This is a genomic window from Dyella agri (assembly GCF_044904705.1).
GTDB lineage: Bacteria > Pseudomonadota > Gammaproteobacteria > Xanthomonadales > Rhodanobacteraceae > Rhodanobacter_A > Rhodanobacter_A agri.
The window spans coordinates 113445-224403 of record NZ_JADIKL010000006.1; the positions used below are offsets into that span (position 1 = coordinate 113445).

A 110959-nucleotide genomic window follows, 5' to 3' on the forward strand; every position below is an offset into this window, starting at 1 on the left:
TGGTTCCGCCTGTACAAGCACGCGCTGCCGCCGCCGTGGCTGGTTGGCACCACCGCGGTGGCGGCCTGAGGAGACGGAGTGGCTTGTGCGCTCGTCCATGAGCGCTGTTTCGATCAAGTCCCTGCTTTGGGAACGCAGTCCGATTCTGCGGGTTCAACCGCGGCCATTCATGGCCGCACTTTCAAGTAGAGCTCACGCCATGACTAAGAAACCCCTCCTCGATCGCGTCGTGATGGCCTATCGACCGTTGTATCTGCAAGGCCTGTTGCTGGACGGCCAGTACCGCCTGCCGCAGTCGGCCAGGCGGAAGGATGCCCAGGGACGTCCCATGCACCGCCGCCGCTTTAGCTTGGTGGCATTGCTCGGCTTGCATCATTTCGTACCCACCATCCGGAGCCGGAAATGAAGAAGACCTATCACGGCAGCTGCCATTGCGGCGCAGTGCGCTATGAAGCCGACCTCGACCTCGCCGCCGGCACCACCAGCCGCTGCAACTGCTCGATCTGCGCCAAGACGCGGTCGTGGGGCATCACCATCAAGCCGCAGGACTTCCGCCTGCTTGCCAGCGAGGACGCCCTGTCCGACTACCAGTTCGGCACGCTGAGTGCGCACCACCTGTTTTGCCGCCACTGTGGCGTGCGGTCGTTCGGCCGCGGCTACGTGGAGCAGATCGGCGGCGACTACGTGTCGGTCAACCTTGCCTGCCTCGACGACATCGCGCCGCAGGAGCTGATCGACGCACCGCTGCGCTGGTGCGACGGCCGCGCCAACAACTGGATGAACCCGCCCGCCGAGACCCGGCACCTCTGAACCTGCCCGAGGACACGATGGCCATGATGATCCGACCCCGCGTCAGCTTCTTCCATGCCACGCCGTCGCGTTCGCTCGGCACGCTGGCCCTGCTCGAAGAACTGGGCGCCGACTACGAACTGCATCTGCTCGATCTCGCGGCCGGTACGCAGCGCCAGCCCGCGTACCTGGCGATCAACCCGATGGGCAAGGTACCGGCGATCCTGCACCAGGGTGCGCTGGTGGCTGAGCAACCGGCGGTGTTCATCTACCTGGCCGACCTCTATTCCGAGGCGGGACTGGCGCCTGCCGTGGACGATCCGCTGCGCGGGCCGTACCTGCGCTGGCTGGTGTTCTACGGCTCCTGTTTCGAACCGGCGCTGCTGGATCGCTCGATGCAGCGCGAACCGGCACCGGCGGCCCGCTCGCCCTACGGCAGCTGGGACGATGTGCTCAATGCGCTTACCGCCCAGCTCGCGCACGGACCGTGGCTGCTGGATGAGCGTTTCACTGCTGCCGACGTGCTGTGGGGCATCGCGCTGGATTGGACAGTGAAGTTCGGCATGGTGCCGGAGACGCCGGCCATCCGCGCCTACATCGACCGGGTGACCGTGCGCCCGGCCATCCGCCGCGCGGTGGAAAAAGACGCCGCGCTGCGGGCGGCGAAGCAGGGCTGAGCCGATGGATGGCGCGCGCACGCGGACTGCCGGGATGGACGTCCATGACTTGCGTCGCAGGCATTGCGACGCGGTTCGCGGCATCATGTGCAGATGCGTCGCGCCGATCGCCTGTTCCTCATCATCCACGCCTTGCGCGGACGGCGCACCGCGCTGCCCGCGCGCAACCTCGCCGAAACGCTGGGCGTATCGTTGCGCACCGTCTACCGCGACGTGGCCGACCTGCAGCTCTCCGGCGTACCGATCGAGGGCGAAGCGGGCGTGGGCTACGTACTGCGCAAGGGCGCGGACATTCCACCGCTGATGTTTACCGCCGACGAGCTCGAGTCGCTGGTGGTGGGCACGCGCTTCGTGCGTGCGTTCGCGGGCGAGAAGCTGGCCACCGGCGCACAGGCGGCGCTGTTGAAGATCGAGGCGGTGTTGCCGCCCGAGCTGCGCGAACGCGCCGCACGTACGCGCATCTACGCGCCGATGTGGCGCGACGAGCGAACCATTGAATTCGCCGCCCGCATCGACCGCTTGCACGGAGCGATCAGCGGCAACCGCGTGTTGCGGCTGGATTACCGCGACGAGGCGGGGCGCGCCAGCGCGCGCGACGTCGAACCGCTGTGCCTGGCGTTCTGGGGGGGCAAGTGGACGCTGGGCGCGTGGTGCCGGCTGCGCGAGGGATTCCGCAATTTCCGCCCAGACCGCATCGACACCCTGGACGAGACCGGCGAGGTGTTCGCCACCGTCGCCGGCCGCGACCTGGACGCCTACCTGCAGGCGGTGCGCGGCGACTACGGCGGAATGGCATAACCGCCGCCGCGCAGTTCCGCTACCCTGCGCTGACCGTGGTCAGCACAGGAGTCGCGTCATGTCCTCTGGTGTACGTCATCCCCTGCTATCGGTTTCTCCGGCAAAGCTGCGCCCCACTCAGATGACCGTGGGCCGGGCCGAGGTGGTGGACAAGCGCGCCGAGTGGGAAAAGCTCGGCAAGAAAAAGCGCAAGGAGCTGCTGGCCGAGCACTGGTTCCCCGGCGTGCTGGGCCCGCAGAACCAGATCTTCATCGTCGACCACCATCACCTCGGGCTGGCTCTGCTCGAAGAGAAGGTCAAACAGGTCCCGGTGATGATCCAGCGCGATTTCTCCTGGCTGGAGCCAGCGGTGTTCTGGCGCACGATGGAGTTCAACCGCTGGGCGCATCCCTACGACGCGCGCGGCGAACGACAGGCCTATGAGGCGATACCTGCCGGCCTCGGCGCGCTGACGGACGACCCTTACCGCACGCTGGCGGCGCGCGTGCGCATGGCCGGCGGCTATTCCAAGGACGCCACGCCGTATGCGGAATTCCTGTGGGCCGACTACTACCGGCACCACCTGAAGCTGAAGGGTGGCCGCGTTACCGCCAAGCAACTGCAGCAGGCCCTGCTGTTGGCGCATTCGCACGATACGGCCTACCTGCCGGGCTGGAGTGGAGCCATCCAGTGAGCGCCGACCCCGCCGCTGCGTCGGCGCGAATGGCCGACGTACTGGCTGGCCTGGCGATCGCCGGCCTGCTGGTACCCGAGGCGGTGGCGTATTCGGGCATCGCCGGGCTGCCGCCGCAGGCCGGCGTGATCGCGCTGTTCGTGGGGCTGGTCTGCTACGGCCTGCTGGGCCGCAGCCGCTACGCGATCGTCTCCGCGACTTCGTCGTCGGCCGCGGTGCTGGCGGCCGGCACGCTGGCGCTGGCCGGCAACGACGCGGCCGCACGGGTAGCGATCGCGGCCACGCTGGTGCTGCTCGGCGGCGGTTGCTTCCTGATTGCCGGTTTCGCCCGCCTCGGCGGGCTGTCGCATCTGATCGCGCGGCCGGTGTTGCGCGGCTACACCTTCGGGCTGGCGATCGTGATCGCGCTGAAACAGCTGCCGCACCTCGGCGGCTGGGCCGAGCTGCACGGCGATTTCGTGCCCTTGCTGGTGGTGGACCTGCTGCGCGGCAGCGGCCAGCTGCAGCCGGTCACGCTCGCCACCGGCGTGCTCGCCTTGCTGCTGCTGTTCGCCTGCGAGCGCGTGCGCCGCCTGCCCGGCAGCCTGCTGGTGATCGCGCTGGGCGTGCTCGCCTCCGGCTGGCTGGCGCGGCACGGCGTGCCGTTGACCGGCGCCATCGACCTGCACCCGGACTGGGCGATGCCAAGCTGGCCGACACAGGAGCAATGGCTGCCCAGCGTGGAACTGGGCGCCGCCTTGCTGCTCATCTTGTACGCGGAGTCGTACAGCTCGATCCGCGGCTTTGCCCTGAAGCATGGCGACCCCGTGCAGCCGAACCGCGACCTGCTGGTGCTGGGTCTGGCGAACGTGTTGTGCGGCCTGCTGCACGGCATGCCGGTTGGCGCCGGCTACTCCGGCACGTCGGCCAACGAGGCCGCGGGCGCCCGCTCGCGCCTGGCCGGTCTGGTCGCCGGTGCCAGCGTGTTGTTGATGGTCGCGTTGCTGCTGCGTTGGATCGAGCGCATTCCGCTGGCGGTGCTGGCGGCGATCGTGATCCACGCGGTGAGCAAGTCGTGGCGGCTGTCGGTGTTCCGCCCCTATCTGCAATGGAAGCGCGACCGCCTGCTGGCGTTGGCCTCGGTGCTGGCCGTGCTGTCGCTGGGCATCCTCGACGGCCTGCTGGTGGCGATCGCGTTCAGCCTGATCCTGCTGTTGCGCCAGCTCGCCACCCCGCGCCTGGGAGTGCTCGGCCGGTTTGGCGACAGCCACGACTACGTGGACATCGCGCAGCACCCGGACGCCGTGCAACTGCCCGGCCTGCTTATCCTGCGGCCGGAGGAGCCGCTGTTTTTCGCCAATGCCGAATCGATGCTGGCGCTGGCGCGGCAGCAGGTGGAGCAGCGTGCGGGCCTGAAGCAGGTGATCCTGAGCCTGGAGGAGTCGCCCGATCTGGACAGCACCGCACTGGAGGCGCTGGCCGATTTCGCCGATTGGTTGCAGGCGCGCGGCATCGGCTTGCGCGTGGCGCGCCTGAAGGACGACACGCGCGCGTTGCTGCTGCGCGCGGCGCTGCCCCAACTTCCGCCACAGGCATTGAACAGCTGGAGCGTGGAAGATGCCGTGTCGGCGCCCGCCGCGGCGTCATCATCCACCGGGAGTCGCACGCAGTGAAAACCGCTACATGCATCGGCTGCATGGCCTTGATCTTTGCCCTGGCCGTGCCGGCATGGGCGCAGCAGAACGCCGATGCGCGCTTCCAGAAAATCTACCAGCAGGAATGGGCCTGGCGCACCGGCCAGGCCGGCATCAGCGTCTCGGGCGAGTCGCAGCCGAACAACGGCCGCCTCGACGACGTGGACGCTGCCAGCCAGCAGCAGCGCCTGGACTACTGGCGCAAGGTAATGCAGCAGCTCGACACGGTCGACGTGCAGCAGCTGTCGTCCGAGAACCGGGTGAACTACGCGGTGTACCGCGAGCAGATCCGCAACTTCATCGCCGGACAAGAGTTCAAGCAGTGGCAGATGCCGTTCAACAGCGACTCGGCATTCTGGAGCGATCTCGACCTGGGCGGTGAGCGGCTGCGCAGCGTGGACGACTACCGCAACTACCTCGATCGCCTCGGCCAGATCCCGCATTACTTCGAGCAGCAGATCGACAATATGCGGATGGGCCTGGATCGCGGTTTCAGCGTGCCGCGTGCAGTGCTCAAGGGCCGCGACCAGTCGATCGCCGCCGTCGCGAATCTGCAGGACCCCACCGCCAGCAGCTTCTACGCGCCGTTCAAGCAGATACCCGCCACGATCCCCGCGGATCAGGCGCAGGCGCTGCGCGGCGAGGCAGTGCAGCGCATCCGCGACCAGGTGATTCCCGCCTACGCGACGCTGCTGAAATTCTTCGACGACGCATACGTGCCGCAGGCGCGCACCACCCTCGCCGCCGAGGCGCTGCCCGACGGCAAGGCTTACTACCGCCAGCAGATCCGCGAATACACCACGCTGGATCTCTCGCCCGATCAGATCCACCAGATCGGCCTGCAGCAGGTGGCGAAGATCCACGCCGAGATGCTCGACGTGATGAAGCAGACCGGGTTCACGGGCAGCTTCGCCGACTTCCTGCATTTCCTGCGTACCGACCCGCAGTTCTACGCAACCACGCCGCAGGAGCTGCTGGACAAGACCGCGTGGGTCGCGAAGGAAGTGGACGGCAAGATGTCGAAGTTCTTCGGCCATCTGCCGCGCGAGCGCTTCACCATCGTGCCGGTGTCGCCCGACATCGCGCCGTACTACACCTCCGGTCGCGGCGGCGCGGGCGAATACCTGGTCAACACCTACGACCTGAAGTCGCGCGGGCTGTACAACATGCCGGCGCTGACCCTGCACGAAAGCTACCCCGGCCACTCCTTGCAGCTGGAACTGGCCGGGGAGGACCACAGCCAGCCGGCGTTCCGCCGCAACGGCTACATCTCCGCATACGGCGAAGGCTGGGGCCTGTACTCCGAATACCTCGGCAACGAGATGGGCATCTACCAGACGCCCTACCAACAGTTCGGCTACCTCACCTACCAGATGTGGCGGGCCTGCCGCCTCGTGGTCGATACCGGCATCCATCATCTCGGCTGGACGCGCCAGCAGGCGATCGACTACCTGACCGGGAACACGGCGCTGAGTCCGCTGGAGATCGCCAACGAGGTGGATCGCTACATCAGCTGGCCCGGCCAGGCCGACAGCTACGAGCTGGGCTACCTGAAGATCCTCGAACTGCGCGCGAAGGCGGAGAAGGCGCTAGGCGAGAAATTCGACATCCGCGCCTTCCACGATACGGTGCTCTCCACCGGCTCGGTACCGCTGCCGGTGCTGGAGGCGCGTATCGACAAGTTCATCAAGGATGGCGGTCCAGAGCCGGATTACGGTTGCGATTGCGCGAAGGGTAAGGCCAGGACGGACGCGCCCTGAAGCGCGGCGCGGCGGCATTGGACTTGGCTTCATTCGGGAAGTAAAATCTGTGCATGCTTTACATGGAGAGTTGCGCCATGAATGCACATACGGGTCGTATCGCTGAAGCCGCGTCGCACTCCCCCGCAGCCGCCGGGGCGTTGGCGGCGCCTGCCTTGCGCAGCTTCTTCCGTCTTGCCGAGCACTGGGATCTGCGCGTCGCCGAGCAGCGCAAGCTGCTCGGCGATCCGCCCGAATCGACTTTCTACAAGTGGAAGCGCGAGCTGGACGGCAGTCTGGGCCGCGACACGATGGAACGCATCAGCTACCTGCTCGGCATCTGGAAGGATCTGCAGATCCTGTTCCCCGATCCCGCGCGGGCGGACGCCTGGTTGCGCAAGCCGAACGCGGCGCCGCTGTTCGGCGGGCATTCGGCGCTGGAACGTATGCTGTCGGGCAACGTGGCCGATCTGTTCGTGGTGCGCCAGTACCTGGACGCGCAGCGCGGTTGAGGCCGCGTCGTGGCGCCGGTCGCGCCCCGCGAGATCGCCGCTCGCCATGCTTGTCCTCCCGGCCAACAGGAACGGCGCTTCCCACCGACGCGCCATGGATACCCGCGATGCCCGCCGATCTCCCACCCGTCCGTCGCATCCGCTGGAGCCATGCTTATCGCATCGTGCCCAGTCGCTTTCCGCCAGTAGGCGTGTACGACCGCATTGCCGATCCGGCGGATCTTGACGCTGTGTTCGCGATCGAGGCGCTGACCAACCCGCGGCTGCGCGAGGAAGCCGGCGCGCTGAGGCTGGTGCCGAAGGAGCATCGCATCAGCGGCCCGGGCAGCACGCCGGTGATGGCGGCCTTCACCCACCTGAATCCGGAGGGCAGCCGCTTTTCCGATGGCACGTGGGGTGTGTTCTATGCCGCGCATTCGGTGGCCACCGCGGTGGAGGAGACCGTGTACCACCGCCAGCGTTTCCTGGCCGCCACCGCCGAAGCGGCTTGCGACATCCAGATGCGCTGCTACCGCACACGCATCGACAGCAAGCTGCACGACATCCGCGGTGGCTGGACAGCCGAGCACGATGCGGACGTCTATACCGCAGGCGTGAAACTGGCGCGGGTGCTGCGCGAAGCCGGTTCCAACGGCATCGTCTACGACAGCGTGCGCCACCCCGGCGGCGAATGCGTGGCCGCGTTCCAGCCTGACGTGGTTGCGCCGTGCGTGCAGGCGCAGCACCTGGTCTACCGCTGGGACGGCACGCGCATCGCGCAGGTGTTCGAGGTGAGCGAACTGCCGCGGGCGCCGGCCGGGAAGTAAGAATCCGTTCGAAGACCCCACTGCCGTCAGGCGGCTGGCGCGTGGAGCATTGCGTCAATCGGGAAGCGTGGCGGCTGGATCAGTCCGCCTGTTCGCCTTGCCGGTATTGCTCGTCGCTGACTTTCTCCAGCCAGTCGACCGCTTTGCCGTCGAGTGCTTCCTGGATCGCGATATGAGTCATTGCGGTGCCGGGCGCGGCGCCATGCCAGTGCTTTTCGCCGGGCGGGCAGCGCACCACGTCGCCGGGCCGGATCCTGCGCACCGGGCCGCCCCAGCTCTGCACATAGCCGCAGCCGGCAGTGACGATCAGCACCTGGCCCAGCGGATGCGTATGCCAGGCCGAGCGCGCGCCCGGCTCGAAGCTGACGCTGGCGCCGCTGCAGCACGAAGGCTCGACCGCGGCGAACAGCGGGTCGATGCGCACCCTGCCGGTGAACCAGTCGGCCGGTCCCTGGATGGAGGCCTGCGTGCTGTTCGGTTTGAGTTCCATGGTCAGACTCCTGCCTCGGCGAACACACGCCGCGCGATCGCCAGCGCCGAGCTGGCGGTGGGCCAACCCGAGTAGAAGGCAAGGTGGGTGATCAGTTCGACCAGCGCGTCGCGGCTGACACCATGGTCGAGCGCCTTCCGCAGGTGAAACGGCAACTCATTGCCGCGATAGAGCGCGACCAGGCTGGCGACCGTAACCAGGCTGCGCTCGCGCGGCGTGAGTCCGGGACGCTGCCAGACGTCGTCGAACAATACCTGGTCGGTGTAGGCGGCAAGCGCCGGCGCGACGTCGCCGAACGCCTGGCGGGCGGTGGTGGACTCAGCGGGCATGGGGCACTCCGGGAAAGGTCGTGGGTACGACCGGCAATCTAGTGCCCCTCCGGCGCCACGATAAGCTGGTAGATTGCGCATGCGCCCATGAATGAAATTCATGTATGCCACGCAGCAAGCTCAACGACCTGCTCGCCTTCCTCGCCGTGGCGCGCGAGCGCAACTTCACCCGGGCGGCGGCAAAGCTCGGTGTTTCGCAGTCGGCGCTGAGCCACGCCGTGCGCGGCCTGGAGGCGCGGCTGGGCCTGCGACTGCTCAACCGCACCACGCGCAGCGTCGCACCCACGGCGGCGGGCGAACGCCTGCTGGATACGGTCGGCCAGCGCTTCGACGAGATCGAAGCGGAACTCGCGGCATTGACCGCGCTGCGCGACAAGCCGGCGGGCAGCCTGCGCATCACCACCGGCCAGCATGCGCTCGATGCGATCCTGTGGCCCCGGCTTGCCCCGTTGCTGCGGCAGTATCCGGACATCCACGTCGAGTTCGACATCAGCCAGCACCTGAAGGACATCGTGGCCGAGCGCTTCGATGCCGGCGTGCGCATGGGCGAGCAGGTGGAGAAGGACATGGTCGCGGTGCGGATCGGGCCGATGCTGCGCATGGCTGCTGTTGCTGCTCCGGTCTACTTTGCGCGGCATCCGGTGCCGGCGAAGCCGCAGGAGTTGACCGCACATCGCTGCATCAATCTGCGCCTGGCTACCTACGGCGGTCTGTACGCGTGGGAATTCGCGCGGCGCGGCCGCGAGTTGCGCGTGCGGGTGGACGGCCAGCTGGTGTTCAACACGCCGGCGCAAATGCTCGTCGCCGCGCTCGATGGCTTCGGCATCGCCTACCTGCCGGAGGACATGGTGCTGCCGCAGGTAGCCAAGGGGCGGCTGGTCCGCGTGCTGGAAGACTGGTGCCCACCGTTCCCCGGCTATCACCTCTATTACCCCAGCCGCCGGCAGCCTTCGCCCGCCTTCGCGCTGGTGGTGGATGCGCTGCGCTACCGCGGTTGAGCTTGTACGGGCACCGGCACGCGCGGGCAGGGCTGGCAAGGTCTGCCGAGCGGGCAGCAACCAGCCGGACGCCGTGTCGCTGCGCGTCAGCCGATGCGCAACACGCCACGTGCCAATGCGTCCTGCGCATTGCGCTCGCCGAGGGCCCAGGCATCGAGCACGGTAGCGCGTGCGGTGCAGTCGAGCATGCCGACAGGGATACGTGTGCTCGGTTGCCAGTAGCAGCGCTGGTTGGCGCGGAACAGCGTGGGCAGCTTCGGATAATGGCGGGTCAGCAGCACGAGGGTGCGGGACCGTTGGTCCGCGTCCTGGGCGGGCAGCGGCACGCTGTCGGTATAACCGCCATCGAAGGCGTATCGGCCATCGACGCGGCGAGCGGGGATGAACGGCAGTGCGGCGCCCGCCGCGGCGAGCAGCGCGCGTGCCTCGTCGAGGCTGCCGCAGTCGTGCAGGTTGCGAAACTCCTGCCGCAAGCCGAGTCGCCGCGGCAGCCGCGGGTGCAGCGGGCCATGCAGGAATTTGTCCGCCAGATACGCCATCGTGGCGACGCCGATAGAGCCGCGCAGGCCCAGCCAGCGTGCGGGCCGGGTAACCGCCACCTGCAAGCGGTGCGACGACTGCCGCAGCGACTGGAAATGGTCGGCATCGACGAAGCTGGCCAGCCACGCCGGGTAGATGTGACGATGCGCAAAGTGCAAGCGTCCACGCAGCAGGCCGCGCCACTCGAACATGCGGGTGCGGTCGGCATACAGGCGCTGACAGGCCGTGAGCGCAACGTGCGGCCCGGCGGTGAGGAACGCCGCGGCCACGGCCGCGCCGGCACTGGTGCCCACCAGCTCCGTGGGTAACCGCCAGTGTCGTGCGAGCAGGTGCGAGATGGCGCCGGCCTGCCACCAGCAGCGATTGCCGCCGCCAGCGAAGATCAAGGTGTCTATGCCGGCAAGATCGAGGCTGGCGAGCGATTCCACGAGCATGGCTTCCCTGCATGGATGGCGGACAAGCCTCACGCATGGTGACGGCGCCGATCCAATGCAAGGCCGCGATGCGAAAAGGCCGGCGCATGGCCGGCCCTGGTTCGCACGTGGCGGGGAGGCTCAGGTATCCGCGCCGGTGGCGAACCCTTCCCGCGTACCGCGATTGAATACGCGATCGTCGTCCAGCACATCGGCCGCCGCATGTGCGGGCTCCGTCTTGAGCTTCGCGTAGATCGGCGTGAAGTCGGGGTGGGTGGCCTCGAACAGCTGCTCGAAGCTGTCGATCACGAAGTAGGTCTGCTGGTAGGTATCGATGCGGTAGCGCGTGCTCATCACGCGTTCCAGGCCGAAGCCGATGCGGTTCGGCGCGGGCGAGTCCAGGCAGTAGATCGACTCGCCCTTGGAGCTGACGATGCCGGCGCCGTAGATGCGCATGCCTTCGCCGGTGTTGATCAGGCCGAACTCCACCGTGTACCAGTACAGGCGGGTGAGATTCATCAGTGCCTCGGGACCGATCGCGAAGGCCTTCATGCCGCCGCGGCCGTAGGCCTGCATGTAGTCGGCGAACACTGGGTTGAGCAGCAGCGGCACGTGGCCGAACAAGTCGTGGAACAGGTCCGGCTCGCTGAGGTAGTCGAGCTGGTCGGGCTTGCGGATCCACCAGCTCACCGGGAAGCGGCGGTTGGCGAGATGGTCGAAGAACACCTCGTCCGGCAACAGGCCTTCCACCGCCACCAGCTCCCAGCCGGTGGCCTCGGCCAGCACCTTGTTGAGTTCGGAAAACTTCGGGATGCCGCCGTCGCCGAGGCCGAAGCGTTCCACGCCGGCGAGAAACTCCTGGCAGGCGCGGCCGGGCAGCAGTTCGCGCTGGCGCTTGTACAAGGTGTCCCACACCTCATGGTCGGTGCGGGTGTAGCTGTCCCACGGCTGCTCGACCACGCCGGTCGCATAGACCGGGATATAGCCGCGGTCGGTCTGGTGGTGTTCGACCTTGCGGGGCGTGTTGTGATCCATGGCGGACTCCGGGGTGGACTGGATTCCGGCGCATACCGGAATGACCAACCAGAGGATACGGCGAACGCGCCGCACGAAGCTTGCAAAATTGCGCATACAAGGCGTTACAGTGCAATATCCTTGCGTCAATGAATGATTGAAACGGAGTATCGTGCATGAACGCGCTGGATCGCACCGACCTGCGCCTGCTCTCCGTGTTGCAGACGGAGGGGCGCATCACCAATGCCGAGCTGGCCGAGCGGGTGAATCTGTCGCCCTCGGCCTGTCTGCGCCGGCTGCAGCGGCTGGAAGCGGACCAGGTGATCACCGGCTACGCCGCCCAGGTCGACCCGCAGGCGGTGGGCCTGGGCTTGCAGGCGTTTGTGCGCGTGCAGCTGGTAAAGCACGAGGCGGAGGTGATCGAGCGTTTCGTCGAACGCGTCAACGGCTGGGACGAAGTGGTGGCCTGCCACGCGCTCACCGGCGACATGGACTACCTGTTGCATATCTACGTGGCCGACCTCGCGGATTTCTCGCGTTTCCTGCTCGACCACCTGCTCAATGCCGCCGGCGTGGCCGACGTCAATTCCAGCTTCGTGCTGCGCACGGTGAAGCGCTCGCCCTCGCTGCCGCTGCCGCGCGCGGAAAATCCCCCGCCGCCGCACAACCTGGCCGGCAACAGACGCTAGACTAACGGGCTGATGGATACCGCCACCGCCTCCCTGCCGACCCGCGACCACCTGCGCCCGCTGCGCTACCTCTGGCGCGTGCCGCTGCTGCTGGTGCATGCGGTGCTGGCGATCATGCTGGCCGCGTTCGTGATGAGCTGGAACCGCAATCGCGTGATGCAGAACGGCCGCGAACCGTTCCCGCACAAGCTGGTCCGCTGGTGGTCGACCATGCTGATGCGCATCTTCGGCCTGCGGGCGGTGCGCGTGGGCGAGCCGCTGGCAGACCCGGTGCTGTTTGTCGCGAACCACACCTCGTGGATCGACATCGAGTTGCTGCACAGCCAGCGTGCGGCCTGCTTCGTGGCCAAGGCGGAGATCGCGAACTGGCCGCTGGTGGGTTGGCTGGCGGCCAGCGGCGGCACCATTTTCCACCGCCGCGGCAGCAACCACTCGCTGGCGGCGGTGATGCAGGTGATGGTCGAGCGCCTGCGTGCCGGCCGTTCGGTGGCGGTGTTTCCCGAGGGCGGCACCGGCCACGACGGTGTGCTTAAGGTGTTCCACGCACGCATCTTCCAGGCCGCATTGGACGCCGATGTGGTGGTGCAGCCGGTGGCACTGCGCTTCACCCGCAACGGCAGGCGGGTGATCGACGCCGGTTTCCGCGAGCGCGAGAACTTCCTGCAGAACTTCCTGCGCCTGCTCGGCGGTCCGCCGATGGATGCGGAGGTGCATTTCCTGCAGCCGGTGCCGGCCAGCCCGGATGCCCGCCGCCGGATGGCGGAGCTGTCGCGCGAACGCATTGCCGCGGCGCTGGAAGACCGCGAAGCATGAGCCTGCCGTGCGGAAAGGATTTCCGTCCGCCCTGGCCACTCACCAGCGGGCACATCCAGACCATGCTCTCGTCCAGCGGCGTGCGCCGCCTGCTGCTGCCGCGCGCCGCGCGCGCGGTGCAGGAAGGCGCCGAGCAGGTGATGGTGGACGGCGGCGGCGGCGTGCGCCTCACCGGTGCGTTCACCGCGCAGAAACTGCGGCCACAGCCGCGCGGCCTCGCCGTGCTGTTCCACGGCTGGGAGGGCAGCGTCGACTCCACCTATGTGCTGCAGACCGGTAGCCGCCTGCTCGCCGACGGCTGGGACATCTTCCGCCTCAACTTCCGCGACCACGGCGACAGCCACGACTTGAACGAAGCGCTGTTCCATTCCTGCCGGCTCGACGAGGTGGTACATGCGCTGGGCGAGATCGCCATGCGCTGGCCGGCGCGGCCGCTGGCGCTGGCCGGCTTCTCGCTGGGCGGCAACTTCGCGCTGCGCGCTGCGCTGCATACCTCGCGCGTGGGCATTCCGCTCAGCTATGCGCTGGCGGTATGTCCGATCATCGATCCCACCGAGGGCTTGTTCTCGCTGGAGGAATCGGCGCCCTGGTTCTACCAGGCCTACTTCATGCACAAGTGGCGGCATTCGCTGCTGGCCAAGCAGAAGGCGTTTCCGCAGCATCGCTACTTCGAGATGTCCGAACTGAAGCAGGACCTGCGCGGCCTCACCGAATCGCTGGTGCGCCGGCATACCGACTTCAACTCGCTGCAGCAGTACCTGGATGGCTATTCGGTGGCCGGCGATGCGCTGCTGGCCATGCAGATCCCCGCCACCATCCTCACCGCGCGCGACGATCCGGTGATCCCGGTGGGCGCGTTCGAGCAGCTGCAGCTGCCGCCGAACGTGGAGCTGGACATCGCCGACTTCGGCGGCCACTGCGGCTTCATCCGCGGCCGTGACATGACCAGTTTCACCGACGACTACATCGCAGCGCGTTTCAACGCGCTGGCCTGAGGGCCGCATGGCTGTCGGTTCGCAGCCGACAAGGGTATGACTTTCCGCATGGCATGACTTCCACCACGGGGCGGCCCGCGACCGGCGGCCTAGAGTGCGGCGACATCCGCCCACCGGGCCCTATCGAGCGACAGGCAATGAACCGTGTTGATCGCAGGTGCAGTCTTTCCATAGCGCTGATGTCGGCCATGCTGGCGATGGCCGGCAGCGCGGCAGCGCATGCATCCGCTGTGACCGGCGCGGATGGCACCCGCGAAGGCATCAAGGGCCATCCCGGCTGCGCGCAGCTCGACGCGCGCGGCTGCCTCGACCTCGCGTTGGCCGCGATGGGCGGGCGCGACAAACTCGCCGGCATCCACAGCGAGCAACTCGATGTAATCGGACATACCGCGCTGGTCGAGCAGTCGTACCGGCAGGCGCCGTTCATTACCAGCTATGCACGCGACCAGCTGACCGTGGATTTCGACCAGGCCCGCCTGCTCGACAGCAATCATGGCGTGTGGCCCGAAGCCGATCCGCACCAGGCCGAAAGCGATGTGGCGCTGATCGTCACCGGCCAGGGCGGCGTGTATCGCAGCAAGGGCGGCGATTCGCCGTGCTCGCTGGCTGACCTGGAAGGGGCTCGGGATACGCTGGCGCTGGGACCGGAGCGGCTGTTGCTCACCGCATCGGCGGCGCCCGACCTGCACTACGCTGACAGCGAATGGCTGCGCTCCACCCCGCACAGCGTGCTGGAATTCGACTGGCACGGGCAGCCGGTGCGCGTGCTGTTGAATGGTTTCAATCACCTGCCTGACGCGTTCGAGCGCACGGCCTCGTTCCAGGACTTCTGGTTCGCCTGGGGCGACGTCGCCCAGCGCGTGTACTACGACAACTGGAAGTTGCTGGGTGGTGTGCTGTTGCCGACCAACCGCATCGAGCAGCGCAACGGCGTGCTGTGGCAGTCCACGCAGATCCTCGACGCCCGCTTCAACGCGACGCTGGACGAAAAGACATTCGCGGTGGACGCGGCGGCGGCGGCGAAGAGCAAGCTGTCCAAGGGCTGGAATCGCGAATTCAGCGACCAGCACCGGGTCGAGCTGGCGCCGGGCATCGAACTCTACCGCGGCGCCTGGAACGCCACCTTGATCCGGCAGGACGATGGCGTGCTGGCGCTGGAGGCGCCGATTTCGCCGCATTACGTCGCCGGCGTGCTGGCCAAGGCGCACAGCGCGTTCCCGGGGCTGCCGGTGAAAGCAGTGCTGTCCAGCTCCGACTCGTGGCCGCACGTCGCCGGGGTGCGCGAAGCCGTGGCCGAAGGCTTGCCGGTGTACGTCCTCGATCTGAACCAGCCGCTGCTGGCGCGGGTGGCGGCCGCACCGCACCGCCTGCAGCCGGACCCGCTGCAGGCGGCGCCCAAGGCCCCGCAATGGCGCGTGGTTTCGGGCAAGCAGGTCATCGGCAGCGGCGCGAACCAGGCAGTGATCTACCCGCTGCGTGGCGCCTCCACCGAGCGGCAATACATGGTGTATTTCCCGCAACACAAGTTGCTGTACGCCAGCGACACGCTGGCCCTGAATCCCGACCACACGCTGTACGACCCCGAGCTGATGCACGAAGTGGTGCAGGCGGTGGCGCGCGAACACCTGCAGGTGGACACGGTCTATGCGATGCACGAAGGGCCGACGCCGTGGTCCCAAGTAGTCCACATGGTCGATGCGGCAAGCCGGTGACGGTGCCGGCCGAAGCATGAGCGGGCATACGGCATGCCAGGGACGGGAGTAGGATCGGCGCTTCCCCATCGATGGTGAAGCGCCCATGCGTATCTGGCTGCTGTCCTTGTCCGCATTGCTGTTGCTGTTCGCCGCGCCCGCTTTCGGCGAAGTCCATCTCGATCGCCTGGTGTTGCCGAAAGGCTTCCACATCGCGGTGTATTCCGACCAGGTGCAGAACGCCCGCGAGATCGCATTGGGCGCGAAAGGCACAGTGTTCGTGGGCTCGATGGACGCGGGCAAGGTCTACGCGCTCACCGACACGCAGCATGACGGCCACGCCGACAAGGTACGCGTGCTCGCCAGCGGGCTGGAAATGCCGGTGGGCGTGGCGTTCCACCACGGCGACCTCTATATCTCGGCGGTAAGCCGCATCTACGTGCTGCGCGACATCGAAAACCACCTCGACGATCCGCCCAAGCTGGAACTCGTCACCGACAAGCTCCCCAGCGAGACGCACCACGGCTGGCGTTTCATCGCGTTCGGCCCGGACGGCAAACTCTACGTGCCGATCGGCGCGCCCTGCAACGTCTGCGACAAGGGCGAGGCCTACGCCAAGATCACCCGCATGAACGCTGACGGCAGCGGCGCGCAGGATGTGGCCTACGGCATCCGCAACACCGTGGGTTTTGACTGGCGCTCAGGCTCGCACCAGTTGTGGTTCACCGACAACGGCCGCGACATGATGGGCGACGACATCCCCAGCGACGAACTGAACCGGCTCAGCCATGTCGGCGAACACTTCGGTTTCCCGTACTGCCATGAGGGCGACGTGCTCGATCCCGATTTCGGCAAGGGCCACAGCTGCAAGGACTACACACCACCGGTGCTGAAGCTGGGTGCGCACGTGGCTTCGCTGGGCATGCGCTTCTACGGGGGCAGCCTGTTCCCCGCCGGCTACAAGGGCGCGATCCTGGTGGCCGAGCACGGTTCGTGGAACCGCTCGAAGAAATCCGGCTACCGCGTGATGACCGTGCGCCTGAATGGCGACAAGGTGGCCAGCTACCAGCCGCTGATCACCGGCTTCGAAGAAAACGAGCAGGCATGGGGTCGTCCGGTCGACGTGCAACCGCTGCCGGACGGCAGCGTGCTGGTGAGCGACGATCTGGCGGGTGCGGTGTACCGGGTGACGTATAAACCGTAAGAGCCGCATGCCTTGCACGAACGCCCGGCGGCATCGCCCTGCGTCCGCGACCAGCAAACCGACAAGCAGACGGAAACCATCATGCAACTCCGCAGCGACAACTTCGCCAACGGCCAGCCCATCCCCGCCGCCAACGCCTTCGGCAAACCCGGCGCGCCGGTGGCGCTGTCCGACAACCGCAGTCCGCACCTGGCATGGAAGGACGCACCGGAAGGCACGCGCTCCTTCGTGCTCACCTGCATCGACAGCGACGTACCCAGCCGCGGCGACGACGTGAACAAGGAAGGCCGCACGGTTCCCGCCGACCTGCCGCGCGTGGAATTCGTGCACTGGCTGATGGCCAACATCCCCGAGGAGTGCGGCGAGCTGTCCGAAGGCGCTTGCTGCGACGGCATCACGCCGCGCGGCAAGCGCGATCCGCTGGGCCCACCGGGCAGCGTGCAAGGCGTGAACGACTACACCGGCTGGTTCGCGGGCGACGCCGAGATGGGTGGCGATTATCTTGGCTACGACGGCCCCTGTCCGCCGTGGAACGACTGCATCGTCCACCACTACCACTTCCGCATCCATGCACTGGACGTGGCAGCGTTGGAACTGTCGCGCGGCTTCACGCTGGCCGAATTGCGCGACGCCATGCATGGTCACGTGTTGGGCGAAGCGCAGCTGGTGGGCGCTTACGCCATCCGTCCCGCATCGGCGATGTGACGGCGGTTGTGCAGGCGACGTGCACGCACGCCCCTTCACGCGCAGATGGCAGCCATTGTGGGTGAATGACGGCACGTGGCTGTGCGAGCCGCGGTCGGCAATCGTTCAAGAGGGCAAGGCCATGCTTCACTACGCACTGGTATTTCTGATCGTCGCCATCATCGCCGCGGTGCTCGGCTTCGGCGGCATCGCGGGCACGGCGGCCGGGATCGCGAAGATCCTGTTCATCGTGTTCCTGATCCTGGCGATCATCTCTTTCTTGCGCCGCGCAAAATGAATCGTGGCGCGGCGCCCGGCGAACCGGCATCCTTCAGCGTGAGTTCCGTGGAGACAGCATGAACAAGCAGGCAGCAACGACCGAAAACGGCACATCCAGCCGCATCGACGAAGGCGCCGAGCGCGTCAAGCAGGCCACCTCCCACGCGGTCGCTAGCACCAAGGAGGCGGTCGAACGCGCCGCCGACCACGTGGAGGAAAGCCTGCACCGTGCGACCGACAAGGTCGCCGCCGGCGCCAACCGCGCCAACGAGAAGCTTTCCGACGCCAGCGAACGTGGCCGCGCCGCCTACGACGCCACCATGGATCGCGCCGACGAGTGGCTGGAACAGGTACGCGATTACGTGCGTGAGAAGCCGGTGCAGTCGGTGGCGATCGCGTTGGGTGCGGGCTGGCTGCTCGCTCGCCTGCTCAAGCGCTGATTCCGCATGCAAGAAGACTCGGGGCGCGGGCAAACGCGCGCGACGGCGCCGGAAACCCCGGCGCCGTCCTCGTCTCTGCTGCAGGAACTGGGCCGGTTGGCCAGCGCGGTGCGGCGGCTGTTCGGCGCGCAGCTGCATCTGCTGGCCGCCGAGCTGGGGTTGGCGCGCAGCGCGGTGTCGTGGCTGCTGCTCGCCGCGTTGGCTGCCACCGTGGCTGGCGTAGCGCTGGGCCTGACCCTGCTCGGCCTGGTCGGTGTGCTGCTGGCCACCTGGTTGCACTCGTGGATCTGGGCATTGCTGCTGCTGGCGCTGCTGCAAGCTTTGTTGCTTGCGGGCGCGATCCTGCTGTTCCGTCGCTGCATGCACTGGATGAGCCTGCCCGCCACGCGTCACGAGTGGAGTGCGATGATGCGCGACACGCTGCACCACGCCGAACGCGAGGCCGGCAGCGGGACCCGTGGGGAGGGCGAGCCATGAACAGGCTCTTGAAGCAACTCGGCAAGGTGCGTGCGGCGCAGGCGCAGGTGGCCGCGCATCGCGCGGAACTGGCTGTGCCGGCGGCGGCCCTGCTGGCGCGCGGGCAGCGCCACCCGCTCATCGCGCTGGGTGCGGCGGGCGGTGCAGGTTTCGTGCTCGGCAGTCTCGACGTGCATCCCTTGCGGGTGCCGGGGGTGGGGCCGCTGTTGCGTGGCGGCCTCGCCGAGGCGGTGACGCAAGGCGTGCGCCTGATCGTCGAACTGGGTGCCGGTGCCGTCGACGATACGGCGGACGACACGCCCGCATGAACGAGCCGCTGACGCCGCCTGGCGCCGGCGAAACGGCTGGCGCCGTGCCGCCTGCCGGGCCGGTGCGCGCCATGCCCTCGCCGCGCGGTCGCTTCGCACGGCGCAGCGCACGCGGCATGCGTCGCCACCTGCGCGGCATCCGCGTGCTGCTCAATGCACTGCTGATACTCGCGCTGCTATACACGGTGACGTTGTGCAAGGCGCTGCTGATTCCGCTGGTGCTCGCGGCCTTCATCGGCCTGGCGCTGAACCCGGTCGTCGCCGGCGCCGCCCGCTGGGGCGTGCCACGCTGGCTGGGCGCCAGCGTGCTGATGCTGGCGTTGATCGGCGGCATCGGCACCGGCATCGGCCTGCTCACGCCACCGGCGCTGGACTGGATCCACGAAGCGCCGGCCACGATCCGCCGCTTCGTACCCAAGCTCGAGCACATCACCCAGCCGCTGGAAGCGGCCAACCGCGCCACGCAGACCCTGGTCAACGGCCATCCGGTGCACGCGCGACCGCAGCCGGCCGACGTGGCGGTCAGCGCGTGGGACGTAGTGTCGACGGCGCCGAAGGTGCTGGCGGCGATCCTCACCGTGGTGTTGCTGGTGTTCTTCTTCCTCGTTTACGGCGACTTGCTGCTGCGCCGGCTGGTGGAGATCGGGCCGGATTTCCGCTACAAGCGCCAGGCGGTGTCGGTGGTGCGCGGCATCCAGCACGAGGTGTCGCGCTACATCCTCACCACCTTGCTGATCAATTTCGCACTGGGTGCGCTCACCGCGGGCATCCTGTGGCAGCTGCGCATGCCCGATCCGCTGTTGTGGGGCGCGGTGGCGATGTTCGCCAACTTCATTCCCTACGTGGGTGCGATCTTCACCACCAGCGTGCTGCTGCTGGTGGGCCTGGCGCATTTCGACGACATCGGCCACGCGCTGCTGCCTGCAGTGTGCTTCGCCGGGCTCACCGTGTTCGAGGGCAACCTGGTGACGCCGCTGATCCTGGGCCGGCGCATGCGACTCAGCCCCATCGCCATCCTGATCTGGCTGCTGGTATGGGGCTGGCTGTGGGGCATCCCCGGCGCCTTGCTCGCAGTGCCGATGCTCACCAGCGTCAAGCTGATCGCCGAACACGTGCGCGGCTGGGCGTGGTTCGCGCACATGGTGCAGCGCTAGCGCCGCATCACATCGAGGCGGCAGCCGCGCCCGCGGCGTGCTGCCGCAGCCACGGCGCCAGGTCGAGGCGCCAGATGCCGGATTGCCCGGTGAAGTAGACGCTGTGGCCGTCGGAGGCGATGTGGGAGCCCCATGGTCCGTCCTTGTTCACCGTATCGCCGAGGTCGATCGGCTTGCCCCAGTGGTCGCCTTCGCGGAAAGCGATGCACAGCCGGCCCAGGCCGCCCTTGGTCTTGCCGTAGTCGAACACGATGAAGGACTGGTCCGGCGCCACCGCGGGATCGTGGGTGGAAACGGCCGGGTCGCCAAGCCCTGCGCGCACGGGCGGCAGGTAACGGCCGTCGCGCCAGGGCGCGCGCCAGGTGTGCATGACCTTCGCCTGGCGGTCCCAGCGGATGAAATACAGGCTGCCATCGGCGGCGATGCTGGCGAAGTCGATGAACACGTCGTTGTTGACGACGGGGCTCAGCCACACGGGCTTGCCCCAGCCGCTGCCTTGGCGGTCCACCCGCCAGATGTTGGAGCCCGGGCCGCTACCGCCGACGAAGTAGTCCTGTACCAGCGGCTTGCTGCCCGGTGCTGTCGGGCGATCCGAATCGAACAGCAGGTAGCTGCCGTCGGGCGCCATCACCGGGTCCTGGTCGAATCCGTGCCCGGAGAAACTCGCGACCTCGGGCTGCGACCAGCGGCCGCCGATCTTGTGCGAGACCATGATGGTCTTGCGCGTGCCCTCGCTGCGGTCGAAGAAGACGGTGGTGCCGTCGGGCGTGAAGGCCAGCGTGTCGTCGCTGTCGGCGTGGATGATGCCGTCCAGCGTGACCGCCTGCGGCGTAGCGGTTGCCGTGTCGGTGGCGTGCGCCGTGCCGATCGCGAGCAGCAGGCCGGCACTGAACAGGCAGCGGGGCAAGATTGTCTGCATCATGGTGTGGCCTCCATCGGCATCGCGTTGAGCAGGATGTACTGGCGCTCGGTGGCCTCGATGCGGCCAAGCTGGGCGGACGTAAGGATCACGGGCCGCGTACTGACCAGCTCGTCGCTGAGCACGATGCCGTCGCGGAAGGTGGTGTAGCCATGCCAATGCGCGCGGCCCGGTTGTCGCGTCACTTCGTACGGGTGGCCGTCGCGGGTCAGCGTGAGCTGCGGCTTCTCGTCGAGCCAGGCGCCATCGCCGCTGCCCTCGCGTTCCAGCGTCACGGTGTGGCTGGCGGCGTCGAGTGCCACCACGGTCACCGTCTGCCGGCCGGCCGGGCCGAGTTCCCACGGCGCGGCGATGTCCACCGTCCAGTGCTGGCCGAGTTTGAGCGCGGCCGGTGGCGTGCCCCACAGCCGCGGGTTGTAGGCGAGTCCGCTGGCGTCGGTGTTGGGCGCGCACTTGCCGTCGTAGCAGTTGGTGGCGCCGGCGTCGGGCAACGCCACCAGGCCGCTGCCCGCGGGCCGGCCGTCGTAGCGGTAGTCGATGCGCAGCTGCGGCTGGGCGGGCCCGGCGTCGGTCACGCGATAAATCGCGGTGCCGCTGACCCGACGCACCGCTTCATCGAAACCGGGCGCCCGGACGGCGATGGTGCGCGAGAACACGTTGCCCAGACCGACGCCGACGCGGTAGGCGGGCGTCAGTGCAGGCGCGGCCGTGGGAGGAGGGTTGGCCGCGGCGGGTAGCGCCAGTACGACTAGCAGGAGCGACAGCATGCGATAGGTGGACACGGTGCCTCCGCGCGGGTCAGTGGTCGATGCCGTGCGCGCGCAGCACGTCGGCAATGTCGAAACGCCACAGGTTGCGCGAACCGTTCAGCGGTTGCTGCAGGCGCTGCTGCAAGGTGGCGGCGGTGTCGTGCGGCTTGGGGAATGCCATTTCGTCGCGGCGGTTGCTGGAGACGTACAGCTCGCCAAAGCGAGGCCCCAGCGAGGGCGCGTTCTCCAGTGCCGTGCTGTTGATCTCGCCCGGCAGGTGCAGCGGCTTGCCCCAGCTGCCGTCCGGCTGGCGGAACGCGATGTAGAGGTCGGCGCTGCCCAGCGAATCCCCCTCGTTGCCGGCGTAGATCAGGAAGCGCTGCTGCGGATCGATCGCCGGGTCCATGCGATTGCGCGCGACATCGCCGAGATCCACGCGCTGCGGCGCCGCGTAGCCTTGCGCGCCGTGGCGCGCCACGTAGATCTGGTAGGCGGCACCCGAGTCCGGACGGTGCGCGGAGAAGTAGATGTCGCCGTTGGCTGCCACCGACGGGTTGTAGATCATCGCGCCGTCGTTGAGCGCACCGTCCACGCGCATCGGCGCGCCCCAGAGGCCGCCGGGCTGGCGTTGCACGTACCAGAGATTGGTACCCGCGAAATGTTGGCCGTCCATGTTCACCGTTACCGGCGCGCCGCCCGGCTGCAGGGGGCGGTTGGAGACGAAGTACAGCCGCTGGCCGTCCGCCGTCAGCGTGGGTTCGGAGTCGTGCCACTGTCCGGAGAACGAGGCCACCTGCGGCGCGCCCCAGTGCCCGTTCTCGCGATGCGAGACGAGGATGGTGTCGTCGCGCTCGGCGAAATCGGAGCGCATGAAGTACAGCGTATCGCCGTCCGGTGTCAGCGCGGCGGAGGTTTCCTGCAGGCCGGTGGAGATGACGCCGGGACCGACCAGCTCGCCGTGGCCCTGCGCCAATGCGGCGAACGGCAGGACAAGCGCCGTCGCGATAACACCGGCGAGGATGAGGTGACGTGGGGACATGGATGCTCCTGATGGGGGTACGAGGCTGGCGGCCGGGTCACGCGGCGTGATGCGCCGCCAGCCAGGGTTCCAGCGACAGGCGCCAGATGTGGTTGCTGCCGTTGTCCCACGCGCGCATGCGCGCCAGGTCGGCACGTGCCTGCGCCGGCGAACGCGGGTAATGGACGGGCAGGGTGAGATTGCTGGTGAAGTACAAGCTGCGGCCGTCCGGGCCCAGATGCGAGCCCCACGGCTGGTAGCGGTCCACCGCGTCGCCGAGATCGACCGGCGCGCTCCAGCCATTGCCCTCGCGGAAGGCGATGTACAGATGATCGGGCCGATCCTTGCCGGCGTAATTGGCGTCGAAGACCAGGAAGGACTGGTCAGGCGCGATGGCGGGGTCTTGTTCCTGCGCCGCCGGGTCGCCTAGTGCGAGCGGTTGCGGCGGCTGGTAGCTGCCGTCGCGCCACGCGCTGCGATAGAGATGGAAACGATGCGTGGCTTCGTCCATCTGCTGGTAATACACATCGCCATTCGCGGCCACGCTGGGGGCATAGATCTGCGCTGCGCTGTTCACCGCATCGGGCAAACGCACCGGCACGCCCCAGCCCTTGCCGCGATGATCGACCCGCCACAGGTGGCCGCCATGCAGCGGGGCGCCGCCGGCCGTGTCGGGACGGTTGGAGGTGAACACCAGGTAGGAGCCGTCCGGCGCCATGGCCGGATCGTGGTCCAGCCACTGCCCGGAGAACGACGCGATCTGCGGTGCGGACCAGCCGTCGCCGCTGCGGTGCGATTCCATGATGAAGCCGCTCGCGCCTGCCTGCTGGTCGAAGTACACGGTGGCGCCGTCGGGCGCGAAGGTGAGGCAGTCCACGCCCGCCGGGCCGGAGATCGTGCCGGGCGCGAAGATCTCCGCTGGCAGTTGCGGCGAAGTCGCAGCCGCGGCGCGCAGGCCGGCAACGCAGGAGCTGCTCAGCAGCAGGCCGCCGGCAAGCAGCGCAAACAGGCGACGGACCATGCGGTTTCCTCGGCAGGATGACGGTGCCGTGGAGTCTCCGTTGCCGCCGTGGCACGCCGCCGCCGCTTCGTGACGAGCGGAAACACGCCGTGACCAGCGGTCGTCCGCGCGTGGCGAGCGGTCAGGGCAGTCCCAGCACCGCGCGTGCGCCGGCGCGGAAGCGCCGGCTGAGATCGAGCCGGGTGCCGTCGCGCAGCACGATCTCGGCATTGCCGTTGAACAGCGGATGCACCTCGCGGATGCGTTCCACATTGACGATCACGCCGCGGTGGATGCGCAGGAAGCGCGCCGGATCGAGCGCGTCCAGCAGGTGGCTCAGCGTCTCGCGATGCAGGTAGCGGGCGCCGTCGGCATGGATCTGCACGTAGTTGCCGTCGGCGCGGATCCAGTCGATGGCAGTCACGGCGATCACGCGGATATGTTCGCCCACGCGCACGCTGATGCGTTGCAAGTGGTTGGCGTGCGCCGGCGCGGCGGCAGGCATCTGCAGGCCCTGCCAGTGCCGGCGCACGCGTTCCAGCGCCTGGTCGAAGCGCGCCTGGTCGATAGGCTTCAGCACGTAGTCCAGTGCGCCGGCGTCGAACGCGCGCAGCGCGTGCTGGCTGTAGGCGGTGGTGAACACCACCATCGGCAGCGCCTGCGGCCGGAGCTGGTGCAGCAGCTTGAAGCCGTCCATGCCCGGCATGCGGATGTCGAGGAACAACAGGTCCGGCGCCAACGCCTGGATCGCTTGCAGTGCTTCGGCGGCGTTGCCGCACTCGCCGATGATCGCCACGTCGGCATGTGCGGCCAGCGCCTGGCGCAGCGCGAGGCGTGCCAGCACCTCGTCGTCCACCAGCAGCGCGCGGATGCCCGCGGCACTCATGCGGCAAGCTCGCGGAACGGCAGGCGCAGTTCCACCCGCGTGCCGCCGCCGTCGCGGCTCTGCAGCTCCAGTCGTGCGTCGCTGCCGAACAGCATCGCCAGCCGCGCGCGGGTGTTGGTCAGGCCGATGCCCTCGTTGGCGCCGTCGGCCGGCAGGCCCAGGCCGTCGTCGTCCACGCGCAGGTACAGCTCGTCGCCGTCGCGCCGGCCGACTACTTGCAGGCTGCCGGGCTCGGCCTTGGCCAGCAGGCCGTGGCGCAGCGCGTTCTCTACCAGCGGCTGCAGGATCAGGTTGGGCACCGCGGCCCGCAGCGCGTCGTCGTCCACGTCCAGCTGCGTGCTGAGCCGGTCCTGGAAACGTACCTGCTGGATGTCGAGGTAGCAGCGCAGGAACTCCAGCTCGCGCGCCAGCGGTACCTGCGGCGCATGGCGCTCCTCCAGCGTGAGGCGCAGGAAGTCGCTGAGCCGCGCGATCATCAACCGTGCCTGCAGCGGGTCGGCCAGCGCCAGCGCGGAGATCGCATTGAGCGTGTTGAACAGGAAGTGCGGCTGCAGCTGCATGCGCAAAGCCTGCAGCTGCGCCTGTGCCAGCTGCGATTCCAGCAGGGCGCTGCGCAGCTGTTCGTCGCGCAGCCGGCGACGCGACTCCATGCCGCGCAGCACCACCAGTACGATCCAATAGGTGAGTATCGCCAGGTGGTAGCTGTAGGCGAACTCCATGTGCACGTACTGGCCCAGCGTGTGCACTTCCGGCATGCGTCCGGGGCCACACAGGTACCAGAACGCCACCAGGTGGGCCATCATCTGCGCCAGCGCCACGGTCAGCGAAGCCGGCACGTGCACGGCGAAGAAGCGCCGCCAGCCATGCCCCGCGCTTTGCCGGCCCAGCCAGCCTACCAACGGCACCAGCGCCATCCACAGCCAGAAGTTGCCGAGGTTCCAGGCCAGGTTGCGCAGCCAGCCCGGCGGATAGCCTTCGCTGATCGAGGCGAGTCCGCCGCTTAGCGCGTAGGACAACGCCAGAAACGTCCAGAAGCCGAAGATCAGCCCCCAGGTCTTCAGTCGTTGCGCTGCGCTGCGGTCGAACACGGGATCCTCACTGACGTACCACGCGATGGCGGGCCAGTGTGCGCGGCGGCGGCCGCTCGCGAAAGTGCCTGAAGACATTGCCGATACCTGGCCTAGGATTGCGACACCCGCGCATCGCGCGTGCACGACTGCGCGTCGCCCAGCTGCCACGCGCCGCTGCGATTCCGGTAGGTGTAGGTCACCCGGTAGGCGTCGTCGCCCTGTCGCTGGAACGCGAAACGGTCGAGATAGCCGCTGGTCGCGGTGTTCTCCAGCGTCAGCGTGTCGCCCACCCAGCCGGGCGCGGTGTAGTGCCGTTCGCCGCCGAAGTTGTCGAACACCGTCGCGGTGAAATGCTTCGCGGCCTTGTCGTAGCCCCACCAGGAGTCCGCGAGGTAGCGGTTCGGCGGATCGTCCGCATGTTGCATGCGCAGCCATTGGCCGCCGAGTTCGATGGTGAATGTCTCGCCCGAGCGGATGGGCTTGCCGTTGGCGAACTGGCCTTCGCAGCGCCAGTGCCCGACGAACCAGGCCAGCGGCGCGAGTCCGTCCGTGACCTGGGCGTGCGTGGTCCCGGTCCGCGCCGGCGTGGCCGTGGCGAGCAACAACAGGCTGGTGGCCGCGATCATGCGCACGGCGAATGGTTTGCGGCGCATGCAAGGCAGTCGGTGCATAAAGGTTCTCCGGAGAGCGAGCGAGGCATGGCGGCGGCGCGCGTCAAGGCTTTACCGCCACGTGTCGCACCAACCTGCGAACGAGCGGCAGACTGTGGATGCGGTTGTCCGGCCCAGTGAAATACAGCGTGTGCAGATCAGGGTCGAGGCGTGCTTCTATGCCGGCGGAATCGAGCGGTACCGGCGTGCTCCAGCCATCAGCAGCGGCGAACGTCACAAACAGGTTGCTGCTGCCCGGTGGTGTTGGTGCGCGGTTCGAACTGAACACGAGGAAGGACTGGTCGGGCACCACCGCCGGGTCGTAGTCGGCGGTCACGCCGTCGCTAAACGACAGCGGTTGCGGTGGCTGGAATCGGCCGTCGCTGCAATGGCTGACGTATAGCCGCGTGTGATGGGTCAGCGGGTCGGGATGGGTGAAGTAGACGCTGCCGTCGGCCGCCACCGCGGGCGAATACGTGGCCGTGCTCACGTTGACGAGGTCGGGCAGTCGCGTCGGTGCGTCCCATGCGCCGTCCTTGAAATCCACGCGCCACAGGTTGCCGCCGCGGCCGGGGCGTGACTTTCCGCCCCAGTAGCCGTCCAGCGGCTTGCCGCCGGGCACGGTGGGTCGGTTCGAGATGAAGATCAGGTACGAGCCATCGGGCGCCATCGTCGGCTCGAAATCCATCCACGCGCCCGAAAACGGCGCAGGCTCCGCAGCTGACCAGGCGCCGTCACGCCAACGGGCGACATAAAGACGCCTCGCCGCTCCGCTGCCGCGCGCGAACACGACCGTGTGCCGGTCGGGGGTGAACGCGGGGTCCGCATCGCCCTCGGCTGACCATGGCACGACTGCGGCGGCGGATGCACCGTTTGGCGAGCCCGTGGTCGCATGGGCAGGCGAGGCGGAAGTGGTCGCGCACAGGGCGAGCGCGAGGAGCAAGGGCAGCACCAAGTTTGCAGATGTCATGCCTGGTTTCCACCGGTGGAGTGATGCACCGCGCGGCAAACCGCCGAGCGCTGCGTGGGAGGTACCAACGCTCAGGGGTTGATGCGCCGGTTCGCGTCCAGCCACGGTGCCAGCGACACCTGCCAGATATGGTCGTGGCCGTTGTTCCACGCCGCACTCGCTTGCGTGCCGGCGGCGGCGCGGTCGCTGTAGAAGTACAGCGTGTGGTGGTCCGGGCCGAGCTGGGCGCCCATGCTTTCCTTGCCGCCGTTGACCGCGTCGCCGAGGTCCTGTGGCGCGCTCCAGCTGTCCGCTGTGCGGAACGCGATGGCAAGGCGATACGGCTGTTGCGCGGCGTGCTTGATGCTGACCACGATGAACGAGCCATCCGGTGCAATGGCGGGATCGCGGATCGTGGCGTCTGCATCGCCCAGCGCCACCACGCGAGGCGTCGCGTAGCGGCCGTCGCGATACGGGGAGTGCAGCAGCGCGAAGTCGCCGCGTGGCCCGGCGCAACCGATGAAGTAGAGGCTGCCGTCGGCGGCGATGCTCGGGGAGGCGATCAGCGAACAGCGGTTGACGACGTCGGGCAGGCGCACCGGCGCGCCCCAGTGGTCGCCGCGCCAGTCCACCCGCCACAGGTTCATGCCTTGCCCGACATGGCGCTTTCCGGCATGTATCGCGTCGAGTGGCGGGCCGCCCGGCGTGGCCGGGCGGTTGGAGGCGAACAGCAGGAATGAACCGTCCGGCGCCATCGCCGGGTCGAGGTCATGCCAGTGTCCGGAGAACGGCGCCACCGTCGGCGGTGACCAGCGGCCGTCGCGGCGATGCGATTCCATCAGCGTCGAGCCGTCATCGGTGCCGCGCATAAAATAGACCGTGGAACCGTCAGGTGTGAACGCGGCCGCGCCATCGTCGGCGCCAGCGGGGACGGTGTCCGGGGCGAAGACCGTGGGCGGGGCCGCAACCGGCACGTGACCGGACAAGGCCGCGACGGGTGCAAAACTCATCCATGCCGCGAACGCGGTCGACAAGCGCATGGCCATCCCTCCTCATCGGTGGTGCGCCCGCGCGTGGACGCATCTGCCGACGCAAGCTGGCGCAGGCGTCGACGGCTGTCGCGCGAGGCGTGATAGCCGGGGCGTTCGCCGTGACCAGCGGCATGCGCAGCCGGACGGGAGGTCGCCACTCGCCGCCGGCATGCCCGCGGCGACCGTTCATCACCGACATGCCATCGCTCGCCCCGGAACCGAGGCGTGCGGCGCAGGCGCCGCGCAGGCTGTTCCCGCGGCACTATCGCCGCCTCAACGGGACGACAACATGCCTTACCTTACTTACCGCCATGTCCGCACCAGCCTTGCGTGCGTCGGCTTGTGGCTAGCCGTCGGCGTGATCGGCACGCCCGCCATGGCCGCGCCGCAGGACGGCACCTCCGCCATGGACGAAACCGCGCACACCGCCGCTGCGGTGAAGGCCGTCGACCAGCACTGGCTGGAGGCCGAGGAGAGCGGCGATGCCGCCTGGTTGGACGGCATGCTGCTGCCGGGCTATCGCTCGGTGGGTGTGGCCGGCACGTTCGCGACCAAGGCCGCCATCGTGGCGCATGCTGCGAAGAACCGCGGCGCGGACAAGATGAAGCAGGAAGTGGCCGCATGGCAGGCGGCGCATCCGGTGGAACAGCAGGTGACGCTGCAGGGTGACACCGCGATCCTCAGCTTCGTCAGCAGCGCACCCGCGACGAAGGGCAAACTGTATTCCTCGGATGTGTTCGTCTACGTCGACGGCCGCTGGCACGCGCTGTATTCGGCGCATACCGAACTCGGCAAGTAGGCGCCTACGCCTCGGCCACGCGCACCACCAGCTTGCCCGTATTGCGGCCTTCGAGCAGGCCGATGAAGGCGGTGGGCGCGTGATCGAGGCCGTCCACTACGTCCTCACGGGCCTGTACCCGGCCAGTTGCGATCCATTCGCCCATCTCGCGGCGGAAGTCGGCGAAGCGTGTGGCGTAATGGTCGAGGATCACGAAGCCTTGCATGCGGATGCGCTTCTGCAGCACGGTGGAGAGCAGCGCGGGGCGATGGTCGGGGCCGGCCGGTAGCGCGTGGTCGTTGTAGTGCGCGATCACGCCGCACACCGGCACCCGCGCATGGTTGTTGAGCAGAGGCAGCACGGCATCCAGCACCTCGCCGCCGACACTCTCGAAATACACGTCGATGCCGTCCGGGCAGGCGGCGGCGAGGCGCTCGGCCAGCTGCGGCGCGTGGCGATCGAGGCAGGCGTCGTAGCCGAGCTCCTCCACCGCGAGGCGGCACTTCTCTGCGCCACCGGCGATGCCGACCACGCGCGCGCCTTTCAGTTTCGCAAGCTGGCCCACCACCGCGCCCACGGCGCCGGTGGCGGCGCCCACCACCACGGTCTCGCCCGGTTGCGGCTGGCCGATGTCGAGCAGGCCGACGTAGGCGGTGAACGCGGGCATGCCTAGCGCGCCCAGCGCCAGCGAAGGCCGCGGCATGTCGCCGAGCGGCGTGAGCCCGCTGCCGTCGGACAGCGCATAGTCCTGCCAGCCCGCATTGCCCAGCACCAGGTCGCCGGCGCGGAAGTCAGGATGGCGGGAGGCGACCACGCGGTTCACCGTGCCACCCACCATCGGCGCACCCACAGCCACGGCGGGTGCGTAGCTGGCGCCCTCGGCATTCATGAGATTTCGCATGTAGGGATCGAGCGAGAGGTAGAGCGTGCGCAGCAACAGCTGGCCTTCCTGCGGCTCGGGTACGGGCGACTCGTCGAGGCGGAAGTCCTGCGGCACGGGCAGGCCGTGCGGGCGGGTAGCGAGCAGGATGCGGCGATTGATGCGGTCGGCGTGCGGCATGGCATCGGTTCCTTCGGAATAGGGGGAGTGGCGCTTCACCAGGCGATGCGTTGGCCGTCGCGCAGCAGCGCGCCATTGACGCCCGGTTCGGGCAGGCAGGCGGCCGCCACGATGCCGGCGGCGCCGCGTTCCACCGGACCGCCGCCGGGGCCGCCCATGCCGGTGGCGACCCAACCGGGGCAGACTGCGTTGACCAGGATGCCGCTGCCGGCCAGCTCGGCGGCGAGCGCGCGGGTATAAGCGTTGAGCGCGGTCTTGGAGACGCGATAGGCCGGGTAGCCGATGCAATCGGGTGGCATGTTGGCCGCACAGCCGCTGGTGACGTTGACGATGCGGCCGTAACGGTGCCGGCGCATCAGTGGCAGCAGCGCGTTGCACAGCTGCCAGGCACCGAGCAGGTTGGTTTCCAGCGCCGCGCGAACGCTGTCGGCTGCTGCAGTCTCGGCACGTGCCTCGCGGTCGGCGTGGCCGCCCGCGTTGTTCACCAGCACGTCGAGGCGGCCATGCTCGCGTTCGATCCAGGTGGCGAGTGCGGCGATCTGCTGCGGGTCGGTAACGTCGAGCGGCACCGCGACCGCGTCGCCGTCGATCTGCTTCGCTGCCTGCCTGCCCTTGGCGAGATCGCGGGCGCCCAGCAGCACGCTGTAGCCGCGTGCGGCGAGCTGGCGCGCCACCTCGAAGCCGAGCCCGCGGTTCGCACCGGTGACCAGGGCCACGCGATGCGCCACGGGTGCCGTCGGTGGCGCCGACCGCTTGCGCGCCGTGCTCATGGCACGGCGGCCACCGGGCTGGCGACCGGCGCGCAGCGCACGTCGTCGCCGCAGGCTTGCCAGCCGCCGCCGAGCGCCTTGTACAGCGCCACCGCACGGGTATCGATTGCGGCCTGCGCCTGGGCCAGCGCGTCGTCCGCGGCGAGCTGCACGCGTTCGGCGTCGAGCAGTTCCAGATAGCCGGTAGCGCCTTGTTCGTAGCGCACCTTGGCCAGCTCGGCGGCACGGCGGCTCTGCTGCGCCTGGGCGATCAGCTTCTCGACGCGGTCGTGCTGCAGGTTGTAGCCGACCACGGCGTTGTCGACGTCCTCGATCGCTTCCAGCACGGTGCGTTGGTAGTTCGCCTGCGCCGCGTCGGTGCGCGCCTCGGCGGCGTGCAGGTTGGCGCGTACGCGCTGCACGTTGAGGCCGTTCCAGGTGATGCTCGGGGTGATCGACCAGGCACGGGTGGACGGACTGCCGAAGTCGTTGCTGCGCCCAGCGAGGAAGCCGAGGAAACCGCCCAGCGAGAGGTGCGGGAAGAAGTCCGCCTTGGCTACGCCGATACGCGCGTTGGCGGCGGCGTACTCGCGTTCGGCGACGCGCACGTCGGGGCGGCGTGCCAGCACGTCGCCGGCGGCGCCGATCGGCAGTACCGCGTCGATCGGCTTGAACGTCTGCGGCGACACATCGATGTCCAGCGCGCCGGGCTGTTCGCCCAGCAGTACGGCGAGGCGGTACGCGTCGGCGTGCGCCTGCATGTCGAGCAGGGGCAGTTGCGCCTCTACCGCACTGAGCTGCGCCTCGGCGCTGGCCACATCCTGGTCCGAGGCGGTGCCCACTTCGGCGCGGGCGCGGATCAGCTTCAGCGTGTCCTGCTGATTGGCGATGTCATGGCGGGAGATGTCCTGCCGCTGCTGGGTGCCGCGCAGATCGAAGTAGTTGCGCGCCACCTCGGCGAACAGGCTCACCTGCGCGTCCTGCAATGCAGCTTCGCTGGCGCCGAGGTCGGCGCGCGCGGCCTCCACCGAACGGCGCACGCCGCCGAATACGTCGATCTCCCAGCTGGCGTCGAAGCCCGCCTGGTAGGCGGTCACTGTGCTGCGCTGGTCGCTGACGCCGGGCGTCTGCTCGCGGCTGCGGGTGTACGAGGCGCCGGCCTGGAGGTCGGGCAGGTATTGCGACTTCGCGCCGCCGAGCAGGGCGCGCGATTCGGCGAGACGCGCCACCGCGATGCGCAGGTCGAGGTTGTTCGCCGCCGCGCGCCGGATCAGCGCGTCCAAGGTGGGATCACCGAATTGCTTCCACCACTCGGCCTGGAACTGCGCGGCGTTTTCGCGCGCCGCGTCCAGTCCCTGCAGTTGCGGCGTCGGCGCGGCCGGCTTGTGATAGTTCGGTCCCACGCTGACGCAACCGGCCAGCGCGAGTGCAGCGAACAGTGCGGTACTACGGAACAGGTGCTTCATCTCAATGGCCCTCCAGCGTCGGCAGTGCGCTCGCCGGCGCGTGCTTGCGCGCCTCGCGGCGCTCCACCATGGCGCGAATCACGACATAGAAAAGCGGGGTGTAGATCAGCCCGAACAAGGTCACGCCGAGCATGCCGGAGAACACCGCCACGCCCATCGCATGGCGCATTTCCGCGCCGGCGCCGTGCGAGGTCACCAGCGGCACCACGCCCATGATGAAAGCGATCGAAGTCATCAGGATCGGGCGCAACCGCAGCCGCGCTGCCTCCAGCACCGCCTCATGGCGGCTCATGCCTTCGAGCTGGCGTTCGCGGGCGAACTCCACGATCAGGATCGCGTTCTTGCAGGCCAGGCCCACCAGCACGATCAAGCCGATCTGGGTGAAGATGTTGTTGTCGCCGCCCGACAGCCACACACCGGCAATCGCGGACAGCAGCACCATCGGCACGATCAGGATGACCGCCAGCGGCAGCGACCAGCTCTCGTACAGCGAGGACAGCACCAGGAATACCAGCAGCACGCACAGCGGGAACACCAGAATCGCGGTGTTGCCGGCAAGGATCTGCTGGTAGGTCAGCTCGGTCCATTCGAAGCTCATGCCGTTGGGCAGATGCCCGGCAGCCAGCTTCTCGATCGCCGCCTGGGCCTGACCCGAGCTGTAGCCCGGCGCCGGGCCGCCGTTGATCTCGGCGGTGGGGTAGCCGTTGTAGTGCTGCACGCGGTCCGGGCCGGCACCGTGCGTCACGCTGACGAAGGAGCCCAGCGGCACCATCGCGCCGTTCGCGTTGCGCGTCTTCAGCTGGCTGATGTCCTCCAGGTCGTGGCGGAACGACGGCTCGGCAGACAGGTTCACCTGGTAGGTGCGGCCGAAGCGGTTGAAGTCGTTGACGTAGAGCGAGCCGAGGTAGGCCTGCATGGTCTGGTAGACGTCGCCGAGGTTCACGCCTTCGGCCTTGGCCTTCTCGCGATCCACGTCCACGTCCACCTGCGGCACGTTCACCTGGAAGCTGGAGAACAGTCCGGCCAGTGCGGGATCCTTGCGGCTCGCCGCGATCAGGTTCTGGGTCTGCTTGTACAACTCGTCGTAACCGAGCTGGCCGCGATCCTCGATCTGCATGCGGAAGCCGCCGATGTTGCCCAGGCCCATCACCGGCGGTGGCGGAAACACCGCGATGTAGGCGTCCTGGATCGCCGCGAACTTCGCGCTCAGCGCACCGGTGATCGCGCCGGCGGACAGGTCTGCGCCGCGCCGCTCGTCGAACGGTTTCAGAGTGACGAACACGATGCCGGCGTTGGTGCTGTTGGTGAAACCGTTGATCGACAGGCCGGGGAAGGCCACCGCACTTTGCACGCCGGGCTGCTTAAGCGCGATCGCGCCCATGCGCTTGATGACGTCTTCGGTGCGATCCAGCGAGGCGGCGTCGGGCAGCTGGGCGAAGGCCACCAGGTATTGCTTGTCCTGGCCCGGCACGAAGCCGGTAGGCACGTGCGTGAAACCGAACGCGGTGAGTGCGATCAGTCCCGCGTACAGCACCAGCGCAGCCGCGCCCTTGCCCTGCAGCTTGCGCGTGCCTTCAACGTAGCGCTCCGCGCCGCGTTGGAACAGTCGGTTGAACGGGCGGAACAGCCAGCCAAACAGCCCATCGATGGCACGGGTGAGGCGATCCTTTGGCGCCCCATGCGGCAGCAGCAGGATCGCCGCCAGCGCAGGACTGAGGGACAGCGAGTTGAACGCCGAGATCACCGTGGAGATCGCGATGGTCAGCGCGAACTGGCGGTAGAACTCGCCGGTAAGGCCGCTGATGAAGGCGGTGGGGATGAACACCGCGCACAGCACCAGGGCGGTGGCGACGATCGGCCCGGTGACCTCGCGCATCGCCTTGCGCGTGGCTTCCTTGGGCGTCTGGCCCAGCTCGATGTGCCGCTCCACGTTCTCCACCACCACGATGGCGTCGTCTACCACGATGCCGATCGCCAGCACCATGCCGAACAGCGACAGCGCATTGAGCGAGAAGCCGACCAGGTACATCACCGCGAAGGTGCCGATCAGCGACACCGGCACCGCGATCAGCGGGATCACCGACGCGCGCCAGGTCTGCAGGAACAGGATCACCACCAGCACCACCAGCAGGATCGCTTCCAGCAAGGTGTGCGCCACCGCCTCGATCGAGCCGCGCACGAACACGGTGGGGTCGTAGACGATGTGGTATTCGACGCCCTGCGGGAACTCCTTGTTCAGCTGCGCCATGGTGGCGCGCACCTCGTTGGAGATATCGATCGCGTTCGAGCCGGGCCGCGCGAAGATGCCCATGGCGACCGCAGGCTGGTTGTTCAGCAGGCTGCGCAGCGCGTACTGGTCCGAGCCCAGCTCCACCCGTGCCACGTCGCTCAGGTGCACCACGGCGCCATCGGTATCGGTGCGCAGCACGATGTTGCGGAAATCGTCCACCGTGCTGAGCCGGCCCTGGGTGTTGATGTTGAGCTGGAAGTCGGCGTTGCCGCGCACCGGTGGCGCGTTCAGCGCACCGGCCGCCACCTGCACGTTCTGCTCGCGGATCGCGTTCGCCACGTCACCGGTGGTGAGGCCGCGCTGGGCCAGCTTGTCCGGGTTGAGCCACACGCGCATCGAGTACTCGCCCGCGCCGAATACATTCACGGCGCCCACGCCGTTCAGGCGACCCAGCACGTCCTTCACGTGCAGCCGTGCGTAGTTCGACAGGTACAGCATGTCGTAGCGCTGGTCGGGCGAGGTGAGGTGCACCACCATGGTGAGATCAGGGGTGCTCTTCTGCGTGGTCACACCCAGCCGCTGCACTTCCTCGGGCAGTCGCGGCAACGCCTGCGCTACGCGGTTCTGCACCTCTTCCTGGGCGGTGTTCAGGTTGGTGCCCAGCGCGAAGGTCACGGTGAGCGTCATCACGCCGTCGCTGGTGGCCTGCGAGGAGGTGTAGAGCATGCCTTCCACGCCGTTGATCTGGGTTTCCAGCGGCGTGGCGACGGTCTCGGCGATCACCTTGGGATTGGCGCCGGGATAGTTGGCCTTCACCACCACGGTGGGCGGCGCGACTTCGGGGTATTCGCTGATCGGCAGCTGGAACACCGCGATGCTGCCGGTGATCACGAACAGCAGCGACAGCACGGCGGCCATGATCGGCCGGTCGACGAAAAACTGGGCAATGTTTTTCATGGGGTTGTCTCGATGACTCCTGGGCGCCGACTCCCTTTCCCTCCGGGGAGAGGGTTGGGACGAGGGGCGGGGCTTGCCAATGCATTCGGCATCGGCAATGCGTTGTTTCGAACGATGGATGGAGCCTTTGCGCAAGCGAGGCTGCTCACCTCGATCCTCTCCCCCGAGGGGAGAGGAAGAAGAGCGGCTCAGCCTTGCGGTTCGTGCCTGGGCGGCGCGGTCATCGCGGTGCGCGAATCGTCATGGCCGCCTGCTTCCACCACTGCCTTGTCCTGCGCTTCGAGGCGATAATCCATCGCCACCTGCTGCGGATTCACCTCGGCGCCGGGGCGCACGCGCTGCAGGCCGTTCACCACCACCACGTCGCCGGGCTGCAGGCCGCTGTCGATCACGCGCAGGCCGTGGAACAGCGCACCGGCGCTGATCTTGCGGTACTCGACCTTGTGCTGGGCGTCGACCACATAGACGAACTGGTTGCCGAGGTCGGTGCCCACCGCGCGGTCGTCGATCAGCAGGCGCGGCTGCGGCTGGCCGCTCTGCAGGCGGATCCGCGCGTACAGGCCGGGGGTGAACAAGCTGTCCCGATTGTCGAACACCGCGCGCAGCCGCATCGTGCCGGACTCGGTGTGCAGCTGGTTGTCCACGAAGTCGATGCGGCCGATGTGCGGGTAGCCGCTCTCGTCGGCCAGTTCCATCGAGGCCTCGATGCGCGGGCCGTGTCCGTCCTGCGTCGCGCTGGCGCGCAGGTGGTCCAGCTTCAGCCAGGTGTGCTCGTCCACGTCGAAGTACACATAGACCGGGTTCACCGAGACCACGCTGGTCAGCACATCGTTGTTGCCGACCAGGTTGCCGGGAGTGATGTGCACGTTGCTGACGCGGCCGTCGATCGGCGAGCGCACGTCGGTGAAGCCGAGGTTGAGCTTGGCCGTGGCCAGCGCGGCATCGGCGGCGGCGAGAGCCGCGCGTGCGCTTTGCGCGGCGGTGTCGAGGCGGTCGGCTTCTTCCTGCGATACCGCGCGCTGGTCGAGCAGGCGGCGGCCGCGCTGGGCGTTGGCCTGGGCCAGGCCTTGTTCGGCCAGTGCCTGGGTGCGGTTGGCGGTGAGCCGATCCACTTCGGCCTGGAACGGGCGCGGGTCGATGCGGAACAGCACATCGCCCTTGTGCACCAGTGCGCCTTCCTTGAACGCCACCGACTCCACGTACCCGCCCACGCGCGGACGCACTTGCACGCTGTCCACCGCCTGCACGCGGCCGGTGAAGTCGGCGCTGTTGCTCACCGGGCGCAGCAGGGCGCGGGCCACGGTCACTTCCGGCAGGGCGCCGCCGGGGCCGGCGGCCTGGGCATGGCTGCCGCCATGTTCGCCCAACAGGGCCCAGCTGCCGGCGATTGCCACCACGACGAGGCCGGACAGGATCAGTTTCTTCTTCATCTTCACGCTCCCTGGGGTGGGGTCGTGCGGCGTTGCAGCACGATGGGGGAGCGGATAATAGGTATACCGACGGGTACAGAAAAACCCCAATTTGTGAACTCCACTAGTGACAGTCAGTCACGAATGACGACACAATGACCAGCATGGAAGATTTTTCAGCAATAACGAGCTTCGTTCGTGTCGTGGAAGCGCGCAGTTTCGCGGCTGCCGCCGTGCAGCTGGGCATGACGCCTTCCGGGGTGAGCCGCGCCGTGTCGCGGCTGGAAGAGCAGATCGGCGTACGCCTGCTGTTCCGCAGCACGCGGGCTTTGCGGCTTACCGACGATGGCGAGTCGTTCTACCAGCGCTGCAAGGCGATCCTGGCCGACCTCGGCGAGGCGGTGGATGCGCTGAACTACGCGCGCACCAAGCCCAGCGGCAAGTTGCGCGTGGCGGTGAACGTGTCGGTGGGCCGTGCGGCGCTGATCCCCAACCTGGCCGACTTCGAGGCGCGCTACCCCGACATCCGGCTGGAGCTGTCGATGAGCGACCGCAACATCGGCCTGATCGAGGAAGGCATCGATTGCGCGATCCGCATGGGCGAGCTGGAGGATTCCAACCTGATCGCGCGCAAGCTGGGCTATTTCAGCAACGTGCTGTGCGCCGCGCCGAGCTACCTGGAACGCCACGGCGTGCCGGTCACCATCGAGGATCTGAAGCAGCACCATTGCATCAACTACGTCTATCCCACCAACGGCCGCGCCTACCAGTGGCAGTTCGACACGCCGGACGGCCGCGTCGCGCTGGACGTGGACGCACACCTGCTGATCAACGACGGCGAGTCAGTGATCCAGGCGGCGATGGCTGGGCTGGGCATCATCCAGGTGCCGCATTGGCTGGCCGCTTGCGCCATCGGCATGGGCAAGCTGCAAGTCATCATGGAAGACACCATATCCACCGGCTCCCCGGTGTGGCTGGTCTACCCGCAGAAGAAGCACCTGTCCGCGCGCGTTCAGGCCTTCTTGGAATGGGTGCACGAACTGTTCGAGCGCACCAACCTGCCGGCCTGCAAGCTCAGTATGGCGTTGTCGCCGAAAGCGGTCGATCAGGCGCCCGGCATCAACAACAGCAAGGCCGCGCCCAGCGCGATGCGATAGACCGCGAACGCGGTGTAGCGGTGCGTGCGGATATAGCCCAGCAGCCACTTCACCGCGATGAAGCCAACGACCAGCGAGACGATGAAGCCGACGATCAGCGCGCTCCAGTCCTCGTGCGCGGCGCCGCCGCCCTTCCACACCTTCAGCAGCTCGTAGCCGGTAGCGGCATACATGGTGGGAATGCCCACCAGGAAGGCGAACTCGGTGGCCGCCGCGCGGTTGCTGGTGCCGAACAGCATGGCGGTGAAGATCGTCGCGCCGGAGCGCGAGGTGCCGGGGAACACGCCCGCCACCATCTGTGCGATGCCGACCAGGATCGCCACCCGCCACGTCACCTCGGTGCGGTCCGCCTGCTTCGCGGCGAGCGCTTCCGCGGCGATCATCCAGAAGCCGCCGATCACCAGCGCCCACGCGATGGGCGTCACCCTTTCCGGCAGCTTGAAGCCGTAATGCGTGACGATCAGGCCCAGCACGCAGGTGATCAGGAAGGCCACCACCAGCTTGAACAGATAATCGCGCGTGGCCGGTTCGCGCCACTGTGTCAGCAGCTGCCAGATGCGCTTCCAGTACACCAGGGTGATGGCGAGGATCGCGCCGGCCTGGATGCCCACGTTGAACAGGTCCGAGCGGGCGCCCAGCCAATGCTCGGCGATCAGCAGGTGGCCGGTGGAGGAAATCGGCAGGAACTCGGTGATGCCCTCGATGATGCCCAGCAGGATGACGTGGATAAGATCGGTCACGGGTGCACTCGTCGGTAGGGGCGACCGCCACCATGGCAGCTGCGCGGCAACACAGCTTACGCATTCCGTATAGCGATCCGATAGCGTTTCCCGGTGCGCGCTGCAGCGACCGTTAAGTGCCCCATCATGGTGCAATCGAGGGAGTGAAAGCGCCAGCTTGGTGTGTATGATGCGGGCGGGAAAACCTCCCGACCCGTTAAATCCATGAATTCACATGGAATGCACGGCTTGGCATCGACCTTGCTCTTTCAAGTGCGTTCTTTCCGCCCATTCCCATCCGACCCCACCGAGGTTCCGCCATGACCGCCCAGAAAGTGCTCGACCTGATCCAGGAACACGAGGTCGAGTTCGTCGACTTCCGTTTTGCCGACATGCTCGGCAAGCACCATCACGTCACCTTCCCGGCGCACGCCATCGACGAGTCGACCTTCGAGGACGGCAAGATGTTCGACGGCTCCTCGATCACGGGCTGGAAGGGCATCAACGAGTCGGACATGATCCTGATGCCCGATCCGGACACCGCCTACCTCGACCCGTTCAGCCAGCACACCCAGCTGGTCCTGCATTGCGACGTGCTGGAGCCGAGCACCTTGCAGGCCTACGGCCGCGACCCGCGCTCGATCGCCAAGCGCGGCGAGGCCTACCTCAAGTCCACCGGCATCGCCGACACCGCCTTCTTCGGGCCGGAGCCGGAATTCTTCATCTTCGATTCGGTCCGCTGGCAGAACGACATGGGCCGCGTGTTCTACGAGATCGAGTCCAACGAAGCCGCCTGGAGCACGCGCTTCAAGTACGAGGACGGCAACATGGGTCATCGCCCCGGGGTGAAGGGCGGCTACTTCCCGGTGTCGCCGGTGGACACGCTGGGCGACCTGCGCGCCGACATGTGCAAGGTGCTGGAGTCGCTGGGCCAGGTGGTGGAAGTGCACCACCATGAAGTGGCCAACGCCGGCCAGTGCGAGATCGGCGTGAAGTTCAACACCTTGGTGAAGAAGGCCGACGAGCTGATGACGATGAAGTACGTCATCAAGAACGTGGCGCACCAGAACGGCAAGACCGTCACCTTCATGCCCAAGCCCATCGTGGGCGACAACGGCAGCGGCATGCACGTGCACCAGTCGCTGGCGAAGAGCGGCGAGAACCTGTTCGCCGGCGACCTGTACGGCGGCCTCAGCCAGACCGCGCTGTGGTACATCGGCGGCATCTTCAAGCACGCCAAGGCGATCAACGCCTTCGCCAACTCCACCACCAACAGCTACAAGCGCCTGGTGCCGGGTTTCGAGGCGCCGGTGATGCTGGCTTACTCCGCGCGCAACCGCTCGGCGAGCTGTCGCATCCCCTACGTGGCCAGCCCCAAGGGCCGCCGCATCGAGGTGCGCTTCCCCGACCCGATGAACTCCGGCTACCTGGTGTTCACCGCGCTGATGATGGCCGGCCTGGACGGCATCCTGAACAAGATCGACCCGGGCGCGCCGGCCGACAAGGATCTCTACGACCTGCCGCCGGAAGAAGAGAAGAACATCCCGCAGGTGTGCTCCAGCCTCGACCAGGCGCTGGAAGCGCTGGACAAGGACCGCGACTTCCTCAAGGCCGGCGGCGTGTTCACCGACGACTTCATCGACGCCTACATCGGCGTGAAGATGCAGGAAGTCACCCGCTACCGCGCCAGCACGCACCCGCTGGAATTCCAGATGTACTACGCGCTGTAACTGCGGCATCAGGTGGCAAGACAACGGGCGCCGCGGCGCCCGTTGTCGTTCCGGAATCCGAAATCCGTTCGCCTGGCGCCTGCCTGTAGTCAGCGGTTCGGGCGACCGTGCGTGCAGGTGACGGCCGGGTCCGCGCGCACGAAATCGGCGGTCCAGTTGGTTTCCCAGGTGCGGTCGTCGTAGGAGAACGCCTGCTCCCAGCGGGCATGGTCACGGTCCAGCTTGGTCCACACGAAGCGCACCTTCACCGGCCGGCCGTTGTCCTGGTCCTCGCCATAGAACTCACCGCGGTCGCCGTGGAAGCCGCCGAACACAGGAGGCTCCAGCTTGCCGTCGGCGCTGCTCGCCCAGTAGATCGACCATTGCCGCTTCGCCAGATCGAACAGGCGCAAGGTCAGCCCGGCCCAGCCCTTGGTCGGGAAAAAGATCTCGTCCACCGTGGCCTTGCCGTCGAGGTACTCGGTCATGCACAGCGTGGCCGGAAATGTTTCCCACGGCCCTTTGCTGCCCACGCCACGCTTGGCCAGCCGGTGCTGCTGCGTCGTCCAGGCTCCCTGGAAATAGTCGAAATCGTGCGAGTCGCCGGTGTACGCCAAGGTGTAGCCGGAAGGAGGCGTCGTGCCTGGTGTTGTGGGCATGGCAGCAACCCGCATGGGCGTGATGCATGCCAGCAACAGACCGGCAGCCAGGAGATATGCGTTCGTCTTTCGGCGGGAAGACTTCATGGCGATTGCTCCATACATGGCGGGCGGGGGAGGCGAAACGGTTGGCGGCATACCGGGGCGTCGCGTTGCGTCCACCCGAGGGGCGTGCCGTTGCTGGTTCGCACCCTAGGTTCCGCAGTGGTCCGTGCGAATAGCCACTATGTCTTGGGTTGCCATAACCACTCGGCGTAGGCCGGATGCCCGTGCGGGAGCGTAAGATTTGCACCACACGTGTGCATAGACCATTATGGTGCAATGAATACGCGGCCGTGGCAGGCATGGGCGGAACAGCTGGCGACCGGGGTGGCCCAGGTCGGCGCGGATCTGCGCGTGCGCTGGCTCAATCCCGCCTTGGCTGAACTGCTGGGCAGCGGCATGCGCAGCGCGGTTGGCCAACCGCTGGCGTTGTGGCTGGCTTCGCCGGGCGACCTGGCACAGGCACGGCGCGCCTTGGACGAGGCGCGCTTCGTCCAGCTGCGCGAGGCCACGCTGTCCACGCTCGACGAACGCACGCTGGAGGCCGACATCGGCATGCAACCCGATGGCGAGGGCGGCTTGCTGGTTGAAGTGCATGCGTTGGCCGAGCGTTCGCGCAGGGTTTCGCCATTGTCTGCGACGCTGCGCGGCTTCGCGCACGAGGTGAAGAACCCGCTGGCCGGGCTGCGCGGTGCGGCCCAGCTGCTGCAGCGTCGCGTCGATGGTGCGGAGCTGCAGGCGCTGACGGGCCTGATCATCGACGAGGCGGACCGCCTTACCGCATTGGCGAACCAGCTGCTGCATCACGGCGGTGCCGCGCAGCTGGGCGCGGTGAACATCCACCAGCTGCTCGACCGGCTGAGCGAGCTGCTGCAGGCCGAGCCTGCGCCGCCGCGCTTGCGCCATGACTTCGATCCCAGCCTGCCCGACGTGCGCGGCGATGCGGGGCGCCTGCAGCAGGTGTTGCTGAACCTCGCGCGCAACGCGGTGGAAGCCGGCGCGCGCACGCTCACCTTGCGCACGCGTGCCGAGCACGGCGCGCGCGCCGGAGCGCGGGTGCTGCGCAGCGCCCTGCGCGTGGACGTGGTCGACGACGGCCCGGGGGTGAGTGCGGAATTGCGCGACACACTGTTCGAACCGCTGGTGTCCGGTCGGGCCGACGGCACCGGCCTGGGCCTGGCACTGTCGCGCGAGATTGCCCGCGAGCATGGCGGCGAATTGCGCTGCAGCAGCCGTCCGGGCGAAACGGTGTTTTCGCTGTACCTGCCGTTGGAGCGTGAGCATGAGTGACGAAATCTGGATCGTCGACGACGACCGCGGTGTGCGCTTCGTTCTGGCCGCGGCGTTGCGCGATGCCGGCCTCGTCGTGCGCGAATTCGACGCGGCCGATGCGGTACGCGAAGCCTTGCGCACGCAGCGCCCCGCGCTTCTGCTCACCGATGTGCGCATGCCGGGCACGAGCGGGCTGGAACTGCTGGAAGAGTTGCAACGGCAGGGCATCGGCCCGGTGATCGTGATGAGCGCATTTACCGACGTGGCGACTACCGCGGCGGCCTATCGCGCGGGCGCGGCGGATTACCTCGCCAAGCCGTTCGACCTCGACCAGGCCGTGGCCACGGTACGGCGCAGCTTGGCCGACAAGGCCCTGGGCGATGCGCCCGCCGCGGTCGCGGCGGTGCCCGCGCACGCTCTGCTGGGCGAGAGCGCGCCGATGCGCGAGGTGTTCCGGCTGATCGGCCGCGTGGCGGCCAGCAACCTCAACGTGCTGGTCACCGGCGAGACCGGCACCGGCAAGGAACTGGTGGCGCGCGCGCTGCACGAGGAAAGCGCGCGCCGCCATCGGCCCTTCGTGGCGCTCAACACCGCGGCGATTCCCAGCGAGCTTCTGGAAAGCGAACTGTTCGGTCACGAGGCCGGCGCCTTCACCGGCGCGCAGCGGCGCGTGGCCGGCCGCTTCGAGCAGGCCGAAGGTGGCACGCTGTTCCTCGACGAGATCGGCGACATGCCGCTGGCGCTGCAGACGCGCTTGCTGCGCGTGCTCGCCGGCGGCGAGTTCTACCGCGTAGGCGGGCGCGAGTTGATCCGCTGCGACGTGCGCATCGTCGCGGCCACCCACCAGGACCTCGACGCGCGCGTGGCCGCCGGGCAGTTCCGCGCCGACCTCAAGCATCGCCTCGACGTGGTGCGCATCCAGCTTCCCGCGCTGCGCGAGCGGCGCGCCGACCTCCCGTTGCTGGCGCGGCACTTCCTCGCCGCGGCGGCGCAGGAGTTGAAGCTACCGCCCAAGCACTTCGGCAAGGCCGCGCTGAAGGCGCTGACGCAGCGCGATTTCCCGGGCAACGTGCGCGAGCTGGAAAACCTGTGCCGCCGCCTCGCGGTAATTGCGCCAGGCACCGAGATCCTGCCCGCCGATCTGGGCGCGCAAGCCGCCGCGGCTGGCGGCGGCGACTGGACCGATGCCTTGCGCGGCTGGGCCACCCAGGCGCTGGCCGAAGGCGAGGCCGACATCCACGCCCGCGCCCGCGAGGCGCTGGACCGCGTGTTGCTGGAAGCCGCGCTGGCCGCGCATGGCGGGCATCGCCAGCATGCCGCCGCCGCGCTGGGCGTGGGGCGCAACACACTGACACGCAAGCTGGGCGCGTCTCGCACGCGCAAACGCTGACAGCCGCTCCCGCTGCCGGGAGCGGCTGTCTTTACCTGCGCGACGTCGGAGCATTTCCCCACGCCAGCCAATCCCGGGTTCCGGTTCTCTAGATGGGCGCCGGGGCAGGGAGCATGCGCCGGTTACGGCGCCGCGCCGCTGAATTTTTCGACCGTGGCGCCCTTCACCGTGCCGATCTGCGCGCTGTCGCTGACTTTCAGGATCACCGGCCGGCGGAAATCCAGCGTGCCTTGCACGACCGCATGCGGGCCGATCACGATCACCGGCGTGTGGCTGTTGCCGAAGTGGATCCCTTGGTGATCCGGCCGGTCGACCAGGATGCCGCCCGCGACATGCGAACCCGCGCCCACCGTAATGTCGCCGGCCACGGTTTCGATGCCGCCAGCCACCTGCGCGTCTTCCAGGGTGATGGATTCGCTGACGTTGGACAGATGGCCCTGTACCCGTGCGCCCTGCGCCAGGTGGATGCTGCCGCTGACGCTGTCGACACTGCCGGCGACGCCGGCGCCCATGCCGACCCGGATGTCGCCGCTGACCGTGCCGAGTTCGCGGGCCTGGGCCTGGCGCCCGAGTGTCACCGAACCGCTGACGGTGCTGGCTTTCCCGACCGTTGCGCGGTCGCCGACATCCACATCGCCGCTGACCGTGCTGAGATTGCCGGCTTGCTGGCCGGCCGCGACGTGGATGTCGTCACTGATGTTGTCGATATCGTGGCTGGCGGCGATGGCGGCCAGCGGAACGAAAAGCGCAAGGGCGAGCAGGGCACGGCGCATGGAAATCTCTCCGGTCGATGGAAGGTTCCTGCGTAGGATGCCGCTGCCGCGAAACGGGTTTGAGATGACCTTCGGCAGGGTGTCTGGCGATCGAGTCCGAAGCTGTGGGCGTCGTCGTATCGAATCGCTGCGTGCTCGGGCACGCGGCGGGCTCAGCCGCCCGCCGGGCGTTCCACCCGACGCAGGAACACCGCCATCTCCTTCTCCGCCTGCTTGTCGCCGCGCTCCTGCGCCACTGCGATGCCTTGCCGCCAGGCCTCGGCGGCGCCTGTGGGGTCATCGGTGGCGAGGCGGGCCTTGCCGAGCAGCTTCCATGCCGCGGAATAGCGCGGGTCGAAGCGCAGTGCTTGCAACAGTTCCCCGATGGCGTTGGCTGCATCGCCCGTTTCCAGCAGCGCATTGCCGAGGGCGTAGCGCAGCAGGGCGCCGTCGCGCGGACCGTCGCACTGCGCGCGCAGGCTGGCGATCAGCACGTCCTTGCTCATGGCTGCGTGCGTGCCGTGCCACCGTTGATGTCGTAAACCTGCGGCGGCTGGATCGGCTCGGGCGGCGTGGCGCCACTGCGCAGGTCGGCGAGCGTGGCGGCGGGCCACACCACCAGCCAGGTCGAACGGAACGGCTGCACCAGCAAGGCGTAGCGCAGGGCTGACGGATCGATCTTGGAGGGGTGCTGCACTACCAGGCCGTCGGGATGCGCCTTGGCGAACGCGGCCAGCTGCTCGTTGTTGTTCAGCTCTTCGATCGGTCGGGTCAGGCGTCCCTGGAAGTGGAACTGGCCCTCGTAGTTGCCGAGGTAGCCGATCGGGTGCCCGGCCTGTTCCGCCGCACCCAGCAGCAGCGAAGTAGGGCGCAGCTCATAGCGCGGCCACATGGTGAGGGTGAACAAGGTGTTGAGTGCCAGCGTGCCGATCAGCCCCGCCACCGCCAGCCGGCGCAGCTCGCCACGTCCGCGCAGCAACAACAACAGGCCCAGCAACAGGAACACCACCGCGAAGTAACGGCTGTACGGTGCACAGGCGTCGGGCCATTCGCCGTGCAGGTGGTTACCCGCTACCAGGTTGGGCAGCACAAACAACAGCAGCGCGAACGCGAGGCTGCCCACGCCCAGCGGCCAGGTGCCCAGCCAGCCGGTGTTGGCGAGTCGCGGCCGGCGTTCCCGCAGCAGCGCGATCGCGCCGCACAGCAGCAGCACCGTGCCGGCGAGTTCCGGCAGCAGATAGTAGAGCTGCTTGCCGCGCACCAGCGAGAACACGAGGAAGGTCGGCAGCACCCAGCACAGTGCGAAACGCAGGCCCGGTTCCAGCGGCCTGCGCAGCGCGGCCAGCGCCACCCAGGCACGCGGCCAGCCGACGAACGGGAACAGCAGCAGCGGCAGCATCAGCACGTACCACAGCACCGGGCGCGCATGGCTCTGCAGCGGTTCGGCCGTCTCCACGCCATGGATCACCCGTGCCGCGGTCTGGCTGAAGAACAGCCGGTGCATGTAGGCCTCGCCGCCGGCGAGGCCCGCGGGCAGCGCCCAGGCCAGCAGCATCGCCAGGCCAAGCAGCATCGCCAGCAGGCCGCAGCCGTACCACCGCGCGCGATGCGTACGTGCCCAGTCGCTCCACAGCGGACCGAGCAGCCACGGGAACAGCACATGCAGCAGCATCACCGGCCCCTTGGTGAGCAGGCCGAAGCCGATGCACAGGCCGAACAACCACCAGCGCGGCTGCGCATGGCGCGCGGTGGACGTGAGGCACAACAGGGCGCCCAGCGCCCATGTCGCCAGCAGTACGTCGTACATCACCTGCAGGCCGAACAGGAAGGCGTAGGACAGCGCCAGCAGGGTCCACGGTGCCGCCTTGGCCATCCAGGGGCGGGCGGGGAACAGACGCCGCGCCAGCAGCGAGATCAGTACCAGCTCGGCGCCGCCGAAGCCCACCTCCAGCACGCGTGGCCATACGTCGCCCACGCCGAACACCAGCCAGCCGGCGTGGATCAGCCAGAACAACAGCGGTGCTTTCTCGCTGTAAGGCTGACCGTTGATGTAGGGCACCAGCCAGTGGTGCTGATTCCACATCTCCCACGCCACGGCGAGCGTGCGGGTGGAATACAGCGGCATCGGGCCGTGCGCGAAGATCGCCAGCAGTGCCACCACCGCCCACAGCGGTAGCCACGGCCAGAGTGAGCGCAGGTGTTCGGAGCGGCTGTAGGGGTTCAGGGTCACGGAGAGACTCGGGCGTGGGTTGGCGCGATTCTAGCCGCGACCCGCGTCACGGGCCCGCATGCGCGTTCAGCTGCGGATGCGCGAGGGGCCCCAATAGCCGATGCGGCGGCGGATTTTCAGCTTGCGCCACAGGTTCCATGGCTTGGCGCGGCGGTTCCTGCCGCCGCGGGCAACGAAGGTATCGATGGCGTCCAGCACGCGCTCGCTGGAGCGGCCGTCGCGGTAGGGGTGGATCGCGTCGGCATAGGCGCGGATCGCAGCCATCAGTTCCGGCGGTCGGCTCAGTGCGCGTTCGATCGCCGGCTCGAAATCCTTGGCGTCGTGGATGTCGATCAGCTGCGGGCCGGGGCGGCGGTTGTTGAACGTCACCACCGGTTTGCCGGTGAGCAGGAACTCGTTGAGCGCGGAGCTGGTGTCCGAGCACATCATGTCGACCTGGCCGAACAACTCCAGGATGTTGTCGTTCTCGGCGAAACTGAGGTACGCGTTCTGCAGCGCCTTGAACTTCGCCACCGTCTCTGGGTTCATCTTCGGGTGAAAGCTGACGATCCAGCGCCAGCGGCCATCGCGCGACAGCCGCTTCACTTCCTCGTACAGGGTTTCGGCGGCGCTCCACGAGGGCGAAAAGGTGGAGTGGTAGAGGATCACCGGCGGCGTGCGCACCGGCGGGATGGTGCCGCCGAGTTCGCGCATGAAAGGGTCGATCTTGGGGAAGCCGGTCTCGATCACGCTGAAGTGACCCAGCTTGTCGGCGATCGCCTGGAACTGCGCGGTGTCGCGCGGGCCGGTGGTGCAGTACAGGTCGAAGAAGCCACGCACGTAGATGTGCCGGGGCTTGCCGGCGTCGAAGCCGTGAAAGGTCTCCACCTTCACGCCGGGGAAGAAGTGCGGCACCGCGTTGGACGAGGTGATCACGGCGAGGGGCTTCCACGCACGCACCTCTTGCACCGTCAGCAGGCGTTCGTCCGGGTGCAGGTCCTCTGCGCCGGGGCCGTCGAAGAACCATGCCGCCTCGTCGCCGCGCGCGCGGATCGCCGCCTGGATCGGCCGCAGGATGGCGAGCGCATAGCGCTCGGAGCCGTAGAGGAGGTAGTGCTTGGGCATGGGGCTGGGTTGTTCAGAAGAGGCGAGTAGCTTAGCTGTTCTCCCTCTCCCCTCCGGGGAGAGGGCCGGGGTGAGGGGGGGGTCTTGCCAAGATTCTGCACCGGGCGAGGCATGCTTTGACGGACGCGGCGGTAAGCCCCGGCCCTCATTTCAATCCTCTCCCCAGAGGGGAGAGGAGGCGAACGTGCCGTGCGGGTCCGCAGCTTCGAACTGCGCCGTCGCGTGGGGCATCAATGCTCGATGCGGTGTTTGTTCAATGCGTCGGTCGCCTCGGCGACCGACGCGGGGTTGTGCAGCATCTCGTAGTAGCGCATGCGCTTGTACAGCGCGTAGCTGGCCGCGGTCTGCGCGATCAGGAAGCCGCGCCAGCCATCGAGGCAGGCCAGCCGGAACACGTAGTCCTTGAGGAAGGCCAGCAGGTACACGAACGGCGCCTGCCACATCCGCGCGGGCTTGCCCTTGTCCAGCCAGTCGCGGCATTTCAGCTCGGCATAGCGCAGCACTTTGAGCTGCTTGTGCACCAGGGTGGGATTGTTGGCGTGGTCGAACGGTGCGTCGAAGGTGGGCGCGCTGCCTTCGAAGCGCAGCGACTCATGCACCCGCGCGTCGCTCCAGCGGGCACGATCGCGGTGGTACAGCCGGGCCAGCTTCTCGCCCACATTGGGCCGGTACCAGCGCATCGGCCGGCCCATGTAGATGGTGCGACGGCGCAGCCATGCGGCGGGGGCATCGCCGGCCATCAGTGCCGGCAGCTTGCGTTCCAGTTCGGCGGCGAGCTCCGGCGACAGCGATTCGTCGGCGTCCAGCACCAGGATCCAGTCGTGGCTGCATAACGTGGTGGCGAAGTTGCGCTGGGGGCCGAAGCCCAGCCAGTCCTGCCGCACCACGCGTGCGCCATGGGCCTGCGCGATCGTCACGGTGTCGTCGTCGCTGCCCGAGTCCACCACCAGCTTTTCAGCCGCGAACGGCACGCTGTCCAGGCAGCGCGCGATGCAGGCCGCCTCGTTGCGGGTGATGACGGCTAGGGTGATCGGCAGGGTCGGCATGGCGGCATTCTAGCGGTCGGCGCCATATCGCCTCGATGTGACCGCCTTGACGTTTCCTGTGCGCCGGTGCCGGCCGGTGGGCTGGGTTTCAGGCGGCGGCGGGCATGATGCAGCCATCACCACGTTCCGTACGCATGCGCCGGCGTATTGTTTTGCTGGAAGTGCCGTTGGTTATGCTGCGCGCCTTACAGGGGAGTGTGGCGTCTATCGCCCGCCGTATACGAAGGTTCCATGGGTCACGAGAAACATGACATCCCGCTGATGCAAGGCATGCCAGTCGCCGCGCGGCCCGTTGCCGAAGCCAACGCCGCGCCGGTGTTCTTCCGGCGTCGCGGATTCTGGCAGGGCGTGCTGGGCGCGGGCCTGGTGTGGATGATGCTCGGGCTCGTAGCGATGCCTTCGGGCGTGTCGTTCAACCCGGGCAAGCTGTACCAGGGCAGCCTGATCGTGCTGTTGTACCTGCCGGCCTGGTGCCTTGCGTTGACGCCGCGGGCGGCACCCTGGAGGGCGTTGCTGTCGTTGCCGGCGTTCCGGCTTTTCCTGCTGCTGCTCGGCTGGGCCGCGCTGTCCCTGCTGTGGGCGCACTCGCGGCATCTGGGTGACGAGCTCAGCCGCCTGCTGAGCGTGCTGGCCTTCGTGCTGGCCTGGCCGATCTGGCTGGGCGACGACGAACGGCGCGGCCAGCGCCTGCTGCTGCTGGCGGGCCTGGGGGTCGCGCTGTTCGCGGGGTTCTACTGCGTGCAGTACTTGTCGCAGCCGCCGACGGATGGCCGCATCGTGGGCATCGGCGTGATCGCGACGGCGAACTACGCCGCGGCGACGATGGGGGCGGTATGCCTGTGGCTGAGCCTGTTGCCGGTCGCCGACCGGCGCATCTCGCTGCTGCGCTGGCTGGCCGTGCCGGTGCTGCTGGCCTTCATCGCGCTGACCGGGTCGCGCAGCGTGTGGCTGGCGCTGGCGCTGTGCGCGGTGCTCGCCCCGTTGTGGCATGCGGCGCGTGCGGCGCGCTGGCTGGCCGGCGCGGCTGTGGTCCTGGTGCTGATCAGCAGCATCTGGCCGCTGCCGATGCTGGTGGAACGCGGCACGTCGTTGCGGCCCGAGTTGTTCGCGCAGTCCGTGCACCTGATCGCGCGGCACCCGTGGCTGGGCCTGGGCCAGGACGCCCCATTCACGCTGACGGTGGCCGGGGTCGATTACACGCATAGCCACAACGTGCTGACCCAGACCATGATCGAACTCGGCCTGCCCGGCCTGCTGCTGCTGGTCGCGCTGTGGCTGATGACGGCCTGGCTGGGCTGGCGGCACCGGCGCCGGCTGACCGGCCGGCTGGTACTGGCGCTGTGGCTGTATGCCAGCGTGGTGCTGCAGTTCGACATGCCACAACTGCTGGACAGCCCGCGTCCCGGCTGGCTGCTGGTCTGGCTGCCGCTGGCGCTGGCGTTGTGGCTGGAACTCGACACGCATCGACGTACGGCTGCCGTTGCTCGCTTACACTAGGCGCTTCGCGTTCCGGAACGACCCAACGATGCGCAAGGTACTGGTGACCGGCGGTGCCGGCTTCCTCGGCTCGCACCTGTGCGACCGCCTGCTGGCCGACGGCCACGACGTGCTGTGCGTGGATAACTTCTTCACCGGCAGCAAGCGCAACGTGGCGCACCTGCTGAACCACCCGTATTTCGAGCTGATGCGCCACGACGTCACCTTCCCGCTGTACGTGGAGGTGGAGCGCATCTTCAACCTGGCCTGCCCGGCCTCGCCGGTGCACTACCAGCACGACCCGGTGCAAACCACCAAGACCTCGGTGCACGGCGCGATCAACATGCTGGGTCTCGCCAAGCGGGTGAAGGCGCGCATCCTGCAGGCCTCCACCAGCGAGGTGTACGGCGATCCGGAGGTGCACCCGCAGCGCGAGGAATACTGGGGCCGGGTCAATCCGATCGGCTTCCGCTCCTGCTACGACGAGGGCAAGCGCTGCGCCGAGACGCTGTTCTTCGACTACCAGCGCCAGCACGACCTGGACATCAAGGTGGTGCGCATCTTCAACACCTACGGCCCGCGCATGCATCCCAACGACGGCCGCGTGGTGAGCAACTTCATCGTGCAGGCGCTGAAGGGCGAAGACATCACCATCTACGGCGACGGCAGCCAGACGCGCAGCTTCTGCTACGTGGACGACCTGATCGAGGCCTTCGTGCGCATGATGGAATCCGAGCGCGGCTTCGCCGGCCCGGTGAACATCGGCAACCCCGGCGAATTCACCATGCTGGCGCTGGCAGAGAAGGTGCTGGCGCTGGTCGGCGGCACGTCGAAGCTGGTGTTCCGCCCGCTGCCCGCCGACGATCCGCGCCAGCGCCAGCCCGACATCGCGCTGGCGCAGGAGAAGCTGGGCTGGCAGCCGAAGGTCGCGCTGGAAGATGGTCTCAAGGAGACCATCGCCTACTTCCGCCGCCTGCTGGAGGCCTGAGGTGGACGCCGCGCCCGCGTTCTCGGTCGTCGTCACCAACTACAACTACCGCGATTTCGTCGCCGAGGCGGTGGACGGCGCGCTGGCGCAGACCCGCGCGCCGCTGGAGGTGATCGTGGTGGACGACGGTTCCACCGACGGTTCGCCCGACTACCTGCGGGAACGCTATGGCCACGACGCGCGGGTGAAACTGCTGTACGGCGAGAACGGCGGCCAGCTCGCCGCGTTCCAGCGCGGCCTCGCCGCCGCCACCGGCGACGTGGTGTGTTTTCTCGACGCCGACGATCGCTGGGGGCCGGATTATCTGCGCCAGGTCGGCGAACTGTTCGCCGCACGCAAGGACATCGACTTCGTGTTCTCCAATGTGCGACTGGTGGGCAACGAGTCGGGCATGCAGGGCTACGCGAAGGAAGCCATGGATCTCGGCTACACCGTGCTCGGGACCTGGGTGCGCGCGCGCTGGTACGGGGCGCCCACTTCGGCGCTGGCATTGCGGCGCAAACTGGCCGAACGCGTACTCGACCTGCCGCCGGAGTTCACCGCGAACTGGCGCATCAGCGCCGACAACTGCCTGGTGTTCGGCGCCAGCGTGCTGGGCGCGCGCAAGTACTACCTGCCCACCGGCAACGTGGACTACCGCATCCACGGCCGCAACGGCTGGTGGCACGAGCAGGCGCGCATGCGCGAGTTCGCGCCGCAGTTCCGCTCACGCTGCCTGATCAACCATTACGCCGCGCGCATGCACCTCGATGTCCACACGCTGGACCTGGCCAAGGCCGAGTTCAAATCGCGCGAACGCTGCGACTGGGAAGAAGCGCAAATCTACGCAGGCATCGCCCTGCACGGCCGGGTGTCGTGGTGGAAGCGTTTCGAGCGCGCGTTGGCGATACTGCTGCGCGGCCTGCGCGGACGTTGAGGCCGGCATGAAGGTCAGCGTCGTCGCGCTCACCTACAACTGGCCCGGAGCGCTGGAGCGCCTGTTGGCCAGCCTCGCCGCGCAGACGCGCCTGCCCGACGAGGTGATCGTCGCCGACGACGGTTCGGGCGAGGAAACCCGGGCGCTCGTTGCACGCATGGCGCGCGATTTTCCGGTGCCGCTGCGCCACGTATGGCACGAGGATCGCGGCTTCCGTGCCGCGCGCGCGCGCAACCGCGGCATCGCCGCCAGCCGCGGCGACTACGTGATCCTGCTCGACGGCGACATGCTGCTGCATCCGCGTTTCGTCGCCGATCATCTGATGCTGGCCGAACGCGGCTATTTCCTGCAGGGCGGGCGGATCAAGGCCACGCGCGAGGAAAGCACCCGGCTGCTCGCCGGCGCGCGCCCGGTGTTCGCGCCATGGTCGCGCGCCGACTTCCACGAGTTCGACGGCACCAAGCGCCTCTACGCGTTCCGCCAGCCGCAGCTGGCGCGCTGGAAATCGCGCTCGCGCAACGGCGGCCGCGTGATGAGTTGCAACATGAGCTTCTGGCGCGACGACTTGCTGCGTGTCAACGGCTTCGACGAGCGCATGGAAGGCTACGGCGCCGAGGATCGGGAACTGGTGGCGCGACTGGAGAATGCCGGCCTGCGCCGCCGTGCCTTGAAGTGGGCCGCGCTGGCGGTGCACCTGTGGCACAGCTCGCGTGCCCAGCCTGACGTGGACGACATGAGTCTGCCGAACAATCGCCTGTTCCACGCTACCCGCAGCGAAAGCATCGTGCGTTGCGAGCACGGCATCGACGGCCATCTCGCGGAATTCGCCGCCCAGCAACGTCTGGATAGCTAAATGGCAGCGAGCGCCTTGCGCAGCCGCTCCGGAAACGCGGTGCGCTCGGTCTCGTACCACGCCCGCGCCGACGCACCCAGCGCGACAGCCTCGGCCTCCGGCATCGCCGCGCAGCGTTCGATGGCTTGCGCCATGTCCTCGGCGCGGAAGCCGTACAGCGTGGCCAAGTCCTGGGTTCCCGTGGCCTGCGCCGGCACCCGCACGCCGCGTTCGGCGGTCACCAGTTCGTTCATCGGTTCGGCGTCCAGCGTCACCACCACCGCGCCGCAGCTCATCGCCTCGACCAGGTAGTGGCCATAGCCCTCGGTCTGCGAGGGGCACAGATGAAAGCGATGTTCGTTCTGCAGGCGACGATAGGCCGCATCGTCGAGGTGCTCGCGGATCAGCCGCACGTTGGCGGGCAAGGCATCCAGCTCCACCCGCTTGCGCCGCCAGATCACGGTAAGCATGGGCCATTCGGGGTGCGCGGCCCACAGCTTGAGCAAGGCGGCGGTGCCCTTGTTGGCGCTGCGGCCGGGGCCGTGGAAGAAGGCATGCCGGCGCGGCACCTGCGGATCGAGGCGATCGGGGCTGGTGAAACCGATATGGCGCACCGGCACATCCAGCGCAGCGAACAGGCGCTCGGCGTGGCGGGTCTTTACCCACACCGCATCGATGCAATCCAGCGCGGCGCGATCCTGCGTGCGGAAATATTCCGGATTGGGCACCAGCACGTTGCGCCGGGCGGCGCGGGCGAACTCCGGGCGCACACGTTCCAGCATCAGGTTGACGTCGAACGCGGGCGCACGTCCGGCCAAGCGCGCGCGCGTCAGCCATTCGGCGAAGCGGCCGCGGTGCGGCAGGCCGGTCGCGCGCACCGTCGCGCCCGCCTCGCCCAGGGCGGCGGCGAGCAAGGCCATGTCGCGGCTCAGTCCTGCGCCGTTGTCGCGCGCCAGCAGCTGAATGCGCGGCGTCGCCGTCACGGCTCGGCGCCCGGGTCGCCGTCGGGCAATTCATCCACGCCGGCGCCAGGCAGGCAGCCGGGTACCAGTGCATCGGCCTTGAACATCCACCAGTCGCGCTGGTTGGCGTGGCCGAGATAGATCGCCTTGGCGTGATCCACGCAGCGGCCCATCGCCGGTTGCTGCACGAACAGCCAGCGCGTGGCGGGTGCCTGCGCCTGCCACTGCACCGCGCGGGCGAACTGCAGGTGGTAGGGCTGCTTGAAGCCGAAGTCGGTGGCGGGGCGATCGAGCATCAGCAGGTTCTGCTCGGTCCATGCCACCAGGCCGAGCCGGTCGCCGGGGGCAAGATGGCCGCGTACGTCGGCCATCAGTGCGGACGAGGAACTGGAAGGATTGAACAACGGCACCGCCCAGAAACCCCAGGCCAGCCACAGCGCGGCCATGCCGGCGCATACCGCATGCACGGCACGGCGTACGCGCAGCGCGGCGACCAGGGCTAGCTGCACCGCGCCCAGCACCACGCACATCCACCACAACGCGACACCGCCGTCGGCGAGATCACGCTCGCTGGCGAACTGCGCCACCTTCGGCGCATGCGAGAGCAGGGCGTAGCCACCCACCGTCAGCATCGCCACGCCGAGCAGCGCGATGAACGCGAGGCCCAGCACACGCAGCCAGCGCTTCGGCAGCAGCTCGTCCACGAACGGCGCACAGGCCAGCGCCAGCATCGGCAAGGCGGGCAGAATGTAGACGTCGCGCTTGCCCGGCGAGGCGCTGAAGAACAGCAGCACCAGCACCACCCAGCCCAGCGGCAGCAACACGCGCGCGTCGCGTGCCTTCAGCCTTTGCCACCAGCGCGGCAGGCAGCCGGGATAAAGCAACGACAGCGGCAGCCAGCTGAACAGCAGGATCGGGATGTAGTACCACCAGGCATGGATGTGGTGCCATGCATTGGCGTAGCGCTTGGCGGTCTGGTGGAACAGGATGTCGTTGACGTAGGCCGCATACGCGGGATTGCCGTCCCGGGCGTGCGCCGTGAGCAGCATCGGTACCAGCCACAGCGCGATCGCCGCCAGCACTGCCGCCAGCCCCAGCAGCCAGCGCCACCACGCGCCGCGACCGGGGTGGGCCACGCCGTCCCAGTGGCGCCAGGCCGCCCATGCATAGGGAATCAGCATCAGCAGCGCGAGGAAGCCGACGCCCTTGGTGATCACGCCGAGCCCCGCGCAGAAGCAGCCCAGCCAGTACAGCGGCCAGTGCGCTGTGCGCGTTTCGTCGCCATCGGGCGGCGCCAGCAGGTGCCGCAACAGACCCCAGTTCGCCGCAGTGATGAGGAACATCACCAGCGGATCGATCTGTGCGCGCTGGCTCTGGTAGACGAACTGGAAGGCCAGCAGCAGGCCGCCTGCCGCGTACAGGCCGGCGCGACGGTTCCACAGCCGTCGGCCGAGGTCGTAGACCAGCAGCAAGGTGCCCAGCCCCGCCAGCAGCGAAGGCAGCATGAAGGCCAGTCGCCACCAGCGCACCAGCTCGAAGCTGGCGGCTTCGGTCCACATCAGCATCGGCGGCTTGTCCGCATACAGTTCGCTGCCGCGATGCGGGAACAGCCAGTCGCCACTCTCCACCATCTGCTTCGCGGCCAGCGTGAAGCGAGGCTCGTCGGAAGGCCAGGGGTCGCGCAGGCCGATGCCGGCGCCGAGGATCACCAGCGCAATCAGCAGCAGCAACCAGAAATGGCGGCGTTCCTGCGGCGTGGCCTTGGAGAGAGCGGACATGAAGCGTTTCCTGAGCGGCGCGACGCGAACGGATCAGCGCTTTTCGAGCACCGCATAGTACATGCCGTCGAGGTCGCCATCGCCAGGCAGGATCTGCCAGCCGGTGGCGGCCGCCTGCCCCACAGGCAGCGTGAACGACACGGCATGCGCATCGGCATGCGTGGCGAGGAAGGGCGCCACTACCGCCTCGTTCTCCGCGCGCAGCAGTGCGCAAGTGATGTAGACCAGCCTGCCGCCCGGCGCCAGCAGCGGCCACAGCGCTTCGAGAATGCGCCGCTGCTGCGTCGCCAGCGCAGAAATGTCGTCCGCGCGCCGGTGCAGGCGCACGTCCGGGCGGCGGCGCAGCACGCCAGTGGCAGAGCAGGGCGCGTCGACCAGGATGCGGTCGAAGGCCTGGCCATCCCACCATGCCGAAGGCTGGCCGGCGTCGCCCACGATCACCCTGGCTTGAAGATGCAGGCGGGTGAGGTTGTCGCGGATGCGTTCCGTGCGCTTCGGTTCGAATTCCAGCGCGGTGAGCGCGACATCCGCGCGCTCCAGCAAGTGGCAGGCTTTGCCGCCAGGTGCGGCGCAGGCGTCCAGCACGCGATGGCCATCGCGCACGTCGGCGAGATCGGCGGCGATCTGTGCCGCACCATCCTGTACCGCGAACAGCCCGTCGGCGAAGCCGGGCAGGCGGGTCACGTCGGTGCTGTGCGGAAGCACGATGGCGTCGGTAAGCCATGCGTGTGGTTCGGCCGCCTGACCGTCGAGGCGCAGGCGTTCGATCAGGCTGTCGCGATCGCTGCGTCGGCGGTTCGCGCGCAGCATCAGCGGCGGCTCGCGGTTGTCCGCCGCCATGATGGCGTCGGCCTGCGTCGGCCAGTCGCGTGCGATGGCCTCGGCCAGCCAGCGCGGGTGGGCGTGGCGGGTTTCCGGTTTCGCATCGAGCGCGGCAAGCAGCGCGACGCGTTCGCGCTGCCAGCGACGCAGCACCGCGTTCACCAGTCCTGCAAGCTGCGGCCGCTTCAGTGCGCGCACGGCTTCCACCGTGGCCGCCACGGCGGCGTAATCGGCCAGCTCCAGCACTTCCAGCTGCACCAGGCCCAGTACCAGCAGCGCATGCACCGCGGGTTCCTTCTTGCGCAGCGGGCGCTCCAGCAGGCCATCCAGCGCGGCATCGAAGCGCGGCCACCAGCGCGCGCCGTCGCTGACCAGCGCCATCAGCAGGGCGCGGTCGCGTGGGTCGGGGAGCTTTTGCGCATGGCGATCCATCGCTTCGCGCAGCGAGGCACCGTGCAAAGCGATGTCGGCGAGGGATTTCGCGGCCAGTGCGCGGGTGTCGGTCATGGTGCGCGCGGGGAACGCAGCTCGGGGCGCGCGTTGAGGTAATCCGTTGCGCTGATGCGCCGTCCGCCCGCGCGTTGCAGCGCGGTGATGCACAGCGCGCCTTCGCCGCAGGCCACGACGATGCCATCGCGGTGGGCGCCGATCACGGCGCCTGCGGTGGCGGCGTGCGATTGTTCGATGGCGCGCGCCGCCCAGATCCGTACACGCTCGCCGGCAAGCTCGGCGTCGCTGCCGGGCCACGGATCGAAGGCGTGTACCTGGCGCTCGAGCGCGATGGCGGGACGGGTGAAATCCAATGCGGATTCGGCCTTGTCCAGCTTGTGCGCGTAGACGACACCGTCGGCGGCCTGTGGCGTGGCGGCCAGCGTTTCGCCGGCCAGCACGCGGCGCAGCCCTTCGGCCAGTGCCGCGGCGCCCAGCGCGGCGAGGCGGTCGTGCAAGGTGCCGCCGGTGTCGTCGCGGGTGATCGGCGTGCGCTTTTCCAGCAGCACGGGGCCGGTGTCCAGGCCGGCTTCCATTTGCATCAGGTCGACACCGGTCTCGGCGTCGCCGGCGAGGATGGCGCGCTGGATGGGTGCGGCGCCGCGCCAGCGCGGCAGCAGACTGGCATGTACGTTCCAGCAGCCGAGGCGCGGGATCGCCAGCACCTTGCGCGGCAGGATCAGGCCGTAGGCCACCACCACCATCAGGTCGGGCCGCCAGGCAGCCAGCGTGGCCTGGGCTTCGGCGCCCTTCAGCGATTCGGGTTGCTCCACCGCGATGCCGGCGGCGAGTGCCGCCTGTTTCACCGGACTGGGCGCAAGCTTGCGGCCGCGGCCGGCGGGGCGGTCGGGCTGGGTGTAGACGGCTACCACCTCGGCACCGCTGGCGCGGCAGGCTTCAAGGCAGGGGACGGAGAATTCCGGGGTGCCGGCGAAGACGACCCGCATGGTCAGAGCCTGTTCAATGCCTTCGCATGACCCGCGCCGGGAACTGTTTGCGCGCAGGCCAAGGAAGAACGAAGGAGTGGACGTCCGTCCACGACTGAGTGATGACGCAGGCGTGCGGGCAAACAGACCCGGCCCCGGAATTTATAGGTGCAGGGGTTGCCTTGCCGTGGCCGCCATGCGGCAGCGCGCGGCTTGACCTGCCGGCCAGGCAGGCGCTGCGCCACGTGCCACCACCTGACGGCCACGGCAACGCAACGCGGGCCATGCGAAGGCATTGGACAGGCTCTCAAGCGCTGGCTGCCTGCTTGCGCTGCTTCTCCAGGCGCTTGAGCAGCAGCGAGCGTTTCAGCGGCGAGAGGTAATCCACGAATACCTTGCCGGCGAGGTGATCCATCTCATGTTGCACGGCCACGGCCAGCGGGCCTTCGGCTTCGTAGACGAATTCCTTGCCGTCCGCGTCGAGGGCTTTCACCTTCACCTTCAGCGCGCGGGTCACGTCGGCGTAGAGGCCGGGGAAGGACAGGCAGCCCTCCTGGTACACCTGCGCGCCGTCCTTCTCCACGATCTCGGCGTTGATCAGCACCAGCGGCTGGTTGCGCTCGTCGCTCATGTCGATCACCAGCACCTGCTGGTGCACGTTGACCTGGGTGGCGGCCAGCCCCACCCCGTTGGCGGCGTACATGGTCTCGAACATGTCGGCGACAAGCTGCTTCAGCTGGGCGTCGAACACGGTGACCGGCGCGGCCCTGGTGCGCAGGCGGGGATCGGGGAATTCAAGGATGGTGAGCGTGGACATGCCCGCCATTGTAGTACGCCGCCCCAAGAGCCTGTTCAAAGTCTCCGTATGGCATCCCAAAGGATCGGGTCCGTTTGCCGGTATCCCTGCGTGGCCGCTTGGTCGCAAGCGGATGCCCAGGCCCCGCCCCTCAAAAGCAGGGTCCGCCACGGACTCCCCGCGCCTTCGTTCTTCCTTGCGTGCAAACAGTCCCTGGTGCGAGTCGTGCGGAGGCACGGAACCGGCTCCAGGCGGCGGTCGCCCTGGATTCTGCGAACCGGTGCCGATTGCACCGCTTAATGCTTCAGTTACACTCGCCTCCACCGCGGGGAGGGGGATTCCCACCAATGCTCAAGAAAGCCTTCACAGTGCTGGCTGGCACCATGGTTGCCGCGGCGGTGTGTGCCGCCGGCGCCGCGCAGCTGCGCAGCAACCATCCTGATTCGTACACGGTGCGCCGCGGCGACACGCTGTGGGGAATCTCGGCGAAGTTCCTGGTCAAGCCATGGTTGTGGCCGGAGATCTGGCAGGCCAATCCGCAGGTGCGTAATCCGCACCTGATCTACCCGGGCGACGTGCTCAACCTGTCCTTCATCAACGGCGCGAGCCTGAAGCTGGAGCCCAGCCTGCACCGTGAGGGCGCGGCCGTGCCGGCGATTCCGCTGGATGCGTTGAAGACCTTCCTGAAAGACCTGCGCGTGATGGACTCCAGCGCGGTCAGCAAGGCGCCCTATGTGGTGGGCCTGGAAGAAAACCGGCTGGACGGTGCCCCCGGCCAGAACATCTACGTGCGCGGCCTCGACAGCCAGCCCGGCCAGCGCTGGGCGATCGTGCGACCCGAGCACGTATTCCGCGGTTTCGACAATGGCTCCGACGGCACCGCGATCTACGGCGACGAGCTGTATGCCAACGCGGCGTTGGTGAAGTCGCCGTGGGAGGAAGACTTCAACAACGGCTCCGGCCATTACCTCCGCGGCCGCGACATGGGCCTCGAGGTGAAGGTGATCGGTACCGCCGAAATGCTGCGGCCGGGCGACCCGTCCACCTTGCTGGTGGTGGATTCCACCTCGGAAATCCACAAGGGCGATCGGCTGATGCCGGTGAACGACAACCCCTACGACCCGTATTTCTACCCGCATGCGCCGCAAAGCCTGCCCAAGGACGGCCGCGTGATCGCGTTTACTGGTGCGATGGATGCCGTCGGCCCGTACCAGGTGGTGGCGCTGTCGGTGGGGGCGAAGGATGGTGTGGACAACGGCACCACCTTCGCCGTCTGGCACCCCGGCGAGTACATCCACGACGACGTGGCCGGCAACAGCTGGCGTCGCGGCGTGGGTCCACACGTCACCTTGCCGGACGAGTACATCGGCCACTTGATGGTGTTCCGCACTTTCGACCATGTCAGCTACGGCCTGGTGATGGACGGCCTGCGCCCGGTCAAGAAGGGCGACAAGCTGAAGCTGCCCGACTGACGCGGGCCTAGGCGCAGGACGACACGACGGCGCGGCTCACCCCGCGCCGTCTTCGTTCGTACACTGCCGGCATGGACGAAACGGACGAACTGCGCGCCTGGCTGATCGCCCTGCGCACACCAGGCCTGGGCCCGGGCGGCTTGCGCGAGGCCCTGGTGGCGACCGGCGGCCGCATCGATGCCATGCCGACATGGTTGCGCCGGCAGGCCACCGCGCTGGGCGAAGGTGCCGCCGCCTGGCTGGACACGCCCGACGAGACCCGCCTTGCCGAGGACATCGCCTGGCTGGCCGAACCCGGCCACCGCCTGCTGCGCTGCACCGAGGCGGATTTCCCGCCGCAGCTGGAAACCATCCCGCAGCCACCCGGGGCGCTGTTCGTGGCAGGCGATGCCGGTCTGCTGCTGCATCCGCAGGTGGCCATCGTGGGCGCCCGGGGCGCCAGTCCCGCCGGGCTGGACCATGCGCGCCGCTTCGCCCGCGCGCTGGCGCTGGCCGGCTTCACGGTCGTCAGCGGCATGGCCGACGGCATCGATGGCGCCGCCCACGAGGCGGCGCTGGAGGCGGGCGGGGCCACCGTCGCAGTGGTTGGCACCGGGCCGGACCGGGTCTACCCGCGCAAGCACCACGCGCTGGCCCGGCGCATCGCGGCGCAGGGCGTGGTGGTCAGCGAATTTCCCCCGGGTACCGCGGCGCGTGCCGACCACTTCCCGCGCCGCAACCGCATCATCTCGGGGGTGGCGCTGGGCACGGTGGTGGTGGAAGCGGGGCTGCAATCCGGCTCGCTGATCACTGCGCGGCTGGCCGGCGAGCAGGGCCGTGAGGTGTTCGCCTTGCCCGGTTCCATCCTCAATCCGCTGGCGCGCGGCTGCCACCGGCTGATCCGCGACGGCGCCCGGCTGGTGGAGGATCCCGCCGAAGTGATCGAGGCACTGACTCCGGCTGCACGGGCGCTGGGCGTGGAACTGGCCGAGCGGCTGGCCCGGCCGGATACCCCGGCGCCGGCCCGCCCCGGCGGCTGGCGCGACGACCCGGACTACCGGCGCCTGCTGGATGCGCTGGGCCACGACCCCGCCACGCTGGACGAACTGGTGCGGCGCAGCGGGCTGACCGCGGCGGCACTCTCCTCGATGCTGCTGATGCTGGAGCTGGAGGGCTGGGTGGCCAGCCTGCCGGGCAACCGCTATCAGGGCCTGCCGGGGTAGGGAAACCCGCACTGCAGCGCGCTTTCACGCCGTCCGGCTTGACAGCTGTCGCGCCGTCTGGCCTCACTAATATATAGGGATGCCGCACTGCGGCATGGAACCGTCACACCCACTGCAAGAGATTCATGGCCAAGAACCTGCTCATCGTCGAGTCGCCCGCCAAGGCCAAGACGATCAACAAATACCTCGGCAAGGACTTCCAGGTCCTCGCCTCCTACGGCCATGTGCGCGACCTGAAGCCGAAGGAGGGTGCGGTCGATCCGGATCACGGCTTCGCGATGAAGTACGAGGTGATCGAGCGCAACGAGAAACACGTCGACGCGATCGCCAAGGCGGCCAAGCAAGCCGACGACATCTACCTCGCCACCGACTTGGATCGCGAAGGCGAGGCGATCAGCTGGCACATCAGCGAGATCCTCAAAGACCGCGGTCTTACCGAGGGTAAGCAGCTGCATCGCGTGGTGTTCTCCGAGATCACGCCGAAGGCGATCAAGGCCGCGGTGGCACAGCCGCGCCAGCTCTCGCATGACCTGGTGGACGCGCAGCAGGCGCGCCGTGCGCTGGACTACCTCGTAGGCTTCAATCTTTCGCCGGTGCTGTGGCGCAAGGTGCAGCGCGGATTGTCCGCCGGCCGCGTGCAGAGTCCGGCGCTGCGCATGATCGTGGAGCGCGAGGAGGAGATCGAGGCCTTCGTTGCGCGCGAATACTGGACGGTGGAAGCGCAGCTGCGCCATGCCGACGGCGAATTCAGCGCCAGGCTCACCAAGCTCAACGGCAAGAAGTTCGAGCAGTTCGACCTCACCAACGAGGCCGATGCGATGGCCGCGCGCGCTGCGCTGAAGGAGGCCGCGCACGGCCGCCTCACCGTGAGCGAAGTGGGCAGCAAGGAGCGCAAGCGCCGTCCGGCGCCACCGTTCACCACCTCCACCTTGCAGCAGGAAGCCGCGCGCAAGCTCGGCTTCACCACCAGCCGCACGATGAAGGTGGCGCAGGGCCTGTACGAGGGCGTGAGCCTCGGCAGCGAAGGCAACGTGGGCTTGATCAGCTACATGCGTACCGACTCGGTGGCGCTGGCCGACGATGCATTGGCCGAGCTGCGCGCACTGATCGCGCGCGACTATGGCCACAAGGCACTGCCCGACGGACCGCAGTTCTACAAATCGAAGAGCAAGAACGCGCAGGAAGCGCACGAGGCGATCCGTCCTACCTCGGCGATGCGCACGCCGCGCGAAGTGGCCGCCTTCCTCAACGACGAACAGCGCAAGCTGTACGAGTTGATCTGGAAGCGCACCGTGGCCTGCCAGATGATCCACGCCACGCTGAACACCGTGTCGGTGGACTTCGAACTGCCGCACACTGCCGGCGGTCCCGCTGCGTTTCGCGCCACCGGTACCACCGTGGTCGATCCCGGCTTCCTCGCCGTGTACGAGGAAGGCCGCGACCAGAAGAGCGCGGACGACGACGACGAAGGCCGCCGCCTGCCGAAGCTGGAAAAGGGCGAGGACGTACCGCTCAAAGATATCCAGACCGACCAGCATTTCACCGAGCCGCCGCCGCGCTATTCGGAAGCTTCGTTGGTGAAGGCGCTGGAGGAATACGGCATCGGCCGCCCGTCCACCTACGCCAGCATCATCCAGGTGCTGCTGAACCGCGAGTACGTGCTGCTCGACAACCGCCGCTTCAAGCCCACCGACATCGGCCGCGCGGTGGGCAAGTTCCTCACCCAGCACTTCACCCGCTACGTGGACTACGACTTCACCGCCAGGTTGGAAGACGAGCTCGACGCGGTGAGCCGCGGCGAAGAAGCCTGGGTGCCGCTGATGGAGCGCTTCTGGCAGCCGTTCAAGCAGCAGGTGGAGGAGAAGACCGAATCGGTGGACCGCAGCGAGGCCACCGGCGCACGCGAGCTGGGCACCGACCCCAAGAGCGGCAAGCCCGTGTTCGTGCGCCTGGGCCGCTTCGGGCCGTACGCTGCGATCGGCGACAAGGACAGCGACGAAAAGCTGCAGTTCGCCAGCCTGCGCCCCGGCCAGAGCATGCACACCATCACGCTCGCGGAAGCACTGGAGTTGTTCAAGCTGCCGCGTCAGCTGGGCCAGGCGCCGAACGGCGACGAAGTCAGCGTGGGCATCGGCCGCTTCGGTCCGTTCGTGAAGCAGGGCGGTACCTACGCCTCGCTCAAGCCCGAAGACGATCCCTACACCATCGAACTGCCGCGCGCGCTGCAGCTGGTCGAAGACAAGCTCACCATGCTCGCCAACCGCGTGATCGCCGATTTCGGCAACGGCGTGCAGGTGCTCAACGGCCGCTACGGGCCGTACATCACCGACGGCGAGAAGAACGCGCGCATCCCCAAGGATACCGAGCCGAAGGACCTCACCGAGGCGCAGTGCCTGGAGTTGCTCGCCGCCGCGCCGGTGAAGAAGGGCGGCCGTTTCGGCCGCAAGACCGCCGCCGCGAAGAAGACCGCGGAGAAGAAAGCGCCGGCCGCGAAAAAGACCGCCACGAAGAAGACCGCCACGAAGAAGGCGGCGAGCAAGAAAACCGCGACCAAAAAGGCTGCCGCGAAAAAGACCGCGACGAAGAAAGCTGCGGCAAAGAAGACCACGGCCTGATGTCGCGGGTCTTCACGCTCGACGGGTTGGACGCCGCCGCCGATCTGCTGCGCGCAGGCGGCGTGCTGGCCTATCCCACCGAGGCGGTCTACGGCCTGGGCTGCGATCCGCACGACCAGGCGGCCTTCGCGAAGATCTTCGCGCTCAAGCAACGCCCGGCCACCCAGGGCGTGCTGCTGATCGCCGCCGACTTCGCCCAGGTCGAGCGCTACATCGACTTCGAGCGGGTGCCGGAGGCGGTATTGGCCCAGGTGCGTGCCAGCTGGCCCGGTCCCCACACCTGGATCTTTCCGCGCAGTGCCGCCGTGCCTGATTGGGTAGCCGGTGCGCACGCGGGCATCGCGCTGCGTGTTACCGCCCACGAACCTGTCGTCGCGCTGTGCCGCGCATTCGGCGGCGCACTGGTTTCCACCAGTGCGAACCCCCATGGCGAGCCGCCCGCGCGCAGTGCCGCCACCGTGCAGGACTATTTCGGCGAGGTGCTGGACGGCGTACTCGACGCCCCGCTGGGTACGCAGGCCAGCCCCACCACGATTCGCGATGCGCTGAGCGGCGCTATCATCCGGGCTTAGCCGGCGATGAACCGCGCCGCTGGCGGCTTGGCCGCGATTCAGCGGCACTCGCGAGCATGAGGAACCAGCAGCATCGACAGGCGCCGGCCCGGAGGGCCGGCAGGGCAGACAGCGGCCATCGCGGTGGCCGGCGAAACAAGGAGCGACACACCGGTGGCCATCGTCCACGACCATTTCCAGCGCGAGCAGGCCGAGCCACTGCTGCCGCTGCTCACTGCGCGCGACCCGCAGCGCATCGTCGCCTGGCGCCATGGCTCGGCGGTGAGCGCAGCGCAGTTCCTCGCCCATGTCGAGCAAGTCGCCGCCATGCTGCCCGAGGCGCCCGCCGCGGTGAATCTGTGCGAGGACCGTTACGCTTTCCTGGTCGCGTTCTGCGCCATCGCGCAGCGCGGCCAGGCCAACCTCCTGCCACCCTCGCGCGCGCCGCAGGCGGTGGAGGAGGTGATGGCCGCGCATCCCGGCAGCTACGCGCTGGGCGAGCTGGCGCTGTCGCCCGCGCCGCACGGTTATCGCAAGCTGCCCGAGCTGGATCCCAATCTGGCCGCCGTGTCGGCAGCCGTGCCGGCGATTCCCGCCGAGCAGCTGGTGGCGATCGGCTACACCTCCGGTTCCACCGGCACTCCGCGCGCCAACGCGAAGAGCTGGCGCAACCTCACCGCCAGCAGCGCCGGTACACAGGCGATGCTTCGGGCCGTGGCCGGCGAACGCTTCAACGTGGTCGCCACGGTGCCGCCGCAGCACATCTACGGCATCGAGATGAGCGTGCTGCTGCCGCTGCTGGGCGAGGTGGGTGTGCATGCGGGGCGGCCGTTCTTTCCCGCCGACGTCGCTAGTGCTCTGGCCGAGGTGCCCGCGCCGCGTGTGCTGGTGACCACGCCGGTGCACCTGCGCGCCCTGGTGGCTGCGGGCGCGCCGCTGCCACCGCTGGCGGCAATGCTGTCCGCTACCGCACCGATGCCGCCCGAGCTGGCAAAGGCCGCCGAGCAGGCTTTCGGTGCGCCGCTGCTGGAAGTGTTCGGCTCCACCGAGACCTGCGCCTTCGCGAGTCGTCGCGTCACCGCGGATGCAGACTGGACACTGTACGAGGACGTGCATCTGCATCCGCAGCCCGACGGCACGATGATCGAGGCACCCCAGCTCGACGAGCCGGTGGTGCTGGCCGACATCGTGAGCCTGCACGATGCGGGCCGCCGTTTCCGCCTGTGCGGCCGCAACACCGACCTGCTGGAGATCGCCGGCAAGCGCGCCTCGCTGGGCGACCTCACCCGCCGCCTGCTGGCGATACCGGGCGTGGAGGACGGCGTGGTGTTCCAGCTCGACGAGGCCGACGCCGCCGGTGTGTGCCGCATCGCCGCGCTGGCGGTGGCACCCGCGCTGGACGAGGCCGCGATCCTCGACGCATTGCGACGCGCCGTCGATCCTGTGTTCCTGCCCCGCCGTTTGCGTCTGGTGGACGCGCTGCCGCGCAACGAGACGGGCAAGCTGCCGCGCGAGGCGTTACTGGCTTTGCTGGGCTGACAAGTCTGCTTTTCTCCCGGTTAGGGATACCCAGCATCACTTCCGCAACGCCGGATGATCCGCCTGGGGCTTGTCCATGTGATGGCCCTGCACCATGTCCACACCGAATTCCTGCAGCAGGCGCAGGGTTTCCTCGTCTTCCACGAATTCGGCCACGGTGTGCTTGCCCATGCCGCGGGCCACTTCGATGATGGAGCGCACGAACACCTGGTTGTCGTGGTCGTGCGGCAGGTTGCGGATGAACAGGCCGTCGATCTTGAGCATGTCCACCTTGAGGTGCTTGAGGTAGGCGAACGAAGCGAAGCCGCTGCCGAAATCGTCCAGGCACAAGGTGCAGCCGGCGTGCCGCAGTGCGTCGATGAAGCGCTCGGCATCGCGCAGGTCCGAAATGGCGGCCGTCTCGGTCAGCTCGACCAGCAGCCGCTTTGGTGTCACGCCGCGCCTGGCCAGCTGGCTGGTAATGAAACCGGGCAGGTCGGGATCGTCGAAGGAGCGCCCCGAGATGTTGATGGCCAGGGCCGGCAGCCGGGGGTGCGCGGCCAGCAGCGCGATGCTTTCGCGCACCACCCAGCGGTCGATGTCGAGGATCTTGCCGCTTTTCTCGGCGTGGCCGATGAACTGGTCCGGCAGGATGTACTGCGTGGGGTCGGCCTCGTCCACCATGCGCACCAGGGCTTCCAGGTGCGTCATCTCGCCGTTGCTCGTGCGGTACACGCCCTGGAAATGCAGGCGCAGCAGGTCGCGTTCGAGCGCGTGCTCGATGCGTTCGTTCCAGGCCAGGCGTGCGGCCATGGCTTGCATGGCGTCGCGGTCGGAGCGGTAGATGTTCCAGCGGTTCTTGCCCAGGCGCTTGGCCTGGTACATGGCCATGTCGGCGTGCGACACGAGCTCTTCGGCGCCCTGGCCGTGGTCGGGGTAGTGCGCCACGCCCAGGCTGGCGGTCAGCCGCAGGGGCCGGCCTTCGATTTCCAGCGCCATGCGTCCCACGGTGCGTACGATGCGTTCCGCCAGCACCAGCGCGCCGTCCAGCGTGGCATGGGGCATGAACACGGCGAACTCATCGCCGCCCAGTCGGCACAAGCTGTCCGTCTCGCGCACCAGCGCCTTGGTTTCGCCGGCCACGCGCAGCAGCATCGCATCGCCCGCGAAGTGGCCGAAGGTGTCGTTGACGTATTTGAACTCGTCCAGATCGAAAATCAGCACGGCGCCCTGTTGGCCGGCGCGCGCGCCGCCCCGGAAGAAACGCGCCAGCTCGGCTTCGAAGTAGTGGCGATTGTGCAGGCCGGTCAGCGCATCGCACTCGGCCAGCGTGGTGAGCCGCTCACGCTGCTGCACCAATTCGGCCACCATGGCGTCGAAGGCGTTTGCCAGCCGCCCCAGTTCGTCGGGACTGCCCAGGGCGATGGGCCGGGGCGTGCGCCCCTGGCCCAGCTCGTCCACGGCCTGGGTCAGGCGCAGCAGGGGGCGGGTCACCAGCGCGTGGACGCGACGGCGCAGCAGCCAGAGGGCGGGCGCCAGGATCAACAAGCCGATGGCGCACATCGTCAGCCAGCCCAGCATGACCCATTGGTCGACGCGCTTCTGCGGAAGCACGTTCACCTGGAACCAACCCGGCCCGCGAATGCGCGACCAGGCCACCCACTGGCGGCCGCCGGGCGTGCGGCCCGTGCCGGTGTCGGTGTGGGCGGCCAGCACCACGCGCAGCACCTTTTCGAGCACGGGATCCTTCAGCGCGGTGATCTGCAGCTGGCCTTGCGCGGCGGCGATGCGCTCGCGCAGCTGCGGGTAGGCGATCAGGTTGCCCTGGTTGTCCATGATGAGTTGCTCCACCGCCGCATTGGGGCGGATCGGAGCCACGGAGTCGATCAGCGTCTGTATCGCCACGTCGTGGCCCAGCGTGCCCACCCAATGGCCTTGCCAGTCCAGCGGCGCGATGACCGACACCATCCAGGTGTGCGCCTGCTGGTCCAGGTACACCGGCGTCCAGAACACCTGGCGCCCGGGATTGCGGCGTGGGTTGGAGCCCAGCATGGTGGGGTAATTGGCGTTGCTGGCCTGCGCATTGGCGTTGCCGCCCCAGTTGATGCCGCGGGAATACACCATCAGCCCGTTTTCGACGAAGTCCATGTAGGCCGAAAAGAATGGCGGCACTAGCGCCGGGCCTTGCTCGCGCAGCAATTCGTAGCTGACCACCGCGCGCAAGCGCACCGAGTCGGACAGGCCATGCGGCCCTTCATGCAAGTACAGCGTGGGAGCGCTCTCGGTATCCACCCGCTCGGGGCGCACGCGCCACAGCCCGTCTGGGCTGCGTGCGAACAAGCTGTCGAAGCGCCCGACTGCGTCGGGCGGAGCCTTGTCCAGCCGTTGCACCAAGGTCTGGCGCAGGCGGTGCACGCTGGCATCGGCCTGCACGAACAGGCTTTCGTTGGTCTTTGCCTTGATCTGCACCCACTGCTGGATGACCATCGGCACCACGCGATCCGCCGCCAGTCGCAGGGCCCCGTAGCCCAGCACCGACAACAGCAGCAGCAGCGTCAGAAAGAGTCCCCAGAGCGTGAGGGACAATCGGTGGATCAACGATGTGCCGGTTGGAGCAGGCGGCAAGGAATCACCCTCTGTTTTCAATCAGGAGACATGACTTGCACGGTCGACAACCCGCTGTCGTTCGGGAGCGCGCCACCCTCTTAGCGAACATGGCCGCAAACGACTTGCCGACTTTACCGTAGGGCCGCGGCTTCGTCCCGGGGTCCGGGCATGTCCTCGCAGATCGTCTGCGGGATCGGTCACGGATGGCGGTGTCTGCCGCCCCGTCCCGCGCGATCGGCGCAGGCTTTCAGATGGGCGATCGCGCGCGATGTCGCCGGCATCGTTGAATCCTGCCAGCTGGAACGTCTTTCGATTTGCGCCACCGGCCTGCCAGTCGCCGGCCCGATCCGAACCTGCCGCGGCGGCTGCCGCTACAATAGCCGTCCGTTTTCACGCGGCACCCCTTGGAGTTATCGGCATGAAAGTCCTGGTCATCGGCAACGGCGGGCGCGAACACGCGCTGGCTTGGAAGCTCAAGCAGTCGCCACGCGTCGATGAGGTGATCGTGGCGCCGGGCAACGCGGGTACCGCGCGCGAGCGCGGCGTGCGCAATGCGGATGTGGCCGTGACCGATATCGACGGCCTGCTCGCGCTGGCGAAGGACGAGAAGGTCGACCTCACCGTGGTGGGGCCTGAGGTGCCGTTGGTAGCAGGCGTGGTGGACAAGTTCCGCAACACCGGCCTGCGCATCTTCGGGCCGCGCGCGATCGCCGCGCAGCTGGAAGGCTCCAAGGCCTTCGCCAAGGACTTCCTGCTCCGCCACAACATCCCCACTGCACGCTATGCGGTGTTCACCGAGCTCAGTCCGGCCCTGGCCTACGTGCGGACGCATGGCGCGCCGATCGTGATCAAGGCGGATGGTCTCGCCGCCGGCAAAGGCGTGGTGGTGGCGCTCACCCTGGCCGACGCCGAGCTGGCATTGCACGACATGCTCGGCGCGCACGCCTTCGGTGATGCCTCCGCGCGCGTGGTGATCGAGGAATTCCTCGACGGCGAGGAAGCCAGCTACATCGTGATGAGCGACGGCCAGCACGCGCTGCCAATGGCATCGAGCCAGGACCACAAGCGCCGCGACGAGGGCGACCTCGGCCCCAACACCGGCGGCATGGGCGCCTACTCGCCCGCGCCGGTGGTCACGCCCGAGGTGGAAAAGCGCATCCTGAAGGAAGTGATCGAGCCCACCTTGCACGGCATGGCCGCCGAGGGCGCGCCGTTCATCGGCTTCCTCTATGCGGGCCTGATGATCGACAAGGCCGGCCATCCCAAGGTGATCGAGTTCAACGTGCGCTTCGGCGACCCGGAGACGCAACCAATCATGCTGCGCCTGAAGTCCGACCTGGTCGAGCTGATCGAGGCCGCGCTGGACGGCGAATTGCATCGCACCCGCGTGCAGTGGGACCCACGCCCTTCGCTGGGCGTGGTAATGGCCGCAGCCGGCTACCCCGGCAAGGTGCGCAGCGGCGACGCGATCAGCGGCCTGGACGCGCCGCTCGGTGCCGACGCCAAGGTGTTCCACGCGGGCACGAAGCTGGATGCGGAAGGTCGCGTGCTCACTGCCGGCGGCCGCGTGCTCACCGTCTGCGCGCTCGGCAAGGATATCGCCGAGGCGCGGACGCATGCCTACGACGCGGTGGCGAAGCTGCATTTCGACGGTGCGTTCTGCCGGCGCGATATCGCCCATCGGGCGCTGCGTCGCTGAGCGACGCGACTTTATGCGCGCAGGGGCAATGCGTCGTTTCGCCTGCCCTTTGTTCGATCCGGCTGGCCGCGCGGCGCGTGGCCTGCGTAGCCCATCCGTACATAATGGATAAGCCGCCTGCAGCCCGGGTAAGCGCTTAGAGCAAGACGCAGGCGAACGCAAACGGGAGCCTGGCCATGATCAAGGTTCGAGAGTTCGGTTGGCTGTACCTGCCCAGATCGATTGGCGCGTGGTTGTTGGCCATGCTGATGGCCGCATTCTGCGTGCACATCTTCCTCGCCGTAGACGCGCGATCGCATTCGGTGAGCGACACGCTTTACGGCCTGTTCCCGTTCTGGTCGGTGACCTTTCTGTTGTGGAACTGGGTCGGTAGCCGGGCAACGAAGTCATAGACGTTCACCCAGCCCCCAGGCCTGCGCGCAAACAGGCCGGTCCTTCGGCTCGCCTCGCCGTGGCCGCCGTGCGGCAACGCGCGGCTTGACCTGCCAACCAGGCAGGCGCTGCGCCAGGCCCTGCCACCTGACAACCACCGCAAGGCAACGCGAGCCATGCGGAGATCGTGAACCGGCGCTTACGCCAGCGCCGCGTCGACCACCGACTGCGCTTCGCCGAGCAGGCTGTCGAGGTGGGCCTCGTCCTTGAAGCTCTCGGCGTAGATCTTGTAGATCGCCTCGGTGCCGGAGGGACGGGCGGCGAACCAGCCGGCTTCGGTGACGATCTTGATGCCGCCGATGGCGGCGTCATTGCCCGGGGCCTTGTCGAGCACGGCGACGACCTTGTCGCCGGCGATGCGTTCGGCCTTGAGCTGGTCGGGCGACAGTTTGGAGAGCTTCGCCTTCTGCGCCGATGTGGCGGCGGCGTCGATGCGGCGGCTGTGCGGCAGGCCGAGTTCCTCGGTGATGCGCGCATAAACCTCGCCCGGGTCGCGGCCTTCGCGTGCGGTGATTTCCGCGGCGAGCAGGCCGGGTACCAGGCCGTCCTTGTCGGTGCTCCACGCGCTGCCGTCCATGCGCAGCAGCGAGGCGCCGGCGCTCTCCTCGCAGCCGAAGCCCAGCGAGCCGTCGAACAATCCGGGGGCGAACCACTTGAAGCCTACCGGTGCTTCGTAGAGCCGGCGATCTAGCCGCTTTGCCACGCGGTCGATCAGCGCGGTGCTCACCACGGTCTTGCCCACCGCGGCCTGCGCGCCCCACTGCGGGCGATGGCGGAACAGATAGTCGACCAGCACGGTGAGGTAGTGGTTGGCAGGCAGCAGACCGGCCGAGCGCGTCACCACGCCGTGGCGGTCATGGTCGGTGTCGCAGGCACAGGCCACGTCGTACTTGCCCTGCAGCGTGATCAGCCGCTGCATCGCGTATTTCGAGGACGGGTCCATGCGGATCTTGCCGTCCCAGTCCACGCTCATGAAGGCGAACTGCGGGTCGACCGTCTCGCTCAGCACGTCGATGGCGATGCGGTGGCGTTCGGCGATCGCTGCCCAGTAGTGCACGCCCGCACCGCCCAGCGGGTCCACGCCCAGGCGCACGCCGGCGCTGCGGATCGCGTCGAAGTCGACGATGTCAGCGAGGCCGCCGACATACTCGGCAAGGAAGTCGTGTTCGTGCGTGGTGGAGGCTTTCAGCGCTTGCGCGAACGGCATGCGTTTCACGCCCTGCAAGCCGTTTTCCAGCAGCGCGTTGGCGCGGCCTTCCACCCACTTGGTGATGTCGGTATCGGCGGGACCGCCGTTGCTCGGGTTGTACTTGAAGCCGCCGTCAGCGGGCGGGTTGTGCGAAGGGGTGATCACGATGCCGTCGGCCAGGCCCGTGCTGCGTCCACGGTTGTGGACGAGGATCGCGTGCGACACCGCCGGCGTGGGCGTGAACTCGCCGCCCGCGGAGATCATCGTCGCCACGCCGTTGGCGGCCAGCACTTCCAGTGCGTTCTCGAAGGCGGGCTGCGACAGCGCGTGGGTGTCGGCGCCGATGTACAGCGGGCCGTCGATACCCTGCGATTTGCGGTAGTCGCAGATCGCCTGAGTGATCGCCAGGATGTGATGCTCGTTGAAGCTGCCGTCGAACGAGGAGCCGCGATGGCCCGAGGTACCGAAGGCGACGCGCTGCGCGGGCGCCGATGGGTCGGGTTTCACTGCCGCATACGCGGCGAGCAGCTTGCCGATGTCGACGAGAATGGACGCCGGCGCCGGCTTGCCGGCGAGCGGACTGATCTGCTGGCTCATGCCTGGTCTCTCAATGCGTTCCGTCGCGCAGCGTGCGATAGCGGCGGATCAAGCTGTTGGTCGAACTGTCGTGGGCAAGCTTCGGCTCGGTCGTCGCGATGAGCTCGGCGATGGTGGTCCTGGCCAGCTGCTTGCCAAGCTCCACGCCCCACTGGTCGAACGAGTCGATGTCCCAGATCGCGCCCTGCACGAACACGCTGTGCTCGTACAGCGCCACCAGGCTGCCCAGCGTGAACGGGGTGAGCCGTTCGGCGAGGATGGTGGTGCTGGGCCGGTTGCCTTCGAACGTGCGGTGCGGCACCAGCGCCTCCGGCGTGCCTTCGGCGCGCACTTCCTCGGCGGTCTTGCCGAAGGCCAGCGCCTCGCCTTGCGCGATCAGGTTCGCGATCAACAGGTCGTGTTGGTCGCCGCCGCCCTGGGCGGGCACCGGGTTCAGCGTCTGGCCGAAGCCGATGAAGTCGCAGGGCACCAGCCGCGTGCCCTGGTGGATCAGCTGGTAGAAGGAATGCTGGCCGTTGGTGCCCGGTTCGCCCCAGTAGATCGGGCCGGTGGCGTAGTCGACGTGGGCGCCGGCCAGCGTGACGTGCTTGCCGTTCGACTCCATGGTGAGCTGCTGCAGGTAGGCCGGGAAGCGCTTGAGGTACTGCTCGTAGGGCAGCACCGCCACCGTGGCGGCGTCGAGGAAGTTGGTGTTCCACAGGCCGATCAGGCCCATGAGCACGGGAAGGTTCTGTTCGAACGGCGTGCTGCGGAAGTGCTCGTCCATCGCGTGGAAGCCGGCCAGCATGTCGCCGAAGTGGTCCGGCCCGATCGCGATCATGGTGGACAGGCCGATCGCCGAGTCCATCGAGTAGCGGCCGCCCACCCAGTCCCAGAAGCCGAACATCTGCTTTGTGTCGATGCCGAACTTCGCGACTTCTGCGGCGGCGGTGGAAACCGCGACGAAGTGCTTCGCTACCGCGCTCTCGTCGCCCAGCGCCTTGACGCACCATGCCCGCGCGGCGTGGGCGTTGGTGAGCGTTTCCAGCGTGGTGAAGGTCTTGGAGCAGATGATGAACAGCGTCTCGGCGGCGTCGAGGTCGCGCACCGCTTCGGCGAAATCGGTGCCGTCCACGTTGGACACGAAGCGGAACGTCATGTCGCGCCGGCTGTAGTCGCGCAGCGCCTCGTAGGCCATTACCGGGCCCAGGTCGGAGCCGCCGATGCCAATGCTGACCACGTTGCGCATCGGCTTGCCGCTGTGGCCCTTCCACGCGCCGTTGCGTACGGTGTCGGCGAACGCGGCCATGCGGTCCAGCACTTCGTGCACGTCGGGGACCACGTCATGGCCATCGACGAGGATCTTCTCGCTGCGCGGCGCGCGCAGCGCCTCGTGCAGCACCGCGCGGTTCTCGGTGGCGTTGATGCGTTCGCCGCGGAACATCGCCGCGATGTGGCCTTTGAGGTCGCGCGCCTCGGCCAGCGCGCGCAACAAGCGCAACGCTTCGTCGTCCACGCGTTGTTTGGAGTAGTCGAAGTACAGGCCCGTCGCCTCGGCCACGAGGCGCTCACCGCGCTTCGGATCGTCGGCGAACAGCTCGCGCAGATGGCGGGTCTCGAGCTGGTTGCAGTGCTGCTGCAGGGCCTGCCACTCGGGCAGCAAGGTGAGGTCGGCGCGGCTCATCGGGCAAGCGGCTCCTTGCCCTTGGCGGCCAGCGCGGCCTGCTTGTCGGCAATGCGCTGCAGCAGCTGCTTCCACGACTTCACGAAGGCCTCCGCGCCATCCTGTTGCAGCTTCAGCGCTAGCGCGTCGATGCCCACGCCGGCCTTGGCGATCGCGGCCAGCACCGTGTCGGCATCGCCGCCGTCGGGAGCCAGCACCGCACCGGGCTTGCCGTGGTCGGCGACCGCGTGCAGCGTCTTCTCCGGGACGGTGTCCACGGTGTCGGGCGCGGCCAGCGCATCGACGTAGAGCGTGTCGGAGATGTTCGGATCCTTGGTGCCGGTGCTGGCCCACAGCAGGCGCTGCGGACGGGCGCCTGCGGCGGCGAGCTTGAGCCAGCGCGGCGAGGCCAGCAGCGCGCGGTAGGCGCGGTAGCTCTGCTTGCCCACCGCGATGCCCAGCGTGTTGTGCAGCTCCGCGGGCAGCTGCGGGTTGGCGGCCACGTCCCAGCGGCTGATGAACAGCGAAGCCACCGAGGCCACCTGCGGATCGAGCCCCGCGGCCACGCGGCGTTCGATGCCGCGCAGGTAGGCTTCGGCGGCGGCCAGGTATTGCTCACAGGAGAACAGCAGGGTCACGTTGATCGGGATGCCGCGGAAGATCGCTTCCTCGATCGCGGGGATGCCCTCAGGCGTGCCGGGGATCTTCACGAACAGATTGGGCCGCTGCGCCTGGGCGTGGATCGCGTCGGCGGCGGCGATGGTGCCGGCGGTGTCGGCGGCCAGCAGCGGCGAGACTTCCATCGAGACCCAGCCGTCCACCTGGTGGGTGGCGTCGAACACCGGCTTGAACAGGTCGGCGGCGCGGCGCAGGTCTTCCAGCGCCAGCTCCATGAACAGGTCTTCGCCCGACAGCCCGGCCAGCGACTTGGCGTGGATGCCGGCGTCGTAGGCGTCGCCGCCGCCGATCGCGGCGTCGAAGATGCTGGGGTTGGAGGTGAGGCCGGTGACCGAGTCCTCGGCGATGTAGCGCGCCAGCGTGCCGTCGTCGAGCAGGGTGCGGGTGATGTTGTCCAGCCACAGGCTCTGGCCGAGATCGTGCAACTGCTGGGTGGCTTTCATGCTGGCTCCGGGATCGTGGGGATGGTGCATTCAGGCCGAGGCGGCATGGGCCGCGCCCGGCGCGAAGTCTTCAAGCTTACGCTGTTGCAGTGCGCAAATGTGTGGGATGGCGAGGTCGGGCGCCGGCTCGATGGGCTGGTCCGCGGCGGCCGCTGCGTAATGGCCTTGTTGCACCCACACCGTGGTAAGACGCGCGCCGAGCTGGCGCTTCATCGCCGCCAGCAAGTCGGGCTTGTCGTCCACCATCACGTAGCGGGCGGCGGGGTAGCGCTGCTGCATAGCGTCCAGCATGAGCTGCTTGTGCAGGTAGATCAGCACGTCGCCTGCCAGCGCCTGCCACAAGCCGGCACGACGGATCTTGCGTGGCTGGAACACCACGTCGCCGTCGGAGAGGATCACCGGCCGGCCCAGCGTGCGCAGGTAGGCGATGGTTTCCGGCACTCCGGGGAACAGCCGCTGTTCGAACGGATAGTCCAGCAGGAAGCCGGACATCGAGAGCAGGGCGGGGTGGTTGTCCAGCCCGCTGCGGAAGCGCTGCAAGGTGTCGAGGTAGTCGGCGTAGCCCAGTTCGCTGCGTAGCTGGGCATAGATCGCCCAGTAGCGTTCGCGCTCGGCGGCACCGAAGTTGCGTTCCAGCTCGGCGCCGAGGTCGGCGGCGAAGCGGTCGTTATCGAGCAAGGTGTTGTCCACGTCGAGCAGGAACACCAGCGGCTCGGGCGAGGCGGTGTCGATCAGCATGGCGGTGTGGCCTCCGGCTGCGGGTCGTGCCAGCCCTCGTCGCCGGCCAGCGCCGCGGCCTCGGGCGGCCCCCAGCCGCCGGGTTCGTACGGGCGCACTGCGTCACCTTGGCCCAGCACGCTGTCCACCACCCGCCACGCCGCTTCCACGCACTCGTCGCTGGTGAACAGCGAGTTGTCGCCGCGCATCGCGTCGCCCAGCAGACGCTCGTAAGGCGCCATCTCCGTCCCGGCGTGGTGGCGGGCGATCAGCTCCACCGGCTCGCCCCGCATCGCCTCGCCAGGCTGCTTCACCCGCACGCCCTCGGCGATCACCACCTGCGGGCTGAGCCGGAAGCGGAAATAGTTCGACTGCGGCGCGCCGACGGTGTCGAACACCGACAGCGGCGGCGCCTTCATGTCCACCACCACCTGGGTGGTGGTGAGCGGCAGCTTCTTGCCGGCGCGGATGCAGAACGGCACGCCGGACCAGCGCCAGGTGTCGATGTGCAGGCGCAGCGCCACGAAGGTCTCGACGTCGGAATCCGCGGCCACCCCGGGCACGTCGCGGTAGCCCTTGAACTGGCCGCGCACCACGTCGTCCGGGGCCAGCGGGCGCATCGCGCGGAACAGCCGCAGCTTCTCGGCGTTGAGCGCGGCGGGATCGCTGCCGATCGGCGCGTCCATCGCCAACAGCGAGGTCACCTGCAGCAGGTGGTTCTGCAGCACGTCGCGGATCGTGCCTACGCTCTCGTAGAAGCTGCCGCGTCCGTCCACGCCGAACTCCTCGGCCATGGTGATCTGCACGCTGTCCACGTAGCGGTTGTTCCATACCGGTTCCAGCACGCTGTTCGCGAAGCGGAAATACAGCAGGTTCTGCACCGCCTCCTTGCCGAGGTAGTGGTCGATGCGGAAGATCGCCGATTCCGGGAACACCGCGTGCAGCGTGCGGTTGAGCGCCTGCGCCGAGGCGAGGTCGCGGCCGAACGGCTTTTCCACCACCACGCGCGCACCGTCCGCGCAGCCGGCGGTCTTCAGGTGGGTCACCACCGTGGCGAACAGCGAAGGCGGGATCGCCAGGTAGTGCAGCGGCGCTTTCGCTTCGCCCAGCACCTGCCTGAGCTGCGTGAAGGTGGCGGCGTCCTGGTAGTCGCCGTCGATGTAGCTGAGCCGCGCCGCGAGCTTTGCGAACGCGGCCTCGTCCACGCTGGCGCCGGTCTTCTTCGCTGCCTCCGCCACGCTGTCGTGCGCGCGCTGGCGCAGCTGCTCCTGTGTCCAGCCGGCGTGTGCCACGCCGATGATCGGTACGTCCAAGCCGTCGCGCGCCACCATCGCCAGCAGGGCGGGGAAGATCTGTTTGTAAGCCAGGTCGCCGGTGGCGCCGAAAAACACCAGGGCGTCGGAAGCGGGGTTCGTCATGGGCCGGGGTCTGTTCCGTATCGGGTGGGTGCGCGCAGGCGACGCATGGCGGGAGCACGTTGGCCGCGCGATGTCGCGCGCGAGCCGACGTATCGCCCAGCCTGCCGGGCGCGGGGTGAAGTCCGCGCATAAATAATGCTACGGGAATCGGACCGTGCCGGGATGGACGCCGGATCGGGTTGCGCTACGCGCCGGGCAACGAGAAGCTGATCACCACCCGCTTGGGCGCCTGCTTGAATCGTGCTGCGACCGACGCCCGGCTCAGTTGCGCGATCTGCTCGATGGACTCCCCTGGCGGGATGCCCTCGAAATTGACCGTGACATTGACCAGGCTGCCGTTGGACCAGTTGAAACCCACGAACGGCTTGGTGCCGACCGACCGTTCAAGGTCCGACGCCACTTCCTGCGAGTGCCTGAGTCCCTCGGTCATCGAGTCGACGGCGCCGCACCCCGCGAGGGTGGCGGCCAGAACCAGGCCAAGAAAAATCGAACGCATGTGTCATCCCCTCTGACATCCGACGTTTGAATCAGGCGATGCGCCCCCGCGCATTCACCGCAACCGGCACCTTGCCTTCAACGATAGGGGCAAGCGACTGGCCAAATTTCTGCAGCAGGGTAATCGATCGGAGTATGAAGCAGCATGGGACTTCCGATCTGCGGCCGCGGTTCGAATGAATGGTCAGGCCACGGGTGCAGTGAAATTGAGCCAATCCCCGTCCGGCATGCGCACCTGAAACTCGCGTTGTCCGTACGGCATGTCCTTGAGGGGTTCCACGCGATCGGCGGCAAGCAAGGCCAGCTTTGGGCCGAGCTTGGCGTGCAATGCGTCGACGTCGGCAACGTCGATGCAGATCGCCACCCTGGCTTTCCCATCCGGAGTGAGCTTGCGGGTCGGTTCCTCGAGCAGGCGCAGCCCGCAACCGCCAAGCTCGATGTAGGCATAGTTGCTGTGGCGATATTTCACTTCGAACGCGAGGACGTCGCAGAAAAAGGCGAGCGCTTCAGGCATGTCCGGCACATGCAGGAAGGGAGTAATTTGGTAAATCCCATTCATGCGCTTCTCCCGAGATGTTGCTTCCCATGACCTGGTGCCGGATTCAGGGGCGATGAAGCCGCACGCCTCGAACCGGCCACCAGGGATGCGGCTGAACTGGCCGGCCAGCCCGATCCGGTATGGGTTATGGCCCGCGAACAATGATGAACCCGATTGAGATGCCTGTGATGCCCCATGAAGTGCAGCGTGCGTTCGCCAGCCGAGCAGTCAGTCCTCAGCTTCGTGGCAAACCACTTCGATGTTGTGCCCGTCCGGACCGATGACGAAAGCCGCGTAGTACTTTCCGCTGTAGTTCGGACGCAGGCCAGGCGCGCCGTTGTCTTTGGCACCCGCCTCCAGGGCCGCGCGGTGGAAAGCCTGGACTTGCTGGCGATTCTCGGCCACGAAAGCCAGGTGAAGGTGTGCGGGCTTCTCCTGGGTCTGGAACAGGCACAGCGAAGCCTTGCCGTCCGCGCTGAGCTCGATACCGAGCGCTCCTTCCGAGACTACGGCCATGCCGATCGGTGCGAGCGCCTTGAGGAAGAAGGCCTTGCTCGCCGCATAGTCGCTGACTCCGAATACGACGTGGTCAAACATCGGTGCTCCTGAAGTGTGCGGCGTGCGCGAGGTTTGACATTCGAATCTGGCGGCCGCGGAACGCGGTTTGCGCGGATAAATTATCGGGCTACACCTTACACGGAACCTGCCGGGCATCTTGCTTTTGCATCCGCGTACGCAGCGGCGATGAGAGCTTGAAGCGCATGCTCATGCAGTGCGACGCCTTGCTGGATCTTGACGTGGCGCATGAATCGCCCGGAGCCGGTCAAGAGATGGTGCGGGTCATCCAGAACCGCCCCGAAGTAGAACCCGACATTCACGTGGGATCGGAATGCGGCGACATAGCTGAAGGCGAGGTTGCCGATGCAGGCCGTGGGTTGGCCGTCATGAAGCAGTTCCAGCACATCGGGACCGCACGACCGAATCTCATCGAACCACCTCAGTGCGACAACGCCTAGCTCGCCCGGCAAGGCTGAGAGCCAGCGCGCGACATCCGGATCGCGCCGTTGCGCGCCATCCAGCGTGAAAAGCCTTGTGTCGGTCATGTTCGCGATGAACCCGGTTTGCGAACCAACGCTGGAGTTAAGCGGGGGCGTAGCCGTCCACCTTGAACGAGTTGTTAGGCTTTGGTGGAAAAAGCAACCGAAGCCGCGACGATTTCAATGAGACCGCGAGCGAGGTACAGGTAGCTCACGCCCGGCTGCTCGCCGGTGACAAACTGACTGACGTTGCCGAACTTGGCATGCTCTTCCAGCAATGCCAAGTCCGTGATCTGGTTGAAGCGAGTCACGCCACTGAAGCTAAGCACCGCGAGTACACAATCCTGCATATGGCCCGACGGGTAATAGGCGAGCCGCACCTCAACAGTCCGCGCGACGGAATCGAGCGAAACACCGAGGAGATTAGCGTCGTGTAGTTCGAACTGCGACAGATCCATATCCGTGGGCCTAACGCTTGAGCTAAGCGGTGGCGCAACCATCCGCCTTGAACGAATTGCTAGCCATGCTAGCCATATACAAGCACCGTTGTAAGGCCCACGAATGCAATGGTGCGAACGCAGAAGAATGCTGCACATCCTTTGCAGAACTTCCCGAAGGCATGCCTAGCCATGAGATAGGCAAGCGAAAGCGGAATCGCTTGCGCCGCGCGCTACGATGCATGTCTCGCCCCAGCCGGAAACGCCAAGATGACGCTGTCGATCCGCCCTGCCACCGTCGCCGACATTCCCGCGCTGTGCGTCTGGAACCACGCGATGGCGCGCGAGACCGAAGGCCTGGAACTCGATCCGGCAGTGCTTGAACGCGGCGTGCGCGGCGTGTTCGAGCAGCCGCAGCGTGGCTTCTATCTTGTGGCCGAAGATGCGGGCGTGGCGCTGGGCGGTCTGCTGGTGACGCGTGAATGGAGCGACTGGCGCAACGGCGACTATTGGTGGATCCAGAGTGTCTACGTGGTGCCCGAAGCGCGCCGCGGCGGCGTGTTCCGCGCGCTCTATGCCGAGGTGGAGCGCCGCGCCCGCGAAGCGCGGGCGGCGAGCCTGCGGCTGTACGTGGAGGCGGAGAACCGGCGCGCGCAGCAGACCTATGCCGGGCTGGGTATGCATCCCAGCCACTACGCGATGTACGAACAGTTGCTCTAAGCGCCTGGTGGATCAGGCCGCCGACGCGGCCAGCCAGCGCTCGAGTTCGGCCGCCGGCATCGGCGTGCCGTAGTAGAAGCCTTGCAGCGAGGTGCAGCCGGCTTCGCGCAGGAAATCGGCCTGGGTAGCGGTTTCCACGCCTTCGGCGATCACTGTCTTGCCGAGGCTGCGCGCCATCGCGATGACTGCGCGGGTGATCGCGGCGGTGTCGGCGTCGGTGACGATGTCATGCACGAAGCTGCGGTCGATCTTCAGCGTGTCGACCGGGAAGTGCTTGAGGTAGGACAGGCTGCAATAGCCGGTGCCGAAGTCGTCCAGCGACAACCGCACGCCGCGCTGGCGGATGCGCTGCAGCAGCCGCGTGGTGGTCTCGCCGCCGGCCATCATCGTGCGCTCGGTCAGTTCGAGTTCCAGGTGGCCGGGGCCGATGCCGCAGGCGGTCATCAGCGCGTCGAGCTGCGGGTAGAAGTGTTCTTGCCGGAACTGCAACGGCGATACATTCACCGAGATCGGTATCACGCGGTGGCGCTGTCGCCACAGCCGGGACTGCAGGCAGGCCTGGCGCAGCACCCACTCGCCCAGTTCGGCGATCAGGCCGCTGTCCTCGGCGACCGGGATGAACTGGTCTGGCACGTACACGTCGTGGCCGTTGACCTGCCAGCGCAGCAACGCCTCGGCGCCGACGAGGCGGCCGCTGCGCGCATCCACCATCGGCTGGTAATGCAGCGACAGCGCCTCGTGCATCATCGCGTCGCGCAGCGATTGCTCGATGTTGCGCAGCGTGGCGGCGCGTTCGCTCATTGCGGCGGTGTAGCGGCGCCAGCCGCCGCGGCCGGCCACCTTCATCTCGTACATCGCCGTGCCCGCATGGCGCAGCAAGGCGTCGGCGTCGCTCGCGTCGTCGGGGAACACGCTGATGCCGATGCTGACGCCCACCTGCAGCGACGGCGTGCCCGGCAGTGCGATGCGCGCGCACTGGCGCTGCAGTCGTTCGGCCAGCGCGACCGCGTCGCAGGGTTCGTCCACGCGCGGCAGTAGCAGCACGAATTCGTCGCCGACGTAGCGGTAGAGGGTGTCGTCCTCGCGCATGGTTTCGCGTAGGGCTTGCGCCACCGCCTGCATCACCCGGTCGCCTTCCTCGTAGCCGATCTCCTCGTTGATGCGGCGGAAATGATCCATGTCGAGGTACAGCAACGCGCAACGGCGATCGTGCAGCGCAGCCCGGGTCACCGCTTGTTCGACACGCACCGGCAGCAGGCTGCGGTTGGGCAGGCCGGTGAGCGTGTCGTGCTGGGTGAGGTGGATCATTTTCAGCGCCAGCGCGCGGTTCTCGCTGACGTCGTGGCACACCAGCACGCCGCCGATCACGTTGCCGGCGTGATCGTGGATCGGCGCGGCGGAGTCCTCGATCGGCGTCTCGAAACCGTTGCGGTGGGCGAGCACGACCTTGCCGGACAGGTTCACGATGGCGTTGCGGCGGATTGCCTCGCGCAGCGGGTTTTCCACCTCCGCGCCCGTGTCCGCGTCACGCAGGCGGAATATCTCGTCCATGCGCCGACCCCTGGCTTCGCTGGCGCTCCAGCCGGTGATCGCCTCGGCGATCGGGTTGAGCGAGGTGATGTGCAGGCCCGGGTCGGTGGTCAGCACCGCGTCGCCGATCGAGTTGAGCGTGGCCTCGGCGAGCTGGCGTTCGCGGAACAGGATGTCCTCGAAGTGGCGGCGCTGGCTGATGTCCTGCACCTGGCTGACCACGCAGCGCAGCCGGCCAGCTTCGTTGCGTACCTGCGACACGCTGAGTTGCACGTGCACGGCATGGCCGTCGCGGTGCAGGTAGCGTTTCTCGGTGTGGAAGGCCTCGCGGCCGCCGTCGACCAGCTGGCGTGCGAGCGCCTCGCTGGTGGCCAGGTCGTCCGGATGGGTGATGTCGCGCCAGTTGCGTGCGAGCAGTTCGTGGTCGGCATAGCCGAGCATCGCGCACAGCGCGGCATTGACGCGCAGGAACTGGCCATCGGGATGGATCAGCGCCATGCCGATCGCCGCGTGCTGGAACGCCTGGAAGAAGCGCTGCTCGCTCTCGCGCAGCTGCAGTTCCAGCGCATGCCGCTCGGTGATGTCGGTAAACACGGCGATGACGCCGCGCACGCGGCCGGCGGGGTCGGAATCCGGCTGGAAGTGCCCGTGCACGTAGCGACTCAGCTTGCCGCAGGCGAGCTCGCCCTCGTAGTGCGTGGGCTGGCCGCCCAGCGCACGCAGCAGCGCGGCGCGGGCGCCGAGGTAGCTCTGCACGTCCAGCGTTTCGCTGACGCGGCGGCCGATGAGCTGCGCGGGGTCGACGCCGAACCAGCGGCGGTGAGTCTCGTTGAGGTAGCGGAAGCACAGCTCGCTGTCGATGAAGGCGATCAGCGCCGGCGCATTCTGCAGCACGTGCCCGGCCAGCTCCGACAGAAAGGCGGGAGCGGGTCGATCGCCATCGGTGGACTGCACTGCCGTGGACATCTTCGCTACCTGCAAAGATCCGGTTGCCGACCCGTACCGTGCATCATGCGCCCGCCGGCCACCGGTTTGCACCCGCCGCTGCGTGAACGATTTGTGCAGGCGGTATCCCGCCTCAGTGCAAGGGTATCGCCGGTGCGGCCAGGCGGCCGTGTTCGTCCAGCACGATGCGGCCCGGCGCCTGCAGCTCGGCGGCGGCGCCGTAGCGAGCGGACAACGCCGCCAGCAAGGGGCCGAGCGCCCGCGGCTGCAGGGGGTAGCCATGGGCGAGCAAGTGCGGGCGGCCGCCGTCGCCGCGCTGCGCCACGGTGACCGCCACCACGCCGAGACCAGGGGCTTCATGGGCGTAGAGCTGCGGCATGTCGTAGCGCGGATCGGCCGCGGCCACCGGTTCCAGCAGCCAGCCGGCCTCGCCGGTTTCTTCCGGCGCCGATTGCAGGCGCAGCGGCAAGGTATGTGCGTCCAGCAGGGCCGCGTACTGGCGCAGCTCGAACACGGCGCCGGCGAGGCCGTGCGCGCGTTCCGCCGGGTCGCCTTCCTGCGCGGCCAGCCATGCGGCGGGCGACTGCGCCAGCACCCGGCCTTGTTCGTAGCGCAGCGCGAGGCCGCGTGCGCTGAGTACATCCTCGCCGCGGTAGGGCGTGAGCAAGGCGGCCTCCAGCAGGCTCCACAGCGGCGCGAGGTTGACGTGTTCGTATTGCACGCAGGTGAGCGCCATCAGGTCGTTGCGGCTGAGATAACGCGCGTGTTCCAGCCGCACGCCCAGCGTGCGCATCAGCCAGTCGGCGGTACGCGCGCCGGCCTCGCCGCGGCCGACCAGCTGCACCTCCACCTGTTCCGACAGCTCGTCGGCCAAGGCCTCCGGCGCCAGCAGCGACAGCGGCAACAGGCGCATCGGGCCGTCGGCGAACTGTGGCGCGGGCTCCAGCGGCTGCGCCGGCATGCGGCGATCGTGGCTGCCGAACGCCACCACCTGCTCCACGCCGGCGCGCGGCACGCGGCGGCCCAGCTCGTCCAGCGTGGCCCACACCGGGAAACCGGGGCGCAACAGCTCGACCGGGTCGAACAGCGCACCCGCCAGCACCAGTCGCGCCTGGGCCACCTGCGGCAGCAGCGCGTGCAGGTCGGCGGCGACCAGGCCGGCGAGTTCGTCCGCCTCGTCGCGGCTCAGGCTGGCGCGCGGCACGGCACCGGCCACCGGTTCCAGGGCGAGCACAATGGGCAGGGCGATCAGCGAGGCAGCTTCCACGGTGGGGTAGTCCGGGAGGGGAAAACCGCCATTCTAGCAAGCGGGTCCGGGCCGGCCCGGCGTCGCCCCGGCCGGTTTCGGTGAATGGAGATCCACTTTGCGGCTTGCCGCGCTTTCGCGCCGTGGCGGAGCGGGTTAGCCTTGCAGGCAGGGCTTGGTTCTGGATCGTCTTGGACATGGAACAGATGCAACGGCGCGTAGGTGTGGTCGGGGGTGTGCGGATTCCGTTCTGTCGCAACAACACCGCCTACGCCGACGTGGGCAATTTCGGCATGTCGGTGAAGGTGCTCGGCGCACTGGTGGAACGCTACGGCCTGCACGGCGTGGAATTGGGTGAGGTGGCGCTGGGGGCGGTGATCAAGCACGCCTCGGACTGGAACCTCGCGCGCGAGGCGCTGCTCTCCTCCGGCCTTGCGCCCACCACGCCGGGCATCACCACCGCGCGCGCCTGCGGCACCTCGCTGGACAACGCGATCATCGTGGCGAACAAGATCGCCTGCGGCCAGATCGAGGCCGGCATCGCCGCAGGTTCGGACACCACCAGCGACGTGCCGATCGTCTACGGCACCCGCCTGCGCAAGCGGCTGCTGGCGATCAACCGCGCGAAAACCCTGCAGGACAAGCTGAAGATCGCGCTGCACCGCTTCTCGTTGAAGGAGCTCAAGCCATCCTTCCCCGGCGTGGCCGAGCCGCGCACTGGCAAGTCGATGGGCGACCACTGCGAGCAGATGGCCAAGCAGTGGCATATCGACCGCGAGGCGCAGGACCGGCTGGCGCTGGAGAGCCACCGCAAGCTTGCCGCCGCCTACGAGTCCGGTTTCTTCGAGGATCTGCTGGTGCCGTTCCGCGGCCTGACACGCGACGGCTTCCTGCGTCCCGACACCAGCATGGAGAAGCTCGCTGCGCTGAAGCCGGCGTTCGACCGGACTTCCGGCCAGGGCACGCTCACCGCGGGCAATTCCACCGGCCTCTCCGATGGCGCCGCCGCAGTGCTGCTGGCCAGCGAGGATTGGGCCGCCCAGCGTGGCCTCACGATCCAGGCCTGGTTCCGCGATGCCGAGGTGGCCGCGGTGGACTTCGTGCACGGCGAAGGCCTGCTGATGGCGCCGACCGTGGCGGTGCCGCGCCTGCTGAAGCGCAACGGCCTCACCCTGCAGGACTTCGACTACTACGAGATCCACGAGGCATTCGCCGCCCAGGTGCTGTGCACGCTGCGCGCGTGGGAATCGGCGGAATACTGCAAGAACCGGCTGGGGCTGGACGCGCCGCTGGGGGCGATCGACCCGGCCAAGCTCAACGTGCACGGCTCCAGCCTCGCCGCGGGGCACCCGTTCGCCGCCACCGGTGCGCGCATCATCGCCACCCTGGCAAAGCTGCTGGAGCAGAAGGGTTCGGGCCGCGGCCTGATCTCGATCTGCACCGCCGGCGGCATGGGCGTCACCGCGATCCTCGAACGCTAGCCTGAAGCCCCTCCACGTGCGCGCGGCAGGGGCTTCAGCCGCGATTCGCCTGCGCGGGTGCATAAAGGCCGGCATGTTTCGCCTGCGTACCACCACCACCTTGAGCCTGCTCGCGCTGGCCGCCGGCATCGCCGGCACGCAATGGCTCAGCGGCTTCAGCACTGGCTGGGCCGGCCCCAGCGAGCGCGTGGCGGGCTTCGTGCCCGCGGCGCGGCGCGGCCGCGAGCCGGTTCGCGTGCCGCAGCGCCATGCCGCGCGCCAGCCGCGTGCCATGGCGGTGGTCCACCGCGAAGTGCGGGCGCCCGTCGTGGCTGCCGCGCAGGCCGCGGAAGCCGCGCCATCGCCCGAGCTGGTGCCGTTGTCGATGCCGGATGCGCCGGTATCGTGGTCGCAGATGCAAGGCCATTTGCGCGGCCGCGTGTTGCTGCATGTCGCCATCGACGGCAGCGGCCGCGTCACCGATGCGACGCTGGCCGAATCCAGCGGCGACCCTGTGCTCGATGCCCATGCGCTGGCCACCGTGCGCGGCTGGCGCTTCGCCGTGCCGGCCGATCACCCCGACGGCTTCAGCGGCGACTTGCCGTTGCGCTTCACCAGCGGCGACCCGCAGGTGGCGCAGGCGCCGTAACGGGCGCCGCCCGCCTCACAGAATTCCCTTCACCCCCGCCCCGAACGCCGTGATCAGCCGCGTGTAGATCAGTTTCGGCGAGATCGCCACGTCGGGGAAGTCGCCCACTGGCGTGTAGCACTCCCGGAATTTCGGGTTGTCGGGGGCGAGCGGGCCGCAGCCGGGCTTGATCTCGTAGCTGGTGGCGTAGCGGAACGGCCACAGGTCGAACAGCGGCAGGCGCGCGGAGACGTCGCCGATGGCGAGGCTGATGTCGCCGAGGACCGGGATGGTGGGCTCGCGCTTGCCGATGGTCCACGCATTCTGCGGTTGGGTGTCCTCGAGGATCGAGTCGCGCAGCTCGCTGGCGAAGCGGGGGTCCTGGACGATCACGGCCGCCTCGGTGTTGTAGTGGTCCGAGCGCGGGTCGAAGTTGTGCGAGCCGACCATCGCGAAACTGTTGTCCACCACCATCGACTTGGCGTGCAGGCTGTAGCGGCGGCCGTTGCTGCGCAGGGGGGCGGGGCGGTTGCGCCTGCCGTGGCTGCCGAATACGCCGGGGCGGCGCTCGTTGCCCGGAAAGCGCCGGCGCGGTTTGCCGGGCGTGGCGCCCGGCGTGCCGGCGGGACCGTCGTCCTCGGTGTCGTTGGCGTCCTCGAACGCTTCCTCGGCGCTGTCCGCGTGCGGCTTAAGTTCGTGGATCTGGAAGCCGTATTCGGTGAGGTAGTGGCGGCGATGCTTGTAGGAGAGTGCATAGACCGCGAACGCGTCGGTGGCGGCCAGCGAGTTGGTGGAGACGATGATGCTGGGCGGCGGGGTCTGCTTGTGCAGGCGCTTGAAGATGTCCTGCGCGCGCTTGCTGAGCACCAGGTAGGGCGTCTGCATCACCACTTCCCGCTTCGCGTCGGCGACCATTTGCATCAGCTGGGCGGTGAGTTCGCGGGCGTTGCGTTTGTGCGGCTCGTCGGTCTTCGCCGGCAGGTCGCTGAAGTAGTTCACCTGGCTCACCTGCAAGGTGTCGTCGCCGATCCAGGCGGCGAGCCAGTCGGGGTCAGCCGCCTCGGCCTGGGCGCGCGCCACTCGCGCCGGGTCGGTGTAGTGCGGGGCGATCCAGCCGGGCGGCGCGCTGTCGCTGCGGATGCGCCGGTTGACGTCGCGCAGGCGGATCAGCGGCACCGAGCGTTTGTGGTCCCAGAACAGCGTGAAGCTGTCGGCCATCTCCCGGCCTACCGGCCCGCCGGCCATCACATCGCGGTCGAGGTAGTCGAAGTCGGGGTCCCAGTTGAAGTAGCGGTTCTGGTAGTTGCGCCCGCCGGTGATGCCGATGGCGTCATCCACCAGCAGCAGTTTGTTGTGCATGCGCTGGTTGAATTTCATGAAGCAGCACACGATGCCGGCGGCGAATTCCAGCGGCGGCGTTTGCGCGTCGTGGAAGGTGGGGTTGTACAGCTTCACTTCGAGATTGGGGCTGACCCGGGCGAGGCGGTCGAGCAGGCCGAGGTCGTCGAAGGAGAACAGCTGGTCGGCGAGGATGCGCACCTTCACGCCGCGCCGTGCCGCTCGCACCAGCTCGTCCAGCACCAGCTGGCCGACGTCGTCTTCGTCCCAGATGTAGGTCTGCACATCGATGCTGTGCTGCGCGGCGCGGATCAGGCTGATGCGCGCCACCAGCGCAGCTTCACTGTCATCCAGCAAGGTGACCGTGTTGACCGGGTAGTCGGCGGTGGAGGTGGCGATCGCCTGCTGCGCGGCTTCCAGCAGGGGCGAAGGCGTGGCGCAGCGGTCGGCCTGGTGGCAGGTGTCCTCGCGGCCGGGACTGGCGGCGACGAGGGCGCCGGCCTCGCGGATCTGGGCACGTGTGAGCGAGCAGCCTGGCAGCAAGACCACGCACGAGACGAGAAGCAGGAAGATGGACCAGCGCAGGCGCATGGCAACCCGCAGGGCCGGGTCTGTTTGCCCGCATGCCGGCGTCATCACTCGGTCGTGGACGGACGTCCACTCCCTCGTTCTTCCTTGGCCTGCGCGCAAACAGCTCCCGGCGCGGGCCGTGGGGAGATCATGAACAGGCTCCAGGGGTTGCATCAGTGCGGCACGGTCTGCAAGGCGATGTCCAGGCGCAGTTCGACGTGGTCGGAGACGATGGCGCGAAGGCTGGTCATGCCGAACGTACTGCGCTGCAGCTGGCCGACCAGCACGACGCGGCACGCGGCCGGCGCACAGTGCAGCGGCTGCAGCGTGAAGCGCACCGGTGCGGTGACGCCGCGCAGGCTGAGGCGCCCCGGCAACGCGCCGCCGCGTTCCAGCGTGGCCAGCGGGAACGGGTCGGAGACGAAGTGGATGAGCGGGAACTGCGCGGCGTCGAAGAATTCGGGTGCCAGCATCCGGCGGCGCGAGGCCGGCGTGTCGGCGCTCAGGCTGGCCACGTCGATGCGCGCGTCGACCACCACGCTGCCCGCCTGCGGGCCATCGCGCAGCGTACCGTCGATGCGGCTGAAGCGACCGAGGATCTCGCGCCACAGCAGGTGCGTGCTGAACGTGGCCTGCGAGTGCGCGCTGTCGATACGGTAGTCGGCGCCGTGGGCGGTCGGTGGCAGTAGCGCGAGGGCGAGCAGGGCGGCGTGTGCGTGTCGCCTCACGGCGACCAGAACGCATCCAGCCGCGCGCTGGCCGGCTCCAGCGGGCCGTTGAGGTGCAGTACCGCCAGGCCGGCTGGCGGCATGCCGCGGAACTCGTCCGAGCGGCCTTCCACCAGCAAGGCCACCAGCCGCTCGATGCCGGGATTGTGGCCTACCAGCAGCACGGTGCCGGCGTCGGCGTGCTGGTCGAGCAGGGCGAGCAGCTCGCCGGGCGTGGCGTCGTAGATCTCGCCGGCCTGCTGCAGCGGCGGCGGATCGGCGAGCGCGGCCAGCGCCAGCTGCGCGGTTTCCTCGGCGCGGCGCGCCGGCGAGCACAGCGCGCGCAGCGGCCGAGCGCCGTGCCGGGCCAGCCATGCGCCGGCGTCTTTCGCCTCGCGCCGGCCGTGCTCGCTGAGCGGGCGCTGGCGGTCGTCGCCGCCGCCGTCGGTGGGCAGGGCTTCGGCGTGGCGCAGCAGGATCAGTTCGTGCATGGAAAGCTCCGTGGAATGGTGGTGACGGCGCGCTCAGGCGGCCTGGCGCTTGATCCAGCGCAGTAGCGGTTTCCAGTCCTGCTGGTGGCTGCGCACCTGCTCGGACTGGTAGTCGAAGATGCCCTTGCCCAGCGCGGTGAGCAGCACGTAGGCCTGGCTGTCGCGCAGCTGCGCGACGACCGGGAACGGCGAGGCGGCTGCGAGCTGTTCCACCGCATCCTGGCTGGCGCGGGTCCAGGGCTTGAGGCGGTTCGCGACCAGCGCCACCGGCACCTTGCCGTTCTTGATGCGCTTGATGGACTGCAGTTCGCCGAGGAAGTGCGTCGTGGCGTCGAGGTCGAAGCTGGACGGCAGCACCGGCACCAGCAGCACGTCGGCCTGCTCGATGAAGGGTTCGAGTTCGCGTTCGCCGGAGCCGGCAGCGGTGTCGATCAGCAGCTGCTGGGTGTCTGGCGGCAGGCGCTGCAGGGCCTTGCGGCCGCCTTCCAGGCCCAGCACGCCGGGTACGTGGTCGGGACGGCGACCGGCCCAGCGGTAGCTGGAACCCTGGTGGTCGGCGTCCACGATGGCGGTGTGCTGCCCGGCCTGTGCCCAGTGCGACGCCAGTTGCGTCGCCAGCGTGCTCTTGCCGCATCCGCCCTTGCTGCTTGCCACCAGCGTCGTAAGCATGGGTCGCCCCGGTCCGCGAAGGTGGCCCAAGCCTAACCGGTGTTCCCGGTCATGGGGAGTGTGCCGGCGCCGGAGCATCCTGCGCAGTGGGTTGCCAGCTGCCCGGTGCGGTGGTGGAGACGCCGCTGGCACGCAGCACGGCGGTGATCTGGCTCATCTCGGTGCCGCCCTGTTTCGCGGCCGCCAGCAGCCGCTGCGCCGTCGCAGGATCGTCCTGGGCGCGCAGCGCCAGCTGCGAATAGTTCTGTATCTGCCAGGCCAGGTCGCGGCGCTGCTGGCGGGCGTCCGCCTGCGCGTCCGCGTCGCCGAGCACCTCGCGCAGGTGCAGGCCCAGCGAGCGTGCCAGCGGGCTGGAACCCCATTCGAGCAGTTTGCCGAGCTTGAGGCAGTCGGCCTTGGTCGCGGCGTCGTCGCCGGCGTTTTCGCACAGCTTGGCGACCCCTGGCAGGGCAGGCCGCGGCTGCAGCCGGGCGTTGCCCAGCACGATCAGCGCCTGCACGCCTTCCGGGCCACCCGCGCTCTGCGTGGCCGGCGGCGGGGGCAGCGCATCCACTACGCCGGCCAGCGCGGTAACGCTGCTGCCGGTGTAGTCGTCGTAGGATTTGGCGGCGGCGGCCTTGGCCAGGTCGTCGCGTGCCGCGTCGGACTTCATGTCGCGGTTGTCGAGGCCCAGCTTGAGCAGCCACGGTGCGGCGTTGTCCGGCGCCAGCTCCAGCAGCTTGCGCAGCGCGGTGGCGTTCGGGCAGGCATCGGCCTGCGCGTCGCAGTCGGCGAGGCGCATCCACTGCTCGGCGGGGCCGGCGTCGCTGGCCGCGGCGGCGCGGCTGATCAGCGCATGGAAGCTGTTGGTCTTCGGCTGCTGCGGCAGTGGACGGGCCAGCACGGCCGCGCCCAGCAGCGGCTGCGCCGTGGCGCGCAGCGCCAGCACGCTGACCAGGTCGCGCTGGAACGATTGCAGCGCCTGCACGCGTGCGTCGGCAGCGGGGGGTGTCGCGGTGGCGGCTGGCGCCGGCTGTTGCGCGGCGAATGCCGCGGGTGCGGCGGTCAGCGACAAGGCGCCGGCAAGGGCAAGGCAGTGCCATCCACGCATGAGGTGCTCCAGCGATCACAGAGCCGCCAGCTTAGCGGCGGGCGTTGAGGATGCTCTGAACGGTATCTGAGTCGGAAGATGCCGCGACAGGGCTGTCCGAAGACGAGTTGTTGCTAGGATGCCGGTTCGTCCGCGCGCCCGGCGCGCTCCACAACACAGGGGCCGGAGGACATGCCGTGAATCATTTTTCCAGTTTTGCCGATGGCGCGCCGTGGTTCGCCGGCTGGGGCACGCTGGCGCTGATCAATGCGGGCCTTGCCCAGGGCAAGAACCGCAGTGGCCTGATCTGGTTCCTACTCTCGCTGCCGTTCGGTCCGCTGGCGACGCTGGCGCTGGTGGTGTTGCCGAAGGTGCGCGGCAAGCTGTTTTGAGGGGCAGGGGCGAAAACTGCTGGCCCGAGGTGAACTAGGGCACTCACAGAGCGCGCTTGCTTCAAGCCACACCTCGACGATCCGTACTATGTCTATTTGAAGCTTTTGGCTTATTCGCCAAAAGCTTCGCGCATGAATTCCGGCTGGGCCAGCGCGGCCTTGTGAATCTCGGCGTTGTAGTAACGGGTAGGGAAACCCTTGCTGATCGCGCCGCGCTCGCGGAAGCCGCTGAGGTCGCCGCCCTTGCGCGCCATCGTGCAGCTCCACCAGCCGGTGGGGTAGCAGGGCTGCGGGAACGGCAGGGTCTTCACTGCGCTGAAGCCGGCCGTGCGCATTGCCGCGCGCATCGACTTGATGAGTTCGATATGCGCCAGCGGCGATTCGCTCTGCTGCACCAGCAGGCCGCCGTGGCGCAGCGCCTTGAAGCAGCTGGCGTAGAACGCGGCGTTGAACAGGCCTTCGGCCGGGCCCACCGGGTCGGTGGAGTCCACGATCACCAGGTCGATCGACTCCGGCTCGGCCTCGGCCATGTACTTGATGCCGTCGATGAACAGCAGTTCGGCGCGCGGGTCGTTGTTGGATTCGCACAGCTCGGGGAAATACTGCTCGGCGAGGCGGGTGACGCGCTCGTCGATCTCCACCTGGGTGGCCTTCTCCACTTCCTCGTGCTTGAGCACCTCGCGCAGCGTGCCGCAGTCGCCGCCGCCGATGATCACCACGCGCTTGGCGCGCGCGTGGGTGAACAGCGCGGGGTGGGTCATCATCTCGTGGTACAGGAAGTTGTCGCGCGTGGTGAGCATCACGCAGCCGTCGATCACCATCAGCTTGCCCCAGTCGGTGGTCTGGTGGATCTCGATGGTCTGGAACGGCGTCTTCTCCGCGTGCAGCAGTTGCTCGGTGCGGAAGCCGATGGAGGAGCCGGAGGCCTGGTGGGCTTCGGTGTACCAGCTGATCTGCTGCGACATGGGTGTTCCTGGGGGTCCGAACGGGATGTTTGGCCGCCCATTGTAGCCGAGCTGCAGCGTATGGGCTGTTACAATGCCGGTTCCGAGGCGCCATGCGCCCGGCTGGCGCGATCGGCCCCGCGGCGTGCGAGGCTTCCGGCCCATCGTGCTTACCTACCGTCAAGGCTCGCCGCTGCGACGACATGCTTTCCGTTGGTACGAGGAGACCCTCCATGTCGAAGCGCTGGACCGTGGCCGATGCCCGCCACACCTATGCCGTGGCCCATTGGGGCGACGGTTACGTCGATGTCAGCGATGCCGGCGAGATCGCGATCCGCCCGCATGGCGCGCGCGGACCCGCGCTGCCGCTGCCGGCCATCGTCGAACGCGCGCGCGGCGAAGGCCTGCGCCTGCCTCTGCTGGTGCGCTTTCCCGACATTCTGGCCGACCGCCTCGCGCGCCTGCAGGGAGCGTTCGCCAAGGCGATCGGTGAATGGAACTACGCGGGCGGCTACACCGCGATCTATCCGATCAAGGTGAACCAGCAGCGCGGCGTGGCGGGCGAACTGGTGGCCGCCGGGGCGCAGGGCTTTGGCCTGGAGGCCGGCTCCAAGCCCGAGCTGATGGCGGTGCTGGCGATGGCGCGGCCCGGCTCCATCGTGATCTGCAACGGCTACAAGGACCGCGAATACGTCCGTCTGGCGTTGATCGGGCGCAAGCTCGGCTTGCGCGTGCACATCGTGATCGAGAAACTCTCCGAGCTGGATCACGTGTTCGCCGAGGCGAAGGCGCTCGGGGTCGAGCCGCTGCTCGGGGTGCGCGTGCGTCTCGCTTCGATCGGCGCCGGCAAGTGGCAGAACACCGGCGGCGACAAGGGCAAGTTCGGGCTGTCGCCGGCGCAGGTGCTCACCCTGATCGAACGCCTGGAGCAGGCCGGTCTCAAGCACACGCTGAAGCTGCAGCATTTCCACATGGGCTCGCAGATCTCCAACGTGCGCGACATCGCCAACGGCATGCGCGAGGCCACCCGCTACTTCGTCGAGCTCACCCGCATGGGCGTGCCGCTGGAGACCGTCGACGTCGGCGGCGGCCTGGGCGTGGATTACGAGGGGTCGCGTTCGCGCAGCCACAACTCGATCAACTACTCGATCGAGCAGTACGCCGCCACCATCGTGCAGTCGCTGGCCGAGGCGGTCGAGGCGGAAGGCCTGAAGGCGCCGCATATCCTCACCGAGGCGGGCCGTGCGATGACCGCGCACCATGCGGTGCTGGTGGTCAACGTGAGCGAGGTGGAGGAGGTGCCGGCCGGCGCGATCCCACCTGTGGCGAAGGACGAGCCCGCGGTGTTGCGCCGCCTGCGCGAGGTGCACGGCGAACTCGACCAGCGTCCCGCGCTGGAGCTGTTCCACGAAGCCCAGCACCATCTGAGCGAAGGCCAGACCTTGTACGCGCTGGGCCAGCTGGCGCTGGCCGACCGCGCGCGGCTGGACGAGATGTACTACGCCGTCGCCAACGCGGTGCGCGCGCGCCTGCTGCCCGGCGAGCGCTCGCATCGCGCCGCGCTGGACGAGCTGGACGAGAAGCTGGTGGACAAGTACTTCGTCAACTTCTCGGTGTTCGAGTCGGTGCCCGACATCTGGGCGATTGACCAGATTTTCCCCATCGCGCCGATCGCGCGGCTGGACGAGGAGCCGGCGCGCCGCGGCGTGATCGTCGATCTCACCTGCGACTCCGACGGCCGCATCGACGACTATGTCGACGCCGAAGGCGTGGACGTGAGCCTGCCGCTGCACGCACTGCAGGACGGCGAAAGTTACCGGCTCGGCATCTTCATGGTCGGTGCCTACCAGGAGACGCTGGGCGACATCCACAATCTGTTCGGCGATACCGACGCGGTGAACGTGCGGGTGGCCGGCGATTCGTATGTTTTCGCGCACAAGCGCCGGGGCGACACCACCGACCTGATGCTGGACTACGTGGGCTACGACCTCGCCGCCCTGCGCGCCAGCTACCGCGAGCGCATCGCCGCTGCGGGCATTGCGGGCGAGGCGGCCGAGCAGCTTTACCGCACGCTGGACGGCGGCCTGACGGCCTACACCTACCTCGCCGAGGAAGGCTGACACCGATGGCCTCCTCTCCCTGCGGGGATGAGGAAGCAAGCCGCCTTGCACCAAAGGCTGATGGTGCCGTCACATGCCTTCCCTACAATGGCGGCCTCCCCCTCACGGAGTACCCCCATGGGCAGTCTCGACGGCAAGGTGGCCCTGATCACGGGCGCGGCCAGCGGCATCGGCAAGGCGATCGCGGAGCTGTACGCGAAGCACGGCGCGAAGGTGGCGATCTGCGATATCAACCAGCAGGCGGCCGACGCGGCGGCGGCGGAAATCAGCGCCGCGGGCGGCCAGGCCATCGGCATCGCGATGGACGTCACCGATGAGGCCGCGGTGGATGCGGGCACCGACAAGGTGGTCGCGGCGTTTGGCGCGCTGGATATCCTGATCTCCAACGCCGGGGTGCAGATCATCAACCCGATCGACCAGTTCGCCTTCGCCGACTGGAAGAAGATGCTGGCGATCCATCTCGACGGTGGCTTCCTGACCACCAGGGCCGCACTGCGCCATATGTACCAGGGCGACCGCGGCGGCATCGTGATCTACATGGGCTCGGTGCATTCGCACGAGGCGTCGAAGTTGAAGGCGCCCTACGTCACCGCCAAGCACGGCCTGCTCGGCCTGGCCCGCACGCTGGCGAAGGAGGGCGCACCGCACAACGTGCGCTCGCACGTGATCTGCCCCGGCTTCGTGCGCACGCCGCTGGTGGAGAAGCAGATTCCCGAACAGGCCAAGGAACTGGGCATCAGCGAGGCGGACGTGATCAAGAACGTGATGCTGAAAGACACCGTGGACGGCGTGTTCACCACCGTCGACGACATCGCGCAGACCGCGCTGTATCTCGCCACGTTCCCTTCCGCCGCGCTGACCGGGCAGAGCTTCGTGGTCAGCCACGGCTGGTACATGCAGTAAGGCCATGGCGGACGACAAGCAAGGCACGCCGCTGGCCGAAGCGGTAGCGCGCGACTACCGCACCGTGGCCCTGGTGCTGCAGGGCGGCGGTGCGCTGGGCGCCTACCAGGCGGGCGTGGTCGAGGCGCTGGAGGAGGTGCAGCTGCGCCCCGACTGGATCGCCGGTATCTCGATCGGCGCCTTGAACGCGGCGATCATCGCAGGCAATCCGCCGGAGCGTCGCGTCGAGCGCCTGCGCGATTTCTGGGACACGATCTGCCGCGTCTCGCCATGGCCGCCTGTCGCCTTGCCCGCGGCGCTCGATGCCCGCCACTGGCCGTTGGTGCTGCAGAACGGGCTCAGCGGCCTCGCGGCATGGAGCGCCCTGATCCAGGGCCAGCCCGGCTTCTTCCGGCCGCGCTTGCCGCCGCCGTTCCTGCAGGCGCAGGCCACGCCCGCCACCGCGAGCTGGTACGACACCACGCCCTTGCGCGGCACGCTGGAGCGCCTGGTCGATTTCGACCGCCTCAACGATGCGCGCGCGATGCGCGTGTCGGTGGGCGCAGTGAACGTGAAGAGCGGCAATTTCGTCTATTTCGACAATACCAGGCAGCGTCTCGGGCCCGAGCACTTCATGGCCTCCGGCGCGTTGCCGCCGGGCTTCCCCGCGGTGGAGATCGACGGCGAGTACTACTGGGACGGTGGCGTGGTTTCCAACACGCCGCTCTACCGCGTGCTTACCGAGCAGCCGCAGCGGGACATGCTGGTGTTCCAGGTCGACCTGTGGAGCGCGCAGGGCGAGTTACCCCACGACATGCCCGGCGTGGCCGAACGCAGCAAGGAGATCCAGTACTCCAGCCGCACCCGGCTGATGACCGAGTACATGCACGAGAGCCGCCGCCGCCAGCGCCTGCTGCAGGACGTATTGGCGCTGGTGCCGCCGGAACGTCGCGCCGACCCGGCCTATCGCCAGGCCGAATGCGAGGCGAACGGCGCGCTGGTCAACCTGGTGCACCTGATTTACCGCGACAAGCCCTACGAGGGCCACTACAAAGACTACGAGTTCAGCGCCGCCAGCATGCACGGCCACTGGCGCAGCGGCCTGGCCGACATGCGCCACACCTTGGCGCACCCGAAGTGGCTGGCCGCGCCAACGGCCGAGCAGCCGTTCGTGACCCACGACGTGCACCAGGAGTGAGAACGATGGTTTCCGATCGCCTGGCTTCAGCCCCGGTAGGGCCCGCCGGTCTCGCCCCAGCCCCAGGCGGGCATAGGCGCTTGCTCGCCGGGTAATTGTTCGAGCTGCGAGTTCAGTACGGCAAGTCGCGTGCCCCATTCCACGTAGCCGACAAAGGCGGAGCGGAATTCCGGGTCGTCCGGCAAGCCGGCAACATCGGCGCACTCCAGCAGCAGCGCCATCCAGCGTGCGCGTTGCGCTTCGTTCAAATGCCGCCCCACGTGCTTCGCCAGCATGGCCTGGTGGCCGCCGCGTTGCTGGCTGTAGTCGGCCGGGCCGCCGAATACTTCGGCGAGGAACAGCGCGACGAAGTGGGGATGGCGGGCATCCATGTGCGCAAACAGCGGCGCCAGCAGCGGATCGTCCGGTACGCGCTGGTAGAAGATCTCGGTGAGGCGCTCGAGCGCAGGCTGGCCGCCGGCCCATGCGTAGAGGCTGGGAATCCCGTCATCGCTCATGGCGACTTGGTCCGTTGCACCGACGTAGCACGGTAGTGCCGCATTTCCTCGATCATGTCCACGTAGGGCTTGATCGCGGCGAAGAAGGCGCGGAATTCTGCGCTGTTGCGGAAGCCCTGCATGTGGCCTTCCACCGAATCCCATTCGATGCGCAGGATATAGCTGCCCGGCTCGTCCAGGCAGCAGGCCAGCTCGTAGCCCAGGCAGTGCGTGGAGGCATCCAGGCCACGTGCGGCTTCGACGTAATCCTGTTCGAATCGTGCCGCCTGCGCCGGCGGAATCTTGTAACGGATGTACTCGGCAATCATGCTCGGCCCTCGTGGAGACATCGGGGTGGCCTCTCGATTCTGCATCCGCCGTTGTGCGGAAAGATACGCACCGCAAAGTTACCTGCCTTGCCTTGAGTCGCCGCATGAACCACTCCCAGCGCAAGACCTTCGCCTGTCCCGTCGACGTGACGCTGAGCCTGATCCACGGCAAGTGGAAGCCGATGATCCTGTGGCTGCTGTCGACACGGCACCGGCGCTTCAGCGACTTCCAGGCGGCCATGCCGCAGGTGGCGCACAAGGTGCTCAGCCAGCAGCTGCGCCAACTGGAGGAGGACGGATTGATTTGCCGCGAAACGCGCGATGCGCGCGGACAGCGCATGGATTACCGGCTGACCGAGTTCGGCCGCAGCCTGAGGCCGGCACTGAACGCGCTGGCGAACTGGGGCAAGACCCACCATCGCGCCTTGGGCATGGAGTACGGCGTTTCCGGCGGGGTGGGTTGATCCGCGCCGGTGCGCGATCGCCTTAGTCGCGATGCACCTGCAAGCCGGCCGCCGACTGGCTGGTCGGCATGATTTCGAGGCGGTTGATGTTGAGGTGCGGCGGCAGGTTGGCGATCCACCAGATCGTGTCGGCGATGTCGCCGGCGGTGATCGGGCAGGCGCCGGCATAAAGCTGGTCGGAGGCAGCCTGGTTGCCGCCGGTACGTACCAGGGTGAACTCGGTTTCGGCCATGCCGGGCTCGATCGAGGTGACGCGCACGCCGGTGCCGTGCAGGTCCACGCGCAGGTTCTGCGAGAACTGGCTGACGAAGGCCTTGGTGCCGCCGTAGACGTTGCCGCCGCGGTAGGGATAGCTGCCGGCGATCGAGCTGATATTGACGATCGCGCCGCGGCGCGCGATCAGTCCGGGCAGCAGCAGATGGGTCATCGTCGCCAAGGCGGTGACGTTGGTGTCGATCATCTGCCGCCACTGCGCCAGGTCGGCCTGCTGTGCCGGCGCGGTGCCCAACGCGAGGCCGGCGTTGTTCACCAGCAGGTCGATATCGGCGAAATCCGCCGGCAGGCCGGCGACGGCGGCGCGCAGCGCGGCTTCATCGCGGATATCGAAGGCGACGGCATGCACCTTGTCGGCGCCGTGGGCGTCCACCAGCGCTTGCAGCCGCTCGGCGCGGCGGCCGCTGGCGATCACGCGCCAGCCGCCAGCCACGAAGCGTGCCACGGTGGCGGCGCCGAAGCCGGCGGTAGCGCCGGTGATCCAAACAGTCTTGGTCGTCATGTGCGCCAGTGTAGTGGCCGGCGCGCATCCGGGCGACCGAGGCGGCCGCCCGGATCGCAAGCTTGCACTCACTTGCCGGAGGCGATGTAGCTCAGCTCCGCGTTGTAGCTGTCCACGTGGGAGGACTCCTTGGCGACCGCGTCATTGATCGACTGGCGGATCGCAGCCGCGTCGCTCTTGCCGTACACGTTCTCGACCATCTTCCACACGTCGGGGTCGGGCTCGGTGCCCACGTCCGCCCAGCTCTTGTCGGGGATCACCAGGATGAAGTCGGGGGCGTCGTCGCCGGCGTCGATCATGCGGGCGAACTGGTAGTAGTGGGGCCAGTTCGACTTCGCGGCGGCGGCGGCGATCTTCTTCGCGGCGGCCATGAAGGTCTCCACGGCCTGGTGGCCGGGCTTGAGCATGAAGTAGCGGACCTCGATCAGCGGCGGCGGCGGGCCCTTGTCCTTGGGCAGGTGGCTCAGCTCGGGCATGGCCTGCATGAACGCGCTGATCTCGCTCTTCAGGTGCGGGTTGACGTCGGAGTGGATCACCCCGAGGCAGGCTTTCACTGCGGCGTCCATCGCGTCGAAGCTGGCCCACGGCATCGGATCCGAGACGTAGGAGTAGCTGTAGGTATCGCCGGTTTCGTGCGCCCAGGCCGTCCAGTTGTACTTGAAGCCGTGCTGGTGCAGGCACTGGTTGAAGTGCCTGGTACCGGCCTCGTACGCCTGCTGGTCCGCGGGCGCGACCATGTCGGTGAAATCGCGGGCCACACGGACATCGTCCGCCGCCTGCGCGCCATTGCATGTCAGCGCGAACGCCAGCGCCAGCCAGACTGTGCTGCTCTTCATGCGAACCTCCCCGGGCACGGGTCCCGTTGCGTGGATAGAACATCCCCCGCGTGTTGCTGACTTCCCCTGCACGTCGCTGACGGACGGCGGCCAAACAGCGTGCGCGGCGCCCGCGAAGCGGGGCGTGAAGGTCGCTATGGGCGAGCTTCACGCATGCTTAAGGCAACAAAAAGGCCGCGCTGCGAGCGCGGCCTTGGGGTGTGGGGCGGTCAGGGGTGGTCAGCCTAGCGGCCTTCCTTCAGCGCGATCGAGCTGATGCCGGCGCTGGAGAGGCGCTGCTTGGTCGTTTCCAGTGCGCTGGCGCTGGGGAACGGCCCCAGCCGCACACGGTGGAACGTCTGGCCGTTCACGTCGACGGATTGCACGTTGGCGACGAAGCCCTGCATGGCGAGCCGGGCCTTCATGGTCTCCGCATCGGCGGGATTGGGGAAGGCGCCGACCTGCAGCAGGTAGCCGCTGCCCGCGGCGGGCTTCGGCACGGCGGCGGCGGGAGCGGCCTCCACGTTCTGGGTGGCCACCGGCGCATTGCCCGCTACTGGCGGCGCCGCGACAGGCGCGGTCACCGGCTGGGCATTCGCCACAGCGGCCTGCTGCTTCTGTTGCTCGGCCTTGGCCTGCGCGCTGATCTCGGCATCCGGGATGCGCACTTCTTTCTCCGACAGCACGGAGTAGAAGTCGAACTGCGGCTTCTTCGGTGCGCTCTCGGCGTTGCCGGGCGCCACCGCGCCCGTTTCGCTGGGCGCCTCGGCGGTGGCCTGCGGATTCGCCTGCGGACCGTTCTTGGGCGCCATCGGCATCAGCGAGTGGCGCATCAGCACCACCACGGCCACCGCGCCGACCAGCACGCCGACCAGCGCCCAGACCCAGCCAGGAATGCCGCCGCCGCTGTTGCGTACGGCCTGCCGGCCCTTGCCTTTACGTGCTGCCATCACATGCTCTCCGGGGCGCCCAGGCCCAGCAGATCCAGACCGTTGCGCAACACCTGCCGGGTCGCCACCACGAGGGCGAGGCGGGCGTCGCGCAGGTCCTTGTCGTCAACGAGGAACTGGTGCGAGTTGTAGTAGGTGTGGAACGCGTTCGCCAGCTCGCGCAGCCACACGGCGAGCAGGTGCGGCTCCAGGTTCGTCGCCGCGGCTTCCACCACTTCGGGGTAGCGCGACAGCTCGGTGAGCAGGGCCTGCTCGTGTTCGTTGTCCAGCCGCGCGAGTTGCGCCAGCCCATTGTCCTGATCGAACGTGAACCCTTTCTCGCCGGCCTGGCGCAGCACCGAGCACACGCGGGCGTGAGCGTACTGGATGTAGTACACCGGGTTGTCGTTGGTCTGCGAGCGGGCCAGGTCGATGTCGAACACCAGCTGCGAATCGCTCTTGCGCGAGATCAGGAAGTAGCGCGTGGCGTCGCGGCCCACCTCGTCGATCAGGTCGCGCAAGGTGACGTAACTGCCGGCGCGCTTAGAGATTTTCACCTCCTCGCCGCCGCGCATCACGGTGACCATCTGGTGCAGCACGTAGTCGGGATAACCCTTGGGAATGCCGCAATCCAGCGCCTGCAGGCCGGCCTTCACGCGGGCCAGCGAGCCGTGGTGGTCGGAACCCAGCTCCGTGATCGCTTTTTCGTAGCCGCGCTGCCACTTGCTGAGGTGATAGGCCACGTCCGGCACGAAATAGGTGTAGGTGCCGTCGGACTTGCGCATCACGCGGTCCTTGTCGTCGCCGAAGTCGGTGGTCTTCAGCCACAGCGCGCCGCCTTCCTCGTAGGTGTGGCCGTGGGCGATGAGTTCGCGCACGGTCTCTTCCACCTTGCCGTCGGCGTACAGCGAGGATTCCAGGAAGTACACGTCGAAGCCCACGCCGAAGGCCTTGAGATCCAGGTCCTGCTCGCGGCGCAGGCTGGCGACCGCGAAAGCGCGGATCGCGTCGAGATCCTCGACGTTCTTCGCACCGGTGACGGTGTGGCCTTCCACGGTGACGTTGTCGCCGGCGAGATAGGCCTTCGCCACGTCGGCGATGTAGTCGCCGCGGTAGCCGTCCTCCGGCCAGCCGGCGTCGCCGGGGGCAAGGCCGCGCGCCCGCGCCTGCACCGAGATGCCGAGATTGGCGATCTGCACGCCGGCGTCGTTGTAGTAGAACTCGCGCTTCACGTTCCAGCCGCTGGCTTCCAGCAGGCGGCTGAGGCAGTCGCCGATCGCCGCACCACGGCCATGGCCCACGTGCAGCGGGCCGGTGGGATTGGCCGAAACGAACTCCACGCCCACCGTGCGGCCCGCGCCCAGCCCGTTGCGGCCGTAATGCACGCCCTGTTCGAGGATCTGGCGCACCTGGGCCTGGCTGGCGTCGGAAGCAAGGAAGAAGTTGATGAAGCCGGGTCCCGCGATCTCCACCTTGGCGACCAGGGTGCTGGCCGGCAGCGCGGCCACCAGCTTTTCGGCCAGTTCGCGCGGCTTGGCCCGCGCGGGTTTCGCCAGCAGCATCGCCGCGTTGCAGGCGAAGTCGCCGTGTTCGCGGCTGCGCGTGCGCTCGATCACGAAACCGGGGATCGCCAGGTCGACAGGCAGGATGGCCTGGGTTTGCAGGGCGTGGATGGCCTGCAGGATCAGTTCGTGCAGCTGTGCTTTCACGGGCGCGGCGGTTCCGGGATGGAACCGGCAATCCTAGCAGACCGCCCGCGCCGGACGGCCGGCGTGCTGCGGCGCGGCGTAGCCCTTGTGGATAAGTCTGTGGGGAAAGCGGCGCCTCGCGTGGCAAGGGCGGCATTGCATGCGCGGTCGCGTAGCTTTCATTGAAAATAATTGATTGAAATCATGTAGATATATCGCATGCTTGAAGTCGTGGGTACGTATGGCCCTGCAAGTCCCGGTAGCGGGCTTTTGTGCATAAGTAACGGCCGCCTAGCGGCCATGGCCGCGGCGCGGGATCGTCATCGCCCTGTCATGCGGCGGCGCCACACTGGCTGGGTGCTGGTGGCGACTCCCCTCCACCATCCGGCACACGGAGACGCCGCTCTCTCCGCTCCCCGAATCGGCACCCACGGCGCGGCTCATCCCGCGCCGCTTTTTTTGGGTGTCATCGCTCCGGCGATTTTGCCTTGTGGGTTCAGATCAGGCCGCGCGCGGCCATCGACACGGGTTTGCCGCTGCCGATCACCAGGTGGTCCAGCACGCGTACGCCGACCAGATGCAAGGCTTCGCGCAGTTCGCGGGTGATCGCGCGATCAGCCGCGCTGGGCTCGGCCATGCCACTGGGGTGGTTGTGGGCAAAAATCACCGCGCAGGCGTTGTGGGCAAGGCAGGCCCGCACCACCTCGCGGGGGTGCACGCTGGCGCCATCGACGGTGCCGCGGAACAGCTCCTCGAAGGCCAGTACGCGATGGCGGTTGTCCAGGTACAGGCAGCCGAACACCTCATAGGGCAGGTGGCGCAGCCGGGCGCTGAGGTAGTCGCCGCTGTCGCGCGGATTGCCCAGCGCCGGCTGTTCTCGCAGTTGCTCGGCGAGACAGCGTCGGGCCAGTTCCAGCGCGGCGGCGATGCGCGCGCGCTTGGCCGGCCCCAGGCCCACCGCGCGCACGGCCTGGTCAGGGCGGCCAAGCAGGGCGGCGAGGCTGCCCGCGCCAGTGAGCAACTCGCGGCCCAGCGCGATCGCGTCCTTGCCGCGCACCCCGCTGCCGAGCAGTACCGCCAGCAACTCCGCGTCGGACAGCGTGCTGCTGCCGCGGGCCAGCAGTTTCTCGCGGGGGCGTTCGCCTTCGGGCCAGTCGCGGATGCTCATGCGGTTAGTGTGCTGGCGCCGATGCGAAGCAGGCAGCAGTCGCGCGGCATGATTCCGGTAAGCTACCCGTCTGCCCGCACGTCAGGCCCTGCCTACATGAGTCTTGCCCAACGCCGCATCCTGCTGGGAGTGTCTGGCGGCATCGCCGCCTACAAGTCCTGCGAGCTGGTCCGCCGCCTGCGCGAGCAAGGCGCCGAGGTGCGCGTGGTGATGACGGCCGGCGCCGAACACTTCGTGGGCGCCGCCACCTTCCAGGCGCTGTCCGGTCAGCCAGTGCGCACGTCACTGTGGGACGAGAGCGCCGAAGCGGCGATGGGCCACATCGAGCTGGCACGCTGGGCCGAGCGCATCCTGATCGCGCCGGCCAGTGCCGACATCATTGCGAAGCTGGCCCATGGCCATGCCGGCGACCTGCTCACCACGCTGTGCCTCGCCAGCGCCGCGCCGCTATCGGTGGCGCCGGCGATGAACCAGCAGATGTGGGCGCATCCGGCGGTGCAGGCGAACGTGGCTCTGTTGCGCCAGCGCGGCGTGCAGCTGCTCGGCCCGGCCGCGGGCGAACAGGCCTGCGGCGACGTGGGTTCCGGCCGCATGCTGGAGCCGCACGAGCTGCGCGATGCGCTGGCGGCCTCGTTTGGCAGCGGCGCGTTGGCCGGGCTGTCGGTGGTGGTCAGCGCCGGCCCGACATTCGAGGACATCGATCCAGTGCGCTTCATCGGCAACCGCAGCTCCGGCAAGATGGGTTTCGCGGTGGCGCAGGCCGCGACCGAAGCGGGCGCGCGGGTGACCCTGGTGGCCGGCCCGGTAAGCCTGGCCACCCCGCCCGGCGTCGCGCGTCGCATCGACGTGCGCAGCGCCGCGCAGATGCAGGCGGCGGTGCTGGATGCATCCGCGCAGGCGCAGATCTACATCGGCGCGGCCGCCGTGGGCGATTACCGGCCGGCCGAAGTCGCCGAGCGCAAGCTCAAGAAGCAGGCCGGCGCCGACCTGGTGCTGCAGCTGGCCGAGAATCCCGACATCCTCGGCAGCCTCGCGGCGCGTCCCGCGCATCCTTTCCTGGTGGGTTTCGCTGCGGAGACGCATGACGTGGCGCGGTATGCGCAGGACAAGCTGCAACGAAAAGGCCTGGACATGATCGCCGCGAACCGCGTCGGCGACGGGCTGGGTTTCGAGACGGCCGACAACGCGCTGGACGTGTACTGGGCCGACGGCATGCTGGCGCTGGCGCGCGCCGGCAAGGCCGAGCTGGCGCGGCAGCTGGTCGCCTGCGTGGCCGAGCGCTATCGCGCGGTGCGCGGATGAGCGCGGCGATGCTGGATGTCGAACTGAAGATCCTCGACCCGCGTCTGGGCGACAGCATTCCGCTGCCGGAGCCGGCCACTACCGGCAGCGCCGGCATGGACCTGCGCGCCGCGCTCGATGCGCCGCTCACCCTGGCACCCGGCGACAGTGCCCTGGTGCCCAGCGGCATCGCCATCCACATCGGCGACCCGGGCTGGTGCGCGCTGATCGTGCCGCGCTCGGGCTTGGGTCACAAACAAGGCCTGGTGATGGGCAACCTGGTCGGCGTGATCGACGCCGATTACCAGGGGCCGTTGATGATTTCCTGCTGGAACCGCGGCCGCGAGCCGGTCACCATCGGTGTGGGCGACCGCATCGCGCAGCTGCTGCTGGTGCCGGTGGCGCAGGCGCGGTTGAACATCGTGGCCGAGTTCGCGCCCAGCGCGCGCGGCGGCGGCGGTTTCGGTTCGACGGGCATCAAGTGATCTGGCGCGGCGTCGGGCCGGATGGGGCGGACACCTGCGGGGGCAGGGGGTGGCGATGAGTGACACAAATGGATTGCGTGGTCGCACGCAGTTGGACTGGCGACGGCTGTGGCCGCTGGCCATGGGTACGTTGTTGCTGCTGCTTGGCGGGTTCTGCGCCTGGCAGACCTGGCTGATCGCCGACGAGGGCAGTGCGGCGGACCGCGTGCGACAGGCGCGCGACGAAGTCGTGCAGCAGCTGGCGCAAACGGTCGCCACGCAACGCGCCGCGGTGGTGAAGGCGGTGGCGGGGTTGGATCCGTCCATGCTGCAGGGCGACCACGCCCAGCTGTTGGCGGTGCTCCACGCACGGCTGCCGCAGGCGTTGCAGCTGGATGTCTACAGCGGCAGCCTCGACGAGGTGCTGCACGCCAATTTCCGCGAGTTCGGCTATGCCAAGGCCGCGCAGCTGATGGCCGCGCAAACCGACGATGGCCTGCCGCCGGTGCAAAGCGTGTCGCACAGCGTGGGCAATCGCCGGCTGAGCCTGGTGCTGCCGCTGGGTTCGACACCGCAGGCGCGGGCCTGGCTATGGGTAGAGTTGCCGTTCGCGCCGGTGCAACAAGTGTTCGACGCGGCGTCGCCCGCAGGCGGCCGCCTGGATCTCCGCCAGGGTGACGCCAGCGCCGACATGCGCATTCTTTCGCACGGCAGCGTCGGCGCCGATGCGGAGTCCACCGCCAAGGCGGTGCCGGGCAGCGCATTCAGCGTGGCCGTGGCCCTGCCCGAGGCTTTCATCGTGTTGCCGCGCTCGTGGCTGTTGGCGGGGTTGCTGGCCCTGGTCGGCATCGGCGCGGGGCTGTACCTGCTGTGGTGGCGCTTGCGGTACCGCGAAGTGCCGCTGGCCGAGCAGGATATCGATATCGAGGAGTTCAAGTTGTCCCAGGAAGCTGCCCGCAAATCCGCACCGCCCGAGCCGGTGCTCGCCAAGCTCGCGTCCGCGCCGGTCGCCGCACCTGCACCTGCACCCGCGCCCGCGGCGAAGGCCGTAGCGGATGTCGCGGTCGATCCGACGATCTTCCGTGCCTATGACATCCGCGGCGTGGTGGGTATGACACTGACGGCCGGCGTGGCGCGCTTGCTGGGCCAGTCCATCGGCACGCTGATGCGCGAGCAGGCTCTCACCGAGATCGTGGTGGGCCGCGACGGCCGCCTGTCCGGCCCGGAGCTGGCCGGCGCGCTGGCCGATGGCCTGCGTGCCGCAGGCATCGACGTGATCGATCTCGGCGCGGTGCCCACGCCGGTGGTGTATTTCGCCGCGTACCACTTCAACACCGGTTGCGGCGTGGCGGTCACCGGCAGCCACAACCCGCCCGACTACAACGGCTTCAAGATCGTGATCGGCGGCCAGACGCTGTCCGAAGGTTCGATCCAGGATCTGTACCAGCGCATCGCCCGCAACGCGCTGGAGCAGGGCGGCGAAGGCAGCCTGCGCCAGGTCGACGTGCTACCGGACTATCTGGAGCGCATCGTCTCCGACGTGCAGGCCGAGCGCCGGCTCAAGGTGGTGGTGGACTGCGGCAATGGCATTCCGGGCGCGGTGGCGCCGCAGGTGCTCTCCGGCATCGGTTGCGACGTGGTGCCGCTGTACTGCGACGTGGACGGCACGTTCCCGAACCATCATCCCGATCCCTCCGACCCGCACAATCTCGAGGACCTGATTCTCGCGGTGAGGCAGACGGGTGCCGACCTCGGCGTGGCCTTCGACGGTGACGGCGACCGCCTCGGCGTGGTGACCAAGGCCGGCGAGATCATCTTCCCGGACCGCCTGCTGATGCTGTTCGCGCGCGACGTGCTGGCGCGCCAGCCGGGCGCCACCATCATCTACGATGTGAAGTGCACCGGCCACCTCAAGGGCCAGATCCTCGAGGCCGGCGGCAGCCCGCTGATGTGGCGCACCGGCCATTCGCTGATCAAGGGCAAGATGCGCGAGACCGGCGCGGAGCTGGCCGGCGAGATGAGTGGCCATTTCTTCTTCAAGGAGCGCTGGTACGGCTTCGACGACGGCATCTATGCCGGCGCGCGGCTGATGGAGATCCTCGCCGGCGACCTGGAAGAGCGCACGCCGGAGGAGATCTTCGCCACCCTGCCTGCGGGCGTCTCTACGCCGGAGCTGAAGATCGAGCTGGCCGAGGGCGAGCATTACCGTTTCATGGAGCGTTTCCGCGCCAAGGCGAGCTTCGGCGACGCCACCCTGATCACCATCGATGGCGTGCGTGCCGACTGGCCGGACGGCTGGGGCCTGGTGCGCGCGTCGAACACCACGCCGGTGCTGGTGCTGCGTTTCGATGCGGACGATCCGGTGGCGCTCAAGCGCATCCAGCAGGCGTTCCGCGAGCAGCTGCTTGCCGTCGACCCGGCGTTGAAACTGCCGTTCTGAGGCGATCTCGAACCACCGTCAGCATGACGGTGGTTCGAGTCAGTCTGTCCGGACTCGCCCGTTTCCACCCCCAAGCACGTCCATGCCTGAGGGTGCGCAGCAGGTTCCTGTGTGCCGGGTATCCGGGCGGACTTCAGGGCTGATTCTGTGCGGCCTGCAGGGCGCGATAGTGCGCCAGCTGTTGCACCTGAGCTTGCGTGGCTTGCTCGCGCTGCGCCAGCTGGCGTTGCAGCACCGCCTGCAACTCGCTCACCACGCCGCGTTGCTTGGCGATGCCGTCCTGCAGGAACTTCGGCAGCGGTTGCTTGTTGTGCTCGAATTCGGCGCCGCGGCCCAGCAACTCGGTCAGTGCCTGCTCCTGGCTGCGCAGGTTGAGCTTGCTGGTGTGGATCTGCTGGTCCATGTTCGCCAGCGTTTGTTGCAGCGCGGCCTTGTACGCGGCTTCGTCGGGGTAGGTGGACAGCATCTGCTCGTCGGCACGGGCCCGATCCTGGGCGGCGCGCTGGGCGGCGGCCTGCAGGGCGGCCTGTTTCTGCGCGGCGGCACGCTCCTCCGAGCTTAGCTGGCGCTGCACGTGCGACACCACCAGGCCTTGGTCGTTGACCACGTCGTAGCCGTATTTGAGCGCATCCGGGCTGAGGCTGTCGCTGAAATGCAGCTGGCCCTTGCCGTCCACCCACTTGTAGCGTACCCCGTTGCTACTCGCGGCCTGCATGGCGCAGAGCGGCGCAGCGGCGAGCAGCGCGGCGATGATCAGGATGGACAGTGATTTACGCATGGGTACCCCCTCGGCCGAAGTATAGACGCGGCGGCGGCCTGCAAGCCTGCGACGGGCGATTCGCCGCCGCGGGCTGTGACCGGGTTCAGTGGTTCACACCATAACGTTCGCGGTAGGCGAGCAGGCGCGCGTGTTCGGCCGCCAGTTCCGGGCGCTCGCCCGCATAGGCCAGCACGTCGGCGAGGCTGGTGATCGCGATCACCGGGATACCGTAATCGCGCGCCACTTCCTGCGCGGCGGACAGTTCGCCCTGGCCGCGTTCCTGCCGGTCCAGCGCGATCAGCACGCCAGCCGGTTCGGCACCGTGGGCACGGATCAGCGCGAGCGACTCGCGCACCGCGGTGCCGGCGGTCATCACGTCGTCCACGATCAGCACGCGGCCCTTCAGTGGCGCACCGACCAGCACGCCACCCTCACCGTGGTCCTTGGCCTCTTTGCGGTTGTAGGCCCAGGGCAGGTCGCGGCCCTGCTGGTCGGCCAGCGCGATCGCGGTAGCCGCGGCCAGCGCGATGCCCTTGTAGGCGGGGCCGAACAGCATGTCCACGCCGATTCCGGCGTTCACTACCGCGGCGGCGTAGGCGCGGCCCAGCCGGCCCAGCGCGGCACCGGAATCGATGCGCCCCATATTGAAGAAATACGGGCTTTGCCGCCCGGACTTCAGCGTGAATTCGCCGAAGCGCAGCACGTCGCGCTGCAAGGTGAGTTCGATGAAGTCGCGCTGGTAGTCGTGCATGGGCACTCTCGTCAGGGAAGGGCACGCCACAGCAGGTGCTGTGGCCCGGAGCGGCCGCCATGGTACAGCTCGTCGCTGTCGATGAAGCCGTGTCGAAGGTACAGCGCCAGCGCGGCGGTATTGGCGCAGTTCACCGTGAGCAGCATGCGGCGCGCCTGCGGGTGGCGCTGTGCAAGGTCGGCCAACAGTGCTTCCATCGCGATCGCGCCGAGTCCGCGCCCCTGCCAGCGGGCATCGAGCTGGAACGAGCGCAGGCCCAGTGCATCGGCATCGGCGTCGCGGCCGGTAAGGCTGCGCGCGCTGCGTTCGATGCGGTAGTAGCCGATCACGGCGTCGCCGAGCAGGATCGCCATCGGCTCGCTGTCAGGACACTGCTCGGCATCGGGCAGGGTGCGCGCAGGCGGGCTCACGAAGCCGTCCTGCTCCGGTTGCACGTGCAGGCCCAGCACGGCGTCGCGCAGGACGGGCGTAACCGGGCAGACGCGGATGGAGGGTGGTGCAGTCATGGTTGCTATGATGCCGTTTCACACCGGGAGTCGCGCATGCGCATCATCAGCTTGAACGCCAACGGCATCCGCTCGGCCGCGACCAAGGGCGTGTTCGAGTGGCTGCGGCAGCAGCGGGCCGACGTGGTCTGCCTGCAGGAGACCAAGGCGCAGGAGGATCAGCTCACCGACCCGATGTTCCGTCCCGACGGCCACCATTGCTTCTACCGCGACGCCAGCACCAAGAAAGGCTACTCGGGCGTGGCGATCTACGCGAAACGCGAGCCGGACGAAGTGCGCACCGCGCTGGGTTGGGACGAATTCGACAACGAAGGCCGCTATGTCGAGGCGCGTTTCGGCAAGTTGAGCGTGGTGTCCTTTTATGTGCCGTCCGGTACCTCGGGCGAGGAGCGCCAGCAGTTCAAGTTCAAGGCGATGGACTGGCTCGCGCCCATCCTCGGCGAATGGCTGAAGAGCGGCCGCGACTACGTGCTGTGTGGCGACTGGAACATCGTGCGCAGCGAGAAGGACATCAAGAACTGGAAATCCAACCAGAAGAACTCCGGCTGCTTGCCGGAGGAGCGCACCTGGCTCAACGGCCTGGTCGAGCGCGGCTGGGTGGACAGCTACCGCACCTTGCACCCCGAGGGCGAGGACTACACCTGGTGGTCGAACCGGGGCCGTGCCCGCGAGAACGACGTGGGCTGGCGCATCGACTACCAGTTTGTCACGCCCGGACTGGGGAAGCGGTTGAAGCGTTGCGCGAT

At 68.1% G+C, this 110959-nt stretch carries 109 protein-coding genes (2 of these 109 only partly in view); 50 read left to right on the forward strand and 59 right to left on the reverse strand.

What is annotated here, in order from left to right; all coding sequences use genetic code 11:
* From ISP14_RS12215 to ISP14_RS12260, 10 genes are all read left to right on the forward strand, one after another.
* Window positions 1–69, forward strand: the end of a protein-coding gene (locus ISP14_RS12215) for a DJ-1/PfpI family protein (RefSeq protein WP_404540181.1). 543 nt of this gene lie to the left of the window's left edge; only the last 69 of its 612 coding nucleotides appear in the window; its start codon lies beyond the left edge, outside the window; the stop codon is at window positions 67–69.
* A gap of 130 nt (window positions 70–199) precedes the next feature.
* On the forward strand, window positions 200–406 hold the full coding sequence (locus ISP14_RS12220) for a hypothetical protein (RefSeq protein WP_404540183.1): 207 nt from the start codon (window positions 200–202) through the stop codon (window positions 404–406).
* Entirely contained in the window at window positions 403–810 is a 408-nt protein-coding gene (locus ISP14_RS12225) for a GFA family protein (RefSeq protein WP_404540186.1), read from the forward strand. Before ISP14_RS12220 ends, ISP14_RS12225 begins: the two co-directional genes overlap by 4 nt.
* A gap of 26 nt (window positions 811–836) precedes the next feature.
* Window positions 837–1466 (forward strand): glutathione S-transferase family protein, encoded by a 630-nt coding sequence (locus ISP14_RS12230; RefSeq protein WP_404540482.1) that lies wholly within the window; start codon window positions 837–839, stop codon window positions 1464–1466.
* 93 nt (window positions 1467–1559) lie between these two features.
* Entirely contained in the window at window positions 1560–2264 is a 705-nt protein-coding gene (locus tag ISP14_RS12235) for a helix-turn-helix transcriptional regulator (protein WP_404540189.1), read from the forward strand.
* A 58-nt stretch (window positions 2265–2322) separates the two neighbouring features.
* Complete coding sequence (locus tag ISP14_RS12240; protein ID WP_404540192.1) at window positions 2323–2937, forward strand: ParB-like protein; 615 nt, start codon at window positions 2323–2325, stop codon at window positions 2935–2937.
* Window positions 2934–4589, forward strand: a complete 1656-nt coding sequence (locus ISP14_RS12245) for a SulP family inorganic anion transporter (protein WP_404540194.1) — start codon at window positions 2934–2936, stop codon at window positions 4587–4589. The genes ISP14_RS12240 and ISP14_RS12245 overlap by 4 nt, the downstream gene beginning before the upstream one ends.
* A gap of 23 nt (window positions 4590–4612) precedes the next feature.
* Window positions 4613–6370 (forward strand): DUF885 domain-containing protein, encoded by a 1758-nt coding sequence (locus ISP14_RS12250; RefSeq protein WP_404540196.1) that lies wholly within the window; start codon window positions 4613–4615, stop codon window positions 6368–6370.
* 77 nt (window positions 6371–6447) lie between these two features.
* A complete protein-coding gene (locus ISP14_RS12255) occupies window positions 6448–6861 on the forward strand; it encodes an antitoxin Xre/MbcA/ParS toxin-binding domain-containing protein (protein ID WP_404540199.1) in 414 nt (137 codons plus the stop codon).
* A 107-nt stretch (window positions 6862–6968) separates the two neighbouring features.
* Window positions 6969–7667, forward strand: coding sequence for an RES family NAD+ phosphorylase (locus tag ISP14_RS12260; RefSeq protein ID WP_404540201.1), 699 nt, complete (start codon window positions 6969–6971; stop codon window positions 7665–7667).
* Window positions 7668–7746: 79 nt separating this feature from the next.
* Here ISP14_RS12260 and ISP14_RS12265 read toward each other — a convergent pair whose 3' ends face one another.
* Window positions 7747–8157 carry a (R)-mandelonitrile lyase gene (locus ISP14_RS12265; RefSeq protein ID WP_404540203.1) on the reverse strand — a complete coding sequence of 137 codons (411 nt, stop codon included), beginning with the start codon at window positions 8155–8157 and terminating at the stop codon, window positions 7747–7749.
* Between the two features lie 2 nt (window positions 8158–8159).
* Window positions 8160–8486, reverse strand: a complete 327-nt coding sequence (locus ISP14_RS12270) for a carboxymuconolactone decarboxylase family protein (RefSeq protein WP_404540205.1) — start codon at window positions 8484–8486, stop codon at window positions 8160–8162.
* 104 nt (window positions 8487–8590) lie between these two features.
* On the opposite strand from ISP14_RS12270, the gene ISP14_RS12275 reads away from it, so the two are divergent.
* Window positions 8591–9484, forward strand: a complete 894-nt coding sequence (locus tag ISP14_RS12275) for a LysR family transcriptional regulator (RefSeq protein WP_404540208.1) — start codon at window positions 8591–8593, stop codon at window positions 9482–9484.
* An 86-nt stretch (window positions 9485–9570) separates the two neighbouring features.
* On the opposite strand, the gene ISP14_RS12280 is transcribed toward ISP14_RS12275, so the two are convergent.
* Both ISP14_RS12280 and phhA read right to left on the reverse strand, forming a co-directional pair.
* Complete coding sequence (locus tag ISP14_RS12280; RefSeq protein WP_404540210.1) at window positions 9571–10458, reverse strand: patatin-like phospholipase family protein; 888 nt, start codon at window positions 10456–10458, stop codon at window positions 9571–9573.
* A 120-nt stretch (window positions 10459–10578) separates the two neighbouring features.
* The gene (gene phhA / locus ISP14_RS12285; RefSeq protein ID WP_404540212.1) at window positions 10579–11472 is read right to left on the reverse strand and encodes a phenylalanine 4-monooxygenase; all 894 of its coding nucleotides are present in this window, start codon (window positions 11470–11472) and stop codon (window positions 10579–10581) included.
* Window positions 11473–11627: 155 nt separating this feature from the next.
* Between phhA and ISP14_RS12290 the strand changes: the two genes are divergently transcribed.
* The 11 genes from ISP14_RS12290 (at window position 11628) to ISP14_RS12340 (ending at window position 20185) form a co-directional block, all read left to right on the forward strand.
* Window positions 11628–12140: an Lrp/AsnC family transcriptional regulator gene (locus tag ISP14_RS12290; RefSeq protein ID WP_404540214.1), complete on the forward strand. Its 513-nt coding sequence runs from the start codon at window positions 11628–11630 to the stop codon at window positions 12138–12140.
* 12 nt (window positions 12141–12152) lie between these two features.
* Window positions 12153–12953 (forward strand): lysophospholipid acyltransferase family protein, encoded by an 801-nt coding sequence (locus ISP14_RS12295; protein WP_404540217.1) that lies wholly within the window; start codon window positions 12153–12155, stop codon window positions 12951–12953.
* Window positions 12950–13948 carry a YheT family hydrolase gene (locus ISP14_RS12300; protein ID WP_404540220.1) on the forward strand — a complete coding sequence of 333 codons (999 nt, stop codon included), beginning with the start codon at window positions 12950–12952 and terminating at the stop codon, window positions 13946–13948. Before ISP14_RS12295 ends, ISP14_RS12300 begins: the two co-directional genes overlap by 4 nt.
* Before the next feature lie 179 nt (window positions 13949–14127).
* Window positions 14128–15660: an MBL fold metallo-hydrolase gene (locus ISP14_RS12305; protein WP_404540223.1), complete on the forward strand. Its 1533-nt coding sequence runs from the start codon at window positions 14128–14130 to the stop codon at window positions 15658–15660.
* An 85-nt stretch (window positions 15661–15745) separates the two neighbouring features.
* Window positions 15746–16843: a PQQ-dependent sugar dehydrogenase gene (locus ISP14_RS12310; protein WP_404540224.1), complete on the forward strand. Its 1098-nt coding sequence runs from the start codon at window positions 15746–15748 to the stop codon at window positions 16841–16843.
* A gap of 81 nt (window positions 16844–16924) precedes the next feature.
* Complete coding sequence (locus tag ISP14_RS12315) at window positions 16925–17548, forward strand: YbhB/YbcL family Raf kinase inhibitor-like protein (RefSeq protein ID WP_404540227.1); 624 nt, start codon at window positions 16925–16927, stop codon at window positions 17546–17548.
* 121 nt (window positions 17549–17669) lie between these two features.
* Complete coding sequence (locus ISP14_RS12320; RefSeq protein WP_367845500.1) at window positions 17670–17825, forward strand: DUF1328 domain-containing protein; 156 nt, start codon at window positions 17670–17672, stop codon at window positions 17823–17825.
* Between the two features lie 58 nt (window positions 17826–17883).
* Window positions 17884–18246 carry a DUF883 family protein gene (locus tag ISP14_RS12325; protein ID WP_404540230.1) on the forward strand — a complete coding sequence of 121 codons (363 nt, stop codon included), beginning with the start codon at window positions 17884–17886 and terminating at the stop codon, window positions 18244–18246.
* A 6-nt stretch (window positions 18247–18252) separates the two neighbouring features.
* Window positions 18253–18723: an ABC transporter ATP-binding protein gene (locus tag ISP14_RS12330; protein ID WP_404540234.1), complete on the forward strand. Its 471-nt coding sequence runs from the start codon at window positions 18253–18255 to the stop codon at window positions 18721–18723.
* Window positions 18720–19031, forward strand: a complete 312-nt coding sequence (locus tag ISP14_RS12335) for a hypothetical protein (RefSeq protein ID WP_404540238.1) — start codon at window positions 18720–18722, stop codon at window positions 19029–19031. The genes ISP14_RS12330 and ISP14_RS12335 overlap by 4 nt, the downstream gene beginning before the upstream one ends.
* Window positions 19028–20185 (forward strand): AI-2E family transporter, encoded by a 1158-nt coding sequence (locus ISP14_RS12340; RefSeq protein WP_404540240.1) that lies wholly within the window; start codon window positions 19028–19030, stop codon window positions 20183–20185. Before ISP14_RS12335 ends, ISP14_RS12340 begins: the two co-directional genes overlap by 4 nt.
* Before the next feature lie 7 nt (window positions 20186–20192).
* Here ISP14_RS12340 and ISP14_RS12345 read toward each other — a convergent pair whose 3' ends face one another.
* The 9 genes from ISP14_RS12345 to ISP14_RS12385 all read right to left on the reverse strand — a co-directional run bounded on the left by ISP14_RS12345 (window position 20193) and on the right by ISP14_RS12385 (window position 28466).
* Window positions 20193–21107 (reverse strand): TolB-like translocation protein, encoded by a 915-nt coding sequence (locus ISP14_RS12345; RefSeq protein WP_404540243.1) that lies wholly within the window; start codon window positions 21105–21107, stop codon window positions 20193–20195.
* Window positions 21104–21886: a hypothetical protein gene (locus tag ISP14_RS12350; RefSeq protein ID WP_404540245.1), complete on the reverse strand. Its 783-nt coding sequence runs from the start codon at window positions 21884–21886 to the stop codon at window positions 21104–21106. Before ISP14_RS12350 ends, ISP14_RS12345 begins: the two co-directional genes overlap by 4 nt.
* A 16-nt stretch (window positions 21887–21902) precedes the next feature.
* Entirely contained in the window at window positions 21903–22892 is a 990-nt protein-coding gene (locus ISP14_RS12355) for a TolB-like translocation protein (RefSeq protein ID WP_404540248.1), read from the reverse strand.
* 37 nt (window positions 22893–22929) lie between these two features.
* Window positions 22930–23892 (reverse strand): TolB family protein, encoded by a 963-nt coding sequence (locus ISP14_RS12360; RefSeq protein WP_404540250.1) that lies wholly within the window; start codon window positions 23890–23892, stop codon window positions 22930–22932.
* Window positions 23893–24013: 121 nt separating this feature from the next.
* Window positions 24014–24757, reverse strand: a complete 744-nt coding sequence (locus tag ISP14_RS12365) for a LytR/AlgR family response regulator transcription factor (protein ID WP_404540253.1) — start codon at window positions 24755–24757, stop codon at window positions 24014–24016.
* The gene (locus ISP14_RS12370) at window positions 24754–25923 is read right to left on the reverse strand and encodes a sensor histidine kinase (protein WP_404540256.1); all 1170 of its coding nucleotides are present in this window, start codon (window positions 25921–25923) and stop codon (window positions 24754–24756) included. The genes ISP14_RS12365 and ISP14_RS12370 overlap by 4 nt, the downstream gene beginning before the upstream one ends.
* A gap of 14 nt (window positions 25924–25937) precedes the next feature.
* Window positions 25938–26480: a lipocalin/fatty acid-binding family protein gene (locus ISP14_RS12375; protein WP_404540259.1), complete on the reverse strand. Its 543-nt coding sequence runs from the start codon at window positions 26478–26480 to the stop codon at window positions 25938–25940.
* 61 nt (window positions 26481–26541) lie between these two features.
* A complete protein-coding gene (locus ISP14_RS12380) occupies window positions 26542–27420 on the reverse strand; it encodes a TolB family protein (RefSeq protein ID WP_404540261.1) in 879 nt (292 codons plus the stop codon).
* Between the two features lie 98 nt (window positions 27421–27518).
* Window positions 27519–28466 (reverse strand): TolB family protein, encoded by a 948-nt coding sequence (locus ISP14_RS12385; protein WP_404540263.1) that lies wholly within the window; start codon window positions 28464–28466, stop codon window positions 27519–27521.
* Between the two features lie 280 nt (window positions 28467–28746).
* Here ISP14_RS12385 and ISP14_RS12390 point away from each other — a divergent pair, with 280 nt between their 5' ends.
* Entirely contained in the window at window positions 28747–29256 is a 510-nt protein-coding gene (locus tag ISP14_RS12390) for a nuclear transport factor 2 family protein (RefSeq protein WP_404540266.1), read from the forward strand.
* A 4-nt stretch (window positions 29257–29260) separates the two neighbouring features.
* Here the strand turns inward: ISP14_RS12390 and ISP14_RS12395 are convergent, their stop codons facing one another.
* The 5 genes from ISP14_RS12395 to ISP14_RS12415 all read right to left on the reverse strand — a co-directional run bounded on the left by ISP14_RS12395 (window position 29261) and on the right by ISP14_RS12415 (window position 37127).
* Window positions 29261–30295 (reverse strand): NADP-dependent oxidoreductase, encoded by a 1035-nt coding sequence (locus tag ISP14_RS12395; protein WP_404540269.1) that lies wholly within the window; start codon window positions 30293–30295, stop codon window positions 29261–29263.
* A gap of 35 nt (window positions 30296–30330) precedes the next feature.
* Window positions 30331–31065, reverse strand: coding sequence for an SDR family NAD(P)-dependent oxidoreductase (locus ISP14_RS12400; protein WP_404540273.1), 735 nt, complete (start codon window positions 31063–31065; stop codon window positions 30331–30333).
* Window positions 31062–32510, reverse strand: a complete 1449-nt coding sequence (locus ISP14_RS12405; protein ID WP_404540276.1) for an efflux transporter outer membrane subunit — start codon at window positions 32508–32510, stop codon at window positions 31062–31064. Before ISP14_RS12405 ends, ISP14_RS12400 begins: the two co-directional genes overlap by 4 nt.
* A gap of 1 nt (window position 32511) precedes the next feature.
* A complete protein-coding gene (locus ISP14_RS12410; protein ID WP_404540278.1) occupies window positions 32512–35697 on the reverse strand; it encodes an efflux RND transporter permease subunit in 3186 nt (1061 codons plus the stop codon).
* Window positions 35698–35885: 188 nt separating this feature from the next.
* Window positions 35886–37127, reverse strand: a complete 1242-nt coding sequence (locus ISP14_RS12415; protein ID WP_404540281.1) for an efflux RND transporter periplasmic adaptor subunit — start codon at window positions 37125–37127, stop codon at window positions 35886–35888.
* Between the two features lie 143 nt (window positions 37128–37270).
* On the opposite strand from ISP14_RS12415, the gene ISP14_RS12420 reads away from it, so the two are divergent.
* Window positions 37271–38263, forward strand: coding sequence for a LysR family transcriptional regulator (locus tag ISP14_RS12420; RefSeq protein ID WP_404540284.1), 993 nt, complete (start codon window positions 37271–37273; stop codon window positions 38261–38263).
* Here ISP14_RS12420 and ISP14_RS12425 read toward each other — a convergent pair.
* Complete coding sequence (locus tag ISP14_RS12425) at window positions 38212–39003, reverse strand: undecaprenyl-diphosphate phosphatase (protein ID WP_404540286.1); 792 nt, start codon at window positions 39001–39003, stop codon at window positions 38212–38214. The genes ISP14_RS12420 and ISP14_RS12425 overlap by 52 nt on opposite strands.
* Before the next feature lie 299 nt (window positions 39004–39302).
* Here ISP14_RS12425 and glnA point away from each other — a divergent pair, with 299 nt between their 5' ends.
* Complete coding sequence (gene glnA / locus ISP14_RS12430; RefSeq protein WP_404540288.1) at window positions 39303–40712, forward strand: type I glutamate--ammonia ligase; 1410 nt, start codon at window positions 39303–39305, stop codon at window positions 40710–40712.
* Window positions 40713–40801: 89 nt separating this feature from the next.
* On the opposite strand, the gene ISP14_RS12435 is transcribed toward glnA, so the two are convergent.
* Window positions 40802–41350 carry a hypothetical protein gene (locus tag ISP14_RS12435; protein ID WP_404540291.1) on the reverse strand — a complete coding sequence of 183 codons (549 nt, stop codon included), beginning with the start codon at window positions 41348–41350 and terminating at the stop codon, window positions 40802–40804.
* A gap of 321 nt (window positions 41351–41671) precedes the next feature.
* Between ISP14_RS12435 and ISP14_RS12440 the strand changes: the two genes are divergently transcribed.
* Together ISP14_RS12440 and ntrC are read left to right on the forward strand one after the other, a co-directional pair.
* A complete protein-coding gene (locus ISP14_RS12440) occupies window positions 41672–42682 on the forward strand; it encodes a two-component system sensor histidine kinase NtrB (protein WP_404540293.1) in 1011 nt (336 codons plus the stop codon).
* Entirely contained in the window at window positions 42675–44054 is a 1380-nt protein-coding gene (gene ntrC / locus ISP14_RS12445; protein ID WP_404540295.1) for a nitrogen regulation protein NR(I), read from the forward strand. The genes ISP14_RS12440 and ntrC overlap by 8 nt, the downstream gene beginning before the upstream one ends.
* A gap of 122 nt (window positions 44055–44176) precedes the next feature.
* Here the strand turns inward: ntrC and ISP14_RS12450 are convergent, their stop codons facing one another.
* From ISP14_RS12450 to ISP14_RS12470, 5 genes are all read right to left on the reverse strand, one after another.
* A complete protein-coding gene (locus ISP14_RS12450; protein ID WP_404540296.1) occupies window positions 44177–44827 on the reverse strand; it encodes a DUF4097 family beta strand repeat-containing protein in 651 nt (216 codons plus the stop codon).
* Between the two features lie 152 nt (window positions 44828–44979).
* Complete coding sequence (locus ISP14_RS12455) at window positions 44980–45312, reverse strand: tetratricopeptide repeat protein (RefSeq protein WP_404540299.1); 333 nt, start codon at window positions 45310–45312, stop codon at window positions 44980–44982.
* Complete coding sequence (locus ISP14_RS12460) at window positions 45309–47036, reverse strand: ArnT family glycosyltransferase (RefSeq protein WP_404540301.1); 1728 nt, start codon at window positions 47034–47036, stop codon at window positions 45309–45311. Before ISP14_RS12460 ends, ISP14_RS12455 begins: the two co-directional genes overlap by 4 nt.
* A 66-nt stretch (window positions 47037–47102) precedes the next feature.
* Window positions 47103–48140 (reverse strand): CDP-glycerol glycerophosphotransferase family protein, encoded by a 1038-nt coding sequence (locus tag ISP14_RS12465; RefSeq protein ID WP_404540303.1) that lies wholly within the window; start codon window positions 48138–48140, stop codon window positions 47103–47105.
* A 230-nt stretch (window positions 48141–48370) separates the two neighbouring features.
* Window positions 48371–49186: a glycosyltransferase family 2 protein gene (locus ISP14_RS12470; protein ID WP_404540306.1), complete on the reverse strand. Its 816-nt coding sequence runs from the start codon at window positions 49184–49186 to the stop codon at window positions 48371–48373.
* A 231-nt stretch (window positions 49187–49417) separates the two neighbouring features.
* Between ISP14_RS12470 and ISP14_RS12475 the strand changes: the two genes are divergently transcribed.
* From ISP14_RS12475 to ISP14_RS12490, 4 genes are read left to right on the forward strand one after another with little or no spacing between them, the layout of a single operon-like run.
* A complete protein-coding gene (locus tag ISP14_RS12475; protein WP_404540309.1) occupies window positions 49418–50683 on the forward strand; it encodes an O-antigen ligase family protein in 1266 nt (421 codons plus the stop codon).
* Window positions 50684–50711: 28 nt separating this feature from the next.
* Complete coding sequence (locus ISP14_RS12480; RefSeq protein ID WP_404540311.1) at window positions 50712–51650, forward strand: UDP-glucuronic acid decarboxylase family protein; 939 nt, start codon at window positions 50712–50714, stop codon at window positions 51648–51650.
* Window position 51651: 1 nt separating this feature from the next.
* Window positions 51652–52566 (forward strand): glycosyltransferase family 2 protein, encoded by a 915-nt coding sequence (locus ISP14_RS12485; RefSeq protein ID WP_404540314.1) that lies wholly within the window; start codon window positions 51652–51654, stop codon window positions 52564–52566.
* 7 nt (window positions 52567–52573) lie between these two features.
* Window positions 52574–53419, forward strand: coding sequence for a glycosyltransferase family 2 protein (locus tag ISP14_RS12490; protein ID WP_404540317.1), 846 nt, complete (start codon window positions 52574–52576; stop codon window positions 53417–53419).
* Here ISP14_RS12490 and ISP14_RS12495 read toward each other — a convergent pair.
* From ISP14_RS12495 to def, 5 genes are all read right to left on the reverse strand, one after another.
* Window positions 53416–54381 carry a glycosyltransferase gene (locus tag ISP14_RS12495; protein ID WP_404540320.1) on the reverse strand — a complete coding sequence of 322 codons (966 nt, stop codon included), beginning with the start codon at window positions 54379–54381 and terminating at the stop codon, window positions 53416–53418. The two genes, ISP14_RS12490 and ISP14_RS12495, sit on opposite strands and share 4 nt — an antisense overlap.
* On the reverse strand, window positions 54378–56138 hold the full coding sequence (locus ISP14_RS12500; protein WP_404540323.1) for an ArnT family glycosyltransferase: 1761 nt from the start codon (window positions 56136–56138) through the stop codon (window positions 54378–54380). The genes ISP14_RS12495 and ISP14_RS12500 overlap by 4 nt, the downstream gene beginning before the upstream one ends.
* Window positions 56139–56171: 33 nt before the next feature.
* On the reverse strand, window positions 56172–57467 hold the full coding sequence (gene rsmB, locus ISP14_RS12505; protein ID WP_404540326.1) for a 16S rRNA (cytosine(967)-C(5))-methyltransferase RsmB: 1296 nt from the start codon (window positions 57465–57467) through the stop codon (window positions 56172–56174).
* Window positions 57464–58396: a methionyl-tRNA formyltransferase gene (gene fmt, locus ISP14_RS12510; protein ID WP_404540329.1), complete on the reverse strand. Its 933-nt coding sequence runs from the start codon at window positions 58394–58396 to the stop codon at window positions 57464–57466. Before fmt ends, rsmB begins: the two co-directional genes overlap by 4 nt.
* A 286-nt stretch (window positions 58397–58682) precedes the next feature.
* Window positions 58683–59192 carry a peptide deformylase gene (gene def, locus ISP14_RS12515; RefSeq protein ID WP_404540332.1) on the reverse strand — a complete coding sequence of 170 codons (510 nt, stop codon included), beginning with the start codon at window positions 59190–59192 and terminating at the stop codon, window positions 58683–58685.
* 326 nt (window positions 59193–59518) lie between these two features.
* Between def and ISP14_RS12520 the strand changes: the two genes are divergently transcribed.
* From ISP14_RS12520 to ISP14_RS12540, 5 genes are all read left to right on the forward strand, one after another.
* On the forward strand, window positions 59519–60643 hold the full coding sequence (locus ISP14_RS12520) for a LysM peptidoglycan-binding domain-containing protein (RefSeq protein WP_404540335.1): 1125 nt from the start codon (window positions 59519–59521) through the stop codon (window positions 60641–60643).
* A gap of 71 nt (window positions 60644–60714) precedes the next feature.
* The gene (gene dprA / locus ISP14_RS12525; protein WP_404540338.1) at window positions 60715–61845 is read left to right on the forward strand and encodes a DNA-processing protein DprA; all 1131 of its coding nucleotides are present in this window, start codon (window positions 60715–60717) and stop codon (window positions 61843–61845) included.
* Between the two features lie 125 nt (window positions 61846–61970).
* Window positions 61971–64460 carry a DNA topoisomerase I gene (locus ISP14_RS12530; protein ID WP_404540341.1) on the forward strand — a complete coding sequence of 830 codons (2490 nt, stop codon included), beginning with the start codon at window positions 61971–61973 and terminating at the stop codon, window positions 64458–64460.
* The gene (locus tag ISP14_RS12535; RefSeq protein WP_404540343.1) at window positions 64460–65032 is read left to right on the forward strand and encodes an L-threonylcarbamoyladenylate synthase; all 573 of its coding nucleotides are present in this window, start codon (window positions 64460–64462) and stop codon (window positions 65030–65032) included. The genes ISP14_RS12530 and ISP14_RS12535 overlap by 1 nt, the downstream gene beginning before the upstream one ends.
* A 153-nt stretch (window positions 65033–65185) precedes the next feature.
* Window positions 65186–66550 (forward strand): AMP-binding protein, encoded by a 1365-nt coding sequence (locus ISP14_RS12540; RefSeq protein WP_404540346.1) that lies wholly within the window; start codon window positions 65186–65188, stop codon window positions 66548–66550.
* A gap of 36 nt (window positions 66551–66586) precedes the next feature.
* Here ISP14_RS12540 and ISP14_RS12545 read toward each other — a convergent pair whose 3' ends face one another.
* Window positions 66587–69115, reverse strand: a complete 2529-nt coding sequence (locus ISP14_RS12545) for a putative bifunctional diguanylate cyclase/phosphodiesterase (RefSeq protein WP_404540349.1) — start codon at window positions 69113–69115, stop codon at window positions 66587–66589.
* Between the two features lie 439 nt (window positions 69116–69554).
* Here ISP14_RS12545 and purD point away from each other — a divergent pair, with 439 nt between their 5' ends.
* Window positions 69555–70835, forward strand: a complete 1281-nt coding sequence (gene purD, locus ISP14_RS12550; RefSeq protein ID WP_404540351.1) for a phosphoribosylamine--glycine ligase — start codon at window positions 69555–69557, stop codon at window positions 70833–70835.
* 176 nt (window positions 70836–71011) lie between these two features.
* The gene (locus ISP14_RS12555; RefSeq protein WP_404540354.1) at window positions 71012–71227 is read left to right on the forward strand and encodes a hypothetical protein; all 216 of its coding nucleotides are present in this window, start codon (window positions 71012–71014) and stop codon (window positions 71225–71227) included.
* 179 nt (window positions 71228–71406) lie between these two features.
* On the opposite strand, the gene pgm is transcribed toward ISP14_RS12555, so the two are convergent.
* From pgm to ISP14_RS12605, 10 genes are all read right to left on the reverse strand, one after another.
* Entirely contained in the window at window positions 71407–73053 is a 1647-nt protein-coding gene (gene pgm, locus ISP14_RS12560; RefSeq protein WP_404540357.1) for a phosphoglucomutase (alpha-D-glucose-1,6-bisphosphate-dependent), read from the reverse strand.
* A gap of 10 nt (window positions 73054–73063) precedes the next feature.
* Complete coding sequence (gene pgi, locus ISP14_RS12565) at window positions 73064–74716, reverse strand: glucose-6-phosphate isomerase (protein ID WP_404540360.1); 1653 nt, start codon at window positions 74714–74716, stop codon at window positions 73064–73066.
* The gene (gene tal / locus ISP14_RS12570; RefSeq protein ID WP_404540363.1) at window positions 74713–75816 is read right to left on the reverse strand and encodes a transaldolase; all 1104 of its coding nucleotides are present in this window, start codon (window positions 75814–75816) and stop codon (window positions 74713–74715) included. Before tal ends, pgi begins: the two co-directional genes overlap by 4 nt.
* Window positions 75817–75846: 30 nt before the next feature.
* Window positions 75847–76554, reverse strand: a complete 708-nt coding sequence (locus tag ISP14_RS12575) for an HAD family hydrolase (protein ID WP_404540366.1) — start codon at window positions 76552–76554, stop codon at window positions 75847–75849.
* Window positions 76548–77951, reverse strand: a complete 1404-nt coding sequence (gene zwf / locus ISP14_RS12580) for a glucose-6-phosphate dehydrogenase (protein ID WP_404540369.1) — start codon at window positions 77949–77951, stop codon at window positions 76548–76550. The genes ISP14_RS12575 and zwf overlap by 7 nt, the downstream gene beginning before the upstream one ends.
* Before the next feature lie 184 nt (window positions 77952–78135).
* Window positions 78136–78447: a hypothetical protein gene (locus ISP14_RS12585; RefSeq protein ID WP_404540372.1), complete on the reverse strand. Its 312-nt coding sequence runs from the start codon at window positions 78445–78447 to the stop codon at window positions 78136–78138.
* 183 nt (window positions 78448–78630) lie between these two features.
* The gene (locus ISP14_RS12590) at window positions 78631–79005 is read right to left on the reverse strand and encodes a bleomycin resistance protein (RefSeq protein ID WP_404540375.1); all 375 of its coding nucleotides are present in this window, start codon (window positions 79003–79005) and stop codon (window positions 78631–78633) included.
* 207 nt (window positions 79006–79212) lie between these two features.
* Window positions 79213–79581 (reverse strand): VOC family protein, encoded by a 369-nt coding sequence (locus ISP14_RS12595; RefSeq protein ID WP_404540378.1) that lies wholly within the window; start codon window positions 79579–79581, stop codon window positions 79213–79215.
* A 95-nt stretch (window positions 79582–79676) separates the two neighbouring features.
* Entirely contained in the window at window positions 79677–80087 is a 411-nt protein-coding gene (locus ISP14_RS12600; protein WP_404540380.1) for a DUF1801 domain-containing protein, read from the reverse strand.
* A 74-nt stretch (window positions 80088–80161) separates the two neighbouring features.
* Window positions 80162–80479 carry a hypothetical protein gene (locus ISP14_RS12605; protein WP_404540383.1) on the reverse strand — a complete coding sequence of 106 codons (318 nt, stop codon included), beginning with the start codon at window positions 80477–80479 and terminating at the stop codon, window positions 80162–80164.
* Between the two features lie 249 nt (window positions 80480–80728).
* Here ISP14_RS12605 and ISP14_RS12610 point away from each other — a divergent pair, with 249 nt between their 5' ends.
* Window positions 80729–81178, forward strand: coding sequence for a GNAT family N-acetyltransferase (locus ISP14_RS12610; protein ID WP_404540385.1), 450 nt, complete (start codon window positions 80729–80731; stop codon window positions 81176–81178).
* Between the two features lie 12 nt (window positions 81179–81190).
* Here ISP14_RS12610 and ISP14_RS12615 read toward each other — a convergent pair whose 3' ends face one another.
* Entirely contained in the window at window positions 81191–83674 is a 2484-nt protein-coding gene (locus tag ISP14_RS12615; RefSeq protein WP_404540389.1) for a sensor domain-containing protein, read from the reverse strand.
* A gap of 112 nt (window positions 83675–83786) precedes the next feature.
* Entirely contained in the window at window positions 83787–84920 is a 1134-nt protein-coding gene (locus ISP14_RS12620) for a hypothetical protein (protein ID WP_404540392.1), read from the reverse strand.
* A 176-nt stretch (window positions 84921–85096) separates the two neighbouring features.
* On the opposite strand from ISP14_RS12620, the gene ISP14_RS12625 reads away from it, so the two are divergent.
* Both ISP14_RS12625 and ISP14_RS12630 read left to right on the forward strand, forming a co-directional pair.
* Window positions 85097–86380: an acetyl-CoA C-acetyltransferase gene (locus ISP14_RS12625; RefSeq protein WP_404540395.1), complete on the forward strand. Its 1284-nt coding sequence runs from the start codon at window positions 85097–85099 to the stop codon at window positions 86378–86380.
* Window positions 86381–86453: 73 nt separating this feature from the next.
* A complete protein-coding gene (locus ISP14_RS12630) occupies window positions 86454–87008 on the forward strand; it encodes an energy transducer TonB family protein (protein ID WP_404540397.1) in 555 nt (184 codons plus the stop codon).
* Window positions 87009–87023: 15 nt separating this feature from the next.
* Here ISP14_RS12630 and ISP14_RS12635 read toward each other — a convergent pair whose 3' ends face one another.
* From ISP14_RS12635 to ISP14_RS12655, 5 genes are all read right to left on the reverse strand, one after another.
* Window positions 87024–88916: a phospholipase D-like domain-containing protein gene (locus ISP14_RS12635; protein WP_404540400.1), complete on the reverse strand. Its 1893-nt coding sequence runs from the start codon at window positions 88914–88916 to the stop codon at window positions 87024–87026.
* A 152-nt stretch (window positions 88917–89068) separates the two neighbouring features.
* The gene (locus ISP14_RS12640) at window positions 89069–89623 is read right to left on the reverse strand and encodes a YceI family protein (RefSeq protein WP_404540403.1); all 555 of its coding nucleotides are present in this window, start codon (window positions 89621–89623) and stop codon (window positions 89069–89071) included.
* On the reverse strand, window positions 89620–90093 hold the full coding sequence (locus ISP14_RS12645; protein ID WP_404540405.1) for a SixA phosphatase family protein: 474 nt from the start codon (window positions 90091–90093) through the stop codon (window positions 89620–89622). The genes ISP14_RS12640 and ISP14_RS12645 overlap by 4 nt, the downstream gene beginning before the upstream one ends.
* A 33-nt stretch (window positions 90094–90126) precedes the next feature.
* Window positions 90127–90762: a nucleotide-binding protein gene (locus tag ISP14_RS12650; RefSeq protein ID WP_404540408.1), complete on the reverse strand. Its 636-nt coding sequence runs from the start codon at window positions 90760–90762 to the stop codon at window positions 90127–90129.
* 49 nt (window positions 90763–90811) lie between these two features.
* The gene (locus ISP14_RS12655; RefSeq protein ID WP_404540410.1) at window positions 90812–91852 is read right to left on the reverse strand and encodes a hypothetical protein; all 1041 of its coding nucleotides are present in this window, start codon (window positions 91850–91852) and stop codon (window positions 90812–90814) included.
* A gap of 176 nt (window positions 91853–92028) precedes the next feature.
* Between ISP14_RS12655 and ISP14_RS12660 the strand changes: the two genes are divergently transcribed.
* Window positions 92029–92223, forward strand: coding sequence for an antitermination protein NusB (locus ISP14_RS12660; protein WP_404540413.1), 195 nt, complete (start codon window positions 92029–92031; stop codon window positions 92221–92223).
* Window positions 92224–92333: 110 nt separating this feature from the next.
* Here the strand turns inward: ISP14_RS12660 and speE are convergent, their stop codons facing one another.
* Entirely contained in the window at window positions 92334–93188 is an 855-nt protein-coding gene (gene speE, locus ISP14_RS12665) for a polyamine aminopropyltransferase (protein ID WP_404540418.1), read from the reverse strand.
* A 212-nt stretch (window positions 93189–93400) separates the two neighbouring features.
* Between speE and speA the strand changes: the two genes are divergently transcribed.
* The 3 genes from speA to ISP14_RS12680 all read left to right on the forward strand — a co-directional run bounded on the left by speA (window position 93401) and on the right by ISP14_RS12680 (window position 97367).
* Complete coding sequence (gene speA, locus ISP14_RS12670) at window positions 93401–95287, forward strand: arginine decarboxylase (protein WP_404540421.1); 1887 nt, start codon at window positions 93401–93403, stop codon at window positions 95285–95287.
* A 117-nt stretch (window positions 95288–95404) separates the two neighbouring features.
* A complete protein-coding gene (locus ISP14_RS12675) occupies window positions 95405–96190 on the forward strand; it encodes a 3-hydroxybutyrate dehydrogenase (protein WP_404540424.1) in 786 nt (261 codons plus the stop codon).
* Between the two features lie 4 nt (window positions 96191–96194).
* Window positions 96195–97367 (forward strand): DUF3734 domain-containing protein, encoded by a 1173-nt coding sequence (locus tag ISP14_RS12680; protein WP_404540427.1) that lies wholly within the window; start codon window positions 96195–96197, stop codon window positions 97365–97367.
* Between the two features lie 26 nt (window positions 97368–97393).
* On the opposite strand, the gene ISP14_RS12685 is transcribed toward ISP14_RS12680, so the two are convergent.
* Complete coding sequence (locus ISP14_RS12685) at window positions 97394–97864, reverse strand: group II truncated hemoglobin (protein ID WP_404540430.1); 471 nt, start codon at window positions 97862–97864, stop codon at window positions 97394–97396.
* Complete coding sequence (locus ISP14_RS12690; protein ID WP_404540433.1) at window positions 97861–98172, reverse strand: antibiotic biosynthesis monooxygenase family protein; 312 nt, start codon at window positions 98170–98172, stop codon at window positions 97861–97863. Before ISP14_RS12690 ends, ISP14_RS12685 begins: the two co-directional genes overlap by 4 nt.
* A gap of 104 nt (window positions 98173–98276) precedes the next feature.
* Between ISP14_RS12690 and ISP14_RS12695 the strand changes: the two genes are divergently transcribed.
* Complete coding sequence (locus ISP14_RS12695) at window positions 98277–98636, forward strand: winged helix-turn-helix transcriptional regulator (RefSeq protein WP_404540436.1); 360 nt, start codon at window positions 98277–98279, stop codon at window positions 98634–98636.
* Between the two features lie 22 nt (window positions 98637–98658).
* Here ISP14_RS12695 and ISP14_RS12700 read toward each other — a convergent pair whose 3' ends face one another.
* The 5 genes from ISP14_RS12700 to radC all read right to left on the reverse strand — a co-directional run bounded on the left by ISP14_RS12700 (window position 98659) and on the right by radC (window position 104011).
* A complete protein-coding gene (locus ISP14_RS12700) occupies window positions 98659–99411 on the reverse strand; it encodes an SDR family NAD(P)-dependent oxidoreductase (RefSeq protein ID WP_404540439.1) in 753 nt (250 codons plus the stop codon).
* Window positions 99412–99479: 68 nt separating this feature from the next.
* The gene (locus ISP14_RS12705) at window positions 99480–100247 is read right to left on the reverse strand and encodes a hypothetical protein (RefSeq protein WP_404540442.1); all 768 of its coding nucleotides are present in this window, start codon (window positions 100245–100247) and stop codon (window positions 99480–99482) included.
* Between the two features lie 224 nt (window positions 100248–100471).
* Window positions 100472–101176 (reverse strand): SPOR domain-containing protein, encoded by a 705-nt coding sequence (locus ISP14_RS12710; RefSeq protein ID WP_404540445.1) that lies wholly within the window; start codon window positions 101174–101176, stop codon window positions 100472–100474.
* On the reverse strand, window positions 101176–102864 hold the full coding sequence (argS, locus tag ISP14_RS12715; RefSeq protein ID WP_404540448.1) for an arginine--tRNA ligase: 1689 nt from the start codon (window positions 102862–102864) through the stop codon (window positions 101176–101178). Before argS ends, ISP14_RS12710 begins: the two co-directional genes overlap by 1 nt.
* A 475-nt stretch (window positions 102865–103339) precedes the next feature.
* Window positions 103340–104011, reverse strand: coding sequence for a RadC family protein (radC, locus tag ISP14_RS12720; RefSeq protein WP_404540451.1), 672 nt, complete (start codon window positions 104009–104011; stop codon window positions 103340–103342).
* A gap of 96 nt (window positions 104012–104107) precedes the next feature.
* Between radC and coaBC the strand changes: the two genes are divergently transcribed.
* The 3 genes from coaBC to ISP14_RS12735 are packed head-to-tail and all read left to right on the forward strand — an operon-like array spanning window position 104108 to window position 108196.
* A complete protein-coding gene (gene coaBC / locus ISP14_RS12725) occupies window positions 104108–105313 on the forward strand; it encodes a bifunctional phosphopantothenoylcysteine decarboxylase/phosphopantothenate--cysteine ligase CoaBC (protein ID WP_404540454.1) in 1206 nt (401 codons plus the stop codon).
* 8 nt (window positions 105314–105321) lie between these two features.
* Complete coding sequence (gene dut, locus ISP14_RS12730) at window positions 105322–105777, forward strand: dUTP diphosphatase (protein WP_404540488.1); 456 nt, start codon at window positions 105322–105324, stop codon at window positions 105775–105777.
* A gap of 55 nt (window positions 105778–105832) precedes the next feature.
* Entirely contained in the window at window positions 105833–108196 is a 2364-nt protein-coding gene (locus ISP14_RS12735; RefSeq protein WP_404540457.1) for a phosphomannomutase/phosphoglucomutase, read from the forward strand.
* A 133-nt stretch (window positions 108197–108329) separates the two neighbouring features.
* Here the strand turns inward: ISP14_RS12735 and ISP14_RS12740 are convergent, their stop codons facing one another.
* The 3 genes from ISP14_RS12740 to ISP14_RS12750 all read right to left on the reverse strand — a co-directional run bounded on the left by ISP14_RS12740 (window position 108330) and on the right by ISP14_RS12750 (window position 110213).
* Window positions 108330–108974: a DUF4124 domain-containing protein gene (locus ISP14_RS12740; protein WP_404540460.1), complete on the reverse strand. Its 645-nt coding sequence runs from the start codon at window positions 108972–108974 to the stop codon at window positions 108330–108332.
* A gap of 85 nt (window positions 108975–109059) precedes the next feature.
* Window positions 109060–109707 carry an orotate phosphoribosyltransferase gene (gene pyrE, locus ISP14_RS12745; protein WP_404540462.1) on the reverse strand — a complete coding sequence of 216 codons (648 nt, stop codon included), beginning with the start codon at window positions 109705–109707 and terminating at the stop codon, window positions 109060–109062.
* Between the two features lie 11 nt (window positions 109708–109718).
* The gene (locus ISP14_RS12750) at window positions 109719–110213 is read right to left on the reverse strand and encodes a GNAT family N-acetyltransferase (RefSeq protein WP_404540465.1); all 495 of its coding nucleotides are present in this window, start codon (window positions 110211–110213) and stop codon (window positions 109719–109721) included.
* Window positions 110214–110249: 36 nt separating this feature from the next.
* On the opposite strand from ISP14_RS12750, the gene ISP14_RS12755 reads away from it, so the two are divergent.
* A protein-coding gene (locus ISP14_RS12755; RefSeq protein WP_404540467.1) for an exodeoxyribonuclease III crosses the window boundary here: on the forward strand, window positions 110250–110959 show its 5' portion. Its footprint extends 58 nt past the window's final position; only the first 710 of its 768 coding nucleotides appear in the window; it begins with the start codon at window positions 110250–110252; the stop codon falls past the right edge of the window.

Excerpts from the sequence above, each read along its gene's own strand:
- ISP14_RS12220 (WP_404540183.1), top strand. The coding sequence starts at position 200 with ATGACTAAGAAACCCCTCCTCGATCGCGTCGTGATGGCCTATCGACCG.
- ISP14_RS12225 (WP_404540186.1), top strand. The coding sequence starts at position 403 with ATGAAGAAGACCTATCACGGCAGCTGCCATTGCGGCGCAGTGCGCTAT.
- ISP14_RS12230 (WP_404540482.1), top strand. The coding sequence starts at position 837 with ATGATCCGACCCCGCGTCAGCTTCTTCCATGCCACGCCGTCGCGTTCG.
- ISP14_RS12235 (WP_404540189.1), top strand. The coding sequence starts at position 1,560 with ATGCGTCGCGCCGATCGCCTGTTCCTCATCATCCACGCCTTGCGCGGA.
- ISP14_RS12240 (WP_404540192.1), top strand. The coding sequence starts at position 2,323 with ATGTCCTCTGGTGTACGTCATCCCCTGCTATCGGTTTCTCCGGCAAAG.
- ISP14_RS12250 (WP_404540196.1), top strand. The coding sequence starts at position 4,613 with ATGGCCTTGATCTTTGCCCTGGCCGTGCCGGCATGGGCGCAGCAGAAC.
- ISP14_RS12255 (WP_404540199.1), top strand. The coding sequence starts at position 6,448 with ATGAATGCACATACGGGTCGTATCGCTGAAGCCGCGTCGCACTCCCCC.
- ISP14_RS12260 (WP_404540201.1), top strand. The coding sequence starts at position 6,969 with ATGCCCGCCGATCTCCCACCCGTCCGTCGCATCCGCTGGAGCCATGCT.
- ISP14_RS12265 (WP_404540203.1), bottom strand. The coding sequence starts at position 8,157 with ATGGAACTCAAACCGAACAGCACGCAGGCCTCCATCCAGGGACCGGCC.
- ISP14_RS12270 (WP_404540205.1), bottom strand. The coding sequence starts at position 8,486 with ATGCCCGCTGAGTCCACCACCGCCCGCCAGGCGTTCGGCGACGTCGCG.
- ISP14_RS12275 (WP_404540208.1), top strand. The coding sequence starts at position 8,591 with ATGCCACGCAGCAAGCTCAACGACCTGCTCGCCTTCCTCGCCGTGGCG.
- ISP14_RS12280 (WP_404540210.1), bottom strand. The coding sequence starts at position 10,458 with ATGCTCGTGGAATCGCTCGCCAGCCTCGATCTTGCCGGCATAGACACC.
- phhA (WP_404540212.1), bottom strand. The coding sequence starts at position 11,472 with ATGGATCACAACACGCCCCGCAAGGTCGAACACCACCAGACCGACCGC.
- ISP14_RS12290 (WP_404540214.1), top strand. The coding sequence starts at position 11,628 with ATGAACGCGCTGGATCGCACCGACCTGCGCCTGCTCTCCGTGTTGCAG.
- ISP14_RS12295 (WP_404540217.1), top strand. The coding sequence starts at position 12,153 with ATGGATACCGCCACCGCCTCCCTGCCGACCCGCGACCACCTGCGCCCG.
- ISP14_RS12300 (WP_404540220.1), top strand. The coding sequence starts at position 12,950 with ATGAGCCTGCCGTGCGGAAAGGATTTCCGTCCGCCCTGGCCACTCACC.
- ISP14_RS12305 (WP_404540223.1), top strand. The coding sequence starts at position 14,128 with ATGTCGGCCATGCTGGCGATGGCCGGCAGCGCGGCAGCGCATGCATCC.
- ISP14_RS12310 (WP_404540224.1), top strand. The coding sequence starts at position 15,746 with ATGCGTATCTGGCTGCTGTCCTTGTCCGCATTGCTGTTGCTGTTCGCC.
- ISP14_RS12315 (WP_404540227.1), top strand. The coding sequence starts at position 16,925 with ATGCAACTCCGCAGCGACAACTTCGCCAACGGCCAGCCCATCCCCGCC.
- ISP14_RS12320 (WP_367845500.1), top strand. The coding sequence starts at position 17,670 with ATGCTTCACTACGCACTGGTATTTCTGATCGTCGCCATCATCGCCGCG.
- ISP14_RS12325 (WP_404540230.1), top strand. The coding sequence starts at position 17,884 with ATGAACAAGCAGGCAGCAACGACCGAAAACGGCACATCCAGCCGCATC.
- ISP14_RS12330 (WP_404540234.1), top strand. The coding sequence starts at position 18,253 with ATGCAAGAAGACTCGGGGCGCGGGCAAACGCGCGCGACGGCGCCGGAA.
- ISP14_RS12335 (WP_404540238.1), top strand. The coding sequence starts at position 18,720 with ATGAACAGGCTCTTGAAGCAACTCGGCAAGGTGCGTGCGGCGCAGGCG.
- ISP14_RS12340 (WP_404540240.1), top strand. The coding sequence starts at position 19,028 with ATGAACGAGCCGCTGACGCCGCCTGGCGCCGGCGAAACGGCTGGCGCC.
- ISP14_RS12345 (WP_404540243.1), bottom strand. The coding sequence starts at position 21,107 with ATGATGCAGACAATCTTGCCCCGCTGCCTGTTCAGTGCCGGCCTGCTG.
- ISP14_RS12355 (WP_404540248.1), bottom strand. The coding sequence starts at position 22,892 with ATGTCCCCACGTCACCTCATCCTCGCCGGTGTTATCGCGACGGCGCTT.
- ISP14_RS12360 (WP_404540250.1), bottom strand. The coding sequence starts at position 23,892 with ATGGTCCGTCGCCTGTTTGCGCTGCTTGCCGGCGGCCTGCTGCTGAGC.
- ISP14_RS12365 (WP_404540253.1), bottom strand. The coding sequence starts at position 24,757 with ATGAGTGCCGCGGGCATCCGCGCGCTGCTGGTGGACGACGAGGTGCTG.
- ISP14_RS12370 (WP_404540256.1), bottom strand. The coding sequence starts at position 25,923 with ATGTCTTCAGGCACTTTCGCGAGCGGCCGCCGCCGCGCACACTGGCCC.
- ISP14_RS12375 (WP_404540259.1), bottom strand. The coding sequence starts at position 26,480 with ATGCGCCGCAAACCATTCGCCGTGCGCATGATCGCGGCCACCAGCCTG.
- ISP14_RS12385 (WP_404540263.1), bottom strand. The coding sequence starts at position 28,466 with ATGCGCTTGTCGACCGCGTTCGCGGCATGGATGAGTTTTGCACCCGTC.
- ISP14_RS12390 (WP_404540266.1), top strand. The coding sequence starts at position 28,747 with ATGCCTTACCTTACTTACCGCCATGTCCGCACCAGCCTTGCGTGCGTC.
- ISP14_RS12395 (WP_404540269.1), bottom strand. The coding sequence starts at position 30,295 with ATGCCGCACGCCGACCGCATCAATCGCCGCATCCTGCTCGCTACCCGC.
- ISP14_RS12400 (WP_404540273.1), bottom strand. The coding sequence starts at position 31,065 with ATGAGCACGGCGCGCAAGCGGTCGGCGCCACCGACGGCACCCGTGGCG.
- ISP14_RS12405 (WP_404540276.1), bottom strand. The coding sequence starts at position 32,510 with ATGAAGCACCTGTTCCGTAGTACCGCACTGTTCGCTGCACTCGCGCTG.
- ISP14_RS12410 (WP_404540278.1), bottom strand. The coding sequence starts at position 35,697 with ATGAAAAACATTGCCCAGTTTTTCGTCGACCGGCCGATCATGGCCGCC.
- ISP14_RS12415 (WP_404540281.1), bottom strand. The coding sequence starts at position 37,127 with ATGAAGAAGAAACTGATCCTGTCCGGCCTCGTCGTGGTGGCAATCGCC.
- ISP14_RS12420 (WP_404540284.1), top strand. The coding sequence starts at position 37,271 with ATGGAAGATTTTTCAGCAATAACGAGCTTCGTTCGTGTCGTGGAAGCG.
- glnA (WP_404540288.1), top strand. The coding sequence starts at position 39,303 with ATGACCGCCCAGAAAGTGCTCGACCTGATCCAGGAACACGAGGTCGAG.
- ISP14_RS12435 (WP_404540291.1), bottom strand. The coding sequence starts at position 41,350 with ATGCCCACAACACCAGGCACGACGCCTCCTTCCGGCTACACCTTGGCG.
- ISP14_RS12440 (WP_404540293.1), top strand. The coding sequence starts at position 41,672 with ATGAATACGCGGCCGTGGCAGGCATGGGCGGAACAGCTGGCGACCGGG.
- ntrC (WP_404540295.1), top strand. The coding sequence starts at position 42,675 with ATGAGTGACGAAATCTGGATCGTCGACGACGACCGCGGTGTGCGCTTC.
- ISP14_RS12450 (WP_404540296.1), bottom strand. The coding sequence starts at position 44,827 with ATGCGCCGTGCCCTGCTCGCCCTTGCGCTTTTCGTTCCGCTGGCCGCC.
- ISP14_RS12455 (WP_404540299.1), bottom strand. The coding sequence starts at position 45,312 with ATGAGCAAGGACGTGCTGATCGCCAGCCTGCGCGCGCAGTGCGACGGT.
- ISP14_RS12465 (WP_404540303.1), bottom strand. The coding sequence starts at position 48,140 with ATGCCCAAGCACTACCTCCTCTACGGCTCCGAGCGCTATGCGCTCGCC.
- ISP14_RS12470 (WP_404540306.1), bottom strand. The coding sequence starts at position 49,186 with ATGCCGACCCTGCCGATCACCCTAGCCGTCATCACCCGCAACGAGGCG.
- ISP14_RS12475 (WP_404540309.1), top strand. The coding sequence starts at position 49,418 with ATGGGTCACGAGAAACATGACATCCCGCTGATGCAAGGCATGCCAGTC.
- ISP14_RS12480 (WP_404540311.1), top strand. The coding sequence starts at position 50,712 with ATGCGCAAGGTACTGGTGACCGGCGGTGCCGGCTTCCTCGGCTCGCAC.
- ISP14_RS12490 (WP_404540317.1), top strand. The coding sequence starts at position 52,574 with ATGAAGGTCAGCGTCGTCGCGCTCACCTACAACTGGCCCGGAGCGCTG.
- ISP14_RS12500 (WP_404540323.1), bottom strand. The coding sequence starts at position 56,138 with ATGTCCGCTCTCTCCAAGGCCACGCCGCAGGAACGCCGCCATTTCTGG.
- rsmB (WP_404540326.1), bottom strand. The coding sequence starts at position 57,467 with ATGACCGACACCCGCGCACTGGCCGCGAAATCCCTCGCCGACATCGCT.
- fmt (WP_404540329.1), bottom strand. The coding sequence starts at position 58,396 with ATGCGGGTCGTCTTCGCCGGCACCCCGGAATTCTCCGTCCCCTGCCTT.
- def (WP_404540332.1), bottom strand. The coding sequence starts at position 59,192 with ATGTCCACGCTCACCATCCTTGAATTCCCCGATCCCCGCCTGCGCACC.
- ISP14_RS12520 (WP_404540335.1), top strand. The coding sequence starts at position 59,519 with ATGCTCAAGAAAGCCTTCACAGTGCTGGCTGGCACCATGGTTGCCGCG.
- dprA (WP_404540338.1), top strand. The coding sequence starts at position 60,715 with ATGGACGAAACGGACGAACTGCGCGCCTGGCTGATCGCCCTGCGCACA.
- ISP14_RS12530 (WP_404540341.1), top strand. The coding sequence starts at position 61,971 with ATGGCCAAGAACCTGCTCATCGTCGAGTCGCCCGCCAAGGCCAAGACG.
- ISP14_RS12535 (WP_404540343.1), top strand. The coding sequence starts at position 64,460 with ATGTCGCGGGTCTTCACGCTCGACGGGTTGGACGCCGCCGCCGATCTG.
- purD (WP_404540351.1), top strand. The coding sequence starts at position 69,555 with ATGAAAGTCCTGGTCATCGGCAACGGCGGGCGCGAACACGCGCTGGCT.
- ISP14_RS12555 (WP_404540354.1), top strand. The coding sequence starts at position 71,012 with ATGATCAAGGTTCGAGAGTTCGGTTGGCTGTACCTGCCCAGATCGATT.
- pgm (WP_404540357.1), bottom strand. The coding sequence starts at position 73,053 with ATGAGCCAGCAGATCAGTCCGCTCGCCGGCAAGCCGGCGCCGGCGTCC.
- pgi (WP_404540360.1), bottom strand. The coding sequence starts at position 74,716 with ATGAGCCGCGCCGACCTCACCTTGCTGCCCGAGTGGCAGGCCCTGCAG.
- tal (WP_404540363.1), bottom strand. The coding sequence starts at position 75,816 with ATGAAAGCCACCCAGCAGTTGCACGATCTCGGCCAGAGCCTGTGGCTG.
- ISP14_RS12575 (WP_404540366.1), bottom strand. The coding sequence starts at position 76,554 with ATGCTGATCGACACCGCCTCGCCCGAGCCGCTGGTGTTCCTGCTCGAC.
- zwf (WP_404540369.1), bottom strand. The coding sequence starts at position 77,951 with ATGACGAACCCCGCTTCCGACGCCCTGGTGTTTTTCGGCGCCACCGGC.
- ISP14_RS12585 (WP_404540372.1), bottom strand. The coding sequence starts at position 78,447 with ATGCGTTCGATTTTTCTTGGCCTGGTTCTGGCCGCCACCCTCGCGGGG.
- ISP14_RS12590 (WP_404540375.1), bottom strand. The coding sequence starts at position 79,005 with ATGAATGGGATTTACCAAATTACTCCCTTCCTGCATGTGCCGGACATG.
- ISP14_RS12595 (WP_404540378.1), bottom strand. The coding sequence starts at position 79,581 with ATGTTTGACCACGTCGTATTCGGAGTCAGCGACTATGCGGCGAGCAAG.
- ISP14_RS12600 (WP_404540380.1), bottom strand. The coding sequence starts at position 80,087 with ATGACCGACACAAGGCTTTTCACGCTGGATGGCGCGCAACGGCGCGAT.
- ISP14_RS12605 (WP_404540383.1), bottom strand. The coding sequence starts at position 80,479 with ATGGATCTGTCGCAGTTCGAACTACACGACGCTAATCTCCTCGGTGTT.
- ISP14_RS12610 (WP_404540385.1), top strand. The coding sequence starts at position 80,729 with ATGACGCTGTCGATCCGCCCTGCCACCGTCGCCGACATTCCCGCGCTG.
- ISP14_RS12615 (WP_404540389.1), bottom strand. The coding sequence starts at position 83,674 with ATGTCCACGGCAGTGCAGTCCACCGATGGCGATCGACCCGCTCCCGCC.
- ISP14_RS12625 (WP_404540395.1), top strand. The coding sequence starts at position 85,097 with ATGGAACAGATGCAACGGCGCGTAGGTGTGGTCGGGGGTGTGCGGATT.
- ISP14_RS12630 (WP_404540397.1), top strand. The coding sequence starts at position 86,454 with ATGTTTCGCCTGCGTACCACCACCACCTTGAGCCTGCTCGCGCTGGCC.
- ISP14_RS12635 (WP_404540400.1), bottom strand. The coding sequence starts at position 88,916 with ATGCGCCTGCGCTGGTCCATCTTCCTGCTTCTCGTCTCGTGCGTGGTC.
- ISP14_RS12645 (WP_404540405.1), bottom strand. The coding sequence starts at position 90,093 with ATGCACGAACTGATCCTGCTGCGCCACGCCGAAGCCCTGCCCACCGAC.
- ISP14_RS12650 (WP_404540408.1), bottom strand. The coding sequence starts at position 90,762 with ATGCTTACGACGCTGGTGGCAAGCAGCAAGGGCGGATGCGGCAAGAGC.
- ISP14_RS12655 (WP_404540410.1), bottom strand. The coding sequence starts at position 91,852 with ATGCGTGGATGGCACTGCCTTGCCCTTGCCGGCGCCTTGTCGCTGACC.
- speE (WP_404540418.1), bottom strand. The coding sequence starts at position 93,188 with ATGTCGCAGCAGATCAGCTGGTACACCGAAGCCCACCAGGCCTCCGGC.
- speA (WP_404540421.1), top strand. The coding sequence starts at position 93,401 with ATGTCGAAGCGCTGGACCGTGGCCGATGCCCGCCACACCTATGCCGTG.
- ISP14_RS12675 (WP_404540424.1), top strand. The coding sequence starts at position 95,405 with ATGGGCAGTCTCGACGGCAAGGTGGCCCTGATCACGGGCGCGGCCAGC.
- ISP14_RS12680 (WP_404540427.1), top strand. The coding sequence starts at position 96,195 with ATGGCGGACGACAAGCAAGGCACGCCGCTGGCCGAAGCGGTAGCGCGC.
- ISP14_RS12685 (WP_404540430.1), bottom strand. The coding sequence starts at position 97,864 with ATGAGCGATGACGGGATTCCCAGCCTCTACGCATGGGCCGGCGGCCAG.
- ISP14_RS12690 (WP_404540433.1), bottom strand. The coding sequence starts at position 98,172 with ATGATTGCCGAGTACATCCGTTACAAGATTCCGCCGGCGCAGGCGGCA.
- ISP14_RS12695 (WP_404540436.1), top strand. The coding sequence starts at position 98,277 with ATGAACCACTCCCAGCGCAAGACCTTCGCCTGTCCCGTCGACGTGACG.
- ISP14_RS12700 (WP_404540439.1), bottom strand. The coding sequence starts at position 99,411 with ATGACGACCAAGACTGTTTGGATCACCGGCGCTACCGCCGGCTTCGGC.
- ISP14_RS12705 (WP_404540442.1), bottom strand. The coding sequence starts at position 100,247 with ATGAAGAGCAGCACAGTCTGGCTGGCGCTGGCGTTCGCGCTGACATGC.
- ISP14_RS12710 (WP_404540445.1), bottom strand. The coding sequence starts at position 101,176 with ATGGCAGCACGTAAAGGCAAGGGCCGGCAGGCCGTACGCAACAGCGGC.
- radC (WP_404540451.1), bottom strand. The coding sequence starts at position 104,011 with ATGAGCATCCGCGACTGGCCCGAAGGCGAACGCCCCCGCGAGAAACTG.
- coaBC (WP_404540454.1), top strand. The coding sequence starts at position 104,108 with ATGAGTCTTGCCCAACGCCGCATCCTGCTGGGAGTGTCTGGCGGCATC.
- dut (WP_404540488.1), top strand. The coding sequence starts at position 105,322 with ATGCTGGATGTCGAACTGAAGATCCTCGACCCGCGTCTGGGCGACAGC.
- ISP14_RS12735 (WP_404540457.1), top strand. The coding sequence starts at position 105,833 with ATGAGTGACACAAATGGATTGCGTGGTCGCACGCAGTTGGACTGGCGA.
- ISP14_RS12740 (WP_404540460.1), bottom strand. The coding sequence starts at position 108,974 with ATGCGTAAATCACTGTCCATCCTGATCATCGCCGCGCTGCTCGCCGCT.
- pyrE (WP_404540462.1), bottom strand. The coding sequence starts at position 109,707 with ATGCACGACTACCAGCGCGACTTCATCGAACTCACCTTGCAGCGCGAC.
- ISP14_RS12750 (WP_404540465.1), bottom strand. The coding sequence starts at position 110,213 with ATGACTGCACCACCCTCCATCCGCGTCTGCCCGGTTACGCCCGTCCTG.